102 protein-coding genes, 2 tRNA genes, 2 pseudogenes and 1 riboswitch (2 of these 107 running past the window's edge) are annotated in these 115,343 nt (G+C 55.6%); of the genes and pseudogenes, 60 read left to right on the forward strand and 46 right to left on the reverse strand.

The annotated features are described in order from the left end of the window. Positions 1–1,367, reverse strand: partial view of a putrescine aminotransferase gene (gene ygjG / locus GY169_RS03500; RefSeq protein WP_064542185.1) — the 5' portion only. It extends 25 nt beyond the left edge of the window; only the first 1,367 of its 1,392 coding nucleotides appear in the window; it begins with the start codon at positions 1,365–1,367; its stop codon lies off the left edge, out of view. Between the two features lie 345 nt (positions 1,368–1,712). Between ygjG and GY169_RS03505 the strand changes: the two genes are divergently transcribed. Beyond that, positions 1,713–3,233, forward strand: a complete 1,521-nt coding sequence (locus GY169_RS03505) for a PAS domain-containing methyl-accepting chemotaxis protein (RefSeq protein ID WP_167574986.1) — start codon at positions 1,713–1,715, stop codon at positions 3,231–3,233. On the opposite strand, the gene GY169_RS03510 is transcribed toward GY169_RS03505, so the two are convergent. Further along, on the reverse strand, positions 3,230–3,748 hold the full coding sequence (locus GY169_RS03510) for a PadR family transcriptional regulator (RefSeq protein ID WP_167574987.1): 519 nt from the start codon (positions 3,746–3,748) through the stop codon (positions 3,230–3,232). The genes GY169_RS03505 and GY169_RS03510 overlap by 4 nt on opposite strands. Before the next feature lie 234 nt (positions 3,749–3,982). Here GY169_RS03510 and GY169_RS03515 point away from each other — a divergent pair, with 234 nt between their 5' ends. The 4 genes from GY169_RS03515 (at position 3,983) to GY169_RS03530 (ending at position 9,465) form a co-directional block, all read left to right on the forward strand. Continuing rightward, on the forward strand, positions 3,983–4,747 hold the full coding sequence (locus tag GY169_RS03515) for a siderophore-interacting protein (RefSeq protein WP_167574988.1): 765 nt from the start codon (positions 3,983–3,985) through the stop codon (positions 4,745–4,747). Positions 4,748–5,227: 480 nt separating this feature from the next. Then, positions 5,228–6,781, forward strand: coding sequence for a peptide MFS transporter (locus GY169_RS03520; RefSeq protein ID WP_163447857.1), 1,554 nt, complete (start codon positions 5,228–5,230; stop codon positions 6,779–6,781). Positions 6,782–6,960: 179 nt separating this feature from the next. Next, positions 6,961–7,260 (forward strand): DUF1889 family protein, encoded by a 300-nt coding sequence (locus GY169_RS03525; RefSeq protein WP_065356095.1) that lies wholly within the window; start codon positions 6,961–6,963, stop codon positions 7,258–7,260. A 246-nt stretch (positions 7,261–7,506) separates the two neighbouring features. Continuing rightward, a complete protein-coding gene (locus tag GY169_RS03530) occupies positions 7,507–9,465 on the forward strand; it encodes an acyltransferase family protein (RefSeq protein ID WP_167574989.1) in 1,959 nt (652 codons plus the stop codon). Positions 9,466–9,540: 75 nt separating this feature from the next. Here the strand turns inward: GY169_RS03530 and GY169_RS03535 are convergent. Then, a tRNA-Ile gene (locus GY169_RS03535) sits at positions 9,541–9,616 on the reverse strand. A 126-nt stretch (positions 9,617–9,742) separates the two neighbouring features. On the opposite strand from GY169_RS03535, the gene mug reads away from it, so the two are divergent. Then, on the forward strand, positions 9,743–10,249 hold the full coding sequence (gene mug, locus GY169_RS03540; RefSeq protein WP_167574990.1) for a G/U mismatch-specific DNA glycosylase: 507 nt from the start codon (positions 9,743–9,745) through the stop codon (positions 10,247–10,249). Positions 10,250–10,394: 145 nt separating this feature from the next. Here the strand turns inward: mug and rpoD are convergent, their stop codons facing one another. The 3 genes from rpoD to rpsU all read right to left on the reverse strand — a co-directional run bounded on the left by rpoD (position 10,395) and on the right by rpsU (position 14,466). Then, entirely contained in the window at positions 10,395–12,239 is a 1,845-nt protein-coding gene (gene rpoD / locus GY169_RS03545; protein WP_163447860.1) for an RNA polymerase sigma factor RpoD, read from the reverse strand. Positions 12,240–12,392: 153 nt separating this feature from the next. Next, positions 12,393–14,135 carry a DNA primase gene (gene dnaG / locus GY169_RS03550; RefSeq protein ID WP_167574991.1) on the reverse strand — a complete coding sequence of 581 codons (1,743 nt, stop codon included), beginning with the start codon at positions 14,133–14,135 and terminating at the stop codon, positions 12,393–12,395. Between the two features lie 115 nt (positions 14,136–14,250). Continuing rightward, positions 14,251–14,466: a 30S ribosomal protein S21 gene (gene rpsU, locus GY169_RS03555; protein WP_001144069.1), complete on the reverse strand. Its 216-nt coding sequence runs from the start codon at positions 14,464–14,466 to the stop codon at positions 14,251–14,253. 235 nt (positions 14,467–14,701) lie between these two features. Here rpsU and tsaD point away from each other — a divergent pair, with 235 nt between their 5' ends. Continuing rightward, positions 14,702–15,715 carry a tRNA (adenosine(37)-N6)-threonylcarbamoyltransferase complex transferase subunit TsaD gene (gene tsaD, locus GY169_RS03560; protein ID WP_064542267.1) on the forward strand — a complete coding sequence of 338 codons (1,014 nt, stop codon included), beginning with the start codon at positions 14,702–14,704 and terminating at the stop codon, positions 15,713–15,715. Positions 15,716–15,772: 57 nt separating this feature from the next. Here tsaD and plsY read toward each other — a convergent pair whose 3' ends face one another. Beyond that, on the reverse strand, positions 15,773–16,390 hold the full coding sequence (gene plsY, locus GY169_RS03565; RefSeq protein ID WP_065356079.1) for a glycerol-3-phosphate 1-O-acyltransferase PlsY: 618 nt from the start codon (positions 16,388–16,390) through the stop codon (positions 15,773–15,775). A 107-nt stretch (positions 16,391–16,497) separates the two neighbouring features. Here plsY and folB point away from each other — a divergent pair, with 107 nt between their 5' ends. Then, on the forward strand, positions 16,498–16,857 hold the full coding sequence (folB, locus tag GY169_RS03570) for a bifunctional dihydroneopterin aldolase/7,8-dihydroneopterin epimerase (RefSeq protein WP_065356078.1): 360 nt from the start codon (positions 16,498–16,500) through the stop codon (positions 16,855–16,857). Positions 16,858–16,949: 92 nt separating this feature from the next. Continuing rightward, positions 16,950–17,771 (forward strand): undecaprenyl-diphosphate phosphatase, encoded by an 822-nt coding sequence (gene bacA / locus GY169_RS03575; RefSeq protein WP_167574992.1) that lies wholly within the window; start codon positions 16,950–16,952, stop codon positions 17,769–17,771. A 10-nt stretch (positions 17,772–17,781) separates the two neighbouring features. Here bacA and GY169_RS03580 read toward each other — a convergent pair whose 3' ends face one another. Both GY169_RS03580 and GY169_RS03585 read right to left on the reverse strand, forming a co-directional pair. After that, complete coding sequence (locus GY169_RS03580; protein WP_167574993.1) at positions 17,782–19,023, reverse strand: multifunctional CCA addition/repair protein; 1,242 nt, start codon at positions 19,021–19,023, stop codon at positions 17,782–17,784. Between the two features lie 65 nt (positions 19,024–19,088). Beyond that, the gene (locus tag GY169_RS03585) at positions 19,089–19,709 is read right to left on the reverse strand and encodes a TIGR04211 family SH3 domain-containing protein (protein WP_163447864.1); all 621 of its coding nucleotides are present in this window, start codon (positions 19,707–19,709) and stop codon (positions 19,089–19,091) included. Between the two features lie 233 nt (positions 19,710–19,942). Between GY169_RS03585 and GY169_RS03590 the strand changes: the two genes are divergently transcribed. The 3 genes from GY169_RS03590 to hldE are packed head-to-tail and all read left to right on the forward strand — an operon-like array spanning position 19,943 to position 25,587. Continuing rightward, positions 19,943–21,244 carry an inorganic triphosphatase gene (locus GY169_RS03590; RefSeq protein WP_167574994.1) on the forward strand — a complete coding sequence of 434 codons (1,302 nt, stop codon included), beginning with the start codon at positions 19,943–19,945 and terminating at the stop codon, positions 21,242–21,244. Between the two features lie 21 nt (positions 21,245–21,265). Further along, entirely contained in the window at positions 21,266–24,106 is a 2,841-nt protein-coding gene (gene glnE / locus GY169_RS03595; protein ID WP_167574995.1) for a bifunctional [glutamate--ammonia ligase]-adenylyl-L-tyrosine phosphorylase/[glutamate--ammonia-ligase] adenylyltransferase, read from the forward strand. Between the two features lie 47 nt (positions 24,107–24,153). Then, positions 24,154–25,587 carry a bifunctional D-glycero-beta-D-manno-heptose-7-phosphate kinase/D-glycero-beta-D-manno-heptose 1-phosphate adenylyltransferase HldE gene (gene hldE / locus GY169_RS03600; RefSeq protein WP_167574996.1) on the forward strand — a complete coding sequence of 478 codons (1,434 nt, stop codon included), beginning with the start codon at positions 24,154–24,156 and terminating at the stop codon, positions 25,585–25,587. 108 nt (positions 25,588–25,695) lie between these two features. On the opposite strand, the gene ubiK is transcribed toward hldE, so the two are convergent. After that, positions 25,696–25,965 carry a ubiquinone biosynthesis accessory factor UbiK gene (gene ubiK, locus GY169_RS03605; RefSeq protein WP_163447868.1) on the reverse strand — a complete coding sequence of 90 codons (270 nt, stop codon included), beginning with the start codon at positions 25,963–25,965 and terminating at the stop codon, positions 25,696–25,698. Between the two features lie 121 nt (positions 25,966–26,086). Continuing rightward, positions 26,087–26,236: riboswitch (FMN riboswitch) on the forward strand. A 104-nt stretch (positions 26,237–26,340) separates the two neighbouring features. On the opposite strand from ubiK, the gene ribB reads away from it, so the two are divergent. Further along, the gene (ribB, locus tag GY169_RS03610) at positions 26,341–26,994 is read left to right on the forward strand and encodes a 3,4-dihydroxy-2-butanone-4-phosphate synthase (protein WP_163447869.1); all 654 of its coding nucleotides are present in this window, start codon (positions 26,341–26,343) and stop codon (positions 26,992–26,994) included. Positions 26,995–27,073: 79 nt separating this feature from the next. On the opposite strand, the gene GY169_RS03615 is transcribed toward ribB, so the two are convergent. The 5 genes and pseudogenes from GY169_RS03615 to zupT all read right to left on the reverse strand — a co-directional run bounded on the left by GY169_RS03615 (position 27,074) and on the right by zupT (position 33,083). Beyond that, positions 27,074–28,147: a fimbrial protein gene (locus tag GY169_RS03615; RefSeq protein WP_167574997.1), complete on the reverse strand. Its 1,074-nt coding sequence runs from the start codon at positions 28,145–28,147 to the stop codon at positions 27,074–27,076. Then, positions 28,144–28,875: pseudogene (locus GY169_RS03620) on the reverse strand (molecular chaperone). Before GY169_RS03620 ends, GY169_RS03615 begins: the two are co-directional and overlap by 4 nt. Positions 28,876–28,889: 14 nt before the next feature. After that, a pseudogene (locus GY169_RS03625) lies at positions 28,890–31,333 on the reverse strand (fimbria/pilus outer membrane usher protein). A 57-nt stretch (positions 31,334–31,390) separates the two neighbouring features. Continuing rightward, positions 31,391–31,969, reverse strand: coding sequence for a fimbrial protein (locus GY169_RS03630; RefSeq protein ID WP_163447873.1), 579 nt, complete (start codon positions 31,967–31,969; stop codon positions 31,391–31,393). A 340-nt stretch (positions 31,970–32,309) separates the two neighbouring features. Continuing rightward, positions 32,310–33,083, reverse strand: coding sequence for a zinc transporter ZupT (gene zupT, locus GY169_RS03635; protein WP_163447874.1), 774 nt, complete (start codon positions 33,081–33,083; stop codon positions 32,310–32,312). Positions 33,084–33,278: 195 nt separating this feature from the next. Here zupT and ygiD point away from each other — a divergent pair, with 195 nt between their 5' ends. Beyond that, entirely contained in the window at positions 33,279–34,067 is a 789-nt protein-coding gene (gene ygiD, locus GY169_RS03640; RefSeq protein WP_167574998.1) for a 4,5-DOPA dioxygenase extradiol, read from the forward strand. Positions 34,068–34,070: 3 nt separating this feature from the next. On the opposite strand, the gene GY169_RS03645 is transcribed toward ygiD, so the two are convergent. From GY169_RS03645 to tolC, 3 genes are all read right to left on the reverse strand, one after another. Beyond that, a complete protein-coding gene (locus tag GY169_RS03645; protein WP_163447876.1) occupies positions 34,071–35,231 on the reverse strand; it encodes a glutathionylspermidine synthase family protein in 1,161 nt (386 codons plus the stop codon). A 5-nt stretch (positions 35,232–35,236) separates the two neighbouring features. Next, positions 35,237–35,914, reverse strand: coding sequence for a DUF1190 family protein (locus tag GY169_RS03650; protein ID WP_064542307.1), 678 nt, complete (start codon positions 35,912–35,914; stop codon positions 35,237–35,239). 171 nt (positions 35,915–36,085) lie between these two features. After that, a complete protein-coding gene (gene tolC / locus GY169_RS03655; protein WP_163447877.1) occupies positions 36,086–37,510 on the reverse strand; it encodes an outer membrane channel protein TolC in 1,425 nt (474 codons plus the stop codon). A 210-nt stretch (positions 37,511–37,720) separates the two neighbouring features. On the opposite strand from tolC, the gene nudF reads away from it, so the two are divergent. From nudF to GY169_RS03695, 8 genes are all read left to right on the forward strand, one after another. After that, positions 37,721–38,353 carry an ADP-ribose diphosphatase gene (nudF, locus tag GY169_RS03660; RefSeq protein WP_065356069.1) on the forward strand — a complete coding sequence of 211 codons (633 nt, stop codon included), beginning with the start codon at positions 37,721–37,723 and terminating at the stop codon, positions 38,351–38,353. Further along, a complete protein-coding gene (locus tag GY169_RS03665; RefSeq protein ID WP_064542314.1) occupies positions 38,350–38,775 on the forward strand; it encodes a DUF1249 family protein in 426 nt (141 codons plus the stop codon). Before nudF ends, GY169_RS03665 begins: the two co-directional genes overlap by 4 nt. A gap of 92 nt (positions 38,776–38,867) precedes the next feature. Continuing rightward, on the forward strand, positions 38,868–39,695 hold the full coding sequence (gene cpdA, locus GY169_RS03670; RefSeq protein WP_167574999.1) for a 3',5'-cyclic-AMP phosphodiesterase: 828 nt from the start codon (positions 38,868–38,870) through the stop codon (positions 39,693–39,695). Next, positions 39,695–40,270 carry an esterase YqiA gene (yqiA, locus tag GY169_RS03675; RefSeq protein ID WP_064542320.1) on the forward strand — a complete coding sequence of 192 codons (576 nt, stop codon included), beginning with the start codon at positions 39,695–39,697 and terminating at the stop codon, positions 40,268–40,270. Before cpdA ends, yqiA begins: the two co-directional genes overlap by 1 nt. Before the next feature lie 27 nt (positions 40,271–40,297). Then, positions 40,298–42,193 carry a DNA topoisomerase IV subunit B gene (gene parE / locus GY169_RS03680; protein ID WP_163447879.1) on the forward strand — a complete coding sequence of 632 codons (1,896 nt, stop codon included), beginning with the start codon at positions 40,298–40,300 and terminating at the stop codon, positions 42,191–42,193. 289 nt (positions 42,194–42,482) lie between these two features. Continuing rightward, entirely contained in the window at positions 42,483–43,460 is a 978-nt protein-coding gene (locus GY169_RS03685) for a TRAP transporter substrate-binding protein (RefSeq protein ID WP_163447880.1), read from the forward strand. 57 nt (positions 43,461–43,517) lie between these two features. After that, on the forward strand, positions 43,518–44,066 hold the full coding sequence (locus GY169_RS03690) for a TRAP transporter small permease (protein ID WP_065356064.1): 549 nt from the start codon (positions 43,518–43,520) through the stop codon (positions 44,064–44,066). Positions 44,067–44,078: 12 nt separating this feature from the next. Then, on the forward strand, positions 44,079–45,368 hold the full coding sequence (locus tag GY169_RS03695; protein WP_167575000.1) for a TRAP transporter large permease: 1,290 nt from the start codon (positions 44,079–44,081) through the stop codon (positions 45,366–45,368). On the opposite strand, the gene GY169_RS03700 is transcribed toward GY169_RS03695, so the two are convergent. Continuing rightward, positions 45,319–46,227, reverse strand: a complete 909-nt coding sequence (locus GY169_RS03700) for an AraC family transcriptional regulator (RefSeq protein WP_167575001.1) — start codon at positions 46,225–46,227, stop codon at positions 45,319–45,321. The two genes, GY169_RS03695 and GY169_RS03700, sit on opposite strands and share 50 nt — an antisense overlap. A gap of 152 nt (positions 46,228–46,379) precedes the next feature. Between GY169_RS03700 and GY169_RS03705 the strand changes: the two genes are divergently transcribed. From GY169_RS03705 to GY169_RS03715, 3 genes are all read left to right on the forward strand, one after another. Continuing rightward, positions 46,380–48,218 carry a DUF2264 domain-containing protein gene (locus GY169_RS03705; protein ID WP_167575002.1) on the forward strand — a complete coding sequence of 613 codons (1,839 nt, stop codon included), beginning with the start codon at positions 46,380–46,382 and terminating at the stop codon, positions 48,216–48,218. Between the two features lie 96 nt (positions 48,219–48,314). Then, entirely contained in the window at positions 48,315–49,583 is a 1,269-nt protein-coding gene (locus GY169_RS03710; RefSeq protein ID WP_163448465.1) for an oligosaccharide MFS transporter, read from the forward strand. A 25-nt stretch (positions 49,584–49,608) separates the two neighbouring features. Next, positions 49,609–50,799: a glycoside hydrolase family 88 protein gene (locus GY169_RS03715; protein WP_167575003.1), complete on the forward strand. Its 1,191-nt coding sequence runs from the start codon at positions 49,609–49,611 to the stop codon at positions 50,797–50,799. A 50-nt stretch (positions 50,800–50,849) separates the two neighbouring features. Here GY169_RS03715 and GY169_RS03720 read toward each other — a convergent pair whose 3' ends face one another. The 4 genes from GY169_RS03720 to qseB form a co-directional block, all read right to left on the reverse strand. Continuing rightward, complete coding sequence (locus GY169_RS03720; RefSeq protein ID WP_065356059.1) at positions 50,850–51,164, reverse strand: putative quinol monooxygenase; 315 nt, start codon at positions 51,162–51,164, stop codon at positions 50,850–50,852. A 30-nt stretch (positions 51,165–51,194) separates the two neighbouring features. Continuing rightward, positions 51,195–51,776 (reverse strand): NAD(P)H-dependent oxidoreductase, encoded by a 582-nt coding sequence (locus tag GY169_RS03725; RefSeq protein WP_167575004.1) that lies wholly within the window; start codon positions 51,774–51,776, stop codon positions 51,195–51,197. A gap of 106 nt (positions 51,777–51,882) precedes the next feature. Beyond that, on the reverse strand, positions 51,883–53,232 hold the full coding sequence (qseC, locus tag GY169_RS03730; protein WP_167575005.1) for a quorum sensing histidine kinase QseC: 1,350 nt from the start codon (positions 53,230–53,232) through the stop codon (positions 51,883–51,885). After that, on the reverse strand, positions 53,229–53,888 hold the full coding sequence (gene qseB, locus GY169_RS03735; RefSeq protein ID WP_167575006.1) for a quorum sensing response regulator transcription factor QseB: 660 nt from the start codon (positions 53,886–53,888) through the stop codon (positions 53,229–53,231). Before qseB ends, qseC begins: the two co-directional genes overlap by 4 nt. 150 nt (positions 53,889–54,038) lie before the next feature. Here qseB and GY169_RS03740 point away from each other — a divergent pair, with 150 nt between their 5' ends. The 6 genes from GY169_RS03740 (at position 54,039) to GY169_RS03765 (ending at position 62,564) form a co-directional block, all read left to right on the forward strand. Then, entirely contained in the window at positions 54,039–54,434 is a 396-nt protein-coding gene (locus GY169_RS03740) for a YgiW/YdeI family stress tolerance OB fold protein (RefSeq protein ID WP_064542358.1), read from the forward strand. A gap of 71 nt (positions 54,435–54,505) precedes the next feature. Next, entirely contained in the window at positions 54,506–55,372 is an 867-nt protein-coding gene (locus GY169_RS03745; RefSeq protein ID WP_167575007.1) for a GyrI-like domain-containing protein, read from the forward strand. A gap of 110 nt (positions 55,373–55,482) precedes the next feature. Then, the gene (parC, locus tag GY169_RS03750; protein ID WP_167575008.1) at positions 55,483–57,741 is read left to right on the forward strand and encodes a DNA topoisomerase IV subunit A; all 2,259 of its coding nucleotides are present in this window, start codon (positions 55,483–55,485) and stop codon (positions 57,739–57,741) included. A gap of 214 nt (positions 57,742–57,955) precedes the next feature. Beyond that, a complete protein-coding gene (locus GY169_RS03755) occupies positions 57,956–58,693 on the forward strand; it encodes a 1-acylglycerol-3-phosphate O-acyltransferase (protein WP_163448478.1) in 738 nt (245 codons plus the stop codon). 100 nt (positions 58,694–58,793) lie between these two features. Further along, on the forward strand, positions 58,794–60,206 hold the full coding sequence (gene ftsP, locus GY169_RS03760; RefSeq protein WP_163448480.1) for a cell division protein FtsP: 1,413 nt from the start codon (positions 58,794–58,796) through the stop codon (positions 60,204–60,206). A gap of 138 nt (positions 60,207–60,344) precedes the next feature. Continuing rightward, a complete protein-coding gene (locus GY169_RS03765; protein ID WP_167575009.1) occupies positions 60,345–62,564 on the forward strand; it encodes a YgiQ family radical SAM protein in 2,220 nt (739 codons plus the stop codon). A gap of 66 nt (positions 62,565–62,630) precedes the next feature. Here the strand turns inward: GY169_RS03765 and dkgA are convergent, their stop codons facing one another. Further along, on the reverse strand, positions 62,631–63,458 hold the full coding sequence (gene dkgA / locus GY169_RS03770; protein WP_163448484.1) for a 2,5-didehydrogluconate reductase DkgA: 828 nt from the start codon (positions 63,456–63,458) through the stop codon (positions 62,631–62,633). A gap of 204 nt (positions 63,459–63,662) precedes the next feature. Further along, positions 63,663–64,826, reverse strand: coding sequence for an alcohol dehydrogenase (gene yqhD / locus GY169_RS03775; RefSeq protein WP_167575010.1), 1,164 nt, complete (start codon positions 64,824–64,826; stop codon positions 63,663–63,665). 197 nt (positions 64,827–65,023) lie between these two features. Between yqhD and GY169_RS03780 the strand changes: the two genes are divergently transcribed. Further along, positions 65,024–65,914, forward strand: a complete 891-nt coding sequence (locus tag GY169_RS03780; RefSeq protein WP_163448486.1) for an AraC family transcriptional regulator — start codon at positions 65,024–65,026, stop codon at positions 65,912–65,914. Between the two features lie 102 nt (positions 65,915–66,016). On the opposite strand, the gene yghB is transcribed toward GY169_RS03780, so the two are convergent. After that, entirely contained in the window at positions 66,017–66,676 is a 660-nt protein-coding gene (gene yghB / locus GY169_RS03785; RefSeq protein WP_163448488.1) for a DedA family general envelope maintenance protein YghB, read from the reverse strand. A gap of 244 nt (positions 66,677–66,920) precedes the next feature. Continuing rightward, entirely contained in the window at positions 66,921–68,108 is a 1,188-nt protein-coding gene (gene metC, locus GY169_RS03790; RefSeq protein WP_167575011.1) for a cystathionine beta-lyase, read from the reverse strand. A gap of 251 nt (positions 68,109–68,359) precedes the next feature. Between metC and exbB the strand changes: the two genes are divergently transcribed. The 5 genes from exbB to GY169_RS03815 all read left to right on the forward strand — a co-directional run bounded on the left by exbB (position 68,360) and on the right by GY169_RS03815 (position 74,318). Further along, positions 68,360–69,091 (forward strand): tol-pal system-associated acyl-CoA thioesterase, encoded by a 732-nt coding sequence (gene exbB, locus GY169_RS03795; RefSeq protein WP_163448492.1) that lies wholly within the window; start codon positions 68,360–68,362, stop codon positions 69,089–69,091. Positions 69,092–69,097: 6 nt separating this feature from the next. After that, the gene (gene exbD, locus GY169_RS03800; RefSeq protein WP_064542400.1) at positions 69,098–69,523 is read left to right on the forward strand and encodes a TonB system transport protein ExbD; all 426 of its coding nucleotides are present in this window, start codon (positions 69,098–69,100) and stop codon (positions 69,521–69,523) included. A 227-nt stretch (positions 69,524–69,750) separates the two neighbouring features. Further along, positions 69,751–71,202: a methyl-accepting chemotaxis protein gene (locus GY169_RS03805; protein ID WP_167575012.1), complete on the forward strand. Its 1,452-nt coding sequence runs from the start codon at positions 69,751–69,753 to the stop codon at positions 71,200–71,202. Between the two features lie 154 nt (positions 71,203–71,356). Then, the gene (locus GY169_RS03810) at positions 71,357–72,775 is read left to right on the forward strand and encodes a glycoside-pentoside-hexuronide (GPH):cation symporter (RefSeq protein WP_167575013.1); all 1,419 of its coding nucleotides are present in this window, start codon (positions 71,357–71,359) and stop codon (positions 72,773–72,775) included. Between the two features lie 10 nt (positions 72,776–72,785). Further along, entirely contained in the window at positions 72,786–74,318 is a 1,533-nt protein-coding gene (locus GY169_RS03815; RefSeq protein WP_167575014.1) for a glycoside hydrolase 43 family protein, read from the forward strand. On the opposite strand, the gene GY169_RS03820 is transcribed toward GY169_RS03815, so the two are convergent. Then, positions 74,291–74,734, reverse strand: coding sequence for a cytoplasmic protein (locus GY169_RS03820; RefSeq protein ID WP_191091018.1), 444 nt, complete (start codon positions 74,732–74,734; stop codon positions 74,291–74,293). The genes GY169_RS03815 and GY169_RS03820 overlap by 28 nt on opposite strands. Positions 74,735–74,736: 2 nt before the next feature. Continuing rightward, the gene (locus tag GY169_RS03825; protein ID WP_167575015.1) at positions 74,737–75,132 is read right to left on the reverse strand and encodes a hypothetical protein; all 396 of its coding nucleotides are present in this window, start codon (positions 75,130–75,132) and stop codon (positions 74,737–74,739) included. 103 nt (positions 75,133–75,235) lie between these two features. On the opposite strand from GY169_RS03825, the gene GY169_RS03830 reads away from it, so the two are divergent. Continuing rightward, positions 75,236–75,745 carry an ESA_00282 family adhesion-associated protein gene (locus tag GY169_RS03830; protein WP_167575016.1) on the forward strand — a complete coding sequence of 170 codons (510 nt, stop codon included), beginning with the start codon at positions 75,236–75,238 and terminating at the stop codon, positions 75,743–75,745. A gap of 70 nt (positions 75,746–75,815) precedes the next feature. Continuing rightward, positions 75,816–76,310, forward strand: coding sequence for a TIGR00645 family protein (locus GY169_RS03835; protein ID WP_064542423.1), 495 nt, complete (start codon positions 75,816–75,818; stop codon positions 76,308–76,310). A gap of 64 nt (positions 76,311–76,374) precedes the next feature. Here GY169_RS03835 and GY169_RS03840 read toward each other — a convergent pair whose 3' ends face one another. Beyond that, positions 76,375–77,415: an aldo/keto reductase gene (locus tag GY169_RS03840; protein WP_167575017.1), complete on the reverse strand. Its 1,041-nt coding sequence runs from the start codon at positions 77,413–77,415 to the stop codon at positions 76,375–76,377. A gap of 190 nt (positions 77,416–77,605) precedes the next feature. Between GY169_RS03840 and GY169_RS03845 the strand changes: the two genes are divergently transcribed. Continuing rightward, on the forward strand, positions 77,606–77,896 hold the full coding sequence (locus GY169_RS03845) for a DUF2623 family protein (protein ID WP_163448695.1): 291 nt from the start codon (positions 77,606–77,608) through the stop codon (positions 77,894–77,896). 33 nt (positions 77,897–77,929) lie between these two features. On the opposite strand, the gene yghU is transcribed toward GY169_RS03845, so the two are convergent. Beyond that, a complete protein-coding gene (yghU, locus tag GY169_RS03850; RefSeq protein WP_167575018.1) occupies positions 77,930–78,796 on the reverse strand; it encodes a glutathione-dependent disulfide-bond oxidoreductase in 867 nt (288 codons plus the stop codon). Positions 78,797–79,016: 220 nt separating this feature from the next. Here yghU and gss point away from each other — a divergent pair, with 220 nt between their 5' ends. From gss to GY169_RS03865, 3 genes are all read left to right on the forward strand, one after another. Next, positions 79,017–80,882: a bifunctional glutathionylspermidine amidase/synthase gene (gene gss / locus GY169_RS03855; RefSeq protein ID WP_167575019.1), complete on the forward strand. Its 1,866-nt coding sequence runs from the start codon at positions 79,017–79,019 to the stop codon at positions 80,880–80,882. A gap of 127 nt (positions 80,883–81,009) precedes the next feature. Continuing rightward, on the forward strand, positions 81,010–82,191 hold the full coding sequence (locus GY169_RS03860; RefSeq protein WP_167575020.1) for a PLP-dependent aminotransferase family protein: 1,182 nt from the start codon (positions 81,010–81,012) through the stop codon (positions 82,189–82,191). Between the two features lie 444 nt (positions 82,192–82,635). Further along, entirely contained in the window at positions 82,636–84,924 is a 2,289-nt protein-coding gene (locus GY169_RS03865) for an FdhF/YdeP family oxidoreductase (protein ID WP_167575021.1), read from the forward strand. Between the two features lie 65 nt (positions 84,925–84,989). Here the strand turns inward: GY169_RS03865 and GY169_RS03870 are convergent, their stop codons facing one another. The 4 genes from GY169_RS03870 to murQ form a co-directional block, all read right to left on the reverse strand. Next, positions 84,990–85,364, reverse strand: coding sequence for a DUF1090 domain-containing protein (locus tag GY169_RS03870; RefSeq protein ID WP_223882140.1), 375 nt, complete (start codon positions 85,362–85,364; stop codon positions 84,990–84,992). A gap of 139 nt (positions 85,365–85,503) precedes the next feature. Then, positions 85,504–86,364 carry a MurR/RpiR family transcriptional regulator gene (locus GY169_RS03875; protein ID WP_167575022.1) on the reverse strand — a complete coding sequence of 287 codons (861 nt, stop codon included), beginning with the start codon at positions 86,362–86,364 and terminating at the stop codon, positions 85,504–85,506. Positions 86,365–86,422: 58 nt separating this feature from the next. Beyond that, positions 86,423–87,781, reverse strand: a complete 1,359-nt coding sequence (locus GY169_RS03880; RefSeq protein WP_167575023.1) for a PTS transporter subunit EIIC — start codon at positions 87,779–87,781, stop codon at positions 86,423–86,425. Next, positions 87,771–88,685: an N-acetylmuramic acid 6-phosphate etherase gene (gene murQ, locus GY169_RS03885; RefSeq protein WP_167575024.1), complete on the reverse strand. Its 915-nt coding sequence runs from the start codon at positions 88,683–88,685 to the stop codon at positions 87,771–87,773. Before murQ ends, GY169_RS03880 begins: the two co-directional genes overlap by 11 nt. Positions 88,686–88,875: 190 nt before the next feature. Between murQ and GY169_RS03890 the strand changes: the two genes are divergently transcribed. The 13 genes from GY169_RS03890 to GY169_RS03950 all read left to right on the forward strand — a co-directional run bounded on the left by GY169_RS03890 (position 88,876) and on the right by GY169_RS03950 (position 101,302). Next, positions 88,876–89,217 carry a DUF1971 domain-containing protein gene (locus GY169_RS03890; RefSeq protein WP_167575025.1) on the forward strand — a complete coding sequence of 114 codons (342 nt, stop codon included), beginning with the start codon at positions 88,876–88,878 and terminating at the stop codon, positions 89,215–89,217. 57 nt (positions 89,218–89,274) lie between these two features. Continuing rightward, positions 89,275–89,478, forward strand: coding sequence for a hypothetical protein (locus tag GY169_RS03895; RefSeq protein ID WP_167575026.1), 204 nt, complete (start codon positions 89,275–89,277; stop codon positions 89,476–89,478). Between the two features lie 563 nt (positions 89,479–90,041). Further along, a complete protein-coding gene (locus tag GY169_RS03900) occupies positions 90,042–90,608 on the forward strand; it encodes a hypothetical protein (RefSeq protein ID WP_163449237.1) in 567 nt (188 codons plus the stop codon). A 156-nt stretch (positions 90,609–90,764) separates the two neighbouring features. Further along, positions 90,765–91,313 (forward strand): type 1 fimbrial major subunit FimA, encoded by a 549-nt coding sequence (gene fimA, locus GY169_RS03905; protein WP_167575027.1) that lies wholly within the window; start codon positions 90,765–90,767, stop codon positions 91,311–91,313. Positions 91,314–91,389: 76 nt separating this feature from the next. Next, a complete protein-coding gene (locus tag GY169_RS03910; protein WP_411908119.1) occupies positions 91,390–91,920 on the forward strand; it encodes a fimbrial protein in 531 nt (176 codons plus the stop codon). 59 nt (positions 91,921–91,979) lie between these two features. Then, positions 91,980–92,669: a fimbria/pilus periplasmic chaperone gene (locus GY169_RS03915; protein WP_411908120.1), complete on the forward strand. Its 690-nt coding sequence runs from the start codon at positions 91,980–91,982 to the stop codon at positions 92,667–92,669. 116 nt (positions 92,670–92,785) lie between these two features. Then, positions 92,786–95,335 (forward strand): fimbrial biogenesis usher protein, encoded by a 2,550-nt coding sequence (locus GY169_RS03920; protein WP_223882166.1) that lies wholly within the window; start codon positions 92,786–92,788, stop codon positions 95,333–95,335. Between the two features lie 7 nt (positions 95,336–95,342). Further along, entirely contained in the window at positions 95,343–95,873 is a 531-nt protein-coding gene (locus GY169_RS03925) for a fimbrial protein (protein WP_163449233.1), read from the forward strand. A gap of 12 nt (positions 95,874–95,885) precedes the next feature. Then, on the forward strand, positions 95,886–96,389 hold the full coding sequence (locus GY169_RS03930) for a fimbrial protein (protein WP_163449232.1): 504 nt from the start codon (positions 95,886–95,888) through the stop codon (positions 96,387–96,389). A gap of 16 nt (positions 96,390–96,405) precedes the next feature. After that, on the forward strand, positions 96,406–97,311 hold the full coding sequence (locus GY169_RS03935) for a fimbrial protein (protein WP_167575029.1): 906 nt from the start codon (positions 96,406–96,408) through the stop codon (positions 97,309–97,311). Between the two features lie 329 nt (positions 97,312–97,640). Beyond that, the gene (locus tag GY169_RS03940) at positions 97,641–99,011 is read left to right on the forward strand and encodes a pyridoxal-phosphate dependent enzyme (protein WP_163449230.1); all 1,371 of its coding nucleotides are present in this window, start codon (positions 97,641–97,643) and stop codon (positions 99,009–99,011) included. A gap of 10 nt (positions 99,012–99,021) precedes the next feature. Then, on the forward strand, positions 99,022–100,167 hold the full coding sequence (locus GY169_RS03945) for a trans-sulfuration enzyme family protein (protein WP_167575030.1): 1,146 nt from the start codon (positions 99,022–99,024) through the stop codon (positions 100,165–100,167). A 163-nt stretch (positions 100,168–100,330) separates the two neighbouring features. Next, positions 100,331–101,302 carry a J domain-containing protein gene (locus tag GY169_RS03950; protein WP_167575031.1) on the forward strand — a complete coding sequence of 324 codons (972 nt, stop codon included), beginning with the start codon at positions 100,331–100,333 and terminating at the stop codon, positions 101,300–101,302. Positions 101,303–101,377: 75 nt separating this feature from the next. Here the strand turns inward: GY169_RS03950 and GY169_RS03955 are convergent. Both GY169_RS03955 and GY169_RS03960 read right to left on the reverse strand, forming a co-directional pair. Next, positions 101,378–101,453: transfer RNA gene (locus GY169_RS03955), tRNA-Phe, on the reverse strand. A 105-nt stretch (positions 101,454–101,558) separates the two neighbouring features. Beyond that, the gene (locus GY169_RS03960) at positions 101,559–102,266 is read right to left on the reverse strand and encodes a DUF554 domain-containing protein (RefSeq protein WP_167575032.1); all 708 of its coding nucleotides are present in this window, start codon (positions 102,264–102,266) and stop codon (positions 101,559–101,561) included. Positions 102,267–102,683: 417 nt separating this feature from the next. On the opposite strand from GY169_RS03960, the gene GY169_RS03965 reads away from it, so the two are divergent. Continuing rightward, positions 102,684–104,819, forward strand: a complete 2,136-nt coding sequence (locus GY169_RS03965) for an ornithine decarboxylase (RefSeq protein WP_167575033.1) — start codon at positions 102,684–102,686, stop codon at positions 104,817–104,819. 119 nt (positions 104,820–104,938) lie between these two features. Here GY169_RS03965 and GY169_RS03970 read toward each other — a convergent pair whose 3' ends face one another. From GY169_RS03970 to mutY, 4 genes are all read right to left on the reverse strand, one after another. Beyond that, positions 104,939–106,195, reverse strand: a complete 1,257-nt coding sequence (locus tag GY169_RS03970; protein WP_167575034.1) for a nucleoside permease — start codon at positions 106,193–106,195, stop codon at positions 104,939–104,941. Between the two features lie 240 nt (positions 106,196–106,435). After that, positions 106,436–107,518 carry a membrane-bound lytic murein transglycosylase MltC gene (mltC, locus tag GY169_RS03975; RefSeq protein ID WP_167577239.1) on the reverse strand — a complete coding sequence of 361 codons (1,083 nt, stop codon included), beginning with the start codon at positions 107,516–107,518 and terminating at the stop codon, positions 106,436–106,438. A gap of 47 nt (positions 107,519–107,565) precedes the next feature. Next, positions 107,566–107,841: an oxidative damage protection protein gene (locus tag GY169_RS03980; protein WP_167575035.1), complete on the reverse strand. Its 276-nt coding sequence runs from the start codon at positions 107,839–107,841 to the stop codon at positions 107,566–107,568. Between the two features lie 26 nt (positions 107,842–107,867). Beyond that, the gene (mutY, locus tag GY169_RS03985; RefSeq protein WP_167575036.1) at positions 107,868–108,920 is read right to left on the reverse strand and encodes an A/G-specific adenine glycosylase; all 1,053 of its coding nucleotides are present in this window, start codon (positions 108,918–108,920) and stop codon (positions 107,868–107,870) included. Positions 108,921–109,075: 155 nt separating this feature from the next. On the opposite strand from mutY, the gene trmB reads away from it, so the two are divergent. From trmB to GY169_RS04000, 3 genes are read left to right on the forward strand one after another with little or no spacing between them, the layout of a single operon-like run. Further along, entirely contained in the window at positions 109,076–109,795 is a 720-nt protein-coding gene (trmB, locus tag GY169_RS03990) for a tRNA (guanosine(46)-N7)-methyltransferase TrmB (RefSeq protein WP_167575037.1), read from the forward strand. Then, complete coding sequence (locus GY169_RS03995; protein ID WP_064542613.1) at positions 109,796–110,122, forward strand: YggL family protein; 327 nt, start codon at positions 109,796–109,798, stop codon at positions 110,120–110,122. Positions 110,123–110,174: 52 nt separating this feature from the next. After that, on the forward strand, positions 110,175–110,894 hold the full coding sequence (locus GY169_RS04000; protein ID WP_167575038.1) for a DUF2884 domain-containing protein: 720 nt from the start codon (positions 110,175–110,177) through the stop codon (positions 110,892–110,894). 68 nt (positions 110,895–110,962) lie between these two features. On the opposite strand, the gene GY169_RS04005 is transcribed toward GY169_RS04000, so the two are convergent. The 5 genes from GY169_RS04005 to GY169_RS04025 all read right to left on the reverse strand — a co-directional run. After that, positions 110,963–112,264, reverse strand: coding sequence for a TRAP transporter large permease (locus GY169_RS04005; RefSeq protein ID WP_167575039.1), 1,302 nt, complete (start codon positions 112,262–112,264; stop codon positions 110,963–110,965). After that, a complete protein-coding gene (locus GY169_RS04010) occupies positions 112,264–112,767 on the reverse strand; it encodes a TRAP transporter small permease (RefSeq protein ID WP_163446013.1) in 504 nt (167 codons plus the stop codon). The genes GY169_RS04005 and GY169_RS04010 overlap by 1 nt, the downstream gene beginning before the upstream one ends. Before the next feature lie 48 nt (positions 112,768–112,815). Continuing rightward, positions 112,816–113,802: a TRAP transporter substrate-binding protein gene (locus GY169_RS04015; RefSeq protein ID WP_167575040.1), complete on the reverse strand. Its 987-nt coding sequence runs from the start codon at positions 113,800–113,802 to the stop codon at positions 112,816–112,818. A gap of 304 nt (positions 113,803–114,106) precedes the next feature. Then, complete coding sequence (gene hemW, locus GY169_RS04020; protein ID WP_167575041.1) at positions 114,107–115,243, reverse strand: radical SAM family heme chaperone HemW; 1,137 nt, start codon at positions 115,241–115,243, stop codon at positions 114,107–114,109. Next, positions 115,236–115,343 carry the 3' portion of an XTP/dITP diphosphatase gene (locus tag GY169_RS04025; RefSeq protein ID WP_167575042.1) on the reverse strand. It continues 486 nt past the right edge of the window, so the window shows 108 of its 594 coding nt (coding positions 487–594); its start codon lies beyond the right edge, outside the window — the gene reads right to left on this strand; it ends in the stop codon at positions 115,236–115,238. The genes hemW and GY169_RS04025 overlap by 8 nt, the downstream gene beginning before the upstream one ends.

A 115,343-nucleotide genomic window follows, 5' to 3' on the forward strand; every position in this document is an offset into this window, starting at 1 on the left:
TGGCTAACGCGCAGGGCCGCCAGTGCTTTACGCGCGGCTTTCAGCACCTGATCGCACTGTTCCATCGTCAGCGTTAACGGCGGTTCGATGCGGATGGTTTTCGCGTTGTTCAGCGTGCCGGCCACCAGCACGTGCTGGCGGAACATTTCGCTGGCAAAGCTATAGCCGATTTCGTTATCGACAAACTCGATAGCCATCAGCATCCCTCTGCCGCGCGCTTCGCGGACCAGATCCGGATATTCGCGGGCCATGCAGCGGAAGCCATCCAGCAGCATATCGCCTTTCTGTTCCGCCTGAGCGGGCAGGTTCTCGGTCAGCAAGACGTTGATGGTGGCCAACGCCGCCGCACAGGCCAGCGGGTTGCCGCCAAAAGTAGTGGTATGCAGGAACGGGTTGTCGAACAGCACTGAAAACACCTCTTCGGTGGCAATCGTCGCGCCAATCGGCATCACGCCGCCGCCCAGCGCTTTCGCCAGACACAGAATGTCTGGCTGCACGTTCTCATGCTCGCAGGCGAACATTTTGCCGGTACGGCCCATGCCGGTTTGCACTTCATCAAAGATCAGCAGCGCGCCGAACTCATCACACAGCTTACGCACCGCGGGCAGGTAGCCCTGTGGTGGCAGAATCACGCCACCTTCACCCTGAATCGGTTCGAGGATCACCGCCGCCACATCGTCGCCGGTTTTCTGGCACTCGCTCAGCATTGTGCGCATGGCATCGATATTACCGAACGGCACGTGGCGGAAGCCCGGCAGCAGCGGCATAAACGGCTTGCGGAAGGTCGATTTCGCGGTCGCGGACAGCGCACCAAGCGATTTACCATGGAAGGCGCCGCTGGTGGCGATAAAGGTAAATTTGCCGCGCGATGATTGATAAGCTTTCGCCAGCTTCAGCGCCGCTTCCACCGACTCGGTCCCGCTGTTGCTAAAGAAGCTGTATTTCAGCTTGCCCGGCGCCAGCGCGGCCAGCGTTTTGGCCAGCATAGCGCGCAGAGGATCAAGCAATTCCTGGCTGTGAAGGGGTTGTTTGGCGAGCTGATTCTGTACGGCGGAAACCACCACTGGATTACGGTGCCCCACGTTGAAAATACCAAAACCGCCCAGGCAATCCAGAAACTCCTGGCCCTGGGTGTCGACAAGCGTATTTAACCCTCCCGCCTGCCACTCTACGGCTCCGTAATCCCCACCGGCAGTTACAGATTTTCGATACTCTAAAAACCCTGGATTCACATGCTCTTTAAAGTATTCCCTGACCTCCTGGTTCAGTGCTTTCATCTCCTCATGGTCAAGCGTTCGCTTTTCAATGAGATTCAGTGCGTGCGCGCTGCAGGCCAAAGCCGAGGCGCTGGAAGGTAACCTGTTCAAAATGTGCTCCTGGGGGTCACGTATCACACGATACTGAATTAAGTATTGCAGGGATTACGCCACTTCAGCGGCAACGGTGAAAATCGGGATAAATGCCAGGAGAAACCGGTTGTGTACAATATTTAATCGTCCAGCGGCTCAAGGATGGGGGGGAGGGGAGAAGCGCAAGAGGGCAGGTTGCGCCAGGATGGGGCAGGTTTTGCGCCGCCATCGCGCAGCATAAAAAAAGTAGGGCTTTTGTCCATTTTGCGATCTAACGCAAAATTAACAATTAAGGTTAATTAAAATCCCTCCGATATAACAATTGTAATACATTTTCTTTCTGCACCTGAAAAGGATGTCTGTATGTCTACCCTGTCCGACCCAAACTCGTCCACATCATCGCTGGACGAGCGTACTACGCTGATGTCCACCACCGACCTCGATAGCTACATCACCCATGTTAATGATGCCTTTGTGAAAGTGAGCGGCTACGGCCGCGAAGAGATGCTTGGCAAACCGCACAATCTGGTGCGTCATCCCGATATGCCAAAAGCGGCGTTTGCTGATATGTGGCGTACGCTCAAGCAGGGAGAACCGTGGAGCGGGATCGTCAAAAACCAGCCTAAAACTGGCGGCCATTACTGGGTGCGCGCAAACGCCATCCCGCAGGTGCGTAATGGCAAAACGATAGGCTATATGTCTATCCGCACGATGGCTTCGGCTGAAGAGATTGCCGCCGTCGAGCCGCTATATCAGGCGCTGCGGGAAAATCGCAGCAACAAGCGCCTGCATAAAGGTCTTGTCGTCAGCAAACGCTGGTGGGGCAAACTGGCGACCATACCGCTGCGCTGGCGTATGCGTAGCGTCACGCTGGGATGTTACCTGCTGCTGGCCGCAAGTTTGCTGACGCTGGGGGCACCCGTATCGGCTGTACTGACATCAGCGCTGATCGTGTTGCTGGCCACCGCAGTGCTGGAGTGGCAGATTATTCGCCCTATTGAGAACGTCGCCCGTCAGGCGTTGAGCGTGGCGACCGGCGAGCGCAACAGCGTAGACCACTTGAAACGCGGTGATGAGCTGGGATTGATGCTGCGTTCCGTCGGCCAGCTGGGTCTGATGTGCCGTTGGCTGATTAACGATGTCTCAAGTCAGGTAAACAGCGTGAGCGACGGCAGCGATGTGCTGGCGCGCGGTAACGAAGAGCTGAACCAGCGCACCCAGGAAACGGTGGTCAACGTCCAGCAAACCGTCGCTACCATGAGTCAGATGGCGGTTTCCGTACAGAATAATTCCCAAACCGCCGCCGAGGCCGACAAGCTGTCGCTGGCCGCCAGCGGCGCGGCGTCACAGGGGGGGCAGGCGATGCACCGGGTTGTGCAGACGATGGAAGAGATTGCCGACAGCACACAGCGCATTGGCTCGATTACCACGTTGATTAACGATATTGCCTTCCAGACTAATATCCTGGCGCTGAATGCGGCGGTTGAAGCGGCGCGGGCGGGCGAACAGGGGAAAGGGTTTGCGGTGGTGGCGGGAGAGGTGCGCCATTTAGCCAGTCGAAGCGCGACGGCAGCCAATGAAATTCGCCAGTTGATTGAGGCCAGCGCCAGTAAAGTGCAGTCCGGTTCAGAGCAGGTGCACACCGCGGGACGCACAATGGATGATATTGTCTCGCAGGTGCAGAATGTCACCCAATTGATTGCGCAGATTAGCCAATCGACGTCCGAACAGGCCACGGGGCTGTCTGATTTAACTCGTGCCGTGGCAAAGCTGGATGAGATCACCCAGAAAAATGCCGGGCTGGTGGCGGAAAGCGCCAACGTGTCGGCGATGGTGAAACACCGCGCCAGCCGTTTACAGGATGCGGTGACCGTCCTGCATTAATCGAGCTGTGAGATCTCCAGCGCCGCGCGGTCAATAACGCCGATAATCTGTTTTAGCTGCGCGTCGCTGATTTCTCCGTGATTCACCTTCAGGTCCAGCACGGCCTTAAAGTTATCGATCGCCCGTTTCATCTGCGGATTTTTGCGCAGCTCATGCCCTACCATTCTGGCCTTTATCCGCGCCTGGATCTGTTCCAACTGCTCCCGGTTCTCTTCCAGCGTGCGTGCGCCGTCGACGGTGATAGCGATTTTTTTGCGCCCACCGTCCTCTTCCTGAACCGTAATCAGGCCCTGGTCCTGGAGCAGATCAAGCGACGGGTAGATCACTCCGGGGCTTGGGGTGTAGTTCCCCAGCGTCAGAGCTTCAACGGCTTTAATCAATTCATAACCGTGGCTGGCGTTGTCTTTCAGAATGTTGAGGAGCACCAGACGCAATTCGCCGTGGCCAAAGAAACGCTGACGGCGTCCGCCATGATGACCACGTCCGCGGTGTTCGGTATCAGAAAGAGAGCTCATTGTTCACGCCTTACTAATATTTAGATATATCTAATTTATATCTAAATCTATGTTTTTATCAATATGGAAGTGGATGTTTTTATATCTCATTGATTTTAATTGGTTTAATTTTATGGTGTCATTTTTATTGCTCGTTTTCGTCTATATCATAAAAATTGCTTGCTTTCTTCTTAATTGGCAATCATTATCATTTGCAAAATGTTTAGATATATCTATTTGCCAGAGAGACGCTCAATGAAAGAGAAAAAGTACCCACAGCGCGTGCGCAATGAACTTCGTTTTCGTGAACTGACCGTACTGCGTGTTGAGCGCATCGGCGAGGCTTTTCAGCGCGTAGTGCTGGGCGGCGAGGCGCTGGAAGGCTTTAGTTCGCGTGGATTTGACGACCACACCAAATTATTCTTCCCACAAGCAGGGAGCAAAATCACGCCGCCAACGGTAACCGATGACGGTATCGTCTGGGCTGAGGGCGTCCGTCCACAATCGCGTGACTATACCCCGCTGTATAATGCTGAACGCCATGAGCTGGCCTATGACTTCTTCATTCATGATGGCGGTGTCGCGAGTCAATGGGCGATGGAAGCTAAAGCGGGTGATACGCTGACGATCGGTGGTCCGCGCGGTTCGCTGGTGGTGCCGGAAGATTATGCCTGGCAGCTTTATGTCTGCGATGAAACCGGTATGCCGGCGCTACGTCGCCGCCTGGAGGCGTTACGCACGCTGGCGCAGCGTCCGCAGGTTACCGCGCTGGTGATGGTGCGTGACGTGGCGGATAAAGCCTATCTGGCCGGTTTTGATGAGTTCAATATTGAATGGGTTAGCGAGTATGACGCCGCCGCCGTTGCCGCGCGTCTGGCGCAGCTCACGGTGCCGCCGTCCGATTACTTTATCTGGCTGACCGGTGAAGGGAAGGTGGTTAAAAACCTGACCGATGGATTTGTGACCGATGCCATTGACCCGCAGCTGGTCCGTTCCAGCGCCTACTGGCACGCCAAATAACGTGATTCTGCCGCAGTTTCTCCTGCGGCCAGGATGACTTCCTGTGGCGCTTGTCAGCGCCATTCTCTCTTTTCGCTCCCCGCCGCTACACCTCGGCCATGTTTATTGCCGCTTGCCGTAAACAATCGTCTGAAGGACGTCTTTTCCCTACTTTCTATACTTTTATTTTGCGCCTTTCTGACGTGAGTTATTTGTTGTTTCGTTTTTATAATTCATTGTTTTATATGATTATTTAATCAATATCCGTATGATATTGTGATGTCAATCACCTTCTGCCTTTTGCCAATACAAAATCTATAAAACTAGATGTTTGTCGAGTTTTCATCTAAAAATAGCGGTGAAGGGACTAGACACGACCATCTTATGGTTATCAAATGGTTAAAAACTCAGAGTCGAATGTAAAAAATCGACAAAATTAGAAAATGGTTAGCCTGCTTACACGACTTACCTGCGTGACAACGCACCTTCTCTGGAGAAACTATGCATTCCACTGTTAATAAAAACGAAAGCCGAACCTTTTTCGGTCACCCTTATCCGCTGGGGTCGCTGTTCTTTACCGAAATGTGGGAGCGCTTCTCGTTTTACGGCATTCGCCCGTTACTGATCCTGTTTATGGCCGCTACCGTGTATGACGGCGGTATGGGATTAGCGCGTGAAAACGCATCGGCGATTGTTGGTATCTTCGCGGGCACCATGTACCTGGCGGCGCTGCCGGGCGGTTGGCTGGCGGATAACTGGCTCGGCCAGCAAAAAGCGGTGTGGTACGGTTCCATCCTGATTGCGCTGGGACATCTGTCTATCGCGCTGTCGGCGTTTATGGGCGACAACCTGTTCTTTATCGGCCTGATGTTTATCGTACTGGGGTCGGGTCTGTTTAAAACCTGTATCTCGGTGATGGTCGGCACTCTGTATAAAAAAGGCGATGCCCGTCGCGATGGCGGCTTCTCCCTGTTTTATATGGGTATCAACATGGGGTCGTTTATCGCGCCGCTGATTTCCGGCTGGCTGATTAAATCCCACGGGTGGCACTGGGGCTTTGGTATCGGTGGTATCGGGATGCTGGTCGCGCTGGTTATCTTCCGTGTGTTCGCCGTACCGGCGATGAAGCGCTACGACAGCGAAGTGGGGCTGGACTCCACCTGGAACAGCCCGGTGGTGAAAAAGAACGGCGTAGGCGCATGGCTGCTGGCGCTGGCGGTGGGCGTCGCGGTGGTTATCACCCTGATTGCTCAGGGCGTGATCGTGATTAACCCGGTGGCCGTGGCGAGCGTGTTGGTGTACGTGATCGCGGCATCGGTAGCGCTGTACTTTATTTACCTGTTTGCCTTTGCGGGCCTGAGCCGTAAAGAACGCGCGCGTCTGCTGGTGTGCTTTATTCTGCTGGTTTCCGCCGCGTTCTTCTGGTCCGCCTTTGAGCAGAAACCTACTTCCTTCAACCTGTTCGCCAACGACTATACCAACCGCATGATCGGTGATTTTGAGATCCCGGCGGTGTGGTTCCAGTCAATTAACGCCCTGTTTATCATCCTGCTCGCTCCGGTCTTCAGCTGGGCGTGGCCTGCGCTGGCGCGTAAGAACGTGCGCCCGGGCAGTATCACCAAGTTCGTGATCGGTATTCTGTGCGCGGCAGCAGGCTTTGGCCTGATGATGATGGCGGCGCAGAACGTGCTGAGCAACGGCGGCGCGGGCGTTTCGCCAATGTGGCTGGTGGGGAGCATTCTGATGCTGACGCTCGGCGAGCTGTGCCTGAGCCCGATTGGTCTGGCGACCATGACGCTGCTGGCGCCGGAAAGAATGCGCGGCCAGATGATGGGGCTGTGGTTCTGCGCCAGCGCGTTGGGTAACCTGGCCGCTGGCCTGATTGGCGGCCACGTGAAGGCCGACCAACTGGATATGCTGCCGGATCTGTTCGCCCGCTGTTCTATCGCGCTGCTGATCTGTGCTGCCGTATTGTGCGTGCTGATTGTTCCGGTACGCCGGATGCTGGAAAACAGCAAATCCAGCGCGGAGCAGAACCCGGCGACTAACGTCTGATTGCCATTCAACATCACCTGCCGGCGCCGATGCGCCGGCTTTTTTTTGCGCAAACGGCGGCCAAAAGGGTGACAGCTCACGAAAAAATGCAAGAACGTGAGCGGTTTCTTTGAAATCCCGCTCGATTCCAGTCCATAGTATAGACTTGTTTACTACGTGGTTAATTTAAGGACAAGAATATGCCAGCAGTCATTGATAAAGCGTTGGATTTTATTGGTGGTATGAATACGTCTGAGCCGGTGCCACAGTCTATGGACGAAAGTACAGCGAAGGGAATTCTGAAATATTTGAAAGAGCTGGGCGTGCCCGCAAGTGCGGCCGACATTACGGCGCGTGGCGATCGCGAAGGCTGGAATGCTGGATTCACTCAGAAGGTTGCTGGCTGGGCCGACAAGGTTGACTCCGGTGAACACATGCTGATTAAAAACCCGGAATACTTCTCCGATTATATGCGCGAAGAGCTTCGTGCGCTGGTATAAACCCTAAGTCGGCGCTCTCGCTTTGACGGTGAGAGCGCAAAGTCCGTTGTTTATCTGTATATTTTTTCTCAATAAGTGATATCGGCCTGGTTGCAATTAATCTGAAAACCGTTGGCCTGCCTTGAGCCATCATCTTCCCGCTTTTATAATTCCGCTAAGAAAGACCGAATTCAATAAAAATATAATTAAAAACATCATCATATAATGATGCTTTTAGATTTTACTCCCCTGCATCCAGAGATAAATATGAACTCAACCGTTAAATATCGTGCCGATATCGATGGGCTGCGCGCGCTCGCCGTACTCCTTGTGGTGCTCTTTCACTTTGGGCTGGGATTCTCTGGTGGATTTGTGGGCGTTGATGTTTTCTTTGTCATTTCGGGATATCTGATTGGCGGCCATATTTATCAAAGTAAGCTTGCGGGCCATTTTTCGTGGGGGCAGTTTTATGTTCGCCGAATAAAGCGAATTCTTCCCGCGCTGATTGCCGTTGTGATTGCCGTCTGGCTGGTGATGTTTTTTATCTCTACGCCAGCCGATTTCAGGAAATTAGGCCGTGATGCCGCGGCGACGCTGTTGTCGGTCTCTAACGTAACGCTCTGGAATTCCATCGACTATTTCAGCCCCAGCGCCGAGCATAATCCTTTATTGATGACCTGGTCATTGGGCGTGGAAGAACAGTTCTATTTTCTCGCGCCGCTTCTGATTCTGGTACTGACGCGTTTTGATAAAAAACTCTCGTTTTTACTGATGGGGAGCGTCACGCTGCTCTGTTTCGCCATTGCCGCCGCCGGAACCCTGCAGATTCCGCATAGCGCATGGTTTTTGACGCCGTTTCGCGCCTGGGAGCTGTTTGCCGGGGCGCTACTGGGAATGGCCCATACCCACTTTCCCGCGGCATTCTCGACAAAGGTTGATAACCTGAAATCTGTCGTGGGTGTTTTACTCATTGCCTGGTGTGCGCTTTTTTACGACGCGCAGACCTCCTTCCCTGGGCTGGGGGCGCTGCCGGTGGTGATGGGCGCCGTGTTGCTGCTGGACGGGCAAACGGCGCTTATCAACCGCCGTTTGCTAACCTGGAAACCGCTGCGCTTTATTGGACTCATCTCCTATTCACTCTACCTGTGGCACTGGCCGGTTATCAGCCTTTACCACTATCTTTGCGAAGCGGAGCCGGGGAACGGGATGCGCGTATTGCTGATTGCGCTCTCGTTTTTGCTGGCGACGATCAGCTATTACCTCATCGAAAAACCTTTTCGGGCGGCGCAGTTGCCGACATCTCGCGTATTCTGGCGCTACGGGATGGCGATGGGGCTGCTGACGCTGGTCTTTGCCACCACCTGGCTGCAAAAAGGTTTTCCCGCCCGTTGGCCTGAGGACTTTGCCCGGATGCAGTCGGAGATAGAAGAGGCGGAAGATAGTTGCATGACCTCATACGGCAATATTCTGCTGACCGGAACCCCGCGCTGCACCGGTGGCGAGGCGCAGGAGAAAATTGCCCTGATTGGCGATAGCCATGCCGGGGCGCTGGCCGCGGCGTTTCGTCAACTGGCGCACGACCGTCATTTGACGCCAGTGATTTTTGCGAAATCGTCCTGTGCGCCGCTGTTCGGCGTGTATCGCCTTGCCGATGGTTGGCCGCTGCATGACGCGCAGTGTCGGGCATTCAAGCTCGATGTCGACAACTATCTGGCTCAGGATAAGCAGATCTCGACGGTGATTCTTACGGGCTTCTGGCAGTCCGGTTTGATGGCAGGAAAAGCCCCCTGGCAGTCGGAAACGACGCCGTCATTAGGCCCTGCTCAGGCGCTGCAGCAGGGGCTGGCAGAGACCATCACGCGTTTGCAGAAAATGGGTAAGCGGGTCATTGTGCTGGGCGATGTGCCGATGATGAATTTTCCCCCGCCCAAACGCGTAATGCGCTGCTTTAGCCGGGCGTTTGCCTATGCGAACCCACAAAGCGCCGGAATGTGCGAGGTGGTGGGGCACGATAGCGTTGAGCCTGATGCCAGCGCGGCGCTGATTGGCAGGGTATCGACGAAGCTGAACGCTGAATTCGCCAGCCTGAAAGACGCGTTGTGTGACACGGCGACCTGCCGTTTTGCGGAAAGCGCGCATATTTACTACAAAGACCCACAGCATCTGACGCGATACGGTGCAGATAAGGTGCTGAAAAGCGTGGTGATGCCGCTGATTGCGCGCTAAGGCGCGGGCGGGGTCATGCAATAAAAAAGGCCACTCGTGAGAGTGGCCTAACTGTATGTATTTGCTGCTTAAATTTGGTGGCCCCTGTTGGGTTTGAACCAACGACCAAGCGATTATGAGTCGCCTGCTCTAACCACTGAGCTAAGGGGCCAATTAGCCGACGATTATAATGTAACAATGGCCGCCAATCCAGCGCTAAGCGTGCACATGCTGTTTTTATAAACAATGCATTTTCAATTCGTTATACTCGTCTCACGATGTATAGGTCGAGGATATTATGGTTAAGGACATTATCGATTCAGAGTTGCGGGTACTGTTTTGTGGTATCAACCCGGGACTGTCATCGTCTTCACTGGGCTATCCTTTTGCCCATCCAGCAAACCGCTTCTGGAAAGTGCTGCATCTGGCGGGGTTTACCGATCGCCAACTGAAGCCGGAAGAGGCGGCGCAGATGCTGAAATTTCGCTGCGGCGTGACCAAGCTGGTTGAGCGCCCGACGGTGCAGGCCACGGAGGTGACCTTGCAGGAGCTGCGCAGCGGCGGCCAGGCGCTGATTGAGAAGGTTGAGCACTATAAACCAGCGGCGCTGGCGGTGCTGGGCAAGCAAGCCTTTGAACGCGGCTTAGGGCAGCGCGGCGCGACGTGGGGGAAGCAGACCTACAGGATTGGCGACACCGAAGTGTGGGTGTTACCGAACCCGAGCGGATTGAGCCGAATAACGCTGGATAAGCTGGTGGAAGCGTATCAGGAGCTGGACTCGGCGTTGAAGGCACGAGGCCTGTAGGCCGGGTAAGCGAAGCGCCATCCGGCAGAACCCGCGCAGATTGCCGGATGGCGGCGTAAACGCCTTATCCGGCCTACCGCTCCCGCGCGGATAACAGGCAAAAAAAAGCTCCCAAAAGGGAGCTTTTTCACATTGGCCAGGGCGATTAATCGTCCAGGAAGCTACGCAGCACTTCAGAGCGGCTCGGGTGGCGCAGTTTACGCAGCGCCTTCGCTTCGATCTGACGGATACGTTCGCGGGTAACATCGAACTGTTTACCCACTTCTTCCAGCGTGTGGTCGGTGTTCATATCGATACCGAAACGCATACGCAGCACTTTCGCTTCACGGGCGGTCAGGCCAGCCAGAACGTCGTGGGTGGCGGCACGCAGGCTCTCGGTGGTCGCAGAGTCCAGCGGCAGCTCGAGGGTGGTATCCTCGATGAAATCACCCAGATGCGAATCTTCATCGTCGCCGATCGGCGTTTCCATGGAGATAGGCTCTTTAGCGATCTTCAGCACTTTACGGATCTTGTCTTCCGGCATCAGCATGCGCTCAGCCAGCTCTTCCGGCGTCGGCTCGCGGCCCATCTCTTGCAGCATCTGACGGGAGATACGGTTGAGCTTGTTGATGGTCTCAATCATATGTACCGGGATACGGATGGTACGCGCCTGATCGGCGATGGAACGGGTGATTGCCTGACGAATCCACCAGGTAGCGTAGGTGGAGAACTTGTAACCACGACGGTATTCAAACTTATCAACCGCTTTCATCAGACCGATGTTGCCTTCCTGAATCAGATCGAGGAACTGCAGACCACGGTTGGTGTATTTTTTAGCGATAGAGATAACCAGACGTAAGTTCGCTTCAACCATCTCTTTTTTCGCACGGCGGGCTTTCGCTTCACCGATGGACATGCGACGGTTGATGTCTTTTACCTGCTCGATGGTCAGGCCGGTTTCTTCTTCAATCTGCTGCAGTTTCTGCAGGCTGCGAAGAACGTCTTCTTTCACGTCGTGCAGCTTTTCAGACCACGGCTTGTTCATCGCGATAGCCGCGTTGAACCAGGTTTCGCTGGTTTCGTTGCCGGTGAAGAGGGTGATGAAGTTCTTCTTCGGCATTTTGCACTGTTCAACGCACATCTTCATGATGATACGTTCCTGGGTACGCACGCGATCCATCATGACACGCATGCTGTTCACCAGGTAGTCGAACTGTTTCGGCACCAGACGGAACTGTTTGAACACTTCAGACAGCTTCAGAATCTCTTCCTGAGCGGCAGCGTGGCTACGGCCTTTGGCTTTGATGGTGTCGCGAGTCACTTCGTACTGCGTACGCAGTTCGGCGAATTTCTCACGCGCCAGTTCAGGATCGATGCTGTTGTCATCGTCGCTGCTGTCGTCGCTATCGTCGTCTTCGTCTTCATCGTCGTCATCCATCTCTTCCTGAGACAGTTCGGAACCGACGTGAGTGGCGGTTGGCGCCATATCTTCTTCGGCGTTCGGGTCGACGAAACCGGTGATCAGGTCGGACAGACGGGCTTCTTCCGCTTCAACGCGATCGTATTGTTCCAGCAGATAGGTGATGGCTTCCGGGTATTCGGCAACGGAGCACTGTACCTGGTTGATCCCGTCTTCAATACGTTTGGCGATGTCGATTTCGCCTTCGCGGGTCAGCAGTTCTACGGTACCCATTTCGCGCATGTACATGCGCACCGGGTCGGTTGTACGCCCGATTTCAGATTCCACGCTGGACAGAACCTGTGCAGCCGCTTCTTCTGCGTCTTCATCAGTGTTGTTGGAGGTTTCAGCCAGCAACAGATCATCGGCATCCGGTGCTTCTTCCATCACCTGAATACCCATGTCGTTGATCATTTGGATGATGTCTTCGATTTGATCTGAATCGACGATATCTTCCGGCAGATGGTCATTGACCTCGGCATAGGTCAGATAGCCTTGCTCCTTACCACGTTGGACAAGAAGCTTGAGCTGTGACTGCGGGTTTTGCTCCATAAGACGGTATCCACACTTAATTCATTTGATTGGTGTCGGTCGGCGAACGAACCGCCGACATTTAAAGCGAGGGCGTACTTATATTAGTGCCGCTGCGCCTCGGGCGGCTGTCGGGGGCTTCCCGATAGGTATTCGGCAGTTAAGCCGTTAAATTCATTTTTTTTCCAGGGCCTGTCTGATTTCCCAGAACTCCCTGCGCTCTTCACTGCTCAAACCGTGCGTGCGATCGCGAGCTATCAACTCTTCCTGTCGCTGTTCAAGCATTGAATCAAAAATTCGGTTTAGCGTGTCAGTGAACATTTTTTCAACATTCTCATCCTTTATATCGTTCCAGGTTGAGAGTTTTTCAAGTGTTGAGTATTCACTTGCTCCGCGATAATTCTCTAACAGTTGGCCCGTTGTCAGGCCGGGTTGCGCCACACACAGGTTGACCAATTCGCTGAACAGGTTGAGCCCCGGTAGCTTTGCCTGAGCCAGCCCATGCATAGGAGGTACAAGTGGTGCCAGATTCGGGTTTTGCACCAGTAGTCCTATCAGTATACGCATAGGCGTCTGTTTTATCTGCTGAGGCGGGCGTACCACGCCACTTTCTGCCTGTTTTGGCATTAAACGATCAAGCGCCGCATCGTCAAAGATGCCCAGCTTCAGCCCCAGCGTCTGGCGCAGCTGAATCCGGTGCGCGTCACCCGGCACCTGGCTTATCAGCGGCAGAGCCAGCGCGGCGAGCTGCGTGCTGCCGTCCGGTGAGCTGAGATCAACCTGCGGTAAGAGACTGTTAAATAGGAAGACGGAGAGCGGTTGTGCGTGCTCCATCCGTGCTTCAAAGGCCTCTTTACCCTCTTTACGTACCAGCGTATCCGGGTCTTCACCCTCGGGCAGGAACATAAAGCGTAGCTGACGACCGTCGGTCATGTACGGCATCGCGGTTTCCAGCGCACGCCATGCAGCGTCGCGGCCGGCGCGGTCACCGTCGTAACAGCAAATCACGTTGTTTGTCGCACGGAATAACATATGAATATGGTCCGCCGTGGTCGACGTACCCAGCGAGGCGACGGCGTAGTTGATACCGTATTGCGCCAGCGCGACAACATCCATATACCCTTCGACAACCAGCAGACGCGGTGGTTCAGCGTTGTGCTGCTGGGCTTCATAAAGGCCATACAGCTGACGGCCTTTATGGAAAATATCGGTTTCCGGGGAGTTGAGGTATTTTGGCGTATCGTTACCGAGTACGCGGCCACCAAAACCAATCACCCGGCCTCGTTTATCGCGAATCGGGAACATCACGCGATTGCGGAAACGGTCGTAGGTTCTTCCCTGGTCGTTATTGACCAGCATTCCGGCATCGAGCAGCAGCTTCCTGTTGTCGACATTTCCACCGAAACGTTTTAAGGCGTTATCCCAGCCCGGCGGCGCAAAACCAATAGCAAACTGCTGGACAATCTCGGCACTCAGACCGCGTTGCTCCAGATACTGGCGTGCTGGCTCGGCGATGGGTTGGGCGAAGGATTGCTGATAAAAATCATTTAACCCTTCCATTAGCTGATAGAGATTCTGACGCTGGTGACGCTCTATCTGGCTAAGACCTGTTCCGGCTTCGTACGGCACTTCAAGGTTGTGCATGGCCGCCAGTTCTTCAACGGTTTCAACGAACTCGAGCTTGTCGTAGTTCATTAAAAAGTCGATGGCATTGCCGTGCGCGCCGCAGCCGAAGCAGTGGTAAAACTGCTTATCACCGTTCACGGTGAAAGAGGGGGTTTTCTCGTTATGGAACGGACAGCACGCATGGTAATTTTTGCCCTGCTTTTTCAGCTTCACCCGTGCATCGATCAGATCGATGATGTCGGTGCGCGCCAGCAGATCATTAATAAATACGCGTGGGATTCGTCCAGCCATAGGCCCCGTTTATTTTGAAGACTTATAAACGAAAACAAGCCGCGCATTCCTTTCGGAAGCACGGCCTTGCAACTACAACTCGGTCTGTAACCTGAGAGCCGATGCTCTCAAGAGATTAGTACAGACGAGTACGGCGTGCGTTTTCGCGAGCCAGTTTCTTCGCGTGACGTTTCACTGCAGAAGCTTTAGCGCGCTTACGTTCGGTAGTCGGTTTTTCATAGAACTCACGACGACGAACTTCCGCCAGAACACCCGCTTTTTCACAGGAACGCTTGAAGCGACGCAGTGCTACGTCGAACGGCTCGTTTTCACGTACTTTAATTACCGGCATGTAACTCTCACCTTTAATAAATTCGGTTTGCCGCTGGCATCAACGCCAGCTTATTTCAAAATGGTGCGGAATTTTACTGCAATTGCTGTTGCTTTGTAAAGCACCGACGCGTTTTTGAACGGGACTTTTTAAGGGTGAGGAGTATACACGAGGCTGCCTGCTGGGGCGAACAATGTTTTACAAGCCGGGACAGAAAACCTACACTGCGCGGTATTGAAACGAGGTAAATCTAGCCATGCGTGTACTGGGTATTGAAACATCCTGCGATGAAACCGGCATCGCAATTTATGACGACGAAAAAGGTCTGTTAGCCAACCAGTTGTATAGTCAGGTGAAATTACACGCTGACTACGGCGGTGTGGTGCCTGAGCTGGCGTCGCGTGACCACGTGCGTAAAACGGTTCCCCTGATTCAGGCGGCCTTACAAGAAGCGAACCTGACGGCCAAAGATATCGACGCGGTGGCCTACACCGCCGGTCCAGGTCTGGTTGGCGCGCTGCTGGTCGGCGCAACCGTAGGACGCTCGCTGGCGTTTGCCTGGAATGTGCCGGCTATTCCGGTCCACCATATGGAAGGTCATCTGCTGGCGCCGATGCTGGAAGATAATCCGCCGGAATATCCGTTTGTGGCGCTGCTGGTATCCGGCGGCCATACGCAGCTGATTAGCGTCACTGGTATCGGTGAGTACACCCTGTTGGGCGAGTCCATTGACGATGCGGCGGGGGAAGCTTTTGATAAAACCGCCAAGCTGCTCGGTCTGGATTATCCCGGCGGCCCAATGCTGTCGAAGCTGGCTTCGCAGGGGACGGAAGGGCGCTTTGTGTTCCCGCGTCCGATGACCGATCGTCCGGGGCTGGATTTTAGCTTCTCCGGCCTGAAAACCTTTGCTGCAAACACTATCCGCAATAACGGCGATGACGATCAAACGCGTGCCGATATCGCCCGCGCCTTTGAAGATGCGGTGGTGGATACGCTGATGATCAAGTGCAAACGCGCGCTGGATCAAACCGGCTTTAAGCGCCTGGTGATGGCGGGCGGCGTAAGCGCTAACCGTACGCTGCGCGCGAAGCTCGCGACGATGATGCAAAAACGCGGCGGTGAAGTATTCTACGCGCGTCCGGAGTTCTGTACCGATAACGGCGCGATGATTGCCTATGCGGGCATGGTGCGTCTGAAAACGGGCGTCAATGAATCGCTGGGCGTGACCGTACGTCCACGTTGGCCGCTGGCGGAGCTGCCAGCCGCCTGACGTTCTGGCCGAGACTCGTGATAAAAAGCCCTCCTGAAGAGGGCTTTTTTGTGCGTGTTAGTCGGTGTCTTTGGGCTTGCGCTTTTTCAGGCGCGCCCAAATTTTTGTCTCCTGCCGTCGCCACAAACGCTGAATGTTGTCATGATGACGCAGCAGAATGAGGCACGACAGCATCGATACCGGGAAGGTGTACTGGGGCTTGAACCACCAGACGTAGAACGGCGCGACCAGCGCGCTGACGATGGCGCCCAGTGACGAATAACCGCTCAGCAGAATTGTCAGCAGCCAGGTTCCGGCCATTACTCCGGTTAGATCCCAGCCGATAGGGGCAATCGCGCCAAACGCGGTCGCCACGCCTTTTCCGCCCTGAAAATGGAAGAAAACCGGCCAGATATGGCCCAGACAGGCGGCGATCGCGACCAGCCCAAGCCAGAATGGAGTAAAGCCAAGGGCATAAGCGCCCCAGACGGGCAGCATCCCTTTCAGGATGTCGAAAACCAGGACGGCTACGGCAGCACCCTTGCCGCCGATGCGTAAGACATTGGTGGCGCCGGGATTACCGGAACCACTGGTGCGAGGGTCAGGTAACCCCGCGAGGCGGCAGACCAGAATGGCGCTGGAAATTGAGCCGCAAAGGTAGGCAAGGAGGATCATTCCAGGCTCGATTGCACTCATAACGCTGTTCCATTTTGAAAATGTCGAAGTATTCTCTGCATCTGTGGATAATACGCATAATTCGCCGGAAGTGGTATCCGGTTTAGCCTAAAACCAAGCAGGTCGTGATGGATATTGTATTTATAGAGCAACTTTCGGTAATCACCACTATCGGTGTTTATGACTGGGAACAAACCATTGAACAGAAGCTGGTGTTCGATATCGAATTAGCCTGGGACAACCGCAAAGCCGCCGCCAGCGACAACGTGGAAGACTGCCTGAGCTATGCGGATATCAGCGAAGCGGTAGTAAAACACGTGGAAGGCAGCCGTTTCGCGCTGGTGGAACGTGTTGCGGAAGAGGTTGCCGACCTGCTGATGTCGCGCTTTAACACCCCGTGGGTGCGCATTAAGGTGAGTAAACCGGGCGCCGTGGCGCGCGCCGCCAACGTGGGCGTGATCATTCAGCGTGGCCATAATCCTAATTAATCTCATTATTCGTCATATAACTTAAACCAAAATGATTTATACCGGTCTTAGTGCCGGGTTTATTTTATTGTTTACTTTTAAGGGTTTATTTAATGAGCGATATGCACTCGCTGCTGGTGGCGGCTATTCTGGGTGTGGTCGAAGGATTGACTGAGTTTCTGCCCGTCTCCAGCACTGGCCATATGATTATCGTCGGCCACCTGCTGGGCTTTGAAGGAGATACGGCGAAGACGTTTGAGGTGGTGATCCAACTGGGTTCGATCCTCGCGGTGGTGGTGATGTTCTGGCGTCGGCTGTTTGGCCTGATTGGCATCCACTTTGGCCGTCCTCCTATGCACGAAGGTGAAGGCTCAGGCCGTTTGTCGCTCATTCATATTCTGCTCGGGATGATTCCGGCGGTGGTGCTGGGGCTGGTGTTCCACGACGCCATCAAATCGTTATTTAACCCGATTAACGTGATGTATGCGCTGGTGGTGGGCGGTGTCCTGCTGATTGCCGCGGAATGCCTGAAGCCGAAGGTGCCGCGCGCGGTCGGCGTGGATGATATGACGTATCGTCAGGCATTTATGATTGGCTGCTTCCAGTGTCTGGCGCTGTGGCCGGGCTTCTCCCGTTCGGGAGCGACCATTTCCGGCGGTATGCTGGTCGGCGTGAGCCGCTATGCGGCGTCGGAGTTCTCTTTCCTGCTGGCGGTGCCGATGATGATGGGCGCGACGGTGCTGGATCTCTACAAGAGCTGGCACTTCCTGACTGCCGGTGATATCCCGATGTTTGCCGTCGGGTTTGTGATGGCCTTCCTGGTGGCGTTGGTGGCCATCAAAACCTTCCTGCAGCTGATTAAACGTATTTCGTTTATTCCGTTCGCTATCTACCGCTTCATCGTCGCGGCCGCGGTATACGTGGTCTTCTTCTGATGGCGTGCCCTCAGTCTTTTGGCTGGGGGCAACGTTTTTCCTTCCAGTTGGCCACCGCCTGAATTCGGCGTCGTGTCAGTTCTTCGCGGATTTCCGGCCCTTTAAATCCGGCCTCAATCACCTCTTTGTTGCCCACGCTTCTGGCAACGGCCCACGCTTCCCGTAGCAGGCGTCCCTGTGGGTAATCACAGGCTTCGAAGCGAGTACGCCCGCGCACGTCGGCTTCGCTGGTAAGCGCAATCTGTTCTACACGCTGCGGCTTGCGCCAGGCGTCGATGGAGTCGAACAGTTTCACCAGCGTTTTCGGCTGCAGAATGGGCAGGGTATGAATCAGGTCATGGAATTCGGCGACCAGTTTTGCCAGCTCGCGCATGTCGTTCGGCACTTTCAGACGCTGGCACAGCTGCTCGACCAGCTTAACCCCCGCCGGGCCGTGGCCGTGGTGACGAGGCCAGAACTCTTTTGGCGTCAGCCCCTTGCCTAAGTCGTGGCACAGCGTAGCGAAACGGACGTCAATATCCGGGCTGAGCATCGCGGCCATCGATACGGTCATCAGCGTATGCACGCCGGTATCAATTTCCGGGTGCCATTTCTCCGGGGCCGGCACGCCAAACAGCGCGTCGATTTCCGGGAACAGCACCTTTAGCGCGCCGCAGTCGCGTAACGTCTGGAAAAAGACTTGCGGGTTACGGGTGCCGAGTGCGCTTTCCGTCTCTTTCCAGACACGCTCAGGCGTCAGATGCGCCAGCTCGCCAGCGTCGGCCATTTCGCGCATCAAGGCCAGAGTTTCGTCGGCAATACGGAAGCTAAGATGGGCGTAACGCGCGGCAAAACGCGCGACGCGTAGCACGCGCAGCGGGTCTTCCGCGAAAGCGGGGGAGACATGGCGCAGGATGCGCTGCTGGAGATCGCGCTGGCCGCCGTACGGGTCGATAATCGTCCCGTCGCTGTCCTCGGCAAGCGTGTTAACGGTGAGGTCGCGGCGCAACAGATCTTGCTCCAGCGTGACGTCCGGCGCGGCGTAGCAGGTAAAGCCGGTATACCCGGAACCCGATTTTCGCTCGGTGCGCGCCAGCGCGTACTCTTCGTGGCTGTCCGGATGTAAAAATACCGGAAAATCGCGGCCTACCTGTTGGTAGCCCGCATCAAGCATCTGCTGCGGCGTGGCGCCGACCACGACCCAATCTTTATCTTTGATCGGTAGGCCCAATAGCCTGTCCCGAACTGCTCCGCCGACCAGATAACTCTTCACGCCACGCTTCTCCTCATCATTTTCTTTCTGATAATACGAAAGAAGTCGACTTAAGGCGAGTTGGCTTAGTTCATCCAGCGATCTTTGCGTTTGCGGCTTGGAATGATGTGCGGCAGCACCAGACCGAGGATCAGGCCAATACCGAGCACGCCGCCGCCGTACATAAACCACTGCATGATGATGGTGCGCTGTTTATCATCGAGCTGCAGATTCGCGGCGTTCACCTTTTTCTGCGCCACGATAAGCTCGTTTTTCAGCTTCTGGTTCTCGTTTTTCAAACCGTTGATCACCGTATCGCTCTCAGCAACCTTTTTCTGCATTTCTGCGGTGCGCTGGTTCCAGGTGGTGTCGATGTTGTTCAGTTTGTCGGTCAGGGTTTTGACCTGATTTTCGAGATCCGGCACGCGGGTGCGCAGGCTTGGCGTCGCGGTCAGCTCTTTGAGCGGGATCCACGCGGTACGGCCGTTGCTGTCACGCACCTGGCCGTATTGGGTATTTTCGTTGGTCTGCAGCAGGGTGACTTCTTCACCCGCGTTGACGGTGCCTGCCAGGCGATAGTTATCGCCCGGGCCGCTGCGTACCCAGGTGTTCAGTTCATCGGAGACGTACCGCTTTTCATCGGCGTGAGCGACGGTAGAAGCAGTAAGTGCAAGTAAAGTAATGGCAATTAAGCGTAATTTTGGCATCAGATCATCGTTTTTGTCATAAAAGTGGAACGATAGTAGTGGCAACAGTCTGACGACGCAAAGCATTCTGCGGCAATCGGAATCCTCCAGGAGGAAAAATTGCATCAGCTGTTGGCCTGACAAATTGCGCATTGCATGGCAATTTGTCGCAAAATACTATCTACTGACAAAAAGAATACCTGTAAGTTCGCCGTAAAGGTATTTCCCGGCAACGAAACCATAAGAATTCAGTCATGGCTCAAGAAATCGAACTCAAATTTATCGTCGATGGCGCTGGCGTTGAGACGCTGCGCAACCACCTTCACACACTGAACGCAGAGCACACCCCGCCGGGGCAGTTGCTGAATATCTATTACGAAACCGCCGATAACTGGCTGCGCCGCCACGATATGGGGCTGCGTATTCGCGGCGATAACGGTCGTTACGAGATGACCATGAAAATCGCCGGTCGCACCGTGGGCGGCCTACATCAGCGCCCGGAATACAATATCGACATCAGTACGCCCGAACTGGCGCTCGACAAACTGCCTGCCGAAGTGTGGCCGAACGGCGAAATGCCCCAAGGGCTGGCCGAGCAGGTCAACCCGCTGTTTAGCACCGACTTCTACCGCGAAAAATGGGTGGTGAAGCACGGCAAAAGCCAGATTGAAATCGCGCTGGATCAGGGCGAGGTCAAAGCGGGCGAGCATCAGGAAGCCATTTGCGAACTGGAACTGGAGCTGCTGAGCGGTGAAACCGCTGACGTGCTGGCGCTGGCGAAGCAGCTGGCCGAGACCGGCCTGCTGCGTCAGGGCAGCCTGAGTAAAGCCGCGCGCGGCTACCATCTGGCGCAGGGTAACCCGGCGCGAGAGCTGCAGCCGTTGACGATTTTAACGCTGCCGCCAAAGGCAACGGTAGGCCAGGCGATGGAGGCGGCGCTGGAAAAAGCGCTGGCGCACTGGCAGTACCACGAAGAGCTATGGCTGCGCGGTAATAAAAAGGCGAAAACCGAAGTGGTTAACGCGCTGGGCCTGGTACGTCATATTCTGACGCTGTTCGGCGGCATTGTGCCGCGTAAAGCCAGCGCCAGCCTGCGCGATGGGCTAACCCGGGTTGATGCGCTGATGGCAAGCGATGTCTCTGCGCATGATGCGGTCTTCAGCCGCGAAACTGCGCTGACCAAACTGGCCTACACCGAGTGGCTGGTAACGCGCGGCTGGCAGGCGTTTCTCGATGCTAAAGCCGAAGCCAAACTGGCCGATTCGTTTAAACGCTTTGCTGATATTCACCTCTCCCGTCAGGCCGCCGAGCTGCGTAAGACGTTCGCCTATCCGTTGGGGGATAGCTATAGCGACCAGTTGCCGCGTCTGACGCGCGACATCAATACCGTTCAGCTGCTGTCGGGTTACTACGACTACGAACGGGCGGCGCAGTGGTTGGCCAACTGGCAGGGCCTGCGTCACGCCATTGAGACGCGCCAGCACATTGAAATTGAACATTACCGCAATGAGGCACTGTCGGTTGAGCCGTTCTGGTTACACAGCGGCAAACGTTAATTAACTTCAGGGAACCCGTGTATGACGCCGCTTTCTTCGCAGTTACAGCAGCACTGGCAAACGCTCCTGGACCGCGCCCCGGAAGATTTTCCCCTTGGGGCGCTGAGTACCGAAGCGCAGGCTGTTTTCACCTTTAGTGATTTTGTTCAGCAAAGTTTAACGGCGCACCCCGAGTGGCTGGCGTCGCTGGAAAGCGAGCCGCCGCAGGCGGACGAATGGCGGCAATACGCGGGCTGGCTACAGGCCGAACTGGCGGAGGTTTACGATGAAGCGGCGCTAATGCGCGCGCTGCGTCTGTTCCGTCGGCGGATAATGGTGCGCATCGCCTGGTCGCAGGCGCTGTCGCAGGTTTCCGAAGAAGATACGCTTCAACAGCTTAGCCACCTGGCGGAAACGCTGATCGTCAGCGCCCGTAACTGGCTGTATGACGCCTGCTGCCGCGAGTGGGGCACACCGTGTAGCGCTGATGGCGTTCCGCAGCCGCTGCTGATCCTGGGTATGGGTAAGCTGGGCGGCGGCGAGCTGAATTTCTCCTCTGATATCGATCTCATTTTTGCCTGGCCGGAGCATGGCAGCACCCAGGGGGGGCGTCGTGAACTGGATAACGCCCAGTTCTTTACCCGCCTGGGGCAGCGCCTGATCAAAGTGCTCGACCAGCCTACGCAGGACGGTTTTGTCTACCGCGTGGATATGCGGCTGCGTCCGTTCGGCGACAGCGGCCCGCTGGTGCTGAGCTTTGCGGCGCTGGAGGATTATTACCAGGAGCAGGGGCGCGACTGGGAGCGCTATGCGATGGTCAAAGCACGTATCATGGGCGATGACGACGGTGTTTACACTAGCGAGCTGCGCGCCATGCTGCGGCCCTTTGTCTTCCGCCGCTATATCGACTTCAGCGTGATCCAGTCTCTGCGCAACATGAAAGGGATGATCACCCGCGAAGTACGTCGTCGTGGCTTGAAGGACAACATCAAGCTGGGCGCGGGCGGCATTCGCGAAATTGAGTTTATCGTTCAGGTCTTCCAGTTGATTCGCGGTGGCCGCGAGCCTACGCTGCAAAGCCGTTCGCTGCTACCGACGTTGACCGCCATTGAGGCGCTCAATCTGCTGTCAGAAAACGATGCGCAGGTGCTGCGTGAAGCGTATCTGTTCCTGCGTCGCCTGGAAAACCTGCTGCAAAGTATTAACGACGAGCAGACGCAAACGCTGCCCGGCGACGATCTTAACCGCGCGCGTCTGGCGTGGGGTATGCATTTTGCCGACTGGGAGACGCTCACGGAGCGGCTGGATGCGCTGATGGCGCAGGTGCGACGGGTGTTTAACGAGCTTATCGGCGACGATGAAGAAAGTTCGCAGGAAGAGCAGCTGTCGGAGTCCTGGCGTGAACTGTGGCAGGACACGCTGCAGGAGGATGATTCACCGGCTGTGCTGATTCATCTGAGCGACGACGATCGTCATCGCGTGTTGTCGCAGATTGCCGATTTTCGCAAAGAGCTGGATAAGCGCACCATCGGCCCGCGCGGCCGTCAGGTGCTGGATTCACTGATGCCGCATCTGCTCAGCGAAGTGTGCGCCCGCGAGGACGCGCTGGTGCTGCTGTCGCGCATTACGCCGCTGCTGAGCGGCATCGTCACCCGAACGACCTATCTGGAGTTGCTGAGCGAGTACCCCGGTACGCTGAAGCACCTGATTCGCCTGTGTGCGGCTTCGCCGATGGTGGCCAGCCAGCTGGCGCGCTATCCGCTGCTGCTGGACGAACTGCTCGACCCGAACACGCTGTACCAGCCGACGGCTACCGACGCCTATCGCGACGAACTGCGCCAGTATCTGCTGCGCGTGCCGGAAGAAGACGAAGAGCAACAGCTGGAAGCACTGCGTCAGTTTAAACAGGCGCAGCTGCTGCACATTGCGGCGGCCGATATCGCTGGCACGCTGCCGGTCATGAAGGTCAGTGACCACTTAACCTGGCTGGCTGAGGCGATGATTGACGCTGTGGTGCAGCAGGCGTGGGTGCAAATGGTGGCGCGCTACGGCCAGCCGACCCACCTGCGTGAACGCTCCGGTCGCGGTTTTGCGGTGATTGGCTATGGCAAGCTGGGCGGCTGGGAGTTGGGGTACAGTTCGGATCTCGATCTGGTGTTCCTGCACGATTGCCCGATGGATGCGATGACCGACGGTGAACGCGAAATTGACGGTCGCCAGTTCTACCTACGTCTGGCACAGCGCATTATGCACCTGTTCAGCACCCGCACCTCGTCCGGTATTTTGTATGAAGTGGATGCCCGTCTGCGCCCATCCGGGGCGGCCGGGATGCTGGTGACCACCGCCGAAGCGTTTGCCGATTATCAGCAGAACGAAGCGTGGACCTGGGAGCACCAGGCCCTGGTGCGCGCCCGCGTGGTGTACGGCGATCCGCAGCTTCAGCAGCAGTTTGACGCGATCCGTCGTCAGATCCTGACCAATACGCGCGACGGCGCGGCGCTGCAAACCGAAGTCCGCGAGATGCGGGAAAAAATGCGCGCTCATCTCGGCGGCAAGCAGCGCGACCGTTTCGACATTAAAACCGATGCTGGCGGTATCACCGATATTGAGTTTATCACCCAGTATCTGGTGCTGCGCTACGCTCACGAGAAACCGAAGCTGACACGCTGGTCGGATAACGTGCGCATCCTCGAGCTGCTGGCGCAAAACGACATTATGGATGAGCTGGAAGCGCAGGCGTTAACCCGCGCTTACACCACGCTTCGCGATGCATTGCATCATCTGGCGCTTCAGGAGCTGCCGGGCAATGTGGACCTGGCGAGCTTCGTAAAAGAGCGCGAACTGGTGAGCGCCAGCTGGCAGAAGTGGCTGGTTCAACCGTGAAATGTGCTATTATCGCGCGAAAATTTTGATTCTCTCAGGAGACACGAATGAAAGTGACGCTGCCGGAATTTGAACGTGCAGGAGTAATGGTGGTTGGCGATGTGATGCTGGATCGCTACTGGTATGGCCCAACCAGCCGTATTTCCCCGGAAGCCCCGGTGCCGGTGGTCAAGGTGGAGACCATCGAAGAACGCCCTGGCGGCGCGGCGAACGTGGCAATGAACATTGCTTCTCTGGGCGCAAATTCTCGTCTCGTGGGCCTGACCGGTATTGACGACGCGGCGCGCGCGCTGAACAAAGCGCTGGCCGACGTGAACGTCAAATGTGATTTCGTCTCGGTGCCGACGCACCCGACGATCACCAAGCTGCGCGTGCTGTCACGTAACCAGCAGCTCATTCGTCTGGATTTTGAAGAAGGGTTTGCTGGCGTGGATCCACAGCCGCTGCATGACCGCATTCAGAGCAGCCTGCCTAATGTCGGTGCGCTGGTGCTTTCCGACTACGCCAAAGGCGCGCTGGAAAGCGTGCAGCAGATGATTAAGCTGGCGCGTCAGGCGAAAGTACCGGTATTGATCGACCCGAAAGGGACTGATTTTGAACGCTATCGCGGCGCGACGCTGCTGACGCCGAACCTGTCCGAGTTCGAAGCGGTAGTGGGGAAATGTAAAAACGAAGAAGAGCTGGTTGAGCGCGGCATGAAGTTGATTGCCGATTTCGATCTTGCCGCGTTGTTAGTGACTCGCTCCGAGCAGGGCATGACGCTGCTGCAGCCAGGCAAAGCGCCGCTGCATCAGCCAACTCAGGCGCAGGAAGTGTACGACGTGACCGGCGCGGGTGATACGGTGATTGGCGTGCTGGCGGCGACGCTGGCCTCCGGTAAGACACTGGAAGAGGCCTGTTTCTTCGCTAACGCCGCCGCGGGTGTCGTGGTGGGTAAACTCGGGACGTCAACCGTTTCGCCTATCGAGCTGGAAAACGCCGTGCGCGGTCGTGCGGATACCGGTTTTGGCGTGATGAGTGAAGAAGAGCTTAAGCACGCGGTGGCTGCCGCGCGTCGTCGCGGTGAGAAAGTGGTGATGACCAATGGCGTGTTCGATATTCTCCACGCGGGCCATGTTTCTTATCTGGCGAACGCACGCAAGCTGGGCGATCGTCTGATCGTGGCGGTCAACAGCGATGCGTCTACCAAACGCCTGAAGGGAGAGTCTCGCCCGGTGAATCCGCTGGACCAGCGGATGATCGTGCTGGGTGCGTTGGAGTCGGTAGACTGGGTGGTCTCGTTTGAAGAAGATACGCCGCAGCGCCTGATTGCCGGGATCCTGCCGGATCGCCTGGTGAAGGGCGGCGACTATAAGCCAGAACAAATTGCCGGTAGCGAAGAAGTGTGGGCGAACGGTGGTGAAGTGCTGGTGCTGAACTTTGAAGATGGTTGCTCAACGACCAATATTATTAAGAAGATTCAGAAGGATAGCGGGAAGTAACGCTTCGCGCTTCCCCTCACCCGAACCCTCTCTCCGTAGGGAGAGGGGACCGCTCGGTTTGCTCCCTCGCCCCTTTGGGGAGAGGGTCGGGGTGAGGGGCCGTTCGACTTACTCTTTTTCTTCAGCAACTGGCGCCGTGTCGCGGTTTTCCAGCTCGCTAATCCGCTGTTCCAGCAGCGCCAGCTTTTCACGCGTGCGCAGCAATACCTGCGTTTGTACGTCAAACTCTTCACGACTCACGACGTCAAGGCGCGTCAGCTGAGACTGGATCACCTGGCGAACTTTCTTCTCAATGTCATCCCCGAACTCTCGCAGACCTTTCGGCATGGATTCGTGGACCTGGCGGGCGATTTGTTCAATTTTCTTCGGGTCGATCATCTCTGTTTCCCTGATTCTGTCGGCATTACTGCTATTGTAGTGTCTTCTCCCCATACGATAAACCAGAATTGTTCGAAGCTTATGCATTGCCGAAGATAGTCATTAGCGTTATAGTGAGTGCGCTTATTCTCAGGGCGGGGCGAAATTCCCCACCGGCGGTAAATCAGCTACGGCTGAAAGCCCGCGAGCGCTTCTTGTGAATTCAGGAAGGTCAGCAGATCCGGTGTAATTCCGGGGCCGACGGTTAAAGTCCGGATGGGAGAGAGTAACGATTCAGTTGGGTTTAACCCGCTCGCGTTATCTATTTGCCGCTTGTCGGCACTCCTAAGACTGCCCTGATTCTGGTAACCATAATTTTAATGAGGTTTTTTTACCATGAATCAGACGCTACTTTCCTCTTTTGGTACTCCGTTCGAACGCGTTGAAAACGCACTGATTGCCCTGCGCGAAGGCCGCGGCGCGATGGTGCTGGACGATGAAGATCGCGAGAACGAAGGCGACATGGTTTTTGCCGCCGAAAACATGACCGTTGAACAAATGGCGCTGACTATCCGTCACGGTAGCGGCATCGTTTGTCTGTGTCTGACCGACGAACGTCGTAAACAGCTGGAGCTGCCGATGATGGTGGAAAATAACACCAGCGCCTACGGCACCGGTTTTACCGTCACTATCGAAGCGGCACACGGCGTCACCACCGGCGTTTCCGCCGCTGACCGCCTGACTACCGTTCGCGCGGCGATTGCCGATAACGCGAAACCGTCCGACCTCAACCGTCCGGGCCACGTATTCCCGCTGCGCGCGCAGCCTGGCGGCGTTCTGACCCGTGGTGGCCACACCGAAGCGACTATCGATCTGGTGAGCCTGGCTGGCTTCAAACCGGCGGGTGTTCTGTGTGAACTGACCAACGACGACGGTACCATGGCGCGTGCGCCAGAGTGCATCGAGTTTGCGAAGAAACATAACATGGCGCTGGTGACCATTGAAGATCTCGTGGCTTACCGTCGTGAACACGAACGTAAAGCGAGCTAAGCTCCACTGCTGATGCCGGAAGCCCGGCGTCGCAGCGCTTGCCAATCTTAAAGGCCGGGTTATCCCGGCCTTTTTGTTGCTAGTTGTAGTTGATCTTGAACAGTACGACCGATTCGAAGTGTCCCACCTTGACCTCTTCTCCCGCAACTTTTGACAGTTCTGCCGTGTAGTTCTGCGTCATCGTTAATAGCGATCCGGTAAAGTCGGCGTATTCTTCATACTGGTTAAATGTGTAGGGCCTGTGGTTATCGCTGTTAAGGATTTTTAGCTGCAGGCCGTTGCCAATCAGCAACGAGGTATCGTCTGCTGACAGGGTCTCTGTGGTGTAAAACGATGAGTTGACCTTAAAACCATCGGCACAGGTTCCGTCCTGACTTTTATTCGTGGTGACGGAGAAGGTGCGAGTTATCGCACCACTGGCGATCTCGTAGGGATTAAATGACCCAAAATCAATGATCTGGTTGGCAGGTTCAATATTGAACGTCACGTTACAGTCAAGGACGCGAATGTTTTCCAGTCCGCTGACGTGGTATTTCAGGTTGGCGGCATCCGGACTCTGGTTCCAGCCATCGGCGCCGTCAAACTGCACGAGGGTAAAGCTGCCGAGCGTACTCTGGTAGTCGTGTGCCGGCATTGCTTTGATTTTCACATACAGACGCATACGCGCGATAAACGTTCGCGAGTAGTGAACGTCATCGGCATTTTTACTGCATAATCGCTCTTCCCAGCCGGAAGCCCGAATTTGCGCCGCCGTAAATTTTTCGTAATAGGCATTATCAATACAGGTGTTGGTATCAATCCCTACCGCACCCTGTGTCGTGTCGTAATCGACGCCCGCATAGGTCACTCCGAGCTGATAGTAAGGATCGTCCGTTGAAGAGTAGGGGTTTACCCATGCATAAACGTCTTCGCCGACTCGCCCGTTGCCATCCATTTTATCGCCGTTGTCGCAGTATACCGGGACTTTAATATCACCGCTTTCCCAGATTTTATCGCCGACCTGGGCGTTATCAGGAACCGCAAATTCTCCTATCGTTTGATACTTATCCGTTGGGCCGCCCGATGCGCCAAGATAGCAATGCACCGCCCATGCGGCCTGAAATGGGCTGAGTAACAGCGCCAGCAGGAGCAGTGATGACAGACGGCGGATCATTTTTTCTCCTCCGATGCGGTGGCTGTGCAGCTGCTGCGGCAGCTTAGCTGCAGCATCCGGAGCGCACCGTAATCATCCATATAGCCAATGTAGAAACTCGGGCCGTCGTTCGGGCCGGTATTCAAACTGGCGGATCCAAATGGCGGCAGCATGGTGGTTTTAAAACCGGGCGTCACGCCGCGCAAATCTTTGCCGAAATAGGCCAGCGTAATGTAGTAGGGCGTGGGGTTCTGTACCTCTAACGTTTTACCGTTCAGGCGAAAGGTCATCGCGTGTTCTTTTTGGTCCCCCGGTTTTTTCTTCAGAGAGGCGGGACGCCAGAACATTTTGATTTTTGACTGCATAGCTACCTGCACCACCGCGTGATTTTCAGCGGTATCCGGCGCAGGCGGAATTTCCCGAACATTGTAATAAAACAATGACTCCCGATCTGTGGGGAGCGCTGATACGCCGCTCTGTTTGATGATACGAACCTGAGTCATCGCGCCGGGCTCCAGGCGCTGCATTGGCGGCAGGGCGGCAAAAAAGGCATCGCTCTTATTGCCCTTTTCATCTTCGATCCACGAGTAGGCCAGATAGGGGAGATCTTTACTGGCATTGGTTAATTTCAGGCTTGCCGCTTTGTTGTCGCCGTTGAAAATCACCCGGGTGCGATCCGGTGAAACAGCGGCCTAGCTGGTGAAAGATAGCGTGAGTAACAGCCAGAGAAGTCCTTTCATAGGTGTCATTTCTTCATCCTTAATCAATGACAAGGCAGGATTAACTGCCGGGGAAGTTGAGAGAGAGAATCGGGTAAGGTGATGCGACAGGTGATACTGCCCCATTGCACGCGGAAGGTTTTTCCTTCATTAACGCCGCTCATCCAGACGTGTCCTTCTTCGCTGACCATGCCAACATCGGTTTTGCCATCATCGTCGTACACCACCGCGCCCAGCGGCGGATATTTGCCCTCGGCGGTGCGAATGATGGCGTTGATATCCAGACCCGCGCGCGAAGCCAGCGGTTTATAGCCAATTGCGCCTTCCGTCCAGGTTTCCCGCAGCGTATTTTCCGCGACCGTTACGCCATCAGGCAGGGCCTCGAGGTTAACGGCGACAGTGGTGGGCTGATAGCTGGAGATCATTGGCACCACCGCGTAACCAAAGCGATTGGTGGTGTTAAAGTTCCCCTGAACCGGGATATCGGCAATGCCATCGGTGCTGATCATCAGCCGCGGTTCGTTGCCCATACTGCGTCTGTGCAGCGCCGCCCCGTGGCGGGTCGCAGTAAAGGAGCCGCTCCAGCTGGCGCTCGCCGAGGTGTAATCGCTGGCGGCGTAGCTACCGGCGAGCTGGAGATCGCCGATACTGGAGAGGTGCTGATAGTTGCCGCGGAACTGAGCGCCATTATCCGGTTTATCGCTGGCCGCGCCGGCCGATACGCCCCAGGTGTTACGCGCATCTGAGGAGTCGTACCAGGAGACGGTGTGCGTGGTGTTGTCGCTGTTACGCATGTCATAGCTTAAGCGCTGGGCGAAGCCGAAAGGAACGGAGACGGAGACGTAAATCTGGTTGTCGTTATCACTCTCTTCGTAGTGCGTCGTGCTGAAGGTGGTCGTCAGCGAAATGTTTTTCCAGCTCCCGACGTCGAAGTTAAACCCGGCGGTGATGCTCGCCGAGGTCGATGAATCGCCATCCCACCACAGCTGGCGCAGCGCGGTGACGTACAGATTCATATTCAACGGCTCAATGGGCTGACTGGCGGAAATGCTGATGGTCTGTTTTTCGTCCTGGGTATCGCCGTCGTTGAGCTGGTGGTCGATAAAATTGGCGTAGCTATGGAACGTGCGTTCGGAAAAACGATAGGCTGCAAGCGATACCTGGCTGTCGGTAGCGTCAAAGCGTTTGCTGTAGTTCAACCGGTAGCTGGAACCCTTTTCTTCTTCCCCGTTATCAAAATGGCTGACGGCGTGGGTGACGTCAAACGAGATGGCTCCCAGCCACAGCATGTTTTGCCCGATACCGAGCGCGGCGGAGCGGTAGTCGTTGCCCGCGGTGAGGATGCCGCCGTACAGCGAAGTGTTTGACAATACGCCCCACGAGGCTTCGCTGCTGATAAACGTATCGTTGATGACGCTGTGCGACAGGTCCGGACGCATGCGGCCTGAGGTAACTTTATAGCGAATCTGCCCCTTGCGGGTTAAGAATGGGGTGGAGGCCGCTGACACCTGAAAGGTGTTAACCCGGCCATCTTCTTCGGTTACCTCGACGTCAAGCGTTCCCTGCACCGATTGATTCAGGTCGCTAATCATAAAGGGGCCCGGTGCGACTTTGGTCTGGTAAAGGATCCTGCCCTGGTGCCTCACTGTGACGGTGGCGTTAGTTTGCGCTACGCCGCTGATTTGTGGCGCATAGCCGCGTAATTCCCAGGGTAGCATACGGTCATCGCTAATCAGCGATGCGCCGGTATAGGAAAAACCGTCGAAAATATCCGAACTAAAATCCGTTTCACCGAGCGTCAGCTTTGCACCGAGCGTGCTCAGCGGGCGAAACAAATAGGTACGGGAAATCGTGCGCGACGTAGTGGTGTCTTCGTCGTCGCGGGTTTGGCTCAGCTGATAGTCACTGCGTAAACGCCATGCGCCGAGGTTCACACCGCCCGTGCCGTAGGCGTTCAGGTTTTCACTATGCTCGCCGTCATGGGGACGATAGGTGCTGGCGAAAAGATTGTAGTCCAGCAGAAAACCAGCCACGCCATCATTCCAGGTGGCGGGAGGCATCCAGCCATTGGTTTTCCACGCGACCCATGCCTGGGGAATGGCGATATTCAACTGTTGTTGCGCCATATCCAGCGTGAAGGTGATCTCCGGGTGGGCGCGAAAATCCACACAACCGTTTTCGACGGGCAATGAATGATAAAAATCTTCTTTCAGCCCCATGCCTTCTGCCAGATCGACAGGAATACAGGGTAAAACGTCTGCGTCCTGTTTTCTCCAGCGGAGTAAACGGCCGGAGGAAATTTGATTTTTATTGACGGTCACGGCCACAAAATAATTTCCTGGCAGGTGGTCGGTTTATCTTTGAGCAGGGATATATCAACGCTGTCACGCATGGATTTATCCAGTACGTTAAGGTTGAATTCAGTGGCGCTTGCGGAAAATATAAATAATAAGCCGCAGCAAGATACAGCAATTTTAGCGGTATTCACGGCATCCCTACCTGATTTATCTAATAAAGGGTGGCGGTCGCGGCCACCCTGGATAGATTACTTATATGACAGTACGTAAGTGGCATTTGAAGCCACTGCGCCAGGTGTGGCAGGTGTGGCTTTTGTGCTATCGACCAGTTCCATATAGGCCTGGAATGGCAGGGTTTGTTCGGAGGATGCCTGCACCAGCGTCACTGTTTTCGCGGTGCCGAGAGTAATATTCTGACCCTCGCCATCCAGCAGGCGGACGCCGACGCCCGTCGCGCCACCGGTCATGGTGTTGGAGAGCAGGTTCTCACCTTCAGTAGTCACCGCAGTACTGGTAAAGGTCACATCCACTTTGGTGACTTTCGTTTCGGTGCCTTCGCCATTGTCGGAGTTCGGTAGATCGCAATCGACCAGATGAATACTGGCATCAACGGCATCAGAGTGGCCCTTTGAATTGATGTAGCTGGCCGGCACTTCACCGAGATCGACCTGCTTGTCAACGTCTTCCGCTTTGATAGCGCAAGGCGCGCTGATGACATCACCGGTAAAGGTAATTTTGCCCGAACCACCGTCGACTGCGGCGAAAGCGGAAGAAGAGGTTAACGCTGCCGCAACCATCGCGAACAGCACAGTTTTTCCCATTTTCATATCAAGGTCCTTGATTGTAGCATTGCTGGTTAATTATATTTACTTCTCATATTTCGTTGCTGATAAATAAAAACATTATCATTGATAATGAATTTTTATCATTTATGGGTTGTTCTTTTTAATATAACCACTAACACAAAGTAAGTTATTTAATCTTGTATGAGATAATAGAGCACTTGGCACTATTTTTTGATGGGGGAGATGAGAAATAAGAATAAATTTATATTCCAGATATTTATTTCAAGGCGGTTTAAAGTGTGTGTCGTGGATTATATTTCTATAATAAATGGGAGCGCGATTTGCGCTCCCTTGAAGGTATTTTTAGTTATCTGGCCGTGTTTTATCCAATCCCTACCGATTGCAGCACCACCAGGCTCATTCCCATCACCGACATGCCGCACAGCACGCCGTAGCTGGGATTATTGTTAGGATCTATCTCTTTCGCCAGCGGCATCAACTCATCGACGGAAAGGGCGACCATGATGCCGGCGACCGCCGCCATAATTGCCGCCATAACTACCGGCGACACCATACTGCCAAGAATCGCCCAGGCCAGCACGCCGCCGAGAATTTCGGCCATACCGGAAATGCCCGCCCAGAACACCGCTTTACGCTTTGAACCCGTGGCGGCGTACACCGGCCCGGCGACCGCCAGCCCTTCCGGGATATTGTGCAGCGCCACGGCCAGCGCAATGCCAAAGCCCAGCTCAAGATTATTGCTGGCGGTGACGAAAGTGGCGATCCCTTCCGGGAAGTTATGCAGGCTGATACCCAACGTGAGCAGCACGGCGGTGCGACGAATATTGCGCGGCAGCGGCTGCGTGTTCTTTTGCATCAGATCCTGCGGATGGGCATGCGGCAGCATCCTGTCGAGGGCGAAGTAGCCAAGCAGGCCAACGACAAACATGCCGTAACCGAGCACCGGCGACATGCCTGGGGCATCAAGCGCAGCCGGCAGCATCTCCATAAGGGAGATGAGCAGCATAATCCCGGCGGCGAAGCCGAGGGAAAACGCCAGCACGCGGTTAGAAGGTTTCTGACCGATCACCCCAAGAAAAGCGCCGATGAACGTCGCCGCCCCGGCCAATAATGTCAGAATCAGCGGAACCGACATGGTTTACTCCTTATGATAATGATTATCATTCATGATATTGAAAATCGTTTTCCCTTGCGAGAGCTGAACGCACTCTTTACGTCATCCTTACATTCAAATTTTCTGAAGATCATCATCACGCTTATCTGAGTTTATCCTCACTGAAAACAGGTTAATGTGGTGTTATCAAATCAATGCCTCTGGAAGGATAACACCATGTCTCGTAGCCGAATGCCAGCACTGTTTTTAGGTCACGGTAGCCCCATGAACGTACTGGAAGATAACCTCTATACCCGTACCTGGCAGCACCTGGGCGAAACGCTGCCGCGTCCGAACGCGATTGTCGTGGTCTCCGCGCACTGGTTTACCCGCGGCACGGGGGTGACGGCGATGGAAACACCGAAGACGATTCATGACTTTGGCGGCTTCCCGCAGGCGCTGTACGATACCCATTACCCGGCGCCAGGTTCCCCTGAACTCGCGCAGCGGTTGGTTGAGCTGCTGGCTCCGGTCCCGGTGGCGCTGGATAAAGAAGCCTGGGGTTTTGACCACGGTTCCTGGGGCGTGCTGATCAAAATGTACCCGAATGCGGATATCCCGATGGTGCAACTGAGTATCGACAGCACCAAACCGGCTGCGTGGCATTTTGAGATGGGCCGTAAGCTGGCCAGCTTGCGTGATGAAGGCATTATGCTGGTGGCGAGCGGTAACGTAGTGCACAACCTGCGCACTGCGAAATGGCACGGTGACTCTACGCCATACCCGTGGGCCAGCTCCTTTAACGATTATGTGAAGGCGAATCTGGACTGGAAAGGGCCGGTGGAGCAGCATCCGTTGGTGAACTACCTGTCGCATGAAGGCGGGTCGCTCTCTAACCCGACGGCGGATCACTTCCTGCCGCTGCTGTACGTGCTGGGCGCATGGGATGGCGAAGAGCCCATCACGATCCCGGTAGACGGTATCGAAATGGGCTCGCTGAGTATGCTGTCGGTGGTGATTGGCTGACGATTACTCGACAAAGATGTGCGGATAGAAGCGCGAAAGATCCTGAGTGATCAGCGCTCTGTCCTCACGAATACCGATTCCGGCTGGCTGATCGTTAATCAGCCAGCTGCCGATCAGCATATAGCTGTCGCCAAACTTCGGCAGCGGATGGAACTGCTGGACGATCATCCCTTCTTCGCCGTACGGGCCTTCGACCTGCTCGATGGTTTTGCCGTTCTCAACGATCGAAATGTTCGCGCCTTCGCGAGAGAAGATCGGTTTCACCACAAATTTGTCCATCTGCGGATGATCGTCTTCGGCGAAGTAGGCCGGGAGCAGGTTCGGGTGATCCGGGAACATCTCCCACAGTAGCGGCAGCAGCGCTTTGTTAGAGATGATGCTCTTCCACGCCGGCTCCAGCCAGCGCACGCCAGCGTCTTCCAGCTTGGTGGAGAACATCTCGCGCAGCATATATTCCCACGGATAGAGCTTGAACAGATTGCCGATCACCTGATCCTGCAGATCGGTAAACTGGCCTTTCTCACCCAGGCCGATATCTTCTATGTAGAGGAATTCGGTTGCGACACCCGCTTCCGCCGCGCAGTCCTGTAGATACTGAACGGTGCCGCGATCTTCTACGGTATCGCGGCAGCAGGTCATGTGCAGCAGCTGGAATCCGTGCTGTTCGCGCAGTTCGTTGAAGCGATCGATCAGCTTTTCCTGCAGGCTGTTGAACTGGTCGCTGCCGGCTGGCAGATTGCCGGCGTTCAGCTGATCTTCCAGCCAGATCCATTGGAAAAATGCCGCTTCATACAGCGAGGTTGGCGTGTCGGCGTTATTCTCCAGCAGCTTCGGCTCACCTTTGCCATCCCACGCCAGGTCCAGGCGTGAATAGAGAGACGGCTGGTTGGTCTGCCAGGACTGGCGGACAAAGCCCCAGGTGTGCTTTGGAATACGGAATTTGGTCATCAGCTCATCGCTGGCGATGACGCGCTCGACCACCTTCAGGCACATCTGGTGAATCTCTGCGGTGACGTCTTCCAGTTTTTCCACCTGCGCGAGGGTGAGCTTGTAGTACGCTTCCTCGCTCCAGTACGGCTCACCGTACATGGTGTGGAAGTTAAAACCGTATTCGGTCGCTTTTTCGCGCCAGTCCGGGCGTTCAACAATACTGATTCTTTCCATGGCGATCAGCCACCCATTGAGCGGGAGGTGGTGCCGGTGGCGCTACGCTGCATGGTGGACTGTTTCGCCACCGATTCACCGAAGCCGCCGCGGGTAACGGTGCTGGTGGTTGCCGGTTTCGGCGCCATCGCGGTTTTCGGCACGTTCATCGAACGGCCCGGTTGGGCTGCGCCGTAGTTTTTACCGCTGGCGTCGGTGTATTTACCGTAGGCCGGGCTGGACGGGTTCTTCGAGGTGAAGACCGGCTGCTGCTGGTAGCCGCCCATACCGCCGCTCATCATGCGGCCCATCATGTAACCTGCCATCAGCGGCATCCAGAAGCTGCCGCTGCTTTGCGCTTGCGCCTGGTTTTCACCGGTTGGGGCCATGCCCGCCTGGGCAGGCGCCTGCTGACACTGGCCTTCGCCGAATTCCGCTACGCAGTCTTCACGGCTGGCGTATTTCGGCGCGGTGCGTTCGGCTTCTTTCAGCGCGTTGTTGAACGTTGTTGTACACTCCGCGCTTTTGCCCGGGTTGGCCGCGGAGCAGTCGTCCGCATTCTGATATAGCGTGACGGTTTCGTCGGTTTTCTCACAGCCTGCGAGCATAAAGACGGCGGTAACGGCCAGTGCAACTGGTGTGAGATGGCGCGCGCCCCAGCTTTTACGGAAAGCGGCGTGCTGAATGTTGTTTGTCCGTTTCATTTTATTCTTCCTGGACCCAGTGGAATGGTATTGCAATAGCGCTCAGGATAGTGGATGAGTGGTCGAAAATGAAGCGAAGAAGCGGCGAAAGCGGGGGATCTTTACGTTGCCTTACGTTGGCGCAAAAAAAGGTCCGCACGGGGCGGACCTTGTTGCCTGCAAACGTCTGCCTTAGCGGAGACGCGCTTTGCTGGTGGCCGGAGAGGTGTAGCCGTCGGCGGTGGCATCCTGCTGCGCATTCTCAGGCGCAATGGTGGCATTGGCGGTCGAAACCGGTTTGCCCAGGGTGTTGTTCAGCGCCAGCAGATCCTGCTCGTTCAGCGTGCCCAGTGCATTTTTGATATTCAACTGGTTGATCAGATAGTTGTAACGCGCGCTGGAGAGCTGTTGCTTCGCGTTGTACAGCGTGGTGGTCGCATCCAGCACGTCAACGATGGTACGGGTACCGACGGAGTAGCCTGCTTCCATGGCGTCTAAAGAGCTCTGTGCAGAAACCACAGCCTGTTTGTAGGCGTTGATGCTGCTGATAGAGGCGTTGACGTTATTGAAGGAAGAACGCACGGTTTGCACCACGGAGCGGTGAGCGCTTTCAAGCTGCTCGCTGGCGCCGACGAAGTTGTACTGCGCCTGTTTCACCTGCGAGTTGACCATCCCGCCCTGATACAGCGGCAGGGAGAAGCTCAGACCCACTTTGTTCTGACCGGCGTCGTTATCGTTGTATTGACCGTTATTGGTTTTGGAACCGCTGTAAGAGGTGTTAGACACCCCGGTAGAGGCGGTTAAATCCAGCGTCGGCAGATGACCGTCCTGCGCCTGGCGAATCTGCTCACGCGCCAGGTCCTGGCTCAGACGAGCCTGCAACAGGGAGAGGTTGCGGTTCTCTGCTTCTTTCAGCAGTGAGTTCACGGCCTGCGGCTTATCGGTTTTGAAGCTGTCGACGTTCAGTGACGCCAGCTCCGGATAGTAGTTACCGGTGACCTGACGCAGCGCTTCTACCGCGTTGTCGAGGTTGTTACGCGCGGTGACTTCGTTCGCCAGCACGGTATCGTACTGTGAACGGGCGTTCTGCACGTCGGTGATGGCGACCAGGCCCACATTGAAGCGCTGGGTGGTTTGGTCTAACTGACGGTAAATCGCCTGTTTCTGCGCTTCGGTGTAGGAGAGCGAGTCAATGGCGCTCAGCACGTTGAAGTATGCGGTTGCGGTATTCAGGATCAGCGTCTGTTGATCGGTCTGATAGGTCACATCCTGGATGCCCGCCGCTTTTTCTTGCAGGCTCAGCGCACGCCATTTGGACATATCAAACAGCGTCTGCGTCAACTGCAGCGAGCCGCTGGTGACGTTGGAGTTCACGCCGTTGCTGTCGCGGAAGCCGTTGGTGTAGGTATAATCGGCACCCAGACCTAACTGCGGTAACAGTGGGCTACGCGCTTCGTTGATCTTTTCGAATGCTGCATCACGATCTGCTGCAGATTTACGGAGATCCGGGTTACTGGTACGTGCCTGCTGATAGACCTGTAACAGGTTCTCTGCCTGGCTCATTGTACTGAAGCCCGTCAGGCTCAGGCCAATTAAGATAGGGAGCAATTTCTTCATTTGCATTTGCATTCCTTGTTGTGAAGCTTAGCGCTGATCTAATTCACAGAAAAAATATTTGCCGATTGTACCAGAGTCCGCCGTGTTAAAAAGTTGGCGTAACGTGCCATCTGGCGTTAATTTGCACCAATCTACCATAGAGTGAGTGGATCCTAAGACAAACAGAGTTTAAATCCACAATTTCAACACAATTACTGCATAGGCCAGTCCATGACTAAATCACGTAACCCGGTGGTCACCCTCGCGAAAAACGATGTAGAAATTATTGCACGAGAAACTGTTTATCGCGGTTTTTTTTCGCTTGATGTGTACCGTTTTCGCCACCGTTTGTTCAATGGGGAGATGAGCGGAGAAGTTCGTCGCGAAATTTTTGAGCGCGGTCACGCCGCAGTCTTGCTACCCTTTGACCCAGTGCGTGACGAAGTGGTGCTGATTGAGCAGGTGCGTATTGCCGCTTATGACACCAGTGAAACCCCTTATCTGCTGGAGATGGTCGCGGGCATGATTGAAGAGGGCGAAACCGTTGAAGACGTCGCCCGGCGCGAATCGCTGGAGGAAGCGGGGTTAACCGTTGGTCGTATGAAACCGTGCCTCAGCTATCTGGCCAGCCCCGGCGGCACCAGCGAGCGTCTGAGCATTCTGGTGGGGGAAGTGGATGCGACAACGGCCAAGGGCATCCATGGCCTGGCGGAAGAACACGAAGACATTCGCGTTCATGTGGTAAGCCGGGAGTATGCTTATCAATGTGTGGAAGAGGGAAAAATTGACAACGCAGCGTCTGTCATCGCTTTGCAATGGCTGCAGCTGCATTATCAGGACTTACGAAAAGAGTGGGCAAAATGAAGCGCTATACACCTGACTTCCCTGAAATGATGCGTTTGTGCGAAACCAACTTCGCGCAATTACGCCGCTTACTGCCGCGCATTGATGAAGCCGGCGAAACGGTGAGCTATCAGGTGGCTAATGCGCAATATCGCTTAACGATAGTCGAATCAACTCGTTACACTACGCTTGTGACGATTGAACAAACGCACCCGGCGGTGAGCTACTGGAGCCTGCCGTCGATGACCGTGCGGTTGTATCATGACGCGATGGTGGCTGAAGTGTGTTCAAGTCAGCAGATCTTTCGCTTCAAAGCGCGGTATGATTATCCAAATAAAAAGTTGCATCAACGCGACGAAAAGCATCAAATTAATCAGTTTCTGGCCGACTGGCTTCGATTCTGTTTAGCACATGGAGCGATGGCGATTCCGGTTTGTACATAGAACCGTTCGGGCTGCCTCTGGGCCGCTGCCAGCGACGACGCTGCCTGAAAGGATGATGTGTATGTTTGCATCGTGAAACCTAAGGACACCATTTGGAAAGCCTTTTAAACCTTCCTCTGGCTGGTGGGGCCAGTGTCAGGGTACTGCAAATTACTGATACTCACCTGTTTGCTGAAAAAGATGAAACGCTGTTAGGGGTGAATACCTGGGAAAGCTACCACGCCGTCTTGCAGGCGATACATGCCTCGGCGCGTGAAGTTGACCTGGTGGTAGCGACAGGCGATTTAGCACAGGATCACTCATCCGCGGCCTATCAGCACTTTGCTGAAGGCATCGCGAGCTTTACTGCGCCTTGCGTTTGGCTTCCGGGAAATCACGATTTTCAGCCGTCCATGTACAGCACATTACAGGATGCAGGCATCTCTCCGGCCAAGCGCGTGCTGGTTGGCGAACACTGGCAGATCCTGCTGCTCGACAGTCAGGTTTTCGGCGTGCCGCACGGCGAACTGAGCGACTTCCAGCTTGAGTGGTTAGAGAAACGGCTGGCGGAAATGCCGGAACGACATACCTTGCTGCTGCTGCACCATCACCCCCTGCCGGCGGGCTGTAGCTGGCTCGATCAGCACAGTCTGCGCAACGCCGGTGCCCTGGATAACGTGCTGGTGCACTATCCGCGCGTGAAGCATCTACTGTGCGGCCATATTCACCAGGAGTTGGACGTCGAGTGGAACGGGCGCCGTATCATGGCGACGCCGTCAACCTGCGTGCAGTTTAAGCCGCACTGCGCCAACTTTACGCTGGATACCGTTTCGCCTGGCTGGCGTTGGCTGGAGCTGCATGCCGATGGTTCGTTAACCACCGAAGTCTGCCGCCTTGCCGGGTCAAAATTCCATCCTGATACCGCATCTGAAGGCTATTAATGTCGACGCTTCTTTATCTGCATGGCTTTAACAGCTCTCCGTGTTCGGCCAAGGCCACGGCGCTTAAGCAGTGGCTGGCGGAGCACTATCCTGATGTGAAAATGCTGATCCCGCAGTTGCCTGTCTATCCGGCGGAAGCGGCGGAAATGCTCGAAGCGTTAGTGCTCAAGCACGGCGGTGAGCCGCTCGGGATCGTCGGATCGTCGCTGGGCGGCTATTACGCCACCTGGCTGTCGCAGTGTTTTATGCTGCCTGCGGTGGTGGTAAACCCGGCGATACGGCCGTTTGAGCTGCTGGTGAATTTCCTCGGACCGAACGAGAATCCCTACACCGGGCAGCAATATGTGCTAGAGTCACGCCATATTTACGATCTCAAAGTGATGCAAATTGACCCGCTTGAGGCACCGGATCTCATCTGGTTGCTTCAACAGACCGGCGATGAAGTGCTTGATTACCGCCAGGCCGTGGACTATTTCGCCTCCTGCCGACAAACGGTAGAGGAGGGCGGTAATCACGCATTTACCGGCTTTGAAGATCACTTCACACAGATTATCGATTTCCTGGGGTTGCATTAAGCAGCGCCAACTACCTACGAATAGATCATGACGCAATCTTCTTATAACGCTGATGCCATTGAGGTACTCACCGGGCTTGAGCCGGTTCGCCGCCGTCCGGGAATGTACACAGATACCACTCGCCCTAACCACCTTGGTCAGGAAGTGATTGATAACAGCGTGGATGAAGCGCTGGCCGGGCACGCGAAGCGTGTCGAAGTCATCCTCCATGCCGATCAGTCGCTGGAAGTTATCGATGACGGCCGCGGCATGCCCGTCGATATCCATCCGGAAGAGGGCGTACCGGCGGTTGAGCTGATCCTGTGCCGTCTGCACGCGGGCGGTAAGTTCTCCAACAAAAACTACCAGTTCTCCGGCGGCCTGCACGGCGTGGGGATTTCGGTGGTGAACGCCTTATCCAAACGCGTTGAAGTTAACGTTCGTCGCGACGGCCAAATCTACAGCATCGCGTTTGAGAACGGCGAAAAAGTCGAAGATTTACACGTTTCCGGTACCTGCGGGAAGCGCAATACCGGCACCAGCGTGCACTTCTGGCCGGACGAAAGCTTCTTCGACAGCCCGCGTTTTTCCGTATCCCGCTTAAGCCACCTGCTGAAAGCGAAAGCGGTGCTTTGCCCGGGCGTTGAAATCGTCTTTAAAGACAAAGTCAACGATACCGAGCAAACCTGGTGCTACGCTGACGGTCTGAACGACTATCTCAGTGAAGCGGTGAACGGCCTGCCGCTGCTGCCGGAAAAGCCGTTTGTCGGCAACTTCTCCGGCGACACCGAAGCGGTGGACTGGGCGCTGTTGTGGCTGCCGGAAGGCGGCGAACTGCTGACCGAAAGCTACGTCAACCTGATCCCGACCATGCAGGGTGGTACGCACGTTAACGGTCTGCGCCAGGGCCTGCTCGACGCGATGCGCGAGTTCTGCGAATACCGCAACATCCTGCCGCGCGGCGTGAAGCTGTCGGCGGAAGATATCTGGGATCGCTGCGCCTACGTGCTGTCGGTGAAGATGCAGGATCCGCAGTTTGCCGGGCAGACTAAAGAGCGTCTCTCTTCCCGTCAGTGCGCGGCCTTTGTCTCCGGCGTGGTGAAAGACGCCTTTAGCCTGTGGCTGAACCAGAACGTGCAGGCGGCCGAGCTGCTGGCCGAAATGGCGATTTCCAGCGCTCAGCGTCGTCTGCGCGCGGCGAAAAAAGTGGTGCGTAAAAAACTCACCAGCGGACCGGCGCTGCCGGGCAAACTGGCCGACTGCACCGCGCAAGATCTCGCTCGCACCGAGCTGTTCCTTGTGGAAGGCGACTCGGCGGGCGGCTCCGCCAAACAGGCGCGCGATCGTGAATATCAGGCGATCATGCCACTCAAAGGTAAGATCCTTAACACCTGGGAAGTCTCGTCTGACGAAGTGCTGGCCTCACAGGAAGTGCACGATATTTCCGTGGCGATCGGCATCGATCCGGACAGTTCGGATCTCAGCCAGTTGCGCTACGGCAAAATCTGTATCCTTGCGGATGCCGACTCCGATGGTCTGCACATCGCCACGCTGCTCTGCGCGCTGTTTGTGAAGCACTTCCGCGCGCTGGTGAAAGAAGGTCACGTCTACGTGGCGCTGCCGCCTCTGTATCGTATCGATCTGGGCAAAGAGGTTTACTACGCTCTGACCGAAGAAGAAAAAGCAGGCGTGCTGGAACAGCTCAAGCGTAAGAAAGGCAAACCGAACGTGCAGCGTTTTAAAGGTCTGGGTGAAATGAACCCGATGCAGCTGCGCGAAACCACGCTTGATCCGAACACTCGCCGCCTGGTGCAGCTTGTCATCAACGATGAAGATGAACAGCAGACCGATGCCACCATGGACATGCTGCTGGCCAAGAAGCGCTCGGAAGATCGCCGCAACTGGCTGCAGGAAAAAGGCGATATGGCCGATATCGAAGCCTGATTTCCAATCTCAAATTGAGCCTAAAAAGGAGACGCATGCGTCTCCTTTTTTATTGCCCGCGTGCCAGCTCAATCGCCAACCCCCGAGGTTAATGAATCGATTCATTTCTAATTTCTGCGCTTTATGAAATGCCATTTTAAAATTTGGTATGACAGGTCACACTTTAGTTGTATGACTTCTACCATATTCTTCCGCTGGACATAAAACATACTTTTGAACATGGACGTCAATCTATGCAGCCAAGTGATTCGCATAGTGAATTTTATCTTTCCTTACAAGAGAATCGTCTATGTTAAGAAGAAAACTGGTTTTAAGCGTTTTATCTTTCTCGTTACTGATGGGGTCTGCGGCGGCGATGGCGAAAACGGTTTTTATCGCCTCAGATGTGCATCCCGCTGATTATCCGACGACTGCTGCGGTGATTCATATGGGGGAGAAGCTCAGTCAACAAACCGACGGGCGTCTCTCCATCAGGATGTTCCCAAGCGGGCAGATGGGAGATGAAAGCACCACGCTGGAAAAGACCCGCGCCGGGGCGATTGATATTCTGCGCGTTTCTATGGCGCCGGTTGGCGGCATCCTGCCGCAGGTGAGCGTCTTCAACATGCCGTTTGTGTTCCGCGATACCGATCATCAGCACAAAGTGCTGGATGGCGACGTGGGCAGCAAACTGGCGAAAGAGATCTCCGACAGCAACCTTGGGCTGGTTTTCCTTGGCTGGATGGACGCGGGCTCGCGCAGCTTGATCACCAAAAAACCGATCACCACCCTCGACGATCTGAAAGGCGTGAAGATCCGTCTGCAAAACAACCCGATTGGTCTCGATACTTTTAAAGCGCTGGGCGCTAACCCGATCGTCCTGCCGGTTGGCGATGTCTTCGCTAGCCTGCAAACCGGGGTGATTGACGCAGCAGAAAACAACGAGCCGACCTTTGATACCGAAAACTATGTGGTGGCCGGCACCAAATATTTTGACCTCACCGAACACTTTATGATCCCGGAAGTGCTCGCCTTCTCGAAGCGTAAATGGAGCAAACTGTCGGCGGAAGATCAGGCGCTGATCATGAAGCTGGCAAAAGAAGCGCAGGCGGAAGAACGCGTGCTATGGGCTGAATACGTCGAGAAATCCAAACAGCGTCTGCAAAGCCAGGGCGTGAAATTCCTGCCGGTGGATAAAAAACCCTTTGTCGATGCCACTGCGCCGGTTCGCGAAAAATATGGCAAGCAGTTCAGCGACTTAATGCAAGAAATTCAGGACACCAAATAATCCCCGTGGCGGCAGGACGGCGCGTGCTGGCCTGCCCGTTTTGATCTGGAGATAACAATGAAAAATATCTATGTCCTGGTCATGGATGGCGTGTATCGGATCTGTATCTGGCTGTCAGGGATCAGCCTGTTATTTATGACGTTTATTTATCTGGTGGGGATTTACGCCCGTTTTCGTCCTGATTTTCCGGCATGGCTCGATTTTCTCCCGCATGCCTCAACCAGCTGGCCGGAACCGTTATCGCAGATTTGCATGATCACCTTCTCCTTCGTAGGGGCGGCCGCGGCCTATCGGGCCGGCAGCCACATCGCGATTACCATGCTGGTGGATCACATTAACCCGGCGATGAAAAAAGCGCTGGCGGTGTTCGTCGATCTGGCGATGCTGGCCACCTGCCTGTTTATCATTCACTGGGGGATTATCGGTTGTATGGATGCCTGGGAGGACGTGGTGCCATCGCTGCCGTTCCTGACCTCGGGGATCACCCATTTGCCAATTCCGCTGGGTTCGTTCTTCACGCTGCTGTTTGTGGTTGAAAAACTGCTGTGCGGCCCGCAAACGCACCGCGAACTGGTGCAGTTTGGCTCGCCGAAAGTCGGTCACTAAGGGGCACAAGCAATGGACTTAACGCTGATTATATTTGTCGTGACCTTCGTGGTGTTGATGGCCGTGGGGATGCCGGTGGCCTACGCCGTGGGGTTGACCGCCGTGGTGGTGACCGCCTTCGCGGACTTCTCGCTCGATGGGCTGGTAATCACCATTTTCCACAGTACCGATAACGTCAACCTGTTGACCATTCCCTTCTTTGTGTTCGCGGGGGCGATCATGGCAGAAGGGGGGATGGCGCGACGGCTGGTGGATTTTGCCGGGCTGTTCGTCGGCTGGATCCGCGGAGGGCTGTCGCTGGTTAACATTCTGGCCTCCACGCTGTTTGGCGCGATTTCGGGATCGTCGGTGGCGGATACCGCCTCGATCGGATCGGTGCTGATCCCGGAAATGGAGCGTAAAGGCTACCCGCGTTCTTTTGGCGCGGTGCTGACCGCCAGCGCCTCGGTGCAGGCGATCCTGGTGCCGCCGAGCCATAACTCGGTGCTGTTTGCTATCGTGGCGAACACCGCGGCGGTGACCATTCCGGCGATGTTCCTCGCCGGGATCATTCCGACCTTGGTGCTGTGCGTGACGCTTATCGTTATGTGTTTAATTGCGGCACGTAAAAACAACTATCCGAAAGAAGCGCGCGTTGAGCTGAAGCGCAAGATCAAGATTGCCTCCGACGCCATCTGGGGACTCGTGACCATTGTGATCATCTCCGGCGGCATCCTATCCGGCTTCTTTACGCCAACGGAATCAGGGGCAATTGCCTGTATCTGGGCGATGTTTGTCACCTTCTTTGTCTACCGCGAATATAAGCTGAAGGATTTCCCGAAGCTTATCCACCGCACGATCAAAACCGTCACCATGGTGATGGTGCTGATCGCTTTTGCCGCCGCTTTTGGCTCGGTTATGACGCTGGTAGGGCTGCCGCAGGAGATCTCCGCCGCATTGTTGTCGCTGTCAGATAACAAGTACGTCATCCTGTTAATCATCAACATCATGCTGCTGCTGTTGGGCTGTTTGATGGACATGGCGCCGCTGATTCTGATTCTGACGCCGATCCTGCTGCCGGTGGTGGTAGAGCTGGGGATCGATCCGGTGCACTTTGGCATTATTATGATGATGAACTTAGGCATTGGGCTGATCACGCCGCCGGTAGGGTCGGTACTGTTCGTGGCCAGCGCCGTCAGCGGGCAGAAGATTGAAACCGTCGTGAAAGCGATGATTCCGTTCTACTGCGTGCTGTTCCTGGTGCTGATTGCCATTACCTATATCCCGATTCTGTCACTGTGGCTCCCGGGGCGCTTCCACTAACCCGCTGGCGCGATACGTGATTTTTTCGGTACTGCAAGGGGGTCTCACCGATCCCCTTTTTAAATGAGCTAATAAAGTAGGTCACTTCGGCAAACCCCACCTGCCCGGCAATCTCGCTCACCGGCAGCGCGCTGTGCAGCAGCAGCTCGCAGGCGCGGCGCAGGCGTAACGTATTGAGGTAATCGTGAATATGCTCCCCGGTCTCGGCGTGAAAGCGGCGTGACAGATAGCTGCGCGATTTGCCCAGCTCTGCTGCCAGGGCATCAAGGCTGAATTTCTTCTGATAGTTCTCTTCAATCCAGAACATGACCGGGCTGGCAATACCGCTTGAGGTGTCGATCATTTTTTCCTGCACCGGCGGCAGCATATTGAATAATGTCATTAACATACAGGCTATCTGTTCAGTGCTCAGCGCGGAGAGGCTGGCGGCGCGCGCGTAAAGCCCGAACAGATGATCGATATGGGGATGCATCTCGGCTAAATCGGCGACAAATGCCGGGCGGCCCCGTGTGGAAAGCATCTGCAAACGGCGGTGATTATCGGGAAAATGACGGAGAAGTTTGGCAATAGCGTGCTGATCGACGTGAATAATGGTACGGCGATAGCTGTCCTGCGCTTTCTCATCCACCATGATTTTATGCAACGTAAATGGCGGAAAGAAAAACAGTCGCCCGGGACGCATGGTGTACTGGCGATTGTCGACGATCACCACGCCAAAACCCTCTTCAACGTAGAGAATTTCCAGACACTGGTGCCAGTGATGGTAGCGCACGGTGTTGGCAAAAAGACGGCTGAATGACGCGACGGCGTCATTCAGCGTGATCAGCTCCAGATGTTCGGCATTCCAGGACGAAGTCATGTGCAATATATTTAAACTTTTACCGGTTTAATCTTACTACTAAACCACTGTTTTAAATTTTATCAAGCACCGGTTCACACAATACTATCAGTTGTGACCGGGTTAACATTTCTTCGCTGCCTGGATTCTCTATGCTTTAGCCACTTTCGAGGATGGTTAAATCAGGAGTCAGGACAGTGGCTGAAATATCAAAAATATTGTCATCACGTGAAGACGTTACAGCAACGTTGATGACGATGCTGAGCGCTCTCGATAAACAATTTCCCGCTGACGTCGCGCAGTTCTCGCTGGGTAACACCTGTGCGCACTACAGCACGGATATCGCGGAGATGGAGGGCTTATCGAGAGCGCTTTGGGGCCTGTTCCCGCTGCTGGCGGGCGGGGCGGACGTGCCGTTCAGCGACAAGTACATCACTGCCATTAAGTTAGGCACCGACCCGCAAAGCCCGTCTTACTGGGGCGAAACCGGGCCCTACGATCAGCGACTGGTCGAAATGGCCGCCTACGGCCTGGGGCTGGCGCTGTTGCAGGACAAGCTGACCGCGCATTTCAGCGACGTTGAACAGGCGAATCTGCATCGCTGGTTGAATCAAATCACCGATGCCCAGATGCCGGACAGCAACTGGAACTACTTCGCGGTGATTGTTCAGTTGGGCTTTAAGCGCGCCGGGCTGCCTTACGATCAGGCGGCGATTGACCGTCGCTTCAATATGATGGAAGCCTACTATCTTGGCGACGGCTGGTACTCTGATGGTCCCGGCCGCCCGAAGGACTACTATATTTCGATGGCGTTCCATTTCTATGGCCTGATTTACGCCACTCTTAACGCCAGCGATGACCCGGCCCGCGCGGCTACCTTGCGTGAGCGCGCCAGCCTGTTTGCGAAGGATTTTATCTACATGTCCGCCACCGACGGCGCATCGGTGCCGTTTGGCCGCAGCCTGACCTACCGTTTTGCCATGGTGGCTTTCTGGAGCGGCGTGGCGTTTGCTGAACTGGATGTGTTCTCGCCGGGCGTCGTGAAAGGCATTATCCTGCGTCACCTGCGCTGGTGGTTGGCGCAGCCGATTTTCGATCGCGACGGTATTTTAACCCTTGGCTTCGCGTACCCGAATCTGGCGATGTGTGAAGACTATAACTCACCGGGCTCGCCGTACTGGGCGCTGAAAGTGTTCCTGATTCTGGCGCTGCCCGCCAATCACGCGTTCTGGCAGGCTCAAGAGCTGCCGCTGCCGAGGTTAGACCCGGTTCACGCCATTGTCCCCGCACAGCAGATTTTGCAACACGATGAAGGTTCGCAGCACGTGGTGATGCTGACCTCCGGGCAACTGGAGCTGAACAACTACGTTAATACCGAAGCGAAATACACCAAATTTGCCTACTCCACCCGTTTTGGTTTCACCATTGAGCGCGGGCGCTACGGTATCAAGCACGCGGCCTGCGACTCCATGCTGCTGCTGTCGGATAACGACAACTACTGGCGTGGGCGTCGAGAGTGCGCCAGCGTGGAGATGTTGGACGGTGCCATCTACTCCCGCTGGCTGCCGTGGCACGACGTGCAGGTCGATACCTGGCTGATTCCTTGCGGCGAATGGCATGTGCGTGTTCACCGTGTTAATACCGCGCGCCGTCTGCAGACGGTAGAGGGCGGTTTCGCGGTGATGAAGGCCGATGCGGAAATCACTGGGGGCCAAAGCCGCGTTCGTGCCGCTAATGGTACCAGCGTGGTGGTCGATCTCTCCCCGCACGCGGTGCGCCAGGCCGACTGCGTGATTACGCCGCCAAACAGCAGCGTGATGTTCCCGGAATGCGCGGCTATCCCAATGCTCTCTGGCGATATCGCCCCCGGCGAACACTGGCTGTGCTGTGCCGTCGTCGCTTGCGGTGACACCCATGCGCCGTTGCCGGCACTGCCGATGCTGCATATTGAAAACAATGCGCTAAGCGTCAGGGATAACGTGAGCGGAAAAATAACAAATTTAAGTTTATAACCCTCCGGAAAATACAATAAACCGGAATATCCCCTCGCCAGCTTTGAATTGTCATGATTCAGAGCTGGCACCCTACAAAGTTTTGTCGAGGACCGTATGGAAAAAATAGCGTCTCCAAACAGGCTTGAATATTACAAAATAAGTTCGTTTATCTTTTTATATTTCTTTACCTGGTCCGCCAGCATTGGCCTCTTTGCCATTTGGCTTGGGCAAAAAGCGGAGCTCAGCGGCGCAGTCATTGGCACCGTTTTTGCCGTTAACGGGATATTCTCGGTAATTCTCAAACCGATCTACGGCTATATTCTCGATAAGATCGGTATGAGTAAATATCTGCTCTATTTTGTGGTGGTGATGTCCGCCCTGATGGCGCCGTTCTTTATTTATGTTTATCAGCCACTGCTGCTGTCTTACACCACCCTCGGGATTATTGTTGGGGCGATTTATCTGAGCTTCGCATGGTATGCCGGTGTGGCGGCTTGTGAATCCTATGCCGATCGTTACAGCCGCCTGAACAGCATGGAGTTCGGTCAAATTCGTATGTGGGGCTCGCTCGGTTGGGCGGTGGCATCCTCGTTCTCCGGGTTGCTGTTTAATATCTCTCCGGCCTACAACTTTATTCTTGGCAGCGTGGCGTCGCTGGTCATGCTGGCGGTGTTGATTAGCCTGAAAGTGGATACCGAAAGCAGTAACGCCAGCGCGGTAATTTCGAAGGATAAGATTGTCCTGAAAGACGTTTATGACCTGCTGAAAAGCAGCAAATTCTGGGCATTCTGCCTGTATGTCGCCGGTGTGGCGTGGATGATGTTTGTTGCTGAGCAGCAATTCTCGCGCTATTTCGTGACCTTCTTTAGCGATGTCCATGAAGGAAATACGATTTTTGGCCTGCTCGGGACGGTACAGTCCGGCACCGAATTCGTCATGTATATCTTTATGCCGATGTTCGTTAACTATATCGGTGCGAAACGCGGTCTGTTGATTGTTGGCGCATTAGTTGGCGCACGGCTGGTGATTTCAGGCCTGTGTGATTCTCATCTGCTGATTTCCGTTATTAAGCCGCTATACGGTCTGGAAATTTGTCTGCTGCTGGTATCGGTCTTTAAATATATTGCTGAGCATTTCGATAAACGCGTTAATGCCACCATGTATTTATTAGGCTATCAGGCGATGCTGTATATCGGTAACGTCGTGGTCTCTTCCCCGGCAGGATTATTGTACGACCGTATTGGTTTTGAAAAGACCTATATGATCATGGGTGGCATTGCGCTGTTATTTACGCTTATCTCCGCATTCACCTTATCCGCCTGTAAACGTCAGAATCATCGCCAGCCAGCCCTTGATGTGGCTGAAAATGGTATTTCTAAATAAGCCTTACTGATTGAAGGAACCGAATATGTTAAACCAAATCGTTGAGGAAAAATTACGCGAATTCCCGGGTGCTCCCGTTAATCTGCAAACGTTTAACGATGAGCTGTGCTCGGCGCGTAGCCATGTCCTTAAGCTGATTAGCCGTCATTTAACGGATTTCGGTGATAAATTCCCTGGCGAGGCCTGCGTTAAAGGTTATTACCCGTTAACCGAAAACGTTGAATGGACCACCAGCTTCTGGACCGGCCAGCTCTGGCTGGCGTGGGAAATGACCGGTGATGAGAAGTATCGGGCGCTGGCGGAAAAACACGTGCGTTCGTTCGGCCTGCGCATTGCCGGGCGTCATGACACCAATACCCACGATCTGGGCTTTCTGTACACGCTCTCCTGCGTATCGGCGTGGCGCCTGACCGGCAATCGCGACGCGCGCGGTTTTTCCCTGCTGGCGGCGGAAGCGCTGCTCGAACGTTTCCACCGCAAAGCGGAAATCATTCAGGCCTGGGGCGTGTTGACCGATCCGGAGCAGGCCGGGCGCATGATCATCGACTGCACCATGAACCTGCCGCTGCTGTACTGGGCGACGGAGCAGACCGGCGACACGCGCTTTGCTGATGCGGCCCGCGCGCATGTGCGTCAGTCGGCGAAGTATCTGGTGCGTGAAGATGCTTCGACCTACCACACTTACTACATGGACGTGCAGACCGGCGAACCGCGCTTTGGCAAAACGCAGCAGGGGTACGCCGACGACTCATGCTGGTCGCGCGGTCAGGCGTGGGGTATCTACGGCTTTATGCTGAGTTTCCTCTACACCGGCGATAAAGAACTGATTAGCTTGTCGAAAAAGCTGGCGAACTACTTCCTTAACCGTTTACCGGAAGATGCGATCTGTCACTGGGATCTGGCGCTTGTCGGCACCGATGCGCTGCGTGATTCATCGTCGGCGGCGATTGCGGTATGCGGCCTGCTGGAGCTGGTGAAGCATCTGCCGACCACCGATCCGGATCGTGAGCGCTATCAGCAGTGGGCAATGGGCATCATGTCGTCGCTGTCAAAAAACTATCTGATGGGGCTGGATGAGCCGGGTACCGGCGTGCTGAAGCATTCGGTGTATCACTTCGCCAGCGATAAAGGCGTGGATGAGTGCTGTAGCTGGGGGGATTACTTCTATGTGGAAGCGCTGGTGCGTATGACGCAGAGCTGGAAGTTGTACTGGTAATATATCCCCTGGAGTCGGCGTAAGTACGCCGACTCCAGGGAAATACAGGCTTAAACGCCCGCCTGCAGAATACGAATGCTGGTATCCAGCACGTCGCCTTTCACCGCTTCACCCCAGGCTTTCATGTGCGGGGTTTGCAGGTGTGCTTCAAGGTGCGCCACGCTTTCCCACATTTCGACCATCACGATCGAGTCCGGCGCGGTCGTCTGGAAGCTGACGCCTGCCGCGTGGTCTACCATTGGCGCATAGCCGTGGCAGCCGTCTTCTTTCAGGACGGTCGGGATAATTTTCGCGAACTGATCCAGTACCGCCTGACGGTGGTGTTGGCCGGGACGGGTACGGATTTCAGCAATAACTGTCAACATGATTAACTCCTTCTAATTCCTGACTAACAGTTAACCAAAAATTTTCCCAAGATGCTCGCGATATTCTGCAACGTAGCGCGGAATGTCCGGCATTTTAATCACGTCGTTGGCGATAAAGGTTGGCATTGCTTCCATTCCCAGGAACTGGTTGGCTTTGTGGAACGGCAGATACACGCCGTCAACGCCCACGCCGTGGAAGAACTGGTCTTTATCGGTAAAGGCTTCCATCGGTGCGTTCCAGGTCAGGGACAGCATGTAGGTTTTGCCCTGAATCAGGCCGCCAGAGCCGTATTTTTTGCTCGCGTCGGAGCGGGTGCGGCCATCGCTGGCGTACAGGGAGCCGTGACCTTCGGTGAAGACGTCATCGATGTATTTTTTCACGGTCCACGGTGCGCCCATCCACCAGCCCGGCATCTGCCAGATGACGGAGTCCGCCCACAGGAAGTTCTGCACTTCGGCTTTGACATCGTAGTCGCCGTCGGCGCGAACCACTTTAACATCATGCCCGAGGTCGCGCAGGAAGGTTTCCGCGACTTCGGTCAGGGTGTCATTCAGCTGGCCATTGGAGTGGCCGAATTTTTTCGCGCCGTTAACAATCAGGATGTTGCTCATTATATGTCCTCAATAAAATGCCTTTGTCAGTCATGATACCCGGCAACTTGCTGCGGTTAAATGTGCAAAATGTGCAAAGTCTTTTGCTGAAACAGCAATAATTGCCTCACCCGCGAATATCGACCTGGAAACCGCCATCGGGCACATTACTGAAAGTAACGGACATATGATGTAATGCTGCAATGCGCTGCACGATAGACAGCCCCAGGCCGCTGCCGGTGGCATCCTGGCCCGGCGGGCGATAGAAACGTTCGCCGATACGCGCCAGTGCCTCCGGGCTGATACCCGGCCCGTTGTCGCGCACGCTAAAACCGTCATGAGTCAGCGTCACGTCGACCACGCTGCCTGCCGGGCTGTAGCGCACGGCATTATCCAGAAGGTTACGCACCAGCAGCCCCAGCAGCAGCGGTTGCGCCGTCCGGGTGACCGACTGGGCATTGAGATGCAGCCGCACTTCGATTCCTGCTTTTTGCGCCGTGTGGTAGATGTCCATGACTGAAGATTGCAGCAGCTCGTCCAACGCGACGCTCTGCACGTCCGCCAGCTGTTCAAGCGAATCCAGGCGTGAGAGGGTAAGCAGCTGTTCCACCAGGCGGGTGGCGCGGTCAATACCCTCGTGCAGCTGCAACAGCGCTTTGCGCTGGCTTTCGGGGTCGTCTTGCGACATCTGCGCCACTTCGGCCTGCACCCGCAGCGCCGTTAAGGGGCTGCGCAGCTCATGGGCGGCGTCAGAGGTAAAGCGCCGCTCGCGGGTCATCATGTCGTGGGTACGGCGAAACAGCTGGTTGAGGGCATCCAGCAGCGGGCGCACTTCCGTCGGTACGCTATCGGTATTCAACGGTTCACTGGCATCCGGGTCGCGCTGGCGCAGCGTGCGGGTCAGCTTTTTCAGCGGCGCCAGCTCGCGGCTCAGCAGCACGATCAGCAATAAAAACATCACCGGCAGCGCGATTAGCCACGGCGTCAACTGGCTGGTAATGATATCCAGCGCCATCTCGCGGCGGTAATCCCACTCCTGGCCGACAACGATGCGATATTTTTTATCGGCGGTGGTCAGCCAAAGAAAGCGCCAGGGGTCATCGTCATTGTTGAGTTGCCCGTCATCGAAACCATCCCGCCGATAGTGATAGGGAATGTCCGGGCCATTTTCGCCGTCGTGCAGCACCATTTTGCCGTCAGTGGTGTAGATGGCGAAGGCCAGTACATCGTCATCCAGGTGACCGTGTTTCACTTTTTTGGGGGTGCGGATCCACTGACGTGAAGTCGACAGGTCGGTAAAATCCATGGCGCTGATGCGTTTGGCAAATAACATCTGCTGGGTGTCGAAAAGCTCATCCAGCTTTTTGGTGGTTTGCTTCCAGGCGATGGCGCTGGCGAAACACCAGGTGATGGCGGCAAGCAGCATAAACAGCAGCGTCAGACGGACGCGCAGGCTAAGGTGGCGGATCAGATTCATTGGTCACCCAGGGTGTAGCCGATACCGTGAACGGTGCGGATAAAGTGGCTGCCGAGTTTGCGGCGCAGATGGTGAACATGAACCTCAACGGCGTTGCTGGTGACCTCTTCATCCCAGCTGTAGAGCTTCTCCTCAATCAACTTGCGCGGCAGCACACGCCCGGCGTTACGCAGCAGCAGTTCCAGCAGCGCGAACTCTTTGGGTTTGAGCACCAGCGCTTCGCCCTTTAAGGTGGCGGTCAAACTGCCGGGATCCAACTCGACGTCGCCGTGACGTAATACGCTGCTGGGCTGCCCATGGGCGCGACGAATCAGCGCTTCCAGCCTGGCGGCAACTTCAATCAGGGCAAAGGGCTTACAGAGATAATCGTCGGCGCCGAGGCGCAACCCTTCCACGCGCTGGCTAAGCGCATCGCGAGCGGTGAGGATCAGTACCGGTTCGCGGCGAGATTTTTCACGCCATTCGCGCAAAATATCCAGCCCATCAATACCCGGCAGCGTCAGATCGAGGATCACGGCATCGTATGGCGCCGTATAGAGCGCGGTTTTCCCTTCTTCTCCGCGGGTGAACCAATCAATGGTGAAGCCCATTTTTCCCAACCCGGTTTTGATGCCATCGCCGATAAGCTTGTCATCTTCCACCAATAAAATACGCATCTTTTGCTCCTTGCCGACCCTCTGACATGCCAAGTAAACCGCGCCTTTACCGCCGCTGTACAGCGAAAAAAAATCTTTTTTCCGCTTAAGAAGTTGTTAAGAATTGGTCTGTGTAATAGGTGGCATAGCCAATAACAAGGAGACATTATCATGAAGAAACTTGCTGCTTTCGCCGCTATTCTGGCACTGGCATCCGCACCGGCCTTCGCCGCTAACCAGGGCGGTTTTTCCGGCCCTTCCAGCACCACGACGACGCAAACCGGCGGCTTTACCGGCCCTAGCGGAACGGTAACCACCGCGGCAAACGCGAAATCAATGCGTGACGATACCTGGGTGACGCTGCGCGGTAATATCACCGAGCGTGTTTCCGACGATCTGTATATCTTTAAAGATTCCAGCGGCACCATCAATGTCGATATTGACCACAAACGCTGGAACGGCCAGACCATCTCCCCGCAGGATCTGGTGGAAATCCAGGGCGAAGTGGATAAAGACTGGAACTCCGTGGAAGTCGACGTGAAGCAGATTCGTAAAGTGAATCCGTAACCCCACACTGCGCAAGATCGGTCAGGATTTACCACCGCCTGGTGAGCAGAATGGGCCACAAGGAGGCAGTGATGAGTGACCTGATTAGCGCGGCTTATTCCGAACGCCTACGGCGCGTTTGCGACCACATTGAGCGTCATCTGGATGAGCCTCTGTCGATTGAGGCGTTAAGCCGGATGGCGCACAGCTCGCCGTTTCATTTTCACCGGCAGTTTACCGCCTGGAGCGGGCTTCCGCTCTATCGCTATATCCAGTGGTTGCGTTTGCGCCGCGCGTCATGGCGGCTGGCGTTTAACCCGCAGGATAAAGTTATCGATATCGCGCTGGATGCCGGATTCCAGAATCCGGAGTCGTTCACACGTGCTTTCAAAACCGCGTTTGGTCAAAGCCCGCGCCGGTTTCGGCAATCGCCGGACTGGCTGGCCTGGCACCAACGCGTTCCTAAACTTGCGTTACAGGAGCAGCATGTAATGGACGTAAAAATCGTTGAATTTCCACCTACCCGCGTCGCGATGCTGACGCATCTGGGGCATCCGGATAAGGTCAACGCCAGCGCGGCGAAATTTATTGCATGGCGGCGCGAAACGGGCCAGTCGCCGATTGCCAGCAGTCAAACCTTTGGTATTGCCTGGCATGACCCGCAGACGACGCCGCCGGATCAATTCCGCTTTGATATCTGCGGCAGCGTCCGCCAGCCGATAGCCGAAAATGACGTTGGCGTGGTGAATAGCGAGATTCCTGGCGGGCGCTGCGCGGTGGTGCGCCATCAGGGATCGCTCGACAGCCTCCCGGAGAGCGTGTGGTATTTATTCCGCGAATGGCTACCGGCCAGCGGCGAGACGCCGCGCGATTTTCCGGTCTTCTTCCAGTACCTGAATTTCGTCAATGAGGTGGCGGAACATGAGCTGCTGACGGATATCTATCTGCCGCTTCGTTAACTTCCTCGCAACCTGTCTCACGGTTTGTGACTCAGACCGTGAGATAGGGTATTATCTGCGGCAATATTGCCGTCCGAACGGTCAGCATGCAGATTGAGGATCCCCTGTTAATGAGCGATATGGCAGAGCGCCTTGCGCTACATGAATTTACGGAAAACGCCTACTTAAACTACTCCATGTACGTGATCATGGATCGTGCGTTGCCGTTTATTGGCGACGGCCTGAAGCCGGTACAGCGCCGCATCGTCTACGCGATGTCAGAGCTGGGGCTGAACGCCACCGCTAAATTTAAAAAATCCGCCCGTACCGTCGGTGACGTACTGGGTAAGTATCACCCGCACGGCGACAGCGCCTGCTATGAAGCCATGGTGCTGATGGCGCAGCCGTTCTCTTACCGTTACCCGCTGGTCGATGGCCAGGGGAACTGGGGGGCCCCGGATGATCCCAAGTCATTTGCGGCGATGCGTTATACCGAATCCCGCCTGTCCAAATACTCCGAGCTGCTGTTAAGCGAGCTGGGGCAGGGGACGGCTGACTGGGTGCCAAACTTCGACGGCACGATGCAGGAGCCGAAAATGCTGCCTGCGCGCGTACCGAACATCCTGCTGAACGGCACCACCGGTATTGCCGTGGGCATGGCGACGGATATTCCGCCGCACAACCTGCGCGAAGTGGCGAAAGCGGCGATTACGCTGATTGAAAAACCACAGACCACCCTCGACGAAGTGCTGGATATTGTCCAGGGGCCGGACTACCCGACCGAAGCGGAAATCATCACCTCCCGTGCGGAAATCCGCAAAATTTACCAGAACGGTCGCGGCTCCGTGCGCATGCGCGCGGTGTGGACCAAAGAAGACGGCGCGGTGGTGATTACCGCGCTGCCGCATCAGGTTTCCGGCGCCAAGGTGCTGGAACAGATTGCCGCCCAGATGCGCAACAAAAAGCTGCCGATGGTCGACGACCTGCGTGATGAATCTGACCACGAGAACCCGACCCGCCTGGTGATTGTGCCGCGTTCCAACCGCGTGGATATGGAGCCGGTGATGCATCACCTGTTCGCGACCACCGATCTGGAAAAAAGCTACCGCATCAACCTGAACATGATCGGCCTCGACGGCCGTCCGGCGGTGAAAAATCTGCTGGAGATCCTCACCGAGTGGCTGGCGTTCCGCCGCGACACGGTGCGCCGTCGTCTGAACTATCGTCTGGAGAAAGTGCTTAAGCGCCTGCATATCCTCGAAGGTTTGCTGGTGGCGTTTCTCAACATCGATGAAGTGATTGAGATCATCCGTAACGAGGATGAGCCGAAACCCGCACTGATGTCGCGCTTTGGCATCAGCGAAACCCAGGCGGAAGCGATCCTTGAGCTGAAACTGCGCCATCTCGCCAAACTTGAAGAGATGAAGATTCGCGGCGAGCAGGATGATTTAGCGAAAGAACGCGATCAGCTGCAGGCGATTCTTGCCTCCGAGCGCAAGATGAGCAACCTGCTGAAGAAAGAACTGCAGGCCGATGCTGATACTTTCGGTGACGACCGTCGTTCGCCGCTGCACGAACGTGAAGAAGCGAAAGCGATGAGCGAGCACGACATGCTGCCGTCTGAGCCGGTGACCATTGTGCTGTCGCAGATGGGCTGGGTGCGTAGCGCCAAAGGCCACGACATCGATGCGCAGGGGCTGAGCTATAAATCGGGCGACAGCTGGAAAGCGTCGGTGAAAGGCAAGAGCAACCAGCCGGTGGTGTTTGTCGATACCACCGGTCGCAGCTACGCCATCGACCCCATTACGCTGCCGTCCGCGCGCGGGCAGGGCGAACCGCTGACCGGTAAACTGACGCTGCCGCCAGGCGCGACCGTCGAGCATATGCTGATGGAAGGCGATGAAACCAAGCTGCTGATGGCCTCTGATGCGGGTTATGGTTTCCTGTGTACCTTTAACGATCTGGTGGCGCGAAACCGTGCCGGTAAGGCGCTGATCTCTCTGCCGGAAAATGCGCATGTGATGCCGCCGCTGGTTGTTGAGGACGAGTCGGATATGCTGCTGGCGATCACCGCCGCGGGCCGTATGCTCATGTTCCCATTGAGCGACCTGCCGCAGCTGTCGAAAGGTAAGGGCAACAAGATTATCAATATCCCGTCGGCGGAAGCGGCCAACGGCACCGATAGCCTTGCGCACCTGTATATCCTGCCGCCGCAGAGCACGCTGACCTTCCACGTGGGCAAACGTAAGATCAAACTGCGTCCGGAAGAGCTGCAAAAAGTGACCGGCGAACGTGGTCGCCGTGGGACGCTGATGCGCGGCCTGCAAAAAATCGACCGCGTGGAAATTGATTCGCCACAGCGCGCGCAGGTTGACGATAGCGAAGAGTAAGTTTGTCCCCGCCGATGGGCGGGGAAAATTTGCTGTAAAACCGTTGTTAATTCAGCCGTTGCGATTAACAATACCCTTTTGCAGGGGTCTGCAAGTAACAAAGCCCTGTCCGGTATACGTGCCCGTAATGCCTGGCTGAAAATGTGCGCCTGACGTACATGCCAGCCGTGCACCGACGGTATAATTCTAAGCGGTTCAGGGTTCAGAGGACGCTATGCTATTTATTTTACGTGTCATTATTGTTGTCATTTACTGCATCCTGGTATGCATCTTTGGCTGCATCTATTGTCTGTTCAGCCCGCGTAACCCAAAACACGTCGCCACCTTCGGCCATATGTTTGGCCGCCTGGCGCCCGTTTTTGGTCTCAAGGTTGAAACCCGCCTGCCTGCCGGCGCGGAAAACTTTGGCAACGCCATCTATATTGCTAACCATCAGAATAACTATGACATGGTTACCGCAGCGAATATCGTGCTGCCGCCCACCGTCACGGTAGGGAAAAAGAGCCTGGTGTGGATCCCGTTCTTCGGCCAGCTGTACTGGCTGACGGGTAACCTGCTGATCGACCGCAACAACCGTGCGAAAGCGCACGGTACTATTGCCGAAGTCGTTAATACTTTCCAGAAACGCAAAATCTCCTTCTGGATGTTTCCGGAAGGGACCCGCAGCCGCGGTCGCGGCCTGCTGCCGTTCAAAACCGGCGCGTTCCACGCCGCTATCGCTTCAGGCGTGCCAATCATTCCGGTGTGCGTATCGAATACCTCCAACAAAATCAAACTCAACCGTTGGAACAACGGCCAGGTGATTGTGGAAATGCTGGATCCTATCGACACCAGCGCGTGGGGCAAAGATCAGGTGCGCGATCTGGCGAAGCACTGCCGCGAAGTGATGAAGGCTAAAATCGATGAGCTGGACCAGGAAGTGGCCCAGCGCGAAGCCGCCGCGAAAAAGTAATGCCCTGTTGACGGCGTGAGCAAACGCTCGCGCCGTAGATTGTTTTGCTGTCGGGAAAGTGATTTCCCACTTTTGATTTGTCAGTTTTGATGGAGCTTATATGTCACTCAGTCGGCGTCAGTTTATTCAGGCTTCGGGCGTTGCGCTTTGTGCAGGCGCGGTGCCGCTGAGGGCGCAGGCCGCGGGGAAACAACCCGTGCTGCCGGTGCCTCCGCTGCTGGAGTCGCGTCGCGGACAGCCGCTGTTCTTAACGCTACAGCGCGCGCACTGGTCGTTCACTCAGGGCACCCGGGCGCCGGTGTGGGGCGTCAACGGGCGCTATCTGGGGCCGACGATCCGTGTCTGGAGCGGCGATGACGTTAAGCTTATCTACAGTAATCGACTCACCGAAAACGTCGCGATGACCGTACGCGGTCTGCAGGTGCCGGGGCCGCTGATCGGCGGCGCGGCGCGAATGATGACGCCGAATGCCGACTGGGCGCCGGTGTTGCCAATTCGTCAGAGTGCCGCCACGCTGTGGTATCAGGCCAATACGCCGAATCACATGGCTCAGCAGGTCTATAACGGCCTCGCGGGGATGTGGCTGATCGAAGATGAAGTTAGTAAGTCCTTACCTTTCCCCAACCATTACGGTGTGGACGACTTCCCGATCATTATTCAGGACAAGCGTCTGGATAATTTTGGCACGCCAGTCTACGAAGAGCCGGGCAGCGGTGGTTTCGTCGGCGACACGCTGCTGGTGAACGGCGTGCAGGGGCCCTATGTGGAGGTTTCCCGCGGCTGGGTACGCCTGCGCCTGCTCAATGCCTCTAACTCGCGCCGCTATATGCTGCGCATGAGCGATGGCCGCGCGCTGCACGTCATCTCCAGCGATCAGGGTTTCTTACCCGCGCCGGTCTCCACCACTCAGCTGTCGCTGGCCCCGGGTGAACGCCGGGAAGTGTTGGTGGACATGACCAACGGTGATGAAGTGTCTATCACCTGCGGTGAATCCGCCAGCATCATGGATCGTATCCGCGGCTTCTTCGAGCCATCGAGCATTCTGGTTTCTACGCTGGTACTGACCCTTCGTCCGACGGGGCTGCTGCCGTTAGTGACCGATAACTTACCGATGCGCATCCTGCCGACGGAAATCCTCAGCGGTACGCCGATTCGCAGCCGCGATATCCAGTTGAGCGACGATCCTGGCATCAACGGTCAGCTGTGGGACCCGCAGCGAATCGATATTACCGCCCAGCAGGGGACGTGGGAGCGCTGGACGGTTCGCGCCGACGCGCCGCAATCGTTCCATATTGAAGGGGTGATGTTCCAGATCCGCAACGTTAACGGCGCGATGGCGTTGCCGGAGGACCGGGGCTGGAAAGACACCGTCTGGGTTGATGGTCAGGTCGAGCTGCTGGTCTATTATGGCCAGCCGTCGTGGCCCCACTTCCCGTTCCAGTACGCCAGCCAAACGCTGGAACTGGCAGACCGCGGTTCTATTGGACAGATTCTGGTGAACCCGGCGCCGTAAGTTCCCCCTCCGTAGCCCGGCCGAGCGCAGCGACGCCGGGACTTACACGAACCTAAAAATTCCCGCTTCATTCATAGGACAATCGGGCTTATAATCCCCGACCTTTGATTATTTTTTTGCCAATTTTTTGGAAGCATTATGAGCGCTATCTCCCTGATCCAACCGGATCGCGACCTTTTCTCCTGGCCGCAGTACTGGGCCGCCTGCTTTGGGCCGGCTCCGTTTTTGCCGATGTCACGTGAAGAGATGGATCAACTTGGCTGGGATAGCTGCGACATCATTCTGGTAACCGGCGACGCCTATGTCGACCATCCGAGCTTCGGCATGGCAATCTGTGGCCGTATGCTGGAAGCGCAGGGCTTCCGCGTGGGGATCATCGCCCAACCTGACTGGAACAGCAAAGACGACTTTATGCGTCTGGGTAAACCGAACCTGTTCTTCGGCGTGACCGCCGGCAATATGGACTCGATGATCAACCGCTACACCGCCGACCGTAAGCTGCGCCATGACGACGCCTACACCCCGGACAACGTCGCGGGCAAGCGCCCGGATCGCGCGACGCTGGTCTATACCCAGCGCTGTAAAGAAGCGTGGAAAGATGTGCCGGTGATTCTCGGCGGCATCGAAGCCAGCCTGCGTCGTACCGCGCACTATGACTACTGGTCGGATACCGTCCGTCGTTCAGTGCTGATTGACGCCAAAGCAGACATGTTGATGTTCGGCAACGGCGAACGTCCGCTGGTGGAAGTGGCGCACCGTCTGGCACAGGGTGAAAAGATTGCTGAAATTCGCGACGTGCGTAATACGGCGATTATTGTTAAAGAGGCGCTGCCGGGCTGGTCTGGCGTCGACTCCACCCGCATCGACACCCCGGGGAAAATCGACCCGATTCCGCACCCGTATGGCGAAGACCTGCCGTGCGCCGACAACAAACCCGTCGCGCCGAAAAAGCAGGAAGCCAGGGCCATCACCGTACAGCCGCCGCGCCCGAAGCCGTGGGAAAAAACCTATGTGCTGCTGCCGTCCTTCGAGAAAGTGAAGGGCGACAAAGTGCTGTACGCTCACGCCTCGCGTATTCTGCATCATGAAACCAACCCGGGCAGCGCCCGCGCGCTGATGCAGAAGCAGGGCGATCGCTATATCTGGATCAACCCACCCGCCATTCCGCTCTCTACCGAAGAGATGGACAGCGTGTTTGCCCTGCCGTACCAGCGCGTGCCGCATCCGTCATACGGCAAAGCGCGCATTCCGGCGTATGAGATGATCCGCTTCTCGATCAACATCATGCGCGGCTGCTTTGGCGGCTGTTCCTTCTGCTCGATTACCGAGCACGAAGGGCGCATTATTCAGAGTCGTTCGGAAGATTCGATCATCAATGAGATCGAAGCCATTCGCGACACTGTCCCCGGCTTTACCGGCATTATTTCGGATCTTGGCGGACCAACGGCTAACATGTACATGCTGCGCTGTAAATCGCCGCGCGCCGAGCAAACCTGCCGTCGTCTCTCCTGCGTATATCCGGAAATCTGTCCGCATATGGATACCGACCACACGCCGACCATCAACCTGTACCGTCGCGCCCGCGAGCTGAAAGGGGTGAAGAAGATCCTGATTGCCTCCGGCGTGCGTTACGATCTGGCGGTGGAAGATCCGCGCTATATCAAAGAGCTGGCGACGCACCACGTCGGCGGCTACCTGAAGATTGCGCCGGAGCATACGGAAGAAGGGCCGCTGTCGAAAATGATGAAGCCGGGGATGGGCAGCTATCACCGCTTCAAAGAGCTGTTCGACACCTATTCGAAACAGGCCGGGAAAGAGCAGTATCTGATTCCGTATTTTATCTCCGCCCACCCGGGGACGCGCGACGAAGATATGGTGAACCTGGCGCTGTGGCTCAAGCAGCACCGCTTCCGCCTGGATCAGGTGCAGAACTTCTATCCGTCGCCGCTGGCGAACTCAACCACCATGTATTACACCGGCAAGAACCCGCTGGGTAAAATTGGCTATAAGAGTGAAGACGTAGTGATTCCGAAGGGCGATAAGCAGCGCCGTCTGCACAAAGCGCTGTTGCGCTACCACGATCCGGCTAACTGGCCGCTGATTCGCACCGCGCTGGAAGCGATGGGCAAAAAGCACCTGATCGGCAGCCGTCGCGACTGCCTGGTGCCTGCGCCGACAATCGATGAAATGCGCGAAGCGCGTCGCCAGAACCGCAATACCCGTCCGGCGCTGACCAAGCACACGCCGGTGGCGCATCAGCGCCAGACGCCTGCGGGAGCAAAGAAAGCGCCATCAGCGCCATCTCGTCCAGCCAAAGCCGGTGCGAAGAAGCACAGTAAAACGGCGGCTGGCCGTTAAGAACAGGTCATCCCGGCAGTGAGATGATGCCTTAAAAAAAGCCCGGCGATTGCCGGGCTTTTGCGTTTAACCGCCGAACTGGTCCGGATCCGGGCCTAACCGTTTGCCTTTATCCAGGGTTGCGATGTCGCCTAGTTCGTCTTTATCCAGGCGGAAATCCCAGACGTCGAAGTTCTCGGCGATGCGTGATGGCGTGACCGATTTCGGAATGACCACCAGACCACTGTCGAGGTGCCAGCGAATGACAATCTGCGCCGGGCTTTTGCCGTATTTGTCGGCAAGATGACGGATGACTTTCTGATCGAAAACGCCTTCGCCACCCTGTGCCAGCGGGCTCCAGGATTCGGTCTGAATCTTGTGGGTAGCGTTCCACGCGTTCAACTGACGTTGTTGCATTAGCGGATGGAGTTCAATCTGGTTAATCACCGGTGCGACGCCGGTCTCATCAATCAGCCGTTGCAGATGTGGAACCTGGAAGTTACACACGCCGATGCTCTTCACCAGCCCCTGTTTTTGCAGGTCAATCAGCGCTTTCCAGGCCTGGATATAGTGGTCAGATGCGGGGACCGGCCAGTGGATCAGATACAGATCGAGGTAGTCCAGCTGTAAATGTTCCAGGCTCTCCTGCAGCGCGTCGGCGGCGCGCAGATGGGAGTCATTCCACAGCTTGCTGGTGATGAACAGATCCTCACGCGCCACGCCCGCGCTGTGAATGGCTTTACCCACGCCCGACTCGTTCTTGTAGGCGGCGGCAGTATCAATAGAACGGTAGCCGACCTCAATCGCTTTGTGGATTGCGGTAACCACTTCTTCATTACTGGCCTGCCATACGCCGAGGCCCAGCTGCGGCATTACATTGCCATCGTGCAGTTTAATCACGGTTGGATGTGTCATGCATTTCTCCTTTTCATCAGCTTATCGGGGCATGCCCCGATAAGATTTGTATGATTAAGTCTGGTCGAAATATGCAAAAACGAAAGCTTGTTCGTCGCCTTTCAAGCAGCAGATGCGTTGTCTGAGTCTGCTCACCCCAGTCACTTACGGGTGTAAGCTTCTGGAGTGAGCTCGACATGCTTAGAGCAAAAAGTGAGGAAGGGCTTAACGGGCTGCTTCGTAAATACGGCGGCTCACTTCAAGGGTAATATCCTGATTTTCACCCAGTTTGGTCATACCGTGCTCTTCGAGTTTTTTCAGCAGCGCCGGAATGGAACTGCCGTCCAGACCGTAGTCGGACAGGCGAGTCGGCACGCCCATTTGTTCGAAGAAGCTGCGGGTTGCGGCGATAGCGGCGTCAATACGCGCATCGTCAGAATCTTCGGTAATGTTCCAGACGCGTTCAGCATATTGCAGCAGTTTGGCGCGCTTGGTTTCACGTTTTTCATTCCACAGCGCAGGCAGAACGATAGCCAGCGTTTGGGCGTGATCCAGCCCGTGCATGGCGGTCAGTTCGTGGCCCAGCATATGGGTTGCCCAATCCTGCGGTACGCCTGCGCCAATCAGGCCATTCAGCGCCTGAGTCGCCGCCCACATAATGTTGGCGCGCACGTCGTAGTTTTCTGGATCTTTCAGCGCTTTCGGGCCTTCTTCAACCAGCGTCAGCAGAATGCCTTCGGCGAAACGGTCCTGAATTTTGCCGTCAACCGGATAGGTGACGTACTGCTCAACGGTATGCACGAAAGCATCCACCACGCCGTTCGCGACCTGACGCGGCGGCAGAGTGTAGGTGTAAACCGGGTCAAGAATGGCAAACTGCGGCTGGACGTGCGAAGACATAAAGGCACGCTTGTCGCCGGTGGTTTTACGGGAGATGACCGCGCCTTTGTTCGACTCGGAGCCGGTTGCTGGCAGGGTCAGAACGGAACCCATCGGGATAGCGCTGTTAACGTTGCTGCCGTAGGTTTCGAGGATTTCCCACGGGTCGATGCTTGCATCATAGTGCGCTGCCGCGGCGATAAATTTGGTGCCGTCCAGAACGGAACCGCCGCCGACCGCCAGCAGGAAGGTCACTTTCTGTTCGCGGGCAATTTTCACCGCGTTCATCAGCGTTTCATAGGACGGGTTTGGCTCAATACCGCCAAATTCCAGCACGTCCAGTCCCTTCAGTGCGGTCAGTACCTGGTCCAGCACGCCGGTTTTTTTCACGCTACCGCCGCCGTAGGTGATCAGCACGCGAGCGTCAGCGGGGATCTGAGCGCGCAGATTTTCGATAGCGCCTTTACCGAACAGAATGCGGGTCGGGGTGTGAAGATCAAAATTAAACATTGCTCGTTCCCTTCTTGGTGGATGGAAAAACAAGGCGGCGAAGGTCGTCGCCGAATGACATCATTGTGGTCCTCGTTGCCGTACCTCTCAATGCACATTTCTGCGTTTGTCTTGCCCATTTCTCCATAAGGCTGGAGAATCACGTCAATCACGGCCACAATGAGAACGTGAAAAAAAGGTATCTGGAGCCTTCGTTGATGAACCGTGAAGCGATCTGTGCACTGCTGACAGAAAAAATTAAGCAGCTGAAAAATAACGAACAAAACCTGCGTACCCTGCTGCCTGACATTCAGCTGATCTACGGCAGTCAGCCCAGTGGACGCACGCCGGTTATGTACCGGCCGGGCATCGTGTTTCTCTTTTCCGGCTATAAAATTGGCTATATCAACGATCGTACCTTTCGCTACGACGCCAATGAATATCTGCTGCTCACCGTACCTTTACCCTTCGAATGTGAAACTTTTGCCACCGCTGAAGCGCCGTTGGCCGGGTTACGCCTCGATGTCGATATTTTCCAGCTCCAGGAATTGCTCATGGATATCGGTGAAGACCCGCTGTTCCGCCCGGCAATGGCGGAAAGCGGGATTAACTCGGCGACGTTGTCCGAAGAGATTCTTTGCGCAGCCGAGCGCCTGCTGGACGTGATGGAACGTCCGTTGGACGCCCGTATTCTCGGCAAGCAAATTATCCGCGAAATGCTCTACCACGTGCTCACCGGGCCGCGTGGCGGCGCGCTGATGGCGCTGGTGAGCCGCCAGACTCACTTCAGCCAGATTAGCCGCGTGCTTAAGCGGATTGAGAGCCAGTACACCGAAACGCTGAGCGTCGATCAGCTGGCCGCCGAGGCCAATATGAGCCTGTCGGCGTTTCACCATAATTTTAAGTCGGTAACCAGTACTTCGCCGCTGCAATATCTGAAAGCCTATCGGCTGCATAAAGCTCGGATGATGATGGCGCACGACGGCCTGAAGGCCAGCGCGGCGGCGATGCAGGTGGGCTACGAGAGCGCGTCGCAGTTCAGTCGAGAGTTTAAACGGTTTTTCGGCCTGACGCCGGGCGAGGATGCGGCAAGACTGCGCGGAATGTAACGGTTAGGCCTGATAAGCGTAGCGCCATCAGGCAACGCTGCTGCACATTGCCGGATGCGGCGTAAACGCCTTATCCGGCCTACAGATTGTACGGCGCCGCGATCAGGCGTCGCAGTATTTTTTCTTGATAACCACGATCACCGTGCCGAGCAGCCCGGCAACCAGCAGGAAGATCGGCAGCACCATCAGGAACGTCATCACCTGATCTTCATGACGCTTCACAAACGGAATCATGCTGATGGCATAGCCAAAGCCTGTGACCACGCCAACCCACAGCAGCGCGCTCAGCCAGTTAAACAACTGGAAGCGGCGGTTAGGCAGACCGGAAATTCCCGCCATCGTTGGCAGCAGTGTGCGCACGAACGCCAGGAAGCGACCCGCGAGCAGCGCCAGCAGACCGTGACGGTCAAACATGCAGGTCGCGCGCTGGTGGTATTTGTCCGGCAGTTGCGCCAGCCAACCTTTCACGACGTTAGTGTTGCCCAACCAGCGCCCCTGGATGTAACTCAACCAGCAGCCAAGGCTGGCGGCCGTCGTCAGAATGACGAGGGTAGGGACGTAGCCCATGACGCCCTTGGCAATAAGCGCTCCCGCCAATAGCAACAGGCTATCACCGGGTAAAAATGATGCGGGGAGCAGGCCGTTTTCCAGAAACAACGTGGCAAACATGACCAGATAAACGACTCCCACGACGTGCGGATTCGCCAGTGCAGCAAAATCGTGCTGCCAAAGCGCGGCGACAATATCTTGAATAACGACCATGGACATTCCTGTGGAACAGCGTTTTCGCCTATTGTACGCCCGAATTCTGAAGAACACCTTGATCCCGGACGCAACAAATGAAGCCGCATTGTTCAGTCTGGCTGACAACCGGGTACATAGGTTTACGCCTGGCGGTGATGTGAACTCGGGAACCGACTGTTCTCAACATCGGTGGCGCCTCCGCTGGACGCGCCAAAAATATTGCTAACCCACCCGGCACTGACCGTACCGGGCTCAGGCTATGTTACACGATGCGGGCGAATCCTGCCGCTAAATCCGCAATCAGATCGTCAACGTTTTCCAAACCAATGTGCAGGCGAATGAGCGTACCTTCAAAATCAATCACCCCGTCCGGACGAATGCTGGCCAGCTCTTCCGGCTGATTAGCCAGAATCAGCGATTCGAAGCCGCCCCAGGAATAGGCCATGCTGAACAGCGAGAAGTGGTCGAGGTAGTTTGCCAACTCTTCATTATTCAGGCGCTTGTTCAGTACGAAGGAGAACAGGCCGCTGCTGCCGGTGAAGTCGCGTTTCCAGAATTCATGTCCTTTGCTGCCCGGTAACGCCGGATGATTGACGCGCGCCACCTGCGGCTGTTGCGCCAGCCATTCGGCGACTTTCAGGCTGCTTTCATGGTGCTGACGCAGACGCACGCCGAGCGTGCGCAGGCCGCGGCTGGTCATATAGGCCGTGTCGGCGTCGAGCATCTGCCCCATCAAATAGGCATTCTCACGCAGTTGTGCCCAGCAGCGCTCGTTCGATACCGCCGTGCCGACCATGGCATCTGAGTGACCAATCAGATACTTGGTGCCCGCCTGAATCGAAATATCGATGCCAAAATCGAGCGCCTTAAACAGCACGCCTGCCGCCCAGGTGTTGTCGATCATGATGATGGCTTCAGGGGCGACGCTGCGAACGGCAGCGACGATCGCCGGGATGTCGTGAACTTCCATGGTGATGGAACCCGGAGATTCGAGGAACACGATTCTGGTGTTCGGCTGAATCAGGTTCGCAATCTCTGCGCCAATCATGGGGTCGAACCAACTGGTGGTGACGCCGAGCTTGCTGAGAATTTTGGTGCAAAAATCCTGGCTCGGTTCGTAGGCAGTGTTGGTCATAAGCACGTGGTCGCCCTGTTCAACGAAGGCCAGGATAGTATTCGCCACCGCCGCCGCGCCGCAGGGGAAGAGGGCGCAGCCGGCGCCGCCTTCAAGCTCACACATGGCTTCCTGTAGCGAGAAATGGGTGAGCGTGCCGCGACGGCCATAAAACAGCTCGCCATTAGCGCGGTTGTGGGTCGCATGCTTCTTGGCGGCGACCGTGTCAAAAACCAGCGACGAGGCGCGTTGAATCACGCTGTTCACCGATCCCTGGGTGTACTTTTTGCTGCGTCCGGCGTTAACCAGCGCGGTATCGAGGTGCTTGTCTGCCATGTTGGGTATACCTGTTTTTATACGTCTGGACGTCTAAACTATCACGATTGCCTCGGCGATGTAGCGTTCCTCGTGCATACAGCAGAAAATTTTGCCAAAAACCGTGCAGAAAACTTTTTTACTGCGTAAGCGCAAGGAAAGTAAGTGTGATTTGAGTCAATATGTAAATACTAATGAGAACTACTATCAATTCGGCGTTGTTTTGATATTATTGTGCTCAGATTTTGTGATTTACGTCCTGGAGATACACAGTGGGTAATAATTTGATGCAGGCGGATCTCTCCGTTTGGGGTATGTATCATCATGCCGACATCGTGGTTAAAGTGGTCATGATTGGCTTGATACTGGCATCCGTCGTCACCTGGGCAATTTTCTTCAGTAAAGGTGCAGAGCTCCTTTCTCACAAGCGCCGCCTCAAGCGCGAGCAGAAACTGTTAGCGGATGTGCGTTCCCTCAATCAGGCGCACGAAACGGCCGCCGCGTTTGACGCGCAGAGCCTGAGCAGCCAGTTAATCAATGAAGCGCAGAACGAGCTGGAGCTCTCTGCGGGTTCAGAAGATAACGAAGGGATTAAAGAACGTACTGGTTTTCGCCTGGAGCGTCGCGTGGCGGCGGTAGGCCGTCATATGGGACGCGGTAACGGTTTCCTGGCGACTATCGGCGCTATCTCTCCGTTCGTCGGCCTGTTCGGTACCGTGTGGGGCATCATGAACAGCTTTATCGGTATCGCCCAGACGCAAACCACGAATCTGGCCGTTGTGGCGCCAGGTATCGCAGAAGCGCTGCTGGCAACGGCTATTGGCCTGTTCGCCGCGATTCCGGCGGTGGTCATCTATAACGTCTTCGCGCGCCTCATCGGTGGTTTCAAAGCTAACCTGAGCGATGTGGCTGCGCAGGTTCTGCTGCTGCAGAGTCGCGATCTGGATCTGAGCGCCAGCGGCGTACATCCGGTTCGTACCGCCCAGAAATTACGAGTAGGTTAATGCCCTATGGCAATGCGTCTTAATGAAAATCTGGACGATACCGGCGAAATGCATGAAATCAACGTGACGCCGTTTATCGACGTCATGTTGGTTCTGTTGATTATCTTTATGGTCGCCGCGCCGCTGGCGACGGTTGATGTCAAAGTCAATCTGCCGGCCTCCTCCAGCCAGCCGCAGCCGCGCCCGGAAAAACCGGTCTACCTGTCGGTGAAAGCGGATAAATCGATGTTCCTCGGTAACGACCCCATTACCGATGACAGCATGGTGCCGGCGCTGGATGCGCTGACGGAAGGCAAGAAAGACACCACGATCTTCTTCCGCGCCGATAAAACGGTAGACTATGAAACGATGATGAAGGTCATGGATACCCTGCATCAGGCCGGCTATCTGAAGATTGGACTGGTTGGCGAAGAGACCGTCGCGAAAAAATAATCTCATCCCGGATGGCGCATTCAGCGCCATCCGTTATTCTTCTCTTAGTAATATTTATCTTAAGTCTAATTTCAGCGAGTCATATCCGAAATTATTTAAATAATATTTAGCAGTGCTTAAGTGTTGCTATATATTTTAAATATCAGAGTGGCTAGTCTTAAATAACCTTCCTACGCTTAATTCTGAACGCTAACAATAATATATATCTACAGCGGACGGAAAATATCATGGGCATAATAACTTTGCGACAAGCTGATAGCTCGCATCGCGACCTGATCTCGTTATCCTCGATTCGTCAAAGAGCAGACCGACTATTATTGGTGCTGGCCTGGGTGATGTGGGCCGTTTCGCTGGGCGTGGGCTGGATGAACGATAACCCCAGTCTGGCACTGCTGGTAGCGACGATTCTGGCCGGGCTTGCCACCGTGATGACGCTGCTTTTTGCGGGCAAACTCATCACACGCTTAGTTTATGCGTTTATTCTAATGGCCTATTCCGCACTGCTGATTCAGCTTGGCGGCGGCGAGACTGAATATCATTTCTCGGTATTTGTTTTGCTGTCAGCGCTGCTCGCCTGGCGCGACTGGCGGCCATTGATTATGGGCGCAGGGGTGATTGCCGTTCACCACCTGGTATTTAATTATTTACAGGAATTTGGGTTGTTTAATATCACCGTGTTTATGCACGCTGGTTTGCACATGGTGATTATGCACGCGGTGTATGTGGTGGCGCAGACGGTATTCCTGGTCTTCCTGGCGGTGCGGATGGAGCAGGACGCACGGTCGGCCAGCGAGGTCGCGAAGCTGGCGGCGGTCATTAACCGCGAGTCGGGCTACCTGACGCTGGAGCGTGACACCAAAACCAGCCGCTCACCTTTTGCGAAAACCTTTAGCCTGACGCTGGACGCCATGCGCAATACGCTTGAGCAGGTCAGCGGTAATGTGTCGCAACTGCTGGATGCTTCGCAGACGCTGCTGCAACGTAACACCGCGCTCTCCGAACGCACCGACAGCCAGGCGCGGTCGTTGGCGGTCACTGCCAGCGCCATGGAACAACTTGCCAGTGCGGCATCGTTAACCAGTGAGAAGGCCAGTGAAGCGCGCGAACTCGCCGGGCAGGCCAGCGCAGTGGCGCGGGAAGGGGGAGAGAATATCCGTTCAGCCATGGCGTCCATGTCGCACATCCGTGATGAGTCGCTGAAGATCGGCGGTATTCTTGAACTTATCGACGGCATTGCCTTCCAGACCAATATTCTGTCGCTCAATGCTTCCGTCGAAGCTGCGCGGGCCGGTGCTCATGGGAAAGGGTTTGCGGTGGTGGCAGCTGAAGTCCGTACCCTGGCGCTGCGCTGTGAAGGTGCGGCGCGGGACATTCGCCAGCTGGTGGCCGCTTCCGTCGAGAGCACCCATCAGGGCACAGAGCAGGTTGAAAGAGCGGGGAAAACCATGGCGGCAATCATCAATAACATCGACAGTCTACAGGCCTGTGTTGATGTGTTGTCATCGATGAGCGATCAGCAGCGCGCCAGCGTATTACAGATGAAAGGCAGTATTGCGCACATTGATGCCAGCGTGCAGGAGAACGTGCAACACGTGGCGCAAACTATACAGGTCGCGCATCAGCAACAGCAGCATACCGGTGAACTGAAGTCGGCTATTTCGGTGTTCCGGTTGGTGTAAGGTCACAAAAAATGAAAGGTGTATGACAAATAATCCAGTTATGTGACAACTTTCGCAGTTGCCAGAAAACATAATACCGGTACGAAAAATGACAATATAATTGCCCACCCCATCCTCCTACAGTGAAACCACTTCAATTCAGGAGGATATACGTGTGGCAAACGATACGAAGTTGTCTATTACCGAAAAGCTGGGATACGGCATGGGCGATGCCGCCTGCGGTATTGTCTACTCTTCGGTCACGATGTTTTTGACTTGGTTTTACACCGATATTTACGGTCTTTCCGCGGCGGCGGTAGGGGTGATGTTCCTGGTGACGCGCGTGCTGGATGCGATAACCGACCCGCTCACCGGTATCGTGGCCGACCGGGTAAAAACCCGCTGGGGCCACTTCCGACCATGGCTGATCTGGTTTGCGATTCCCTACGCCGTGCTGGCGGTGATGACCTTCACCACGCCCGATTTTGGCGCTTCCGGTAAGCTGGTTTATGCCTACCTGACATACACCTTGCTGATGTTGTGTTACACCTTTATCAATATTCCCTACTGTGCGTTGGGTGGTGTGATCACCCGCGATGAGAAAGATCGCCTGTCGGCACAATCTTATCGTTTTACGATCTCTTCCGTGGCCGGTTTGATGGTCTCCGTCGCCACACTGTTTCTGGTCGACTACCTGGGTAAAGAAGATAAGCAGTTCGGCTTCCAGGCCACCATGGGCATTATGGGGGCCATCGCCATTGTGATGTTGGCCTTCTGCTTCTTCTCCACCAAAGAGCGCGTGGCGCCCGCGGTGGAGCAGCAGGGCAGCATTCGCGAAGATCTGCGCTCGCTGCTGGCAAACGATCAGTGGCGCATTGTAGCGATCATTACCTTCTTCTCCAGCATGGCTGGGGTGATGCGCAGCGCGGCAACGCTGTATTACGCCACTTATTTGATGATGGGCGGCGTTGAGTCTGCGGCCGGGACGGCGATGAAGTCGGCATTTGTCTCGACTAGCGTGGTCGGTACCATTATCGGCAGCATCGCGGCGGGCTGGCTGGCGAAGCGTTACCGTGCGGTTTCGCTGTTTAAAAACATTAACCTGCTGCTGGTCGCAGTAGGTGTGGTGATGTTCTTCGTGCCGCCAACCTGGCTACCGGTCGTGTTCCCTTTGTACTTCCTTGTGGGATTCTTCCATCAGATGTATCAACCGTTTAAATGGAACATGATGGCGAACGCCGCCGACTATGGCGAGTGGAAGTTTGGCCGCCGTATTACTGGCCTGTCCTACTCCGGCAACCTGTTTGCGCTGAAAATGGGGATGGCGGTCGCTGGAGCGGTAGTCGGTTTCTCGCTGGGGCTGTTTGGCTATCAGGCAGGCGTCACCGAACAAACACCGATGGCGACGATGGGCATCGTTGGCCTGCTGACGCTGGGGCCATCGCTTTCGTATCTGGTGTTATGGTGGCTGTCGCGCTTCTATAAGCTGGATGACCGCGCCATGGCGACCATTCAACGCGACCTTTCCGCACGGCAACAGGCGGCGGTGCAAGCTGAGCCGCAAGCCGTCAGCGGCGTATTACATAAAGCCTGAGGAAACGACGATGACATCACATGATTATCATAACCCGATCCTCTGCGCCGACTATTCGGATCCCGATATTGTTCGCGTCGGCGGCGACTTCTTTATGGTTTCGTCGAGCTTCAACCATATGCCCGCGCTGCCGATCCTGCATTCGACCGATCTGGTGAACTGGCAGATCATCAACCATGTTTTTCAGTCGTTACCCCTGGCGGGTTACGACCAGTACCAGCCGGGAAAAGGCGTATGGGCGCCGTCGATTCGTTGGCACGACAATCACCTGTGGGTCTTTTTCAGCACTCCGGATGAAGGTATTTTCATGTGTCGGACCGACGATCCGTGGGGCGAATGGAGCCCGCCACACTGCGTTCAGCCCGCGAAAGGCTGGATCGACCCCTGCCCGTTCTGGGATGACAATGGTGACGCCTGGCTGGTCCACGCCTTTGCCCATAGTCGTAGCGGAATTAAACACCAGCTTCAACTGTTCGCCATGTCGCCGGACGGCACTTCGCTGCGCGGGGAAGGGCAGATTATTTATGATGGCAGCTGCGACCAGCCGACGCTCGAAGGGCCAAAAGTCTACAAGCGCGGCGGCTGGTACTACATTTTTGCCCCTGCAGGCAGCGTCGAAACCGGCTGGGAAACGGTGCTGCGCGCCCGCAGCATGAGCGGCCCCTGGGAGGCGAAAAACGTTCTGTTTCAGGGGAATACCCCGGTTAATGGTCCGCATCAGGGCGGCTGGGTTGAGCTGGATGACGGCGAATGCTGGTTTGTCCATTTCCAGGATGCGCATCTGTATGGACGCATCGTTCACCTCCAGCCAATGCGCTGGGAACAGGACGGTTGGCCGCGTATCGGCGAGCCGCTGGGGGATGACGGCGCCGGGCAACCGGTGATGCACTGGCCGCGTCCGGCGAGCTTAGCGCCGGCGGTGCCATCACAGCCGCAAACCAGCGATGATTTTGCCTCAGGCGTGCCGGGTCTACAGTGGCAGTGGCAGGCTAATCCGGATCCCCAGTGGCTGCTGCCGGGCGATGGCCAGTTGAATCTCCGCTGCTGCGAACTCCCTTGCGGTGAAGAGAAACAATATTTCTATTGGCTGCCCAACCTGCTGCTGCAGAAATTTCCGGCCTGGCAGTTTAGCGCCGAAACCACGCTGACGCTGAACGCTGAAGCTAACGGCGATGCGGGTGGTCTGGTTATTTACGGTGAACGTTATGCCGCGCTGCTGCTGGAAAAACGTGACGGGCAGCATCGACTGCTGTGGCTGACCGGCTGGATGAGCGATGCGGGCGTGGTACGCGAACGCCGCGAGGTCATTGCGACGCTGGATAGCGCCACCTGCGCAATGCAGGTCGAGGTCTCTCACGGCGGCATCTGTCGCTTTGCCTGGCGTAGCGGTGAGGTGAACTGGCAGCGGGTGACTCAGCCTTTCGCCGCAGGCAAAGGGAAGTGGGTTGGGGCAAAAGTGGGACTGGTAGCAGTGTCGTTAGAAAGCCAGGCGCAGCGCGGAAGCTGCTCGTTTGATCACTTTGCCATCGACATTATCGGCTGAGCCGGGCGTTTTTCGTCGTTCTTTTCAATTTTCAGGATGACGTTAGACGTGCGGTAATGACCATCGGCGAGGCCGCGGCTAATCTCAAGCGTTGCGGCCTCCCGATTCAGGACGTGCTGATAGCAGGATTCCGTATGCGCCAGAATTTTGTCGCGCAGATGGGGGTAACGCGCCATCACCTCACATAGCGCGGCGCCGAAGATCTCTTCTTTAATTTGATAACCATAGATTTCGCGGCGATGCTGCCACTTCATTTTCACCAGCGCTGCGGGAATGGGTTCGGAAAGGCCGGAAATGCGACGCCCCTCGGCGTTTTTTTCCTCGCGCAGCGTCTGCAAATTACGCTGAAGAATGGTCTCATCACTGAGTTGTGGGCTTAACGCTATATTAGTCGCGCTAACATCGACAAGTTTCATACTCACTTATCCGTTAGATTATAAAACATTGGCGCGGTTCTTTCCTGGGTCATTAAATTAAGCCAGATTTTATTACCGTCCTCATTTATCTCCTGAGTTTTTAACTCCATAATTTGACTTAACTCCAGCGCGGAGATCTCCCCCTGAACCACCAGGTTATTTAGCATAAGTGCAAAAGCTTCAATTTTAGCGATGCGATATAATCTGTCTTTAATATGACGATCGCGTTCCTCAACCAATGGGTTACGCGATTGACCGCCGCCAATCAATATCTCGTCCTGCCATGTGGCGAGCGAGGCTTTCTCCTGCTCAGCCTGCTGGCCTGGCGGCGTATCCTTGTTTTCCGCATCTATAGCGGCGATGCAGAAACGGGCTGGGATAAGGGTTTCAGCTATCATATAGGCGTCGTCTGTCGAATGGCTGGAGAATGTTTTTTATTATAGTGAGGTTCGTTGACATTAACATGACGCACTTTTAAAATCAAAAAAAGTGGAGAAAACCATGAGCGGTATTATTTATTTTGTGATGGTGTTGCTGTTACTTACCGTCATTATTTTATTTTTTATGTATGGTCAAAATAACGCACCGTCTGATACCAATAATGAAACCGTTCCCGCTCCGGCCCCCGCGCCGCTGAGCAAAGACGAAGGCGAAAATCATTTTGCCGGGCTCATGAGCCGGATTACCCCTTCCTGGTACTGGCGTATTAACCACGAGTATATCGATTTTGTTCAATCGACAATTAAGCGTATGTCGACAGAGCAGCTAAAAGAAAAAGCGGGCCTGTTTGAAGCGCAGGAACGTTGCCGGAATCTCAATGGCGCCGTCTATGAGTATTACGATGAGATTAAACGCCGCTGCCTGAAAGGCGAGCGGGTGACCGACGTCGACCCGGTGGTGCTCAGCCTGCAGCGGTGCTACGAGGAATTTGCTCAGGAGGCTTATCCCGAACTGGTGGCGTTGGTTTGGCCGGACTTCCAGCGACCCTTTATTCGTCCCCACGATGTGTAAGCCGAAGTGTTGATATGATGTTATGTGATTGCGATATACTAGGGCGAATTTGACTCGAAAACAGGACACTATGGAACGCTTTCTGGAAAATGCGATGTACGCATCGCGCTGGATCCTCGCCCCGGTTTATTTTGGCCTCTCGCTGGCGCTGCTGGCCTTAACCCTGAAGTTCTTTCAGGAGATCCTGCATGTGCTGCCGAATATCTTCAGCATGGCGGAAGCCGATTTAATCCTGACCCTGTTGTCGCTGGTGGATATGACGCTGGTCGGCGGCCTGCTGGTGATGGTGATGTTCTCCGGCTATGAAAACTTTGTCTCGCAGCTCGATATCAGTGAACACAAAGAGAAACTGAACTGGCTGGGCAAAATGGACGCCACCTCGCTGAAAAACAAAGTGGCGGCTTCGATTGTGGCTATCTCGTCTATTCACCTGTTACGGGTGTTTATGGATGCCAAAAACGTCCCGGATAACAAGCTGATGTGGTACGTGATTATTCACCTGACTTTTGTACTTTCAGCGTTTGTGATGGGTTACCTCGATAGCCTGACCCGCGCGAAAAAATAGCGATGTAGGCCGGACGGTGGTGCTACGCTTGTCTGGCCTACCCATTCACGTTTTCGGTACGGTCCTACTTATCCGACGACGCCTGCCACAGATTTAGCTGACCATCCGCCACATGCTTATCAATTTGCGCCAGCTCCTCGTGGGAGAAGTGCAGGTTTTCCAGCGCCTTCACGTTCTCTTCAATTTGCTCTGGTCGACTGGCGCCAATCAGCACCGACGTCACGCGGCTGTCTTTCAACAGCCAGCTCAAGGCCATTTGCGCCATTGATTGCCCGCGCTGTTGCGCCATATCGTTGAGTAAGCGCAGACTGCTCAGGTTGCTCTCACTCAGCATATTTTCCGTCAGACCGCGCGCCTTTTTGCCTTCCACCTGCATCCGCGAACCTTCCGGAATGCCGTTCAGGTATTTTCCCGTTAGCAGCCCTTGCGCCAGCGGGGTAAAGGCAATACAGCCCACACCGTTGCGCTCAAGCGTATCCAGCAGACCGCTCTTGTCGACCCAGCGGTTGAGCAGATTATAAGAAGGCTGATGAATCAGCAGCGGTATTTTCCACTCGCGCAGCAGCTCAACCATCGCCTGGGTACGTTCGGAAGAGTAGGACGAGATACCAACGTACAGCGCTTTTCCGCTTTGCACCGCATGAGCTAACGCGCTGGCGGTCTCTTCCATCGGAGTGCGTTCATCGACGCGGTGCGAATAAAAGATATCAACGTACTCCAGCCCCATACGCTGTAGGCTTTGGTCGAGACTGGCCAGCAGATATTTACGCGAGCCGCCGGAGCCGTATGGCCCTGGCCACATGTCATAACCCGCTTTGGTTGAGATGACGAGCTCATCGCGATAACCGGCAAAATCTTCCCGTAACAGGCGGCCAAAGTTCTCCTCGGCGCTGCCCGGCGGCGGGCCGTAGTTATTCGCCAGATCGAAGTGGGTAATGCCGCAGTCAAAGGCTTTGCGCAGCAGGGCGCGCTGGTCGTCTAGCGCGTGAATATGACCAAAACTGTGCCATAGGCCGAGGGACAGCGCAGGAAGCTGTAAACCGCTGCGGCCGCAGTAGCGATACTGCATCTGTTCATAACGGGCTGGGTTTGCTTGCCAGGCCATAACATCTCCTTCTCTTATTTTTGAAACGCTGTTTCCAGAATACTTGCTTTGCGTATGAATGCCCGTCGGCGCGATCACAGTGCCGGGAATTGGCTGAAGGCTTCCTCTTCAGGATTCGCGTTTAAATAGCGCTAGCCAGCGCTCAAATAATCGCTATATAATTTTATATATATCGATTGAGGGGACACAAATGGATAACCATTTTGGCAAAGGGCTGATGGCGGGGCTGCAGGCGTCTTATGCCGATAGCGCGCAAAAGGTGATTGGTTTTTGCGCCGACTATAAACGCGGATTTGTGCTGGGCTTTTCGCACCGAATGTTTGAGAGGACCGGCGACCGGCAGCTCAGCGCCTGGGAAGCGGGGATTCTGACGCGGCGCTACGGGCTGGATAAAGAAATGGTGATGGACTTCTTTAAAGAGCATGACTCCAGCACGACCGTTCGCTACTTTATGGCGGGATACCGGCTGGAAGGGCAATAAAACCGGGCGCCAGGCACCCGGTCAATCAAGCCATTACCGCTGACGCTTATCTTCCGTATTGGTGTCAAAATCGCTGGCGGCATGACGTTCGTGCAGCTGCTCATTCAACGGTCCATTGGTACGGTTGACAATACGGCCGCGCTTCACGCCCGGGCGGCTGGCGATATCCTGCGCCCAGCGCAGCACGTTCTTGTAGCTTCCCGCATCAAGGAATTCCGCCGCGCCGTAGACGTTGCCGAGCACAACGTTGCCATACCATGGCCAGATGGCGATATCGGCGATGGTGTACTCTTCCCCAGCCACGTAGCGCCCGCGCGCCAGCTGTTTGTCCAGCACGTCCAGTTGACGTTTGGCTTCCATGGTGAAGCGGTCAATCGCGTACTCAATCTTCACCGGCGCGTAGTTATAAAAGTGACCAAAACCGCCGCCGAGGAACGGGGCTGAGCCCTGCAACCAGAACAGCCAGTTCAGCGTTTCGGTGCGCCCGGCCGGATCTTTGGGCAGGAAATGGCCAAATTTTTCCGCCAGATAGAGCAGGATGTTGCCAGACTCAAACACGCGGGTTGGCGGCGTGGTGGAGTGATCGCTCAATGCCGGAATCTTCGAGTTTGGGTTCACTTCCACAAAGCCGCTGGAGAACTGATCGCCTTCGCCAATGCGAATAAGCCACGCGTCGTACTCCGCTTCCGTGACGCCTGCCGCCAGCAGTTCTTCGAGCATAATCGTGACTTTCTGGCCGTTTGGCGTGCCAAGGGAGTAAAGCTGGAGGGAATGCTGGCCCACCGGCAGCGCTTGTTCATGAGTGGCACCGGAAATCGGGCGGTTGATATTGGCAAATGCGCCGCCGTTGTTTTGCTTCCATTCCCAGACTTTGGGGGGCTGATAGGTGTTCTCTGACATAATCGCTCGCCTTATTTTGATGATGTGTTGAGGTAGTGAAGTTTAGCAGCTTCAGGCAAACACTCGGGCTGCCCACGCGCTGATGACGCCATTTTTCAGATGAATATTTTTCCCGATAAGGGGCCATCCTCGCATACACGGGTGTATGATTAATCCACTTTTGTTGGATTAATTTCAACGTGCGAGCGAGAAAATCGCACGCGATGTTTGAGGAAGGTTCATGAGCAAGGGAAGTACCAATAGTGACGCCCCATTTGGCACGTTGTTGGGGTATGCGCCGGGCGGCGTAGCGATTTACTCTTCAAATTACAGCAGCTTAAAACCAGGTGATATGCCTGACGACGCTTCGTTTCGTAGCTACATCGATAACGAATATATGGGCCACAAGTGGCAGTGCGTCGAGTTTGCCCGCCGCTTTCTGTTCATCAACTACGGATTTGTCTTCACCGATGTGAGTATGGCCTACGAGATCTTCTCTCTGCGCTATCTGCGTCAGGTGGTGAACGACGCCATTCTCCCGCTGCAGGCTTTTGCTAATGGTTCCCGTCGCGCGCCGCTCGTCGGCTCTTTGCTTATCTGGCAGAAGGGCGGAGAGTTTAATGAAACCGGCCACGTGGCGGTGATTACCCAACTGCTGGGCAACAAGGTGCGTATCGCCGAGCAGAACGTGCTGCACTCGGCGTTGCCGGCGGGCCAGCAGTGGACCCGCGAGCTTACGTTAGAGGTGAAAGACGGCCACTACACGCTGCATGATACCTTCGATGACACCACCATTCTTGGCTGGATGATCCAGACTGACGATGCGCGTTACAGCCTGCCGCAGCCGGCGATTGCCGGTGAAGCGCTGAAGCTGGGCGGAGCGCGTCTGGAGAATAACGGTCAGTTTGAGGGCAAATGGCTCGACGAAAAAGATTCACTCCAGCAGGCGTATATCGCCGCCAACGGTCATGTGATTAACGGCGATCCGTATCAGTATTTCACCATGACCGAGAGCGCAGAGCAGGAACTGATTAAAGCGACCAACGAGATGCACCTGATGTATCTCCACGCCACCGACAAAGTGATGCGTGATGACAACCTGCTGGCGCTGTTTGATATTCCTAAAATCCTCTGGCCGCGTCTGCGCCTTTCGTGGCAGCGTCGTCGCCACGATATGATCACCGGGCGCATGGATTTCTGCATGGACGAGCGCGGGCTGAAGGTCTACGAGTACAACGCTGACTCCGCCTCCTGCCACACCGAAGGGGGCCTGATTCTCGAACAGTGGCTGAAAACCGGCTATCGCGGCAACGGCCACAACCCGGCGGAAGACCTGCTGGGCGAGCTGGTGGGCGCGTGGAAACACAGCCAGGCAAGGCCGTTCGTGCACATCATGCAGGACAACGATCTGGAAGAAAATTACCACGCCCAGTTTATGCAGCGCGCCCTTGAGCAGGCGGGCTTCGAGAGCAAAATTCTCTACGGCCTCGACGAGCTGCGCTGGGATGCTGCCGGTCAGCTGATTGATGGCGACGGTCGTCTGGTGAACTGCGTGTGGAAAACCTGGGCGTGGGAAACGGCGATTGAGCAGGTGCGTGAGGTGGACGAAGACGAATACGCCGCCGTGCCGATTCGTACCGGTCACCCGGATAACGAAGTGCGCCTGATTGACGTGCTGCTGCGCCCGGAAGTGATGGTCTTCGAGCCGCTGTGGACGGTGATTCCCGGCAACAAAGCCATTCTCCCGGTGCTGTGGTCGCTGTTCCCGAACCATCCTTATCTGCTGGATACCGACTTTGAGGTGAGCGAGCATCTGGCCAAAACCGGCTATGCCATCAAGCCGATTTCCGGGCGTTGCGGCAGCAATATCGATCTGGTCAGCGGCCACGATCAGCTACTGGATCAAACCAGCGGTAAATTTAATGACCGGAAAAATATTTACCAGCAGCTTTGGTGCTTGCCAAACGTGGCGGGAAAATATATTCAGGTATGTACCTTTACCGTCGGCGGTAACTACGGCGGCACCTGCCTGCGCGGCGATGCTTCTCTGGTGATTAAAAAAGAGAGCGATATCGAACCGCTGGTGGTGATTAAAGATAAAAAATAGTAGGCCGGATAAGGCGGATCCGCCATCCGGCAATCTGTGTCGGGTTGCCTGATGGCGCTTCGCTAATCAGGCCTACGTAAAGAAAGTCTGCAGTAAACACAACAACAAGACAGAAAAGGAAAAGAATATGCACGATCGGCGACTCGCCGCGCGCGCGGGGGAACTCAAGCCCTCCGCCGTCCGCGAACTCCTCAAGCACAGTAAACTGCCCGGCGTGATTTCTCTCGGCGGCGGCATTCCGGCGCCGGAGCTTTTTGATACCGAAGGGCTGGAGCTGGCGGTGCAGAAGGTGATGAGCGAACGCTTTAACGATGCGTTCCAGTACGGGCTGACCGAAGGCTACCCGCCGCTGCGCCAGGCCGTGAGCGAACTGTGTCAGGCGCGCGGCGTGGCCTGTCAGGCAAGCCATGTTTATATCACCTCAGGCTCGCAGCAGTCGCTGGATATCGTTGCCCGCACGCTGCTCGATCCGGGCGATACCATTGTCGTTGAGCGCCCAACCTACCTCGCGGCGTTGCAGGTGTTTCAACTGGCGCAGGCCAACATCCTGAGCGTCGATACCGACGACAACGGCATGCTGGTAGAACAGCTCGCCGAGCTGCTGACCACCACGCGTGTAAAAGCCGTTTATCTGGTGCCAACCTTCGGTAATCCTGGCGGTAAAACGTTGAGCGACGATCGTCGCCGCCGTCTGGTGGAGCTGGCGAAGCAGCATGACGTGGTGATTATTGAAGACGATCCTTACGGTGAAATCAGCTTTACCGATGAAGTGCAGCGTCCGCTGTATCAGCATGCGGTGGAATTAGGCTGTGAAGATCAGGTGGTCTATACCTCGACCTTCTCCAAAATTCTGGCGCCGGGCATGCGTATTGGCTGGATCGTGATGCCGGACTGGCTGGCGCAACAGACGGTGATCGTCAAGCAGGCCGCCGATCTGCACACCAATATGCTGTCGCAGGTGATTACCGCTGAATACCTGAGCCTGGGCCGTCTGGAAAACCAGATTGCGCTCATCCGCGAAGACTACCGTAAGAAGTGCGAGGCGCTGGCCGACGCGCTGGAAAGCCGTCTGGGCGAGCATCTTGAGTTCAGCCGTCCGAAAGGGGGGATGTTCCTGTGGGCGCGTTTCCGTTATCCGTTCGATACCATGAAGTGGCTGGAGAAAACGCTGGAAAATGGCGTGGTGTACGTGCCGGGTGAAGCGTTCTATAACGACAATCCGGATACCCGCACGCTGCGTTTATCCTACTCGACGGTGTCGCTGGAAGGTCTGCAAACCGCCGTTGAGCGTCTGGCGAAGTCGCTGTAATGCTTTTTCGTTCCGCGCCGCCTTCTGGCGCGGAACGTCATCCACGGATTTATTCCGTTTCCGCAATTCTGTCGTCAAGCCAGATCAGCATCAGCGATGCTAAAAAGGCGACGGTGACGGTGCCAATAAATAACCACATCAGAACTACCTCAGCCTATTGTTCTTATTATTCTGCTGTTCACTACCGCTTTCGCTTGATTCATAGCTGACATCGCAGGGTCCGATTAAAAGACAAAGGTGAAAAATAAGAGGTTGTTCGTATCAGATCAACCCTATTTTTCGTGTGGCGGTGACGCATGAGAGGGAATCGCTATGCTCCCTCAGGGAGCCGCAGACTAATCCGTACAGCGTAGAGCCGCTGTACCTCGTGAAGAGGAAATCTTTGCTGAAGAGAAATTGCTACCGTATTCGCCATTGAAATTGCGTACAGAATAAGCGGTAAAAATGAGTAATGGCGTTCCAGGTGTAAGCGACTATCAAGGGCCGGCAGGTGGATGGGGAGCGGTAAAAGCGGTTACCGCATCGGTATTTTCACAAAAGGCCATCGCGCGCGATGTCATCGCGATGTTTCGCATGAATCAGGTAAAGGGTTTCGACTGTCCTGGCTGCGCGTGGCCGGACCCCAGCCATCGTTCGCCGATGGAGCTGTGTGAAAACGGCGTGAAAGCCGTCTCCTGGGAAACCACCAGCAAGAAAGCCTCCCCGGAATTCTTCCGCCAGCACACCGTGGCCGAGCTGTGGAAATACAGCGATTACGAGCTGGAGAACGTTGGCCGTCTGACGCATCCGATGAAGTACGACGCCGTCACCGATACCTGGCAGGCCGTCGAATGGCAGGTGGCATTTGCCGAAATCGGCGAACGCCTGCGCAGCTACGACTCCCCGGAACGTGTGGAGTTCTATACCTCCGGGCGTACCTCCAACGAAGCCGCGTTTCTTTACCAGCTATTTGCCCGCGAATACGGCAGCAACAACTTCCCGGACTGCTCCAACATGTGCCACGGGCCAACCAGCGCCGGGCTGACCAGCGCTATCGGGCTGGGGAAGGGTACCGTCGAACTGGATGATTTCGAGCACTGTGATTTGGTTATCTGCATCGGCCACAATCCGGGTACTAACCACCCACGGATGCTGACCACTCTGCGTGAAGTGGCGCAGCGCGGCGGGCGTATTATCTCTATCAATCCGTTGGCGGAGCGCGGTCTTGAACGTTTTAGCTTCCCGCAAAGCCCGACGGACATGCTGAAAGGCCATGCCACGACGCTCAGTAACGACTACTACCAGGTCAAAATGGGCGGCGACGCCTCGCTGCTGAAAGGTGTCATGAAGGCGCTGATTGAGATGGACGAAGCCAGAACCTTGCTTGGCCAGGAACCGTGCCTCGACCGCGCGTTCCTGGCTGAGCATACCCACGGCTATCAGGCGCTGTATGACGATCTGCATCGCTGTCACTGGGCGGATCTGGAACAGGACTCTGGTTTGAGTCGTAGCCAGATGGAAGACCTGGCCTACCGTTACGACCGCTCAAAAGCCACCATCATCTGCTATGGTCTGGGGATTACCCAGCATAAAAACGGCACCGAAAACGTCCAGCAACTGGTGAACCTGCTGCTGTTGAAGGGCAATATCGGCAAACCGGGCGCCGGTATCTGCCCGCTGCGCGGCCATTCCAACGTGCAGGGCGACCGTTCGGTCGGCATTAACGAGGCGGCGCCGGAAGCCTTTTTGTCGCGCCTGGAAGGGCACTTTGGCATTCGCGTACCTCGCAAGCATGGTCGCTCCAGCGTTGAGAGCATTCGCGCCATCGAGAGCGGTGACGCACAGGCGCTAATCTGCATGGGCGGCAATCTTGCCGTGGCGATGCCGCAACCACAGCGCACCTTTGAAGCGATGAAAAAGCTGGATTTGCAGGTCCACGTGGCGACCAAACTCAATCGCTCGCATCTGTTGATGGCGAAACATAACTACCTGTTCCCGGCGCTGGGGCGCACCGAGCGTGATATACAGGCGAGCGGCATCCAGTCGGTCACCGTCGAAGATTCCATGTCGATGGTGCACGCCTCCTGCGGCGCGCTGAAACCGGCATCGCGTTGGTTGAAGTCGGAGCCGGCGATTGTCGCCGGGCTGGCGCGCGCGACGTTACCTGACTCGCCGGTGAACTGGGAAGCGATGACCGATAACTATGCGTTGATTCGTGAGGCCATCGGCAGCGTGATTCCGGCGTTCGCCAACTATAACGCGCGCATCGCCGAACCGGGCGGCTTCCGTATGGATACGCCCGCGTCGCGACGCGAATGGCACACGGAGAGCGGTAAAGCGAACTTTGTGGTTAGCCGCCAGCGAGCGGTGGATCGTCAGAATCAGCCGGATGATGCGCTGGTGCTGGCGACGTTACGTAGCCATGACCAGTACAACACCACGATATACGGCATGAACGATCGCTACCGCGGGATTACCGGCCGTCGCGATGTGGCATTTTTAAGCCAGACGGAAGCCGAGGCGCGGGGGCTGGCGGCAGGCGACGTCATTAACATTCAAGCGCTGGAGGACAACGGCGAGCCGAGCATCGAACGTGCGATGTATGGATTGACGGTGGTGGTTTACAGCATGGCTGCCGGTTCGATTGGCGCCTATTTGCCGGAGGCGAACGTGCTGCTGTCACTTGATGCGGTGGATACCCAGAGCCTGACGCCTGCCTATAAGAGCGTGCCGGTCATCATTCGCAAAGCGTAGCGAGAGGGATAACGCGTCCACAACCCGGTTTAGCGGCCGGGTTGTTGCCTGGAACGATTGGGCTATCAGCGCTGTAATTCCGCCTGAGCCGCCGCCAGCTCTTCCTGGGCTTCATCCAGTTTCTGCTGTTTTTTAGCGACTTTATCCGAGCGCCCTGAGGCCTGAGCCTCTTTTAATTCCGCCTGGCGTTCGTTCACCTTCTCTTGTTTTTCGGCGACCTTCTGCTGACGTTCCTTTTGCAAAGAGGCATCGGTACAGTTGGCCTCAACCTCTTGCAGCGCGGTGGTCAGCCCGTTGACCCGATGCTGATTGTTGTGCGCGCGGGCATATTCAATCTGGCGGGTGATCTCTTGTTTTTTAGCGGCGCAGCCGGTTAATTCCGCGGCACTGACGCCCGTGCTGAAGCTGAAAAGGGCCGGTGCAATAACCAGAGTGCTCATTATTGTCTTTTTAATTAATAACATTTAATAGATATCCTGACGGTAATAAAAACAGAGCTTTAAGTTAAATCTTATACACTATCTGTTAATGAATGTTAAAAGGCAATGTTATTCGTGTGGATATTCAGCTAATTGATATTTATGGCGTGTTTCCGTTGTGCTGGCGTTTATTGATGGTGTGCAGCGCGGTGGACATGCTGTCCGGCGACACGAGGCTGTTAATGCGGAAGAAAAGAATATCAAAGGCGATCATCTGTAGGATTTGTGGCGTCACCATGCCAAGCTTCTCGTGCGCTTCGGTATAGCTATAGGGGATGACGTGTTTGGCAATTTGGCTGACTTTGTTTTTGCCATAGCGGGTGATGGCTATCGTGTGTGCCTCGCGTTCACGGGCCAGCTCCAGCGCTTCAACCACCTCCGCCGTTTCACCGCGCGCGGAGACCGCGAGAAGTACGTCGCCGGGCTGTAGTAAAGATGCCTGCACAATTTGCGTGTGGTAATCGTAGTTGAACTGCACGTTTAACCCACAGCGAATCAGCTTGTGATTGATATCCAGCGCGATCAGCGCCGAGGTCCCGATGCCGACGAGGACGATTTTGCGGCTGTCGATCAGTAACCGCGCGCAGATGTCGATAGTTTGCGGGTCGAGCAGATCCAGCGACTGGTCGATTTTGCTGGCAAACAGGACGCGGGATTTCTCCACCATCTGCTCAGTAGAGTCGCTGGCTTCAATACCTTCGTAGATCTCCTCGCGTGCACGCGCTTTTTGCGGATGGCTGGCCGCGGCGAGCCACAGCTTCAGCTCCGGAAAACCGCTACAGCCAAGCGCTTTGGCATAGCGGATGACGGAGGAATCGCTGATACCCAGTTCCTGCCCCATGCGGGTGGCGCTTAAATCGGAGATATCAAAATTCCGCTCAATCAGATACGTCGAGATACGTCGATCGCCGCCGTTTTTGGCGTGCGCCAGAGCCTGAATTTTGCTGATGATGGATTCCATTACGTACCTTTTTTCTCGTCATGGGGAAGGGCGCGTTGCGCCCTGTGCCTGATTATGACTATTCCTGCGGATCGGTAAAGCCCAGGATCATGGCGGCGACAAATCCAACCACCCATGCGCTGACGACCGCCAGCAGGAACGGCAGAATCTGCCCGGCGCCGACTAACGGCAGCAGCGATAGTCCTGCAGTACCAAACGGAATGATGATGCCTACCTTACAGGCGGCAATCACCGCACCGCCTGCCGCACCGCCGATGCAGCCTGCGATAAACGGTTTACCCAGCGGCAAGGAGACGCCGAACAGCAGCGGTTCACCGACACCGATGATACCCACCGGCAGCGCGCCGGAAATGGTTTTCTTCAGGCGCGAATTCTTCGTCTTCAGGTAGACATAGGCCGCCGCGCCCACCTGACCCATCCCGCCCATCGCGAGGATCGGGAACAGATAGTTCAGGCCAAAAGTATCGAGGATCTGCGCGTGAATGGGAATAAGCCCCTGATGTAAACCGGTCAGCAGCAGGAACAGGAAGCCGCCGCCAAGCAGCGCGCCAACCACAACAGAACCTGCGGAATTGTTGAGCAGGGAGAGCGCCACCAGGTCGCCCAGCCACTGATTAACCGCGTGCGCCAGCGGTTGCAGAATCAGCAGCGCGGCCAGCGAGGAGACCAGAATCGTCACCATGGGCGTTAAAATCAGATCCAGACTCTCTTTGCAGTAGCGGCGGAACCACAGCTCAAATTTCGCGGCAAAGACGCAGACCAGCAGCACGGCGAAAATCCCGCCGCCGCCCGGCGTTAATGCGCTGCCAAATAGCTTGATGTTGGCGAGATCCGGCGCGGCCAGCACGGCCGCCATCACTGCGCCGATGGCGGGAGACGCTTGCAGCTCTTTGGCGGTATTCATGCCGATCATCACCGCCAGCACCGTAAAGACCGCCTTCCCCATGACCGTCAGCAGGGCGAAGAGATCCTGATGGCTGGCGACAAACTCGGGGCCGATCAGGCGGCAGACGTTGACTAATCCAAGAATCAAACCGCAGCCGATCAGCGCCGGGATGGTAGGGACAAAAATGGCCGCCAGAATATTCAGGCAGCGGCGGATGGAGAAAGGTTTACGTTCTGCATCGTCGGCGGCGGCAGGGGCGATTCCCGCGCGATTCATGCGTTTAGTCAGGATCCCCGTCACCTTTGATGCCGTACCCGCGCCGACGATAATCTGAAACTGCTCTCCGGCGTCGACGGTGCCTTTGACTCCGTCCACTTTGCGCAGCGCTTCGGCGTTAAACAGGCTGCGATCGCGCAGGACCACGCGTACGCGGGTCATGCAGTTGGTCAGCGTGGCGACGTTGCCGAAGCCGCCAATATGGTGTTCGATGGCGTCAGCGATAAGCTCCAGATGTTCTATTTTATTGGCCATGAGTGGCTCCTGATAATAGCTGATCTTTTAGGGCGACAAAGGGTTGCGCGGCCATCGCAAGCGCCGCATCGGGAGAGAGGCCCAGCAGGTTGCTCAGCACCGCCGCGCGTACGTTGTAGTTCACCTGCTGGAGCTGCATTTGCGCCGTGGCGTTATCCACTTCGCAGATCTGCGCCACCATGTGCTCGGCGCGGCGCAACAGCTTTTCGTTCGAGGCTTTTACGTCAATCATCAGGTTGCCGTGCACGCGCCCCAGTTGAATCATGGTGGCGGTACTGATCATCCCCAGCAGCATCTTCTGCGCGGAGCCGCTTTTCATCCGCGTGGAACCGGCCAGCGCTTCGGCACCGACGTCCGGCGCTACCGCCACGTCCGCTTTTTCTGAGATAAGGCCAGGGCCGCGGGTGGTGAGCGCGATGGTCTTTGCGCCAGTCTGGCGCGCAAAGTCGAGCGCCGACATCACGAACGGCGTGCGTCCGCTGGCGGCGATACCCAGCACCACATCCCATTGACTCAGACCACGAGCGCGGAGTTCGGCAACCGCGGCGGCGCCGTCATCTTCTACGTTCTCTACGGCGCGCAGCATGGCGTCCAGCCCGCCGGCAATGACTGATTGAACCAGGTTTGGGTCGGTGCCAAATGTCGGTGGGCACTCGGCGGAGTCCAGCACGCCAAGCCGTCCGCTGGTGCCTGCGCCAACGTAAAACAGCCGACCACCGCTTTTCATCTGCCCGACAATCAGACGCACGGCCTCTTCCACCTGCGGAAGAACGCCGCGAATGGCGAGCGGAACGCGGGCGTCGTGCTCGTTGAGCAACGCCAGTATGTCCGGAAGCGGCAGGTCTGCCAGGTAGCGGGTATCGACATTCTGTTCTTGCACAATGGTGAAAGCGAGCGGGTTCATGCATTACCTCTGTTGATATTCGACATTTTTAATATAAATAAATGTCGAAATTCGACAATAAGCAACATGCAGAAATGTGATGCCGGGCGAAGAACGGTGCATACACGATAATGAGATTCATTATCAAAATGCTTTACAGCTCGATTTTTAAGTTGTATTTTAAATGCATGTTTTAGATCCGGAGGTTAATATGAGCCATCACAGAATCCCTAAAAACTGGACTATCAAACGTTCAGCCCCATTCTTCACAAAAGACAATGTCCCGGCAGCGCTGCTGAGCCATCACAATACCGCCGCCGGCATCTTTGGCCAGCTGTGTGTGATGGAAGGTACGGTGACCTACTACGGTTTCGCTGATGAGCAGGCCACGGAACCTGAAGTGAAGGTGGTTATCAATGCCGGTAGCTTCGCGACCAGCCCGCCGCAGTACTGGCACCGTATCGAAATGACCGACGACGCGCAGTTCAATATTAATTTCTGGGCCGAGCCGACATTCTCCGGTGAAGAAGTCTACAGCGCGAAAAAATCATAATCATGACGCACCTCCATCAATGAGTGGAGGTGCCTGGTCCAATGGCTGGAAAACGTTATGTTCAAATTCTTCCGACAATCGTTGATGTATGTCGATTATGGTGAGCAGGAGCTTTGCGGCGAGCAGGCCCTGTTGCACGTTGCGGAATACCAGCATTATCTTTCATCCAGCGCTTCTTTGCGCCCGGATCTGAGCCAGGAAAAGAGGGCTGACTCCACCTATTCAACGGGGTTGTATCATGGTAAGGCGCAGCGTTCCTGATCACGGTCTGCGCCTGGCGTTGTTTGTTATGTTCCCGTCTTAAATCTCCCGCCTCAACCCCATTTAAACGTCAAATTGATTCTATACTCACTATCGGGTAGCGATTTAGCGCATTTATTCCCTCTGATGAGTTAGGTTTAGCGGTGTGCAATGGGGTGAGATCAATAAATTTATTTTTGTTTAAATGGTGTAAATTGATTTAGATCAATTTATATGATTGTGAAAAATAAGTTAAATTGCGCATTCAGATATGCTCTTTACATAAAATTACAATTGGTTCGAGATACATATCAATACGAACAATTTCTTATTAATAGAAAAATCCTAAAATTAAATTATCTATTTGCTTGATCTTCTTATTTTTCTTTATTCATTGATCGATCAGGGCGATCTATATCCATAAAATCAATTGTTCATATCTATCAATAATAATTAATTGATCGTTTTTGACGATGTATATTCGCTGTGTATATAATTAAATCGAAGTTTGGCTTACGACTTTCTGGAAACAGGAATTATGGACATTAAATAGAATAAATCGGATCTGGATGTTGGGGTAATATATGAGGAAATGTATTATCTCGGATAACAGTTTTTTCCTTTTGGCATTGCAAGATGATGAAGTCATTCGGAGAGGGAATGTCGCAGCAATCCACTCCAGACAATTAAAATCTAACTGTTACTTACGTCCATCGGTCAGTGATATCTTCGTGGTATATATTTCTGATATTGCCGAGCGACACCGGATACTGAGTTTAATTGCTTCATTATGCTCTCATTGCCGAATTGTACTGTTATACAAGATGGAGGGGGCTCCCGGATGCGCCTTTCAGGGGCCATTCCCTTGGCTCATCTCTGAAAAGATAGGTTTTTCCGAGCTTTACTTGTGTCTGTATGAAGCCGGTAAATCTATGTTTGACCGGCGGGATTTCTCTGAACAAGAGTTGATTGTCTTTCGCTATCTATGCGAAGGCTACTCCGTTTCACAAATTAATAAATTAGCAGGACTCAGCGAAAAACATATTTATTATTTGCGGCAGAAAACTAAACGAATGTTTGGGTTGCGTGGGAATAATGCCGCGACAATGTCGTTTTATCTGGATATCTCTAAGCTGAATCGACGCTGGTGACGTTATTTCTGATATCCAGATAACGGTGCTGTTGTTGGGATGTGGTTGTCTTCACATAAATAATCGATGCGTGTCAGGCAGAACCTTCATTGCCTGCCTTTAGCGCTGTTTTTAACAAAGTGAGAATAATATTCTCCATTAATCAGGAGTACATTTATGGGCATTAATAAAGTTGCGCTGGTAATTATCTCTGCGCTTTCCTTCACCTCTGCGTCAGCGCTGGCGGACACGACGACGGTAAACGGCGGCACCGTGCATTTTAAAGGCGATGTGGTTAACGCGGCCTGCGCCGTGGATGCCGGTTCTATCGACCAGACGGTACAGATGGGTCAGGTTCGTTCGGCCAAACTGGCGACTGCGGGCAGCACCAGTTCCGCCGTCGGCTTTAACATCCAACTGAACGACTGCGATACCAGCGTTTCGACGAAGGCATCTGTGGCCTTCTCCGGCACAGCGGTTGATACCACCAACAACACCGTTCTGGCGCTGCAAGGGTCAGCATCGGGCGGCGCCACCAACGTGGGTATCCAGATCCTTGATAACAAAGGCAAACCGCTGGCACTCGATGGCGCGACCTTTAGCTCCGCGACCACTCTGAACGATGGTCCTAACGTGCTTCCGTTCCAGGCGCGTTACTACGCGACCGGCGCGGCCACGGCGGGTACCGCGAACGCCGACGCGACCTTCAAAGTTCAGTACGAGTAATCCAACCGGCAGGGACGCCACGAGGGCCAGGAAGGCCCGTCATCACGAGGGAATGGAGGTGATAGTCATGCGTTGGATGACAGGGTTACTGCTGATGTTTCTGCTGCCGATCGTCGCGCATGCTGGCAACCACTGGAACGTCACGTTACCCGGTGGTGGTTTACGTTTTCAGGGCGTTGTTATCGCCGAAGCCTGCAGCGTGGCGGCGGAAGATCGCCTGATGACGGTAAAAATGGGCCAGGTGGCCAGCCATCGTTTCCATGCGGTGGGCGAAGAATCTAATCCGATCGCTTTTGCTATTCATCTTGAAGATTGCAGTACGGCAGTCAGCCAGCACGTTGGCGTGTCGTTTCAGGGCGTCGCTGACGGTAAAGATCCTAACGTTCTCTCGGTGGGAGAGGGGGCGGGCATCGCTACCGGTATTGGCATTGCGCTGTTTGATGACCAGGGCGGATTAATTCCACTCAACCAGGCGCCCGTGCGCTGGGCGCGACTCTACGATGGGCCAACCACGCTGCATTTTGTGGCGAAATACCGTTCGACCGCACGTCAGGTCACCGGCGGTACGGCCAATGCGCAGGCCTGGTTCGCCTTGACCTACCAGTAATTAACCGGACGCAGGAAATGACGGTGAGTACAACAAGGGTAAACATGAAAAGAACGTTGATGATGATGCGCGGTGCGCTGGCGATGCTGCTGCTGATAGCGGCGAGCGGGGTAAGCCATTATGCGCACGCGGGTGTGGCGCTGGGGGCGACCCGGGTCATTTATCCGGCAGGGCAAAAGCAGGTCCCTCTGGCGGTCACCAATACCGACGAGAGCGGCACTTATCTGATTCAGTCCTGGGTGGAAAACGCCGACGGCGTTAAAGATGGTCGTTTTGTGGTGACGCCGCCGCTGTTCGCGATGCAGGGGAAAAAAGAGAACACGCTGCGTATTCTTGACGCGTCCAATAACCAGCTGCCGCAGGATCGGGAAAGCTTGTTCTGGATGAACGTGAAGGCGATTCCGGCGATGGATAAATCTAAGCTCAACGACAATACCCTGCAACTGGCGATTATCAGCCGTATCAAGCTTTACTATCGCCCGGCAAAACTGGCGATGCCGCCGGAGCAGGCCGTCGAAAAACTGACGTTCCGTCGCAGTGCCGGCACGCTTACGCTGATCAATCCCACGCCGTACTACCTGACGGTTACCGAGCTTAACGCTGGTACCCGCGTGCTGGAAAACGCGCTGGTGCCGCCGATGGGCGAGGCCCGGGTGAAAATACCGGATGATGCGGGCGGTGAAATTACTTTCAGAACCATTAATGACTATGGCGCGCTGACGCCGCGCATGATAGGCGCGATGCGTTAAGCCACAGGGCTGCCCCCATCCCTTGAACAGAATAAGAAATGATCGCCGGGTGATGTGAAACCGGAGGGACTATGCCATATCTGAAATTTGACCTCGCCTGTTTGCGGGTCTGGCGTATGCGGCAGCTTCCGGTTGCCATTTTGCTCGCGTCACCGACCTTTTTCGTTCAGGCGGAACTCTACTTTAACCCGCGCTTTCTGGCCGACGACCCTGCCGCTGTGGCGGATCTTTCCGGTTTTGAGAAGGGGCAGGAGCTGCCGCCGGGGACCTATCGCGTAGATATCTACCTTAACGACGGGTATATGACCACTCGCGATGTCACCTTCAACGCTCCTGAGGATGGCCATGGGCTGATGCCGTGCCTGACGCGCGGGCAGCTGGCCAGCATGGGGCTGAATGTCGCCGCCGTCGACGGGCTGCATGCGCTTGCCGCTGACGCCTGCGTACCCTTAACCGAGATGATTAAAGAGGCAACCATCCGTCTGGATGTCGGCCAGCAGCGACTGTACCTGACCATTCCTCAGGCCTTTATGGGGAACCAGGCGCGCGGCTATATTCCGCCGGAGCTGTGGGATAACGGTATCACTGCCGGATTGCTGAACTACAACTTCACCGGTAATCGCGTGCAGAACACGGTTGGCGGTAGCAGCCAGTATGCCTATTTAAACCTGCAAAGCGGGCTGAACGTCGGCCCATGGCGGTTGCGTGACAACAGTACCTGGAGCCACAGCAGCGGCTCGCAAAACGAGAACAAATGGCAGCATATCAATACCTGGCTGGAGCGCGATATCACGGCGTTACGCTCGCGGCTGACGCTGGGTGATAGCTATACCAACGGCGATATCTTTGACGGGATTAACTTCCGCGGCGCGCAATTGGCTTCCGATGACAACATGCTGCCGGACAGCCAGAAAGGCTTCGCGCCGGTTATTCACGGTATAGCGCGCGGTACCGCGCAGGTCTCTATCAAGCAAAACGGCTATGAGATTTACCACAGCACGGTGCCGCCTGGCCCCTTCACCATTAACGACCTCTATGCCGCGGGCAACGGCGGCGACCTGCAGGTCACGATCAAGGAGGCGGACGGCAGCAATCAAACCTTTACCGTACCGTATTCTTCCGTCCCGGTGCTGCAGAGGGAAGGGCACACGCGCTATGCGCTCACAGCCGGAAAATACCGTAGCGGCAACGAGCAGCAGGACGACCCGACGTTCTTTCAGGGCACCCTTATGCACGGGCTGGCGGCGGGATGGACGCTGTATGGTGGAAGCCAGCTGGCGGATCGCTATCGCGCGTTTAACTTCGGGGTCGGCAAGAACATGGGCAACCTGGGCGCGATGTCGGTGGACATTACCCAGGCCAACGCCACTCTACCCGACGACAGTCGGCAGCAGGGGCAGTCGGTGCGCTTCCTCTATAACAAATCGCTTAATGAATTAGGTACCAATATTCAGCTGGTGGGCTACCGCTACTCTACGCGCGGATATTTCAGCTTTGCCGATACCACCTATCAGCGTATGAGCGGGTACTCCGTGGTGACGGAAGATGGGCCGGTCTATGTGAAGCCGAAATTCACCGACTACTACAACCTTGCCTACAGCAAACGGGGCAAAGTGCAGGTCAGCGTAACCCAGCAGTTGGGGCGTACCGCCACGCTTTATGTGAGCGGCAGCCAGCAAACCTACTGGGGCACTCATAACGCGGATGAGCAATTCCAGGCCGGGCTGAATATGGCCGTGGACGATATTAACTGGACGTTGAGCTATAGCCTGACCAAAAACGCCTGGCAGGATGCCCGTGACCAGATGCTGGCGGTGAACGTCAACATTCCGTTCAGCCACTGGCTGCGCTCGGACAGCAAATCCGTCTGGCGGCACGCCAGCGCCAGCTACAGCATGTCCAACGATCTCAACGGTCGGATGAGCAACCTCGCAGGGCTGTACGGCACGCTGCTGGAGGATAACAACCTGAGTTACAACGTGCAGACCGGCTATGCCAGCGGCGGCGAGGGCAGCAGCGGGAGCACCGGCTATGCCGCGCTGAACTATCGCGGTGGCTACGGCAATGCCAACGTTGGCTACAGCCGTAGCGACGGGATTAAGCAGCTTTACTACGGCATGAGCGGCGGCGTGCTGGCTCACGCCAACGGCGTCACGCTGAGCCAGCCTCTCAATGACACGGTGGTGCTGGTCAGCGCGCCGGGGGCGAAAGGGACAAAAGTGGAAAATCAGACCGGGATACGCACCGACTGGCGCGGCTACGCCGTGCTGCCCTACGCCACTGAATACCGGGAAAACCGTGTGGCGCTGGACACCAACTCGCTGGCGGATAACGTCGATCTGGACGATGCGGTAGTGAACGTCGTACCGACTCACGGCGCGATTGTCCGCGCGGAGTTTAAGGCGCACGTCGGCATGAAGTTGCTGATGACGTTAATCCACAACGGTAAACCTGTGCCGTTTGGCGCGATGGTCACCTCGGACGGTAACCAGAACGGCAGCATCGTGGCTGATAATGGCCTCGTTTATCTCAGCGGCATGCCGCTGGCCGGAAAGGTGCAGGTGGCATGGGGGCAAGGCGCCAATGCGCGCTGTGAAGCGGAATATCGGTTACCTGATGAGAGCCAGCAGCAGTCGCTGATTCAGCTGTCGGCGACCTGCCGCTAAGGACATGATGATGACAAAACCTTTTTACCTGCTCAGCGCGTTGCTGTCGCTATCCGCCGCCAGCGCCCTGGCCGCAGATAGCACCATCACCATCAGCGGTTACGTACGAGATAACGGCTGCGCGGTGGCGGGCGAGTCGAAGGACTTTATCGTCGACCTGATGGATAACGCGGCTAAGCAGTTCAGTACCGTTGGCGCGACGACCCCCGCGATACCGTTTCGTATTGTTCTCTCACCTTGCGGCAGCGCGGTTAGCGCCGTGAAGGTTGGGTTTACTGGTGTGGCGGATAATGACAATACCCGCCTGTTGAAGCTTGACGGCGGCAGCGCTGCCGCCGCTGGCATGGGGGTGCAGATCCTTAACGATCAGCAGACAATGCTGCCGCTGAATGCCACGTCATCCGCTATTCCGTGGACGACGCTGAAGCCCGGTCAGAGCAATACGCTGAACTTTTATGCTCGCCTGATGGCCACGCAGGTTCCGGTCACGCCGGGCCACGTTAACGCCACGGCGACGTTCACTCTTGAATTTCAGTAAGTGGAGGCATCAATGAAATGGGCTTATTGCGGTGTGCTATCGGCAATCGCGCTGGTCGCCTTCTCTTCGGCGCTATGGGCCGCCGATGTGACGATTACGGTCAACGGTAAAGTGGTGGCGAAGCCGTGTACGGTATCAACCCGCAATGCCGACGTTGATCTTGGCGATCTCTACACCTTCAACCTACTTTCCGCTGGCTCAACCTCGCCCTGGCATGACGTCGCGCTGGATCTCAGCAACTGTCCGGTTGGCACATCGCGCGTCACCGCCAGCTTTAGCGGCACGGCAGATGCCACCGGCTATTACCAGAATCAGGGAACGGCCAGAAATATTCAGCTTGAGCTGCAGGACGCGGCGGGCAACACGCTCAATACCGGCGCGAAGACAACGGTGACGGTGGATGAGGCCTCGCAGTCCGCACGCTTTCCGCTGCAGGTGAGGGCGCTGTCGGTTAACGGCGGCGCTACCCAGGGAACCATTCAGGCGGTGATCAACGTCACCTATACCTACGCCTGACCAGGAGACGATCGTGATGAAGAGAGTGATAACCGTGTTGACGGTGCTGCTGATGGCCGGTTGGTCGTTTAATGCCTGGTCATTTGCCTGCCGGACCGCCAGCGGAACGACGATCCCTATCGGTGGCGGCAGCGCGAACGTGTATGTGGATCTGGCGCCTGAGGTGAACGTGGGGCAAAACCTGGTTGTCGATCTTTCGACGCAGATTTTTTGTCATAACGATTACCCGGAGACCATGACTGACTACGTTACGCTGCAACGGGGTTCGGCATACGGTGGCGTGTTGTCCAGTTTCTCCGGCACCGTCAAATACAACGGCTCCAGCTATCCGTTTCCGACCACCACGGAGACCGCGCGGCTAATTTACAACTCGAAAACCGATAAACCCTGGCCCACGATGCTCTATCTGACGCCGATTAGCTCCGCCGGCGGCGTGGCAATTAGCGCCGGAACGCTTATTGCCGTTCTGATCCTTCGCCAGACCAACAATAAAAATAACGACGATTTCCAGTTTGTCTGGAATATCTACGCCAACAACAATGTGGTGGTGCCTACCGGAGGCTGTGACGTCTCTGCGCGAGACGTCACGGTGACGCTGCCGGATTACCCCGGTTCAACATCCATTCCGCTGACGGTTTACTGTGCGCAGAGTCAAAAGCTCAGTTACTACCTGTCGGGTACGACGGAGGATTCGGCGAACTCCATTTTCACCAACACCGCATCGGCTTCGCCCGCGAGTGGGGTTGGCGTCCAGCTTACCCGTAACGGTAGCGTTGTGCCTGCCAACAGCACGGTATCGCTTGGCACGGTAAGCACCTCGGCCGTGAGCCTTGGCTTGACCGCCAACTATGCGCGAACCCACGGCCAGGTAACGGCGGGCAACGTACAGTCGATTATTGGCGTGACGTTTGTTTATCAGTGACAGGAACCCGCCTTTGCGGCGGGTTCCTCAACGCGTCATCTCGCCAGCAACCCCAAGCCGGCGGCGAGAACTCCTTAGATAAAGTTCAACAATAGAAAGCTGTGATGCGGCAAAAGGCGCATTCTGAAGCCGCTTTGGTGGCTGAAAATACGGCAAATTCCCCCATTTTTAGCCATCAATCCCTCTGTACGACTAAACGTCTCTCTATCCACATGTCTAAATAGCAGGTCATATTCCAATTTGCGCTAACGAGCAGATAAAGGTTCTTTATCATCCATTTTTTACAGTCCTACACTCTGGTCGTTGCTCATATATCAGGATTAAAGCGTATGACCGTTTACCATTCCGTCACCGAACTTATCGGCCAGACGCCGGTACTGCAGCTGCATAAGCTGGATACCGGACCGTGCAGCCTGTTTCTGAAACTGGAAAACCAGAATCCCGGCGGTTCAATCAAGGACCGGGTGGCGCTGTCGATGATCGACGAGGCGCAAAAGCAGGGGCTGCTGCAGCCTGGCGGTACCATTGTTGAAGCGACCGCAGGCAATACCGGGCTTGGGTTGGCGCTGATTGCCGCCCAGCGCGGGTACAAGCTTATCCTTGTCGTACCGGACAAAATGAGCCGCGAGAAGATTTTCCACCTCCGCGCCCTTGGTGCTCAGGTGGTGTTGACCCGCTCTGACGTTGGCAAGGGGCATCCGGCGTACTATCAGGACTACGCGCAGCGGCTGGCGAAAACGCTCCCCGGCGCTTTTTACATTGACCAGTTCAATAACGCCGCCAATCCGTTGGCTCACACCACGACTACCGCGCCGGAGCTGTATCAGCAACTCGACGGGCAGATTGATGCCATCGTCGTTGGCGTGGGTTCAGGCGGTACGCTGGGCGGCCTGCAGGCATGGTTCGCCGAACACTCGCCGCACACCGAGTTTGTGCTGGCCGATCCGGCCGGATCGATCCTCGCCGATCAGGTCGAAAGCGGCCGTTATCAGGAAGCGGGATCCTGGCTGGTTGAAGGAATTGGCGAAGATTTTATCCCGCCATTAGCGCACATCAATAACGTACGTAAGGCATTACGCATCAGCGATCGTGAAGCCTTCACTACCGCTCGCGAACTCCTGCAGGTGGAAGGGATTCTGGCGGGCTCTTCAAGCGGCACGCTGCTGGCGGCGGCGCTGCGCTACTGTCGCGCGCAAACCACGCCTAAACGGGTGGTGACCTTTGCCTGCGACAGCGGCAATAAGTACCTGTCGAAAATGTTCAACGACGACTGGATGCGCCAGCAGGGCCTGCTGGCCCGCACACAGCGTGGTGATCTGAGTGATTTTATTGCCCTACGCCACGATGAAGGCGCCACCGTCACCGCCGCTCCCGACGATACCCTGGCCGCCGTGCTGGCTCGTATGCGCCTGTATGACATCTCACAGCTCCCGGTGCTGGAAGAGGGAAGGGTGGTGGGAATCGTCGATGAGTGGGATTTGCTGAGCCACGTGCAGGGCGACAGCCAACGCTTTGGTTTGCCGGTGCGCGAAGCCATGACGCAGGAGGTTGAAACCCTCGATATCACCGCGCCTGAGAGCGCGCTGAAACCGATTTTTGATCGCGGCCAGGTGGCCGTGGTGGTGGATAACGAGCGCTTTCTCGGCCTTATTACCCGTAGCGATCTCCTCACGAGCTGGCGCAATCGTCTTGAACAATAAGGAATGAATAATGAAAACTTTCGACACTCTAAGCGTACACAGCGGCACTTTTACCGATAGCCACGGCGCGGTGATGCCGCCGATTTACGCAACATCAACCTATGCCCAACCGGCACCGGGCCAGCACAGCGGCTATGAATATTCGCGAAGCGGCAACCCGACGCGAACGGCGCTGGAGACCGCGATTGCTGAGCTGGAAGGCGGCAGCCGCGGCTACGCCTTTGCTTCTGGCCTGGCGGCCATCTCAACGGTACTGGAGCTGCTGGATAAAGACAGCCATATCGTTGCCGTCGATGATGTGTATGGTGGAACCTACCGGCTGATTGAAAACGTGCGTCGGCGCAGCGCAGGGCTGCAGGTGAGCTGGGTCAAACCTGGTTCGCTCCCGGCGCTGGAAGCGGCTATCCGCCCGGAAACGCGCATGATTTGGGTCGAGACGCCGACCAACCCCTTGCTGAAACTGGCCGATCTGGAGGCAATCGCCAGCATCGCCCGCCGCCATAAGCTCATCAGCGTGGCGGATAACACCTTTGCCTCGCCGGTTATTCAGCGCCCGCTGGCTTTCGGCTTTGATATTGTGGTGCATTCCGCCACCAAATACCTCAACGGCCACTCGGACGTTGTCGCCGGTCTTGCGGTGGTGGGCGATAACCCGACGCTGGCGGAGCAGCTTGGCTATCTGCAAAACGCCGTTGGCGGGGTGCTCGATCCGTTCAGTAGCTTCCTGACCCTGCGCGGGATCCGCACGCTGTCGCTGCGCATGGAACGCCACAGCAGCAATGCGCTGGCGCTTGCCCAGTGGCTTGAGCAGCAGCCGCAGGTGGAAAAGGTCTGGTTCCCATGGCTGGAATCGCACCCCGACTATGCGCTCGCCCGCCGCCAGATGGCGCAGCCGGGAGGGATGATCTCGATCGTGGTAAAAGGCGATGCCGAACGGGCAGAAGCTGTGATCAAAAAGTTGCGCCTGTTTACGCTCGCTGAGAGCCTGGGCGGCGTGGAAAGCCTGGTCAGCCAGCCGTTCAGCATGACCCATGCGTCTATCCCGCTGGAGCAGCGACTCGCCAACGGCATTACGCCACAGCTGATTCGCCTCTCAGTGGGCATTGAAGGGGTTGATGATTTGCGCGACGATTTGCGGCAGGCGCTGGCAGAGTAACGATATTAACCGCCGTCAGTTCGACTTAAGTCTATACTTCATATCGAAAATCTAAGCGACTGAAATAACGTCACTTATAATATGACATAGCGGCTGACGGCGCACCGGAACGAGTGCTACTCTGCGATCCATTCCCACGGTCAGGACGCCGAGCAAACGCCCCATGAGTAAACCCATCAAGCGGCTGGAAATCATCAAAAATGCCATTGAACTGGAAGATGATGAGATCATTGCCAGTCAGATTTCGCACCTGAAAGGCGACATTGACGATCCGGCGATTGACGCCATCATTCAGGCGCTGGAGTCCCGGCGCTATGGTGAGGCGATGAACGCCATCGTCAGCTGGCTGCAAAGCCAGCGCTCGATGACTCACTGGCAGGATCCGCGCATTGCGGCCAGCAAACTGGAGCTAAAAGCGCTGGAAACCCAGCTACAGGCGCTGCTTGATGCCAGGAACGCAAGGCTGACCCAGCTTGATGAGTTTAACGATCTTTATATGCAGCATCTGGGGCCGCTGATGGCCGAGGTGCTGAGGCTGCGAAAGATCCTGGCGGAAGCCTCGCTGCGCAAGCGAGCCGAAATGTGTCATGACGACGATTCCCGCGAACAACGTGCGCGTGACGAAGCGCGCGAACAGTATGACACCTGGCGCGATCAGCAGCAAAAAGCGCAAAAACGCCGCGAGCATCATGAAAATATGGCGCAGGAGGATCGTCAGGAACTCAAACGATTGTGGCGCCAGGCGAGTAAGCTTTGTCACCCGGATCTGGTCGACGATGCGCTGAAGGCGGAAGCTAACGAGATGATGGCCCAGCTCAATCAGGCCCGACAACGTGGCGATCTGCCGACTATTCGTAATCTGCTAGCCCGACTCATGCGCGAGCATGAGCCAATGATGGCGAGCGAAAGGCTGAACGATCTCACGCTACTGCTGCGTAAAATCAGCGCCACGCAGCAGCAAATTGCCAGCCTGCAGGACGAAATGCTCGCGCTTGAGAAAGAGAAATCCTGGCTGCTGGTGTCAACGCTTGCCGACCCACAGGCCTATTTTCGCCAGCAGGAAAAAGCGCTGTCGAACACGATCGCCACTCTGCGCAAGCGCATCTTTGAGTCAGGGTTGGATGAGGTGGCGTAGCTATTTCTGGAAGCGGAAATTTATCGGAACGCCAGAAAGCAAAAACCCAGCCATAGGCTGGGTTTTCTGAATAAGTGGTGCCCGGACTCGGAATCGAACCAAGGACACGGGGATTTTCAATCCCCTGCTCTACCGACTGAGCTATCCGGGCAACGGGGCGCATTAAACCGTAATCGCCTCGCCTCGTCAACGAAAATTATAAATTTTGCGGCGAGTTGCACAATCTATCATCACCTTGCGTATTTTGCACGCGACGTCAGGCAAAAAAGGCGGTCCAGGCGGCAGAAATGGGCATTGCCAGCAGCAGCGCGGGCAGCATATTCACCACGGCGAACATCTTGATTCCGCAGATGCGCAGGCCGGTGGCCAGCAGCAGCAGGCCGCCGACGGCGGTGAAATCGGCCATCATTGCAGGGGTGGTGAGCGGGAGGATCATAAAGGCGCAAAACGCCAGCGTCAGCTGGATGGCCAGCATCGGCACGCTGATGGCACAGACGGCAAAGCCGAGCGAGCAGGCGAAAATCATGGCGGTAAAGAAATCGAGAAACGACTTGGCGATGAGTATGGTCGGGTCGCCGGTCATCCCTTCGTGCATCGAGCCAAAAATCCCGGTACCACTCGCGCAGAACAAGACGATAATCGCCACGAAGCTCTGGATGACGTTTTCATGCTCCCGGCTTTTGCCCGGCTTGAGCAGCCGCTTCTGCATCCAGGAAACGCCGTTATTGATCCCTTTTTCCAGATAGCAAAACTCACCGATCAGCGCCCCCATCAGTGTGGCCAGCACCATCACCGGCATATTGGCGCACTTGATTACCAGCAGCAGGCCAATACCCAGCGAGGCGAGGCCGAAGATCGAGGTCATGGAGACGCGAATACGCTCCGGAAGACGCTGGCTTAACAGCGCGCCGATCAAACCGCCGACGAGCACTGCCCCGGCATTAATAAATGGGCCAATTACCACGTTAACTCCTGTTACTTATCGATAAGTCCTGCATTATTATGGACTGATTAATCGGTTCAGTGCTTGTTTCTCCGTGGTATTAGTGCATAAAAATTTCGTCTTGCACCCTCTGGTGAATGGTGCCATGATTGCGCGAAATTTCTCCTTTCCTGAATCGGGGCCGCCTGCAATGACATCTTTGCCATTACATCGCCAATGCCGCTTCGCCTACTCGCGAAGGTCTGCCCCATTCTCTTTGCTCACCATGCGGTGACGCCAACGCACGCTCACTGCAGGACAACAGTAAGATTAGACCATGTCTGCTTTTACTGATGTCTGGCGGTCGGAGCTGTAACCCAGTTGCACCCAGACGCTTCGTGGGGCAGAGCCAATGCTCTGCCCAGGACTTTTACTCTCCCTGAGTGGGTCGTTGCGCTTATGAAATCAATGAACATTGCTGCCAGTCGTGAACTGGTCTCTCGCCTTTCCACCCATCGTGACGTGGTGGCGCTGGATAGTACCGACTTTACCGATGTGGCAGCAGTCGTCATTACCGTGGCCGACAGCCACAGCGGCATTCTTGCGTTACTCAAACGCACCGGATTTAAGCTGCCGGTGTTCGTGCTGACGAGCGATGATATCAGCGTGCCAAACGGCGTAAATGCGGTCATCAGCGGTAAAGCTCAGGAGTGGCTGGAACTGGAAACCGCCGCCTGTCGCTATGAAGAAGAGCTGCTGCCGCCGTTTTTTAATACCCTGACTCAGTACGTTGAAATGGGTAACAGCACCTTCGCCTGTCCGGGGCATCAGCACGGCGCGTTCTTTAAAAAACATCCGGCGGGCCGCCAGTTTTATGACTTCTTCGGTGAGAACGTCTTTCGTGCCGACATGTGCAACGCCGACGTGAAGCTCGGTGACCTGCTGATTCACGAAGGCTCTGCCAAGCACGCGCAGAAGTTTGCCGCGAAGGTGTTCCACGCCGATAAAACCTACTTTGTGCTGAACGGCACCTCCGCCGCCAATAAGGTGGTGACCAATGCTCTGCTGGCCCGCGGCGACCTGGTGCTGTTCGACCGCAATAACCACAAATCGAACCACCATGGTGCGTTGATTCAGGCTGGCGCGACGCCGGTCTATCTGGAAGCGGCGCGTAATCCGTTCGGTTTTATCGGCGGCATTGATGAGCACTGCTTTGACGAGCGTTACCTGCGCGAACAGATTCGTGAAGCCGCGCCGGAGAAAGCCGATGATGCGCGTCCGTTCCGCCTGGCGATCATTCAGCTGGGCACCTATGACGGCACTATTTACAATGCGCGTCAGGTGGTGGATAAAATCGGCCACCTTTGCGACTACATCCTGTTTGACTCCGCATGGGTAGGCTATGAACAGTTTATCGATATGATGTCCGACACCTCGCCGCTGCTGCTGGATCTTAACGAAAACGATCCGGGCATTTTCGTTACTCAATCGGTACACAAACAGCAGGCGGGCTTCTCGCAGACCTCGCAGATCCACAAAAAAGATAACCATATTCGCGGCCAGGCGCGCTTTTGCCCGCACAAACGGCTGAACAACGCCTTTATGCTGCACGCCTCAACCAGCCCGTTTTATCCGCTGTTTGCGGCGCTGGATATCAACGCCAAAATCCACGAAGGGGAGAGCGGGCGCCGTCTGTGGGCAGAGTGCGTCGAGCTGGGGATTGAAGCGCGTAAGGCGATTGTGGCGAACTGTAAGATGATCCAGCCGTTTATCCCGCCCATGGTTGATGGTCGCCCGTGGCAGGATCACCCAACCAAAGCGATTGCCAGCGAGCGTCGCTTCTTTAGCTTCGCGCCTGGCGCACGCTGGCACGGTTTCGAGGGCTATGCGCAGGATCAGTACTTCGTGGATCCGTGCAAATTGCTGCTGACCACGCCGGGGATCGACGCGGAAACCGGGCAATATACCGAGTTCGGCATTCCGGCGACGATTCTTGCCCACTATCTGCGTGAGAACGGTATCGTGCCGGAGAAATGCGACCTGAATTCGATCCTGTTCCTGCTAACCCCTGCGGAAACGCCGGAAAAAATGGCGCAGCTGGTGGCAATGCTCGGCCAGTTTGAACAGCATATCGAGGACGATACGCCGCTAGCCGACGTGCTGCCGACTATCTACAACAAGTATCCGGTACGTTACCGTGACTATACGCTACGCGAGCTGTGTCAGGAGATGCACAATCTTTACGTCAGCTTTGACGTCAAGGACCTGCAAAAGGCGATGTTCCGCAAAGAGAGTTTGCCGCAAGTGGTGATGAACCCGCAGGACGCCAACAGCGAGTTTATTCGCGGTAATGTTGAGCTGGTGCGCATCAGCGAAGCGGAAGGGCGCATTGCCGCTGAAGGCGCGCTGCCGTATCCACCGGGCGTGCTGTGCGTGGTGCCGGGGGAAGTGTGGGGCGGTGCGGTACAGCGTTATTTCCTGGCGCTGGAAGAGGGCGTGAACCTGCTGCCGGGCTTTTCGCCGGAGCTTCAGGGGGTGTACAGCGAGAAGGATGCTGACGGGATTAGTCGGCTGTATGGGTATGTTTTGAAGTAAGGTGCGGGGACGTCCCCTCACCCTAACCCTCTCCCCGTGGGGGAGAGGGGACCGCCAGGTGCGGTGATTAACAATAGAACCGGGTTCCCTCTCCTCCGTGGGAAGAGAGGGACGAAGCCTTAATGCACAACTGGCTGTGCTCCCGGGGCAATACGCTCGTGTTTGTATTTAAACAGCCCAACAAACGCCACCGCCAGCACCAGCGAGTAGCCGGCGAAAATCAGCCATACGCTCTGCCAGTCGGTAATACCGTCTACGGTGTACATCTCCACCACTTTCCCGCTCGCCATGCCGCCGAGAATGCAGCCGAAGCCGTTGGTCATCATCAGGAACATACCCTGCGCGCTGGCGCGAATTTCCGGGCGGACTTCTTTCTCAACGAATACCGAACCGGAGATGTTGAAGAAGTCGAAGGCGCAGCCGTAAACAATCATCGACAGCACCAGCAGCACGGTGCCAAACGGCGTCGGGTCGCCGTAGGCGAACAGGCCGAAGCGCAGCATCCACGCGAAGATACTAATCAGCATCACATTCTTGATACCGTAACGGCTTAAGAAGAACGGAATGGTGAGGATGAACAGCGTCTCGGAGATTTGTGAAATCGACATCATCACCGAGGCGTGCTGCACGATAAAGCTGGTGGCAAACAGCGGATCTTTATCAAAGCTGTGCAGGAAGGTGTTGCCGAACATGTTGGTGATCTGCAGTTCCGCGCCCAGCATCATGGAAAAGATAAAGAAGATCGCCATGCGTTTGTTTTTAAACAGCGCAAAGGCGTCCAGCCCCAGCATGCTGCTCCAGCTTTGTTTCTGCTGCTGGTTAGAAACGGGAATGTGCGGCAGTGTCAGAGTGAACAGCACCAGCACGACCGACAGCGCAGCGCCAATGTACAGCTGCATATGGCTCAGCTCGAAGCCGGAGAAGCTCACCGCCCACATCGCCAGAATAAAGCCGATGGTGCCCCAGATGCGGATTGGCGGGAAGTCAGTAACGATGTCCATGCCCGCCGATTTCAGGCGGTAGTAGGAGATGGTGTTAATCAGGCCCAGCGTTGGCATATAGGCCAGCGAGTTAAGCAGAATAACGAAGAACATCGCCCCCGGCGTGGTGACCTCGGCGGCCATAAATAACGTTCCTGCCCCCACCAGGTGACAAAAAGCATAGACCCACTTGGCGCTAATCCATTTATCCGCCACGATGCCCAGCAGCGTTGGCATAAAGACGGCGGCGATACCCAGTGAGCTGTACACCGCGCCGATAGAGGCACCATCGAACTTCAGCGTTACAAACATGTACGAGCCCAGCGTGGTTAGCCAGCTCCCCCACAGGCAGAACTGCAGGAAGGACAGTATCTTAAGCTGCAGCTTTAAATTCATGTTAATTTCCTCACAAATAGGACCGGACAGGCGTTCGCGTAATAACATCCGAAGGCATTATTTGTGCTGATTCTATCAATGGCTGTGATGAGACATTGTTAAGCGCCGCAAAAAATTGCAATTATTTTTACTTTGCACAACGAAATAGTGACAAAACTAACATTTCTGTAGGAAGTTCAGGTGGGGAAGCCGCTTCACCCTGGGAATATCGGGAGGAAGCGGCTGCGTTTGTGAGAATTGTTACTTACGGCGATAGCTTTTCTGCGCCGTATTCACCTTGTAGAGATAGCGACGCGATTCCGCCGACGGATGGCGGGTGGTCAGCGTCTGATAGACGTCCCCTGGCGACATGCTGTTAATGATGTTCGCCGCCTGCACCTTATCGTCAGAGAAGACGCGCAGCACGCTGCCCGCGCCGCCGTTATAGGCGGTAATCACCGCATAGCGGCGTGACGTTGGGTTGTCGATACCGCCAAGGTAGATATTGTTGAGGATCGCCAGATAGGCGGTCCCGGTATCGATGTTGCTGGCTGGATCGAACAGGAAGCTACGGCTTGGCGTGCCGGATTTCCCCTGCGAGCGGAAGACGTCTTTCCCGGCGGTATGCTGCACCACCTGCATCAGCCCCATCGCGTCGGAACGGCTGACCGCATACGGGTTGAAGGACGATTCAGTCTGCATAATTGCCAGAATCAACGATTCGTCGATGCCGTATTTGCGTGAAGCCTGCCGCACCATACCCAGATATTTGTGCGCACGTTTATCAAGGTGGTTCGGCACCAGATTAATGGTCACGCTATAAATAATGTGCAGGCCATTGCTGCGTTTTTTCATCCGTGTTTGCAGCAGATAGTCGGCGAAGCGCGCGGCGCGCCACTCCCAGCGAATAGCCTCGCCGGTGTTATCGACCACCTGGCCGTACAGGAACGGCTCTTTGGAAATCTGAATGTCGTCGGCGTCGGAGTAAAGGTCGACCGAGCTGGGGTCGTCACCCATCAGCAGCGTGGTAATGATGGCCTGGCGCAGGCGCGCAGCGGGGTCGGTACCGGCGATGGTCTCGACGGTAATGGTACCGTCATCGAAGTTGATATGGCTACGCGTCTGGTAGCCATCGGTGTATTTAACGTAGTCTTTCGGCCCGGCGATCAGAACTTCGTTAAACCCCCAGATGTTTTCAATATTATGGGCGAACTGACCCATCAGAATGTCAAAACCGTTGGTGTCTTTTACCCAGGCTTCATTGTAGGCATCGCCCTTTTTTGAACCCGAGCAGGAAACAAGCAACGGCGCTATCAATGCCAGTGCAAATATTCTTTTTTTCATCATTCCGGGAGCGCGTGTTGTTGTTGTCTTAAAGGGCCGTCGGGCCCTTACTGTTTTTCTGGCGGCGTGTAGCCTTCAATGTGCACATCTTTGCCTTCAAACAGGAAGTTAACCATTTCCTCTTCCAGAAGCTTACGGTGCTCCACATTCATCATATTGAGTTTCTTTTCATTGATGAGCATGGTTTGCTTGTGCTGCCACTGCTTCCAGGCTTCTTTCGAAATCTCGTTATAGATGCGCTTTCCCAGCTCGCCGGGGTAGAGCTGGAAATCCTGTCCTTCGGCGTCGCACTGCAGGAAAGTACAAAAAATGGTTCTGCTCATAATCAATCCTCTTATTTCGCCGCTCGTTAAACGAGTGAATCGGCGCGTAACTGCTGCAACAGGCGCTCAACCGGTGCGGCCAACCCAACGACGGGCGGCTGGGCTAAGTTATACCAGAGAGCGCTGCCTTCATCCATGCATGAGGCGAATGAGGACACACTAAGCCACATAGGCACAATGTCCAGATGGAAATGACTGAAAGTGTGGCGGAAAGCGGTAAGCTGGGTCAGCTTGTCTGCCGGAATCTGCCGCTCGGCCAGCCAGTCGCGCAGCGCCGCTTCATCGGCAAACTGCGGGAAACAGTATAGACCGCCCCACAGGCCGCTAGGCGGGCGCTGCTGTAAAAACACCTCGCGGTCGTGCTGCATCATCAGAAAATAGCCGGTACGCTCGGGGATGGTCTGCTTCGGTTTTTTACCTGGATACTGCGCCCAACTGCCGTTGGCGGCGGCGATGCAGCCTTTTTCCAGCGGGCAGAGCGAGCACTTGGGTTTTGAGCGGGTACACACCATCGCGCCCAGATCCATCATCGCCTGATTAAAACGCGAAACGCCATTGGCAGGAGTGACCTGTTCGCTGATCTCCCACAGCTGTTTTTCGACCTCTTTTTTCCCCGGCCAGCCGTCCACTGCATAACAACGCGCCAGCACGCGCTTTACGTTGCCGTCGAGAATGGGAAAGTGTTTACCGAGCGACAGCGATAAAATCGCCCCGGCGGTAGAACGGCCTACGCCGGGCAGCGCCGCCACTTCGTCAAACGTTTCCGGAAAACGGCCATGGTGCAGCGTGGCGACCTGCTGAGCGGCCTTGTGCAGGTTACGCGCGCGGGCGTAGTAGCCCAGGCCGGTCCACAGATGCAGGACGTCGTCCAGCGGCGCGTTCGCGAGGTCGGTGACGGTGGGAAAGCGTGACATAAACCGCTCAAAATAAGGGATAACTGTGGCAACCTGAGTCTGTTGCAGCATCACCTCAGACAGCCATACTTTGTAGGGCGTCTTTTCAATTTGCCAGGGCAGGGTTTTACGCCCGTATTTGTCGTACCAGTCCAGCACCTGGGCTGAAAATTGAGACGCTTGCATAGTCAAAACCGTGCTTCCGATATCGTGCGATTAGGGTGCCAGATTGCAGCACAGCGGTACTATGCTGTAAACAGGAACTTTCCGGTGCTTGCATCCGGCAACTAACTTTGGATAATGCCCGTTTCCCGAACACTCTCACAAGCAGACTTATTTTTATGAAGAACGACGTCATTTCACCGGATTTTGATGAAAACGGCCGCCCGCTGCGCCGCATTCGTAGTTTTGTTCGTCGCCAGGGGCGACTGACCAAAGGGCAGGAACACGCGCTGGAAAACTACTGGCCGGTGATGGGCGTTGAGTTCAGCGAAGAGCCTGTCGATTTCGCCGCGCTGTTTGGCCGCGATGCGCCGGTCACTCTGGAGATTGGTTTTGGTATGGGGGCTTCGCTGGTGGCGATGGCCAAAGCGCGCCCGGAGCAGAACTTCCTCGGGATTGAAGTGCACTCACCGGGTGTGGGCGCGTGCCTGGCCTCGGCGCATGAAGAGGGTGTCGATAACCTGCGCGTGATGTGTCACGATGCGGTAGAAGTCCTGCACAAGATGATCCCGGACAACTCCCTGAACATGGTGCAGCTCTTTTTCCCTGACCCGTGGCATAAAGCGCGTCATAATAAACGCCGTATCGTTCAGGTGCCGTTTGCCCAGTTCGTGAAAAGCAAGCTCAAGCTGGGCGGCGTCTTCCACATGGCAACCGACTGGGAACCCTATGCGGATCATATGCTGGAAGTGATGTCCTCCATCGACGGGTATCAGAACCTGTCCGAGACTCAGGATTACGTACCGCGCCCGGATTCGCGCCCGGTAACCAAATTTGAACAGCGTGGTCATCGTCTTGGCCACGGCGTATGGGACTTAATGTTCGAGAGGGTGAAATAAATGGCAAAGAATCGTAGCCGTCGTTTGCGTAAAAAAATGCACATCGATGAATTTCAGGAAATCGGCTTCTCTGTAGCGTGGCGTTTCCCGGAAGGCACCAGCGAAGAACAGATCGATCAGGTTGTTGATCAGTTTATCGATGAAGTGATCGAGCCGAACAAGCTGGCGTTTGACGGCAGCGGCTATCTGGCCTGGGAAGGTCTGATTTGCACCCAGGAAGTGGGCAAGTGCACCGAAGAACATCAGGCGCTGGTCCGCAAGTGGCTGGAAGACCGCAAGTTTGAAGAAGTGCGCACCAGCGAACTTTTTGACGTTTGGTGGGACTAAATAAGCATACGGGGCCAGCATTTGCTGGCCCGATTTGTACTGAGGGAAAGTTATGATGCGCAAAACGCTGCTGACGGCAGTACTCTCGTTCACGGCGATGACCGCCCACGCTGACTACCAGTGCAGCGTTACGCCACGCGATGACGTGGTGCTTAAGCCGCAAACCGTGCAGGTGCAAGGTGAAAACGGCAATCTTATTATTACCCCTAACGGCGATGTCACCTACAACGGCAAGGTGTATACGTTAACGCCGGCCCAGCGTGAACAGGCCAAAGATTATCAGACCGAGCTGCGCAGCGCGCTGCCGTGGATCGACGATGGCGCACGCAGCCGGATAGAAAAAGGCCGCGTGGCGCTGGATAAAATTATCGCCAAAGAAGTGGGCGAGAGCAGCAATATGCGTGGTCGCCTGACCAAGCTCGATGCGCAGCTCAAAGAACAGATGAACCGCATTATTGAGCATCGTAGCGATGGCTTAACCTTCCACTATAAAGCCATCGATCAGGTACGCGCCGACGGCCAGCAGCTGGTCAATCAGGCGATGGGCGGTATTCTGCAAGACAGCATTAACGAGATGGGCGCCAAAGCGGTGCTGAAAGGCGGCGGTAACCCGCTACAGGGCGTGCTGGGCAGCCTTGGCGGCCTGCAAACCGCGATTCAGAACGAGTGGAAAAACCAGGAAGCGGATTTCCAGGCGTTTGGTAAAGACGTATGCAGCCGCGTGGTGTCGCTGGAAGACAGCCGCAAGGCGCTGGTCGGTACGTTGAAGTAGTCATAAGCCATCATTGAAAAAGCCGCCAGTCAGTTAACTGGCGGCTTTTTTTTGCACAATATAGGGTGTTACATCAGCCCCAGCAGCTGCGGAATAAACAGCGAAATCTGCGGAATATAGGTAATCATCATCAGCGCAATCAGCAGCGCGGCGTAGAAGGGCAGCAGCGGCTTGATTAACTGCTGGATCTTCACCCCGGAGATAGAGCAGCCGACAAACAGCGCGCTGCCCACTGGCGGCGTCAGCAGGCCGATGCACAGGTTGGCGACCATCATAATGCCGAAGTGTACCGGATCCATGCCCAGGTCCTGGGCGATCGGCAGGAAGATCGGCGTGAAGATCAGTACCGCAGGCGTCATATCCATAAAGATGCCGACGATCAACAACACAATGTTAATCAGCAGCAGGATCACCAGCGGATTCTCCGAGATCCCCATCAGCGTGTCGCTGATCATGTAGGGAATATCTGCGTTGGTCATCGCCCACGACATACCGACGGAAAAGCCGATCAACAGCAGTACGATGGAGGTTGTGACCACCGACTCGAGGATCAGTTTCGGCAGATCGCGCCACTTCACTTCGCGATAGATAATCACCGACAGGATAAAGGTATAAACCACCGCGATGGCTGACGCTTCGGTGGCGGTGAAAATACCGCCCAGAATCCCGCCCATAACGATAATCACCAGCAACAGGCTCGGCAGGGCGTCGAAGAAGGCTTTTGCCGCCTGGGCGCAGGTTGGGCGCTCGGAAACCGGGTAGCCGCGGCGCTTCGCGATAATCGCGCAGACCACCATTATCGCCAGGCCCATCAGAATCCCTGGCAGATAGCCCGCCATAAACAGCGAGGCCACCGACACGCCGCCCGCGGTCAGCGAGAAGACGATCAGTACGTTAGACGGCGGAATCAGCAGCCCGGTAATGCACGACGAGACGTTAACCGCCGTGGAAAACGCGGGGTCATAACCCTTTTTGGTCTGAATCGGGTGCAGGGTGCCGCCCACCGCCGCCGCCGCGGCTACTGCCGAACCGGAGATGGAACCGAACATCATGTTGGCGAGGACGTTGACGTGGCCCAGCGAGCCGGGAACGCGGCCCACCATCACCTGCGCGAGGTTAATCAAGCGGATGGCGATACCGCCGCTGTTCATCAGCGTCCCGGCGAAGATAAAGAACGGAATTGCCAGCAGGGCAAAGTTGTCCAGACCGTTGGCCAGACGCTGAGAGACGGTAATGACGGCGATATCCCACGGGAACATCAGCAGCATTGAGGCAACGGTCGCGATGCCGATAGAGAACGAAATCGGCACGCCGATAAATACCAGCGCGAAGAAAGCGCCAAACAGCGTTAAAGCAATATACCCGTCCATTAGCGCGCTCCTTCTGCGGACTGTTTCAGGCTAATCAGGCCGTTGGCGATAAACCACAGCGCGTAGAACATCATGATGAGGCCGGACAACGGCAGGATCAGATAGACGTAGCCCATCGGGATCTGCATCGCGGCGGAGACCTGTGCGGTGGCCAGCGTTTTGGCTATCAGCTTCAGGCCACCGGTGACGATCACCGAGCCGGAGAAGAGAAAAATCAGCAGGTTAATCACCACGCCCAGCAGCGTTTGCTTACGTGGTTTGAGCGTCATGGCCAGCAGATCGATCGCCAGATGGCGCTGTGCACCAACGGTATAGGCTGCGCCGAGCAGGCCAACCCAAATCATCAGAAAGCGCGCCAGCTCGTCCGTCAGCGTGCTGGGTTGGTTTAACACATAGCGACTGAATACCTGCCAGACGACGCAGACGACCAGCGCCACCATGACCGCGACGGAGAACGCGGCGATCGCGCGGTCCACCGCCTGTTTAGTGCGGGTAAAAATCATCGTTTGTTATCCTGGTGAAGGCGGGCCAGATGCTGGCCCGCAAGGGAATTACTCTGCGGCGGCTTCAAATTTGGCCAGCAGCGCGGCCTGTTTCGGATCTTTGTTGAAATCGTCAAACAGCGGTTGCACCGCAGCGCGGAACGGCGCCTTGTCGACTTTGACGATCTCGCCGCCCATGGCCTTCGCCTGAGCGCGCGTGTCAGCGTCGATTTTGTCCCACAGCTTCTGTTGGTAAACCTGCGAGTCGGTGGCCGCTTTCGCCAGAATTTGCTGCTGCTCCGGCGTTAGCTTGTCCCAGGTTTTGGTGGAGATCACCAGGAAGTCTGGAATAGAGGCGTGCTCATCTTCAGAGAAGACTTTGGCAATTTCAATATGACGTGTTTGCACCCACGATGGGACATTATTTTCCGCACCGTCAACCACGCCCTGCTGCATTGCGGTATAGACTTCACCGAATGAAATAGGTGTGGGTGAACCACCCATTAATTCAATCATTTTTATGGTGGTCGGGCTGGCCTGAACGCGAATTTTCAGCCCTTTTAAATCTTCAGGTTTAGTAATCGGTTTTTTGGCATAAAAACTACGGGTACCGGCAACATAAGCGGAAAGGGCGAAGAATCCTTTTTCTTTCGTTGAGTCCATAATTTCTTTGCCGACATCACCGAATACCACTTTATTAAAATGCGCCTGGTCTTTAAATAAGAACGGCAAATTATAAATGGCATAAACATTGTCGAAAGATTCCAGATCGCTGGCGGAACCTTTGGTCATATCCAGCGCGCCGTTCTGTAATAACTCCATGGTTTCACGCGCGCTGCCCATCTGGCTGCTTGGGTAAATACGGATGGTCATCTTGCCGTCTGACAGCTGCTTGACCTCTTTGGCCATTTCTTCAAAAGCCTGGTGCACCACGTGGCTACGCTCAAGGTTGTGCGCCAGTTTCAGCGTCACTTTTTCAGCCGCAGCGGCCCCAGCGGAAAACAACGCGAAAAGCGACGCACAGATTAGCGTTTTGCGAAAAAAGAGAGATTTCATTAATAGGCTCCATGCACATTCATTATTGTGGTCTATATCTAGAGGGACAGCGTTGAATTTCTGTATGACATATTATCCTGGTTGTCAGACAGCTTTAAGCTACCACTCTCACAATTTTCAGTTATCTGTGCATTAAATGCGGTTTTTGTGCGCTGGGTTATATTTATTACATATTCGTTATTGGCTATTAATATCTTATTTAAATATTGATGGTGAAATTATTCGGTAAGTATTGGGGTAACCACTCGGTAAAGCTGAATGATATATTTCGCCATTATTTATAATGGCGAAATATATTTATTATTTATTCGCTAAGAAACAGTTCAAGCAGTGAGTTCAAAAACAGTTTACCGTGCTCGGTTATCTGCCAGTATTGCTCGCACTCGGTCAGGTAGCCCTGGGCCAGCGCTTCATCCAACTGTGGGCGGATGATACTTTCGTCCAGGCCGGTATAGGCGCTGAATTCGGCGCGCGGCGCGGCTTCCAGTAAACGGAAGCGGTTCATAAAGAATTCAAACGGCTTGTCGGCGTTCTCAACGTCGTGCTGGCGCTCCAGATAGCGCCCTTCCATATAGCCGCGCGGATGACGCGTTTTCGCCGTACGCAGAATGCGGCCGTCCGGGAACGTCACCTTGCCATGCGCACCGCAGCCGATGCCCAGATAATCGCCAAAGCGCCAGTAGTTGAGGTTGTGCTGGCACTGATAGCCCGGTTTGGCATAGGCCGAGGTTTCATACTGCTGATAACCTGCAGCGGTCAGCAATTGATGACCCTGCTCGAAGATATCCCACAGCGAGTCGTCGTCCGGCAGCACCGGCGGGCGTGAACCAAACAGAGTATTGGGTTCGATAGTTAGCTGATACCAGGAGAGATGCGGCGGCGACAGTTCAATCGCCTGGCGCAGGTCGCTCAGCGCCTCTTCCAGCGACTGATCGGGCAGGCCGTGCATCAGGTCGAGGTTGAAGCTGCGCAGCCCCAGACCGCTCGCCAGGCGCGCGGCGCGTTTGGCCTCTTCCGGCCCGTGGATGCGCCCAAGACGCTGGAGCTTGCTGTCGCTAAAGCTCTGTACCCCGATAGAAATGCGATTAACGCCCGCCCTCTGGTACTCGACGAAGCGGTCAGCTTCGACTGTCCCCGGGTTGGCTTCCATGGTGATTTCTGCATCAGAGGCCAGCGTCAGACGCGCGCGAACGCCGTCCAGCAGAGCCTGCATCACCGGGCCTGAAAGCAGGCTCGGTGTACCGCCACCGATGAAAATAGTCTTCACTTCACGTCCCTGCGCGTAAGCAACGTCGGCGTCTAAGTCGCTCAGCAGATGCTGTACGTAGTCGTCGTGCGGCACTTCACCTTTCAGCGCGTGCGAGTTGAAGTCGCAGTACGGGCACTTCTGCACGCACCACGGGATATGAATGTAGAGACTCAGCGGGGGCAGCTTAACCATGACGCATGGCTTCCAGTAACAGCTTCAGCGCCTGACCGCGATGGGAGATGGCAATCTTCTCTTCGCGGCTTAGCTCAGCGGCGGTCTTGCCTTCCGACGG

It is taken from the genome of Kluyvera genomosp. 3, assembly GCF_011765685.1.
GTDB classification, from domain to species: domain Bacteria; phylum Pseudomonadota; class Gammaproteobacteria; order Enterobacterales; family Enterobacteriaceae; genus Kluyvera; species Kluyvera georgiana_A.

Bases quoted from the DNA above. Each gene is read 5' to 3' on its own strand.
- GY169_RS03505 (WP_167574986.1), top strand. From the start codon at position 1,713: ATGTCTACCCTGTCCGACCCAAACTCGTCCACATCATCGCTGGACGAG.
- GY169_RS03510 (WP_167574987.1), bottom strand. From the start codon at position 3,748: ATGAGCTCTCTTTCTGATACCGAACACCGCGGACGTGGTCATCATGGC.
- GY169_RS03515 (WP_167574988.1), top strand. From the start codon at position 3,983: ATGAAAGAGAAAAAGTACCCACAGCGCGTGCGCAATGAACTTCGTTTT.
- GY169_RS03520 (WP_163447857.1), top strand. From the start codon at position 5,228: ATGCATTCCACTGTTAATAAAAACGAAAGCCGAACCTTTTTCGGTCAC.
- GY169_RS03525 (WP_065356095.1), top strand. From the start codon at position 6,961: ATGCCAGCAGTCATTGATAAAGCGTTGGATTTTATTGGTGGTATGAAT.
- GY169_RS03530 (WP_167574989.1), top strand. From the start codon at position 7,507: ATGAACTCAACCGTTAAATATCGTGCCGATATCGATGGGCTGCGCGCG.
- mug (WP_167574990.1), top strand. From the start codon at position 9,743: ATGGTTAAGGACATTATCGATTCAGAGTTGCGGGTACTGTTTTGTGGT.
- rpoD (WP_163447860.1), bottom strand. From the start codon at position 12,239: ATGGAGCAAAACCCGCAGTCACAGCTCAAGCTTCTTGTCCAACGTGGT.
- dnaG (WP_167574991.1), bottom strand. From the start codon at position 14,135: ATGGCTGGACGAATCCCACGCGTATTTATTAATGATCTGCTGGCGCGC.
- rpsU (WP_001144069.1), bottom strand. From the start codon at position 14,466: ATGCCGGTAATTAAAGTACGTGAAAACGAGCCGTTCGACGTAGCACTG.
- tsaD (WP_064542267.1), top strand. From the start codon at position 14,702: ATGCGTGTACTGGGTATTGAAACATCCTGCGATGAAACCGGCATCGCA.
- plsY (WP_065356079.1), bottom strand. From the start codon at position 16,390: ATGAGTGCAATCGAGCCTGGAATGATCCTCCTTGCCTACCTTTGCGGC.
- folB (WP_065356078.1), top strand. From the start codon at position 16,498: ATGGATATTGTATTTATAGAGCAACTTTCGGTAATCACCACTATCGGT.
- bacA (WP_167574992.1), top strand. From the start codon at position 16,950: ATGAGCGATATGCACTCGCTGCTGGTGGCGGCTATTCTGGGTGTGGTC.
- GY169_RS03585 (WP_163447864.1), bottom strand. From the start codon at position 19,709: ATGCCAAAATTACGCTTAATTGCCATTACTTTACTTGCACTTACTGCT.
- GY169_RS03590 (WP_167574994.1), top strand. From the start codon at position 19,943: ATGGCTCAAGAAATCGAACTCAAATTTATCGTCGATGGCGCTGGCGTT.
- glnE (WP_167574995.1), top strand. From the start codon at position 21,266: ATGACGCCGCTTTCTTCGCAGTTACAGCAGCACTGGCAAACGCTCCTG.
- hldE (WP_167574996.1), top strand. From the start codon at position 24,154: ATGAAAGTGACGCTGCCGGAATTTGAACGTGCAGGAGTAATGGTGGTT.
- ubiK (WP_163447868.1), bottom strand. From the start codon at position 25,965: ATGATCGACCCGAAGAAAATTGAACAAATCGCCCGCCAGGTCCACGAA.
- ribB (WP_163447869.1), top strand. From the start codon at position 26,341: ATGAATCAGACGCTACTTTCCTCTTTTGGTACTCCGTTCGAACGCGTT.
- GY169_RS03615 (WP_167574997.1), bottom strand. From the start codon at position 28,147: ATGATCCGCCGTCTGTCATCACTGCTCCTGCTGGCGCTGTTACTCAGC.
- GY169_RS03630 (WP_163447873.1), bottom strand. From the start codon at position 31,969: ATGAAAATGGGAAAAACTGTGCTGTTCGCGATGGTTGCGGCAGCGTTA.
- zupT (WP_163447874.1), bottom strand. From the start codon at position 33,083: ATGTCGGTTCCGCTGATTCTGACATTATTGGCCGGGGCGGCGACGTTC.
- ygiD (WP_167574998.1), top strand. From the start codon at position 33,279: ATGTCTCGTAGCCGAATGCCAGCACTGTTTTTAGGTCACGGTAGCCCC.
- GY169_RS03645 (WP_163447876.1), bottom strand. From the start codon at position 35,231: ATGGAAAGAATCAGTATTGTTGAACGCCCGGACTGGCGCGAAAAAGCG.
- GY169_RS03650 (WP_064542307.1), bottom strand. From the start codon at position 35,914: ATGAAACGGACAAACAACATTCAGCACGCCGCTTTCCGTAAAAGCTGG.
- tolC (WP_163447877.1), bottom strand. From the start codon at position 37,510: ATGAAGAAATTGCTCCCTATCTTAATTGGCCTGAGCCTGACGGGCTTC.
- nudF (WP_065356069.1), top strand. From the start codon at position 37,721: ATGACTAAATCACGTAACCCGGTGGTCACCCTCGCGAAAAACGATGTA.
- GY169_RS03665 (WP_064542314.1), top strand. From the start codon at position 38,350: ATGAAGCGCTATACACCTGACTTCCCTGAAATGATGCGTTTGTGCGAA.
- yqiA (WP_064542320.1), top strand. From the start codon at position 39,695: ATGTCGACGCTTCTTTATCTGCATGGCTTTAACAGCTCTCCGTGTTCG.
- parE (WP_163447879.1), top strand. From the start codon at position 40,298: ATGACGCAATCTTCTTATAACGCTGATGCCATTGAGGTACTCACCGGG.
- GY169_RS03685 (WP_163447880.1), top strand. From the start codon at position 42,483: ATGTTAAGAAGAAAACTGGTTTTAAGCGTTTTATCTTTCTCGTTACTG.
- GY169_RS03690 (WP_065356064.1), top strand. From the start codon at position 43,518: ATGAAAAATATCTATGTCCTGGTCATGGATGGCGTGTATCGGATCTGT.
- GY169_RS03695 (WP_167575000.1), top strand. From the start codon at position 44,079: ATGGACTTAACGCTGATTATATTTGTCGTGACCTTCGTGGTGTTGATG.
- GY169_RS03700 (WP_167575001.1), bottom strand. From the start codon at position 46,227: ATGACTTCGTCCTGGAATGCCGAACATCTGGAGCTGATCACGCTGAAT.
- GY169_RS03705 (WP_167575002.1), top strand. From the start codon at position 46,380: ATGGTTAAATCAGGAGTCAGGACAGTGGCTGAAATATCAAAAATATTG.
- GY169_RS03710 (WP_163448465.1), top strand. From the start codon at position 48,315: ATGGAAAAAATAGCGTCTCCAAACAGGCTTGAATATTACAAAATAAGT.
- GY169_RS03715 (WP_167575003.1), top strand. From the start codon at position 49,609: ATGTTAAACCAAATCGTTGAGGAAAAATTACGCGAATTCCCGGGTGCT.
- GY169_RS03720 (WP_065356059.1), bottom strand. From the start codon at position 51,164: ATGTTGACAGTTATTGCTGAAATCCGTACCCGTCCCGGCCAACACCAC.
- GY169_RS03725 (WP_167575004.1), bottom strand. From the start codon at position 51,776: ATGAGCAACATCCTGATTGTTAACGGCGCGAAAAAATTCGGCCACTCC.
- qseC (WP_167575005.1), bottom strand. From the start codon at position 53,232: ATGAATCTGATCCGCCACCTTAGCCTGCGCGTCCGTCTGACGCTGCTG.
- qseB (WP_167575006.1), bottom strand. From the start codon at position 53,888: ATGCGTATTTTATTGGTGGAAGATGACAAGCTTATCGGCGATGGCATC.
- GY169_RS03740 (WP_064542358.1), top strand. From the start codon at position 54,039: ATGAAGAAACTTGCTGCTTTCGCCGCTATTCTGGCACTGGCATCCGCA.
- GY169_RS03745 (WP_167575007.1), top strand. From the start codon at position 54,506: ATGAGTGACCTGATTAGCGCGGCTTATTCCGAACGCCTACGGCGCGTT.
- parC (WP_167575008.1), top strand. From the start codon at position 55,483: ATGAGCGATATGGCAGAGCGCCTTGCGCTACATGAATTTACGGAAAAC.
- GY169_RS03755 (WP_163448478.1), top strand. From the start codon at position 57,956: ATGCTATTTATTTTACGTGTCATTATTGTTGTCATTTACTGCATCCTG.
- ftsP (WP_163448480.1), top strand. From the start codon at position 58,794: ATGTCACTCAGTCGGCGTCAGTTTATTCAGGCTTCGGGCGTTGCGCTT.
- GY169_RS03765 (WP_167575009.1), top strand. From the start codon at position 60,345: ATGAGCGCTATCTCCCTGATCCAACCGGATCGCGACCTTTTCTCCTGG.
- dkgA (WP_163448484.1), bottom strand. From the start codon at position 63,458: ATGACACATCCAACCGTGATTAAACTGCACGATGGCAATGTAATGCCG.
- yqhD (WP_167575010.1), bottom strand. From the start codon at position 64,826: ATGTTTAATTTTGATCTTCACACCCCGACCCGCATTCTGTTCGGTAAA.
- GY169_RS03780 (WP_163448486.1), top strand. From the start codon at position 65,024: ATGAACCGTGAAGCGATCTGTGCACTGCTGACAGAAAAAATTAAGCAG.
- yghB (WP_163448488.1), bottom strand. From the start codon at position 66,676: ATGGTCGTTATTCAAGATATTGTCGCCGCGCTTTGGCAGCACGATTTT.
- metC (WP_167575011.1), bottom strand. From the start codon at position 68,108: ATGGCAGACAAGCACCTCGATACCGCGCTGGTTAACGCCGGACGCAGC.
- exbD (WP_064542400.1), top strand. From the start codon at position 69,098: ATGGCAATGCGTCTTAATGAAAATCTGGACGATACCGGCGAAATGCAT.
- GY169_RS03805 (WP_167575012.1), top strand. From the start codon at position 69,751: ATGGGCATAATAACTTTGCGACAAGCTGATAGCTCGCATCGCGACCTG.
- GY169_RS03815 (WP_167575014.1), top strand. From the start codon at position 72,786: ATGACATCACATGATTATCATAACCCGATCCTCTGCGCCGACTATTCG.
- GY169_RS03820 (WP_191091018.1), bottom strand. From the start codon at position 74,734: ATGAAACTTGTCGATGTTAGCGCGACTAATATAGCGTTAAGCCCACAA.
- GY169_RS03825 (WP_167575015.1), bottom strand. From the start codon at position 75,132: ATGATAGCTGAAACCCTTATCCCAGCCCGTTTCTGCATCGCCGCTATA.
- GY169_RS03830 (WP_167575016.1), top strand. From the start codon at position 75,236: ATGAGCGGTATTATTTATTTTGTGATGGTGTTGCTGTTACTTACCGTC.
- GY169_RS03835 (WP_064542423.1), top strand. From the start codon at position 75,816: ATGGAACGCTTTCTGGAAAATGCGATGTACGCATCGCGCTGGATCCTC.
- GY169_RS03840 (WP_167575017.1), bottom strand. From the start codon at position 77,415: ATGGCCTGGCAAGCAAACCCAGCCCGTTATGAACAGATGCAGTATCGC.
- GY169_RS03845 (WP_163448695.1), top strand. From the start codon at position 77,606: ATGGATAACCATTTTGGCAAAGGGCTGATGGCGGGGCTGCAGGCGTCT.
- yghU (WP_167575018.1), bottom strand. From the start codon at position 78,796: ATGTCAGAGAACACCTATCAGCCCCCCAAAGTCTGGGAATGGAAGCAA.
- gss (WP_167575019.1), top strand. From the start codon at position 79,017: ATGAGCAAGGGAAGTACCAATAGTGACGCCCCATTTGGCACGTTGTTG.
- GY169_RS03860 (WP_167575020.1), top strand. From the start codon at position 81,010: ATGCACGATCGGCGACTCGCCGCGCGCGCGGGGGAACTCAAGCCCTCC.
- GY169_RS03865 (WP_167575021.1), top strand. From the start codon at position 82,636: ATGAGTAATGGCGTTCCAGGTGTAAGCGACTATCAAGGGCCGGCAGGT.
- GY169_RS03870 (WP_223882140.1), bottom strand. From the start codon at position 85,364: ATGAGCACTCTGGTTATTGCACCGGCCCTTTTCAGCTTCAGCACGGGC.
- GY169_RS03875 (WP_167575022.1), bottom strand. From the start codon at position 86,364: ATGGAATCCATCATCAGCAAAATTCAGGCTCTGGCGCACGCCAAAAAC.
- GY169_RS03880 (WP_167575023.1), bottom strand. From the start codon at position 87,781: ATGGCCAATAAAATAGAACATCTGGAGCTTATCGCTGACGCCATCGAA.
- murQ (WP_167575024.1), bottom strand. From the start codon at position 88,685: ATGAACCCGCTCGCTTTCACCATTGTGCAAGAACAGAATGTCGATACC.
- GY169_RS03890 (WP_167575025.1), top strand. From the start codon at position 88,876: ATGAGCCATCACAGAATCCCTAAAAACTGGACTATCAAACGTTCAGCC.
- GY169_RS03895 (WP_167575026.1), top strand. From the start codon at position 89,275: ATGTTCAAATTCTTCCGACAATCGTTGATGTATGTCGATTATGGTGAG.
- GY169_RS03900 (WP_163449237.1), top strand. From the start codon at position 90,042: ATGAGGAAATGTATTATCTCGGATAACAGTTTTTTCCTTTTGGCATTG.
- fimA (WP_167575027.1), top strand. From the start codon at position 90,765: ATGGGCATTAATAAAGTTGCGCTGGTAATTATCTCTGCGCTTTCCTTC.
- GY169_RS03910 (WP_411908119.1), top strand. From the start codon at position 91,390: ATGACAGGGTTACTGCTGATGTTTCTGCTGCCGATCGTCGCGCATGCT.
- GY169_RS03915 (WP_411908120.1), top strand. From the start codon at position 91,980: ATGATGATGCGCGGTGCGCTGGCGATGCTGCTGCTGATAGCGGCGAGC.
- GY169_RS03920 (WP_223882166.1), top strand. From the start codon at position 92,786: ATGCGGCAGCTTCCGGTTGCCATTTTGCTCGCGTCACCGACCTTTTTC.
- GY169_RS03925 (WP_163449233.1), top strand. From the start codon at position 95,343: ATGATGACAAAACCTTTTTACCTGCTCAGCGCGTTGCTGTCGCTATCC.
- GY169_RS03930 (WP_163449232.1), top strand. From the start codon at position 95,886: ATGAAATGGGCTTATTGCGGTGTGCTATCGGCAATCGCGCTGGTCGCC.
- GY169_RS03935 (WP_167575029.1), top strand. From the start codon at position 96,406: ATGAAGAGAGTGATAACCGTGTTGACGGTGCTGCTGATGGCCGGTTGG.
- GY169_RS03940 (WP_163449230.1), top strand. From the start codon at position 97,641: ATGACCGTTTACCATTCCGTCACCGAACTTATCGGCCAGACGCCGGTA.
- GY169_RS03945 (WP_167575030.1), top strand. From the start codon at position 99,022: ATGAAAACTTTCGACACTCTAAGCGTACACAGCGGCACTTTTACCGAT.
- GY169_RS03950 (WP_167575031.1), top strand. From the start codon at position 100,331: ATGAGTAAACCCATCAAGCGGCTGGAAATCATCAAAAATGCCATTGAA.
- GY169_RS03965 (WP_167575033.1), top strand. From the start codon at position 102,684: ATGAAATCAATGAACATTGCTGCCAGTCGTGAACTGGTCTCTCGCCTT.
- GY169_RS03970 (WP_167575034.1), bottom strand. From the start codon at position 106,195: ATGAATTTAAAGCTGCAGCTTAAGATACTGTCCTTCCTGCAGTTCTGC.
- mltC (WP_167577239.1), bottom strand. From the start codon at position 107,518: ATGAAAAAAAGAATATTTGCACTGGCATTGATAGCGCCGTTGCTTGTT.
- GY169_RS03980 (WP_167575035.1), bottom strand. From the start codon at position 107,841: ATGAGCAGAACCATTTTTTGTACTTTCCTGCAGTGCGACGCCGAAGGA.
- mutY (WP_167575036.1), bottom strand. From the start codon at position 108,920: ATGCAAGCGTCTCAATTTTCAGCCCAGGTGCTGGACTGGTACGACAAA.
- trmB (WP_167575037.1), top strand. From the start codon at position 109,076: ATGAAGAACGACGTCATTTCACCGGATTTTGATGAAAACGGCCGCCCG.
- GY169_RS03995 (WP_064542613.1), top strand. From the start codon at position 109,796: ATGGCAAAGAATCGTAGCCGTCGTTTGCGTAAAAAAATGCACATCGAT.
- GY169_RS04000 (WP_167575038.1), top strand. From the start codon at position 110,175: ATGATGCGCAAAACGCTGCTGACGGCAGTACTCTCGTTCACGGCGATG.
- GY169_RS04005 (WP_167575039.1), bottom strand. From the start codon at position 112,264: ATGGACGGGTATATTGCTTTAACGCTGTTTGGCGCTTTCTTCGCGCTG.
- GY169_RS04010 (WP_163446013.1), bottom strand. From the start codon at position 112,767: ATGATTTTTACCCGCACTAAACAGGCGGTGGACCGCGCGATCGCCGCG.
- GY169_RS04015 (WP_167575040.1), bottom strand. From the start codon at position 113,802: ATGAAATCTCTCTTTTTTCGCAAAACGCTAATCTGTGCGTCGCTTTTC.
- hemW (WP_167575041.1), bottom strand. From the start codon at position 115,243: ATGGTTAAGCTGCCCCCGCTGAGTCTCTACATTCATATCCCGTGGTGC.